This is a genomic window from Nocardia sp. CA-119907 (assembly GCF_050955995.1).
GTDB lineage: Bacteria > Actinomycetota > Actinomycetes > Mycobacteriales > Mycobacteriaceae > Nocardia.
In genome coordinates this window covers 2475149-2590491 of the sequence record NZ_CP192091.1, presented here as the reverse complement: position 1 = coordinate 2590491, position 115343 = coordinate 2475149, and the positions used below count along the sequence as shown (strand labels likewise).

The 115343-nt window shown below is 66.5% G+C and carries 105 protein-coding genes, 4 pseudogenes and 1 riboswitch (2 of these 110 running past the window's edge); of the genes and pseudogenes, 29 read left to right on the top strand and 80 right to left on the bottom strand.

Features of this window, described 5'->3' with window-relative positions; genetic code table 11:
• Positions 1 to 442, bottom strand: partial view of a 1-deoxy-D-xylulose-5-phosphate reductoisomerase gene (gene dxr / locus ACQP2D_RS11645; protein ID WP_433683721.1) — the 5' end (the start) only. It extends 698 nt beyond the left edge of the window; 442 of the gene's 1140 nt are visible here — the first part of the coding sequence; the start codon lies at positions 440 to 442; the stop codon falls past the left edge of the window.
• A 155-nt stretch (positions 443 to 597) separates the two neighbouring features.
• Here dxr and ACQP2D_RS11640 point away from each other — a divergent pair, with 155 nt between their 5' ends.
• Positions 598 to 864 (top strand): DUF2631 domain-containing protein, encoded by a 267-nt coding sequence (locus ACQP2D_RS11640; RefSeq protein ID WP_433683720.1) that lies wholly within the window; start codon positions 598 to 600, stop codon positions 862 to 864.
• Positions 865 to 905: 41 nt separating this feature from the next.
• Here the strand turns inward: ACQP2D_RS11640 and ACQP2D_RS11635 are convergent, their stop codons facing one another.
• Complete coding sequence (locus tag ACQP2D_RS11635; protein WP_433683719.1) at positions 906 to 1850, bottom strand: LysR family transcriptional regulator; 945 nt, start codon at positions 1848 to 1850, stop codon at positions 906 to 908.
• Positions 1851 to 1915: 65 nt separating this feature from the next.
• Between ACQP2D_RS11635 and ACQP2D_RS11630 the strand changes: the two genes are divergently transcribed.
• Positions 1916 to 2329 carry a DUF5997 family protein gene (locus tag ACQP2D_RS11630; protein ID WP_433683718.1) on the top strand — a complete coding sequence of 138 codons (414 nt, stop codon included), beginning with the start codon at positions 1916 to 1918 and terminating at the stop codon, positions 2327 to 2329.
• Positions 2330 to 2558: 229 nt separating this feature from the next.
• On the opposite strand, the gene ACQP2D_RS11625 is transcribed toward ACQP2D_RS11630, so the two are convergent.
• The 4 genes from ACQP2D_RS11625 to ACQP2D_RS11610 form a co-directional block, all read right to left on the bottom strand.
• Complete coding sequence (locus ACQP2D_RS11625) at positions 2559 to 2852, bottom strand: hypothetical protein (RefSeq protein WP_433683717.1); 294 nt, start codon at positions 2850 to 2852, stop codon at positions 2559 to 2561.
• Between the two features lie 7 nt (positions 2853 to 2859).
• Complete coding sequence (locus ACQP2D_RS11620) at positions 2860 to 3408, bottom strand: RNA polymerase sigma factor (protein ID WP_433683716.1); 549 nt, start codon at positions 3406 to 3408, stop codon at positions 2860 to 2862.
• 181 nt (positions 3409 to 3589) lie between these two features.
• On the bottom strand, positions 3590 to 4240 hold the full coding sequence (locus ACQP2D_RS11615) for a UdgX family uracil-DNA binding protein (RefSeq protein ID WP_433685614.1): 651 nt from the start codon (positions 4238 to 4240) through the stop codon (positions 3590 to 3592).
• Entirely contained in the window at positions 4240 to 4809 is a 570-nt protein-coding gene (locus ACQP2D_RS11610) for a hemerythrin domain-containing protein (protein ID WP_433683715.1), read from the bottom strand. The genes ACQP2D_RS11615 and ACQP2D_RS11610 overlap by 1 nt, the downstream gene beginning before the upstream one ends.
• A 193-nt stretch (positions 4810 to 5002) precedes the next feature.
• On the opposite strand from ACQP2D_RS11610, the gene ACQP2D_RS11605 reads away from it, so the two are divergent.
• Both ACQP2D_RS11605 and ACQP2D_RS11600 read left to right on the top strand, forming a co-directional pair.
• Positions 5003 to 5323, top strand: coding sequence for a hypothetical protein (locus ACQP2D_RS11605; protein ID WP_433683714.1), 321 nt, complete (start codon positions 5003 to 5005; stop codon positions 5321 to 5323).
• A gap of 380 nt (positions 5324 to 5703) precedes the next feature.
• Positions 5704 to 6741, top strand: a complete 1038-nt coding sequence (locus ACQP2D_RS11600) for an alcohol dehydrogenase catalytic domain-containing protein (protein WP_433683713.1) — start codon at positions 5704 to 5706, stop codon at positions 6739 to 6741.
• 145 nt (positions 6742 to 6886) lie between these two features.
• Here the strand turns inward: ACQP2D_RS11600 and rlmN are convergent, their stop codons facing one another.
• The gene (gene rlmN, locus ACQP2D_RS11595; protein ID WP_433683712.1) at positions 6887 to 7996 is read right to left on the bottom strand and encodes a 23S rRNA (adenine(2503)-C(2))-methyltransferase RlmN; all 1110 of its coding nucleotides are present in this window, start codon (positions 7994 to 7996) and stop codon (positions 6887 to 6889) included.
• A 192-nt stretch (positions 7997 to 8188) separates the two neighbouring features.
• Between rlmN and ACQP2D_RS11590 the strand changes: the two genes are divergently transcribed.
• A complete protein-coding gene (locus ACQP2D_RS11590; protein ID WP_433683711.1) occupies positions 8189 to 8578 on the top strand; it encodes a lipopolysaccharide assembly protein LapA domain-containing protein in 390 nt (129 codons plus the stop codon).
• A gap of 197 nt (positions 8579 to 8775) precedes the next feature.
• Here the strand turns inward: ACQP2D_RS11590 and ACQP2D_RS11585 are convergent, their stop codons facing one another.
• The 5 genes from ACQP2D_RS11585 to rpsB all read right to left on the bottom strand — a co-directional run bounded on the left by ACQP2D_RS11585 (position 8776) and on the right by rpsB (position 13312).
• The gene (locus ACQP2D_RS11585; RefSeq protein ID WP_433683710.1) at positions 8776 to 9861 is read right to left on the bottom strand and encodes a phosphatidate cytidylyltransferase; all 1086 of its coding nucleotides are present in this window, start codon (positions 9859 to 9861) and stop codon (positions 8776 to 8778) included.
• A 48-nt stretch (positions 9862 to 9909) separates the two neighbouring features.
• Positions 9910 to 10467: a ribosome recycling factor gene (gene frr, locus ACQP2D_RS11580; RefSeq protein WP_040693344.1), complete on the bottom strand. Its 558-nt coding sequence runs from the start codon at positions 10465 to 10467 to the stop codon at positions 9910 to 9912.
• A 49-nt stretch (positions 10468 to 10516) separates the two neighbouring features.
• The gene (gene pyrH, locus ACQP2D_RS11575; protein ID WP_433683709.1) at positions 10517 to 11245 is read right to left on the bottom strand and encodes a UMP kinase; all 729 of its coding nucleotides are present in this window, start codon (positions 11243 to 11245) and stop codon (positions 10517 to 10519) included.
• 256 nt (positions 11246 to 11501) lie between these two features.
• A complete protein-coding gene (tsf, locus tag ACQP2D_RS11570; protein WP_433683708.1) occupies positions 11502 to 12326 on the bottom strand; it encodes a translation elongation factor Ts in 825 nt (274 codons plus the stop codon).
• Between the two features lie 149 nt (positions 12327 to 12475).
• Positions 12476 to 13312 (bottom strand): 30S ribosomal protein S2, encoded by an 837-nt coding sequence (gene rpsB, locus ACQP2D_RS11565; RefSeq protein ID WP_433683707.1) that lies wholly within the window; start codon positions 13310 to 13312, stop codon positions 12476 to 12478.
• Between the two features lie 898 nt (positions 13313 to 14210).
• Between rpsB and ACQP2D_RS11560 the strand changes: the two genes are divergently transcribed.
• The 3 genes from ACQP2D_RS11560 to ACQP2D_RS11550 all read left to right on the top strand — a co-directional run bounded on the left by ACQP2D_RS11560 (position 14211) and on the right by ACQP2D_RS11550 (position 15741).
• Positions 14211 to 14597, top strand: coding sequence for a hypothetical protein (locus tag ACQP2D_RS11560; protein WP_433683706.1), 387 nt, complete (start codon positions 14211 to 14213; stop codon positions 14595 to 14597).
• A gap of 7 nt (positions 14598 to 14604) precedes the next feature.
• Positions 14605 to 15150, top strand: coding sequence for a M23 family metallopeptidase (locus ACQP2D_RS11555; RefSeq protein ID WP_433683705.1), 546 nt, complete (start codon positions 14605 to 14607; stop codon positions 15148 to 15150).
• Between the two features lie 72 nt (positions 15151 to 15222).
• On the top strand, positions 15223 to 15741 hold the full coding sequence (locus ACQP2D_RS11550) for a DUF1990 family protein (RefSeq protein ID WP_433683704.1): 519 nt from the start codon (positions 15223 to 15225) through the stop codon (positions 15739 to 15741).
• Positions 15742 to 15813: 72 nt separating this feature from the next.
• Here the strand turns inward: ACQP2D_RS11550 and ACQP2D_RS11545 are convergent, their stop codons facing one another.
• The 7 genes from ACQP2D_RS11545 to ACQP2D_RS11515 form a co-directional block, all read right to left on the bottom strand.
• Entirely contained in the window at positions 15814 to 16179 is a 366-nt protein-coding gene (locus tag ACQP2D_RS11545) for a hypothetical protein (RefSeq protein ID WP_433683703.1), read from the bottom strand.
• Positions 16180 to 16262: 83 nt separating this feature from the next.
• Complete coding sequence (locus ACQP2D_RS11540) at positions 16263 to 18164, bottom strand: alkyl/aryl-sulfatase (RefSeq protein WP_433683702.1); 1902 nt, start codon at positions 18162 to 18164, stop codon at positions 16263 to 16265.
• Positions 18165 to 18227: 63 nt separating this feature from the next.
• Entirely contained in the window at positions 18228 to 18533 is a 306-nt protein-coding gene (locus tag ACQP2D_RS11535) for a DUF202 domain-containing protein (RefSeq protein ID WP_433683701.1), read from the bottom strand.
• Complete coding sequence (locus ACQP2D_RS11530; RefSeq protein ID WP_433683700.1) at positions 18530 to 18895, bottom strand: YidH family protein; 366 nt, start codon at positions 18893 to 18895, stop codon at positions 18530 to 18532. Before ACQP2D_RS11530 ends, ACQP2D_RS11535 begins: the two co-directional genes overlap by 4 nt.
• On the bottom strand, positions 18892 to 19569 hold the full coding sequence (locus ACQP2D_RS11525) for a DUF3159 domain-containing protein (protein WP_433683699.1): 678 nt from the start codon (positions 19567 to 19569) through the stop codon (positions 18892 to 18894). The genes ACQP2D_RS11530 and ACQP2D_RS11525 overlap by 4 nt, the downstream gene beginning before the upstream one ends.
• Positions 19570 to 19698: 129 nt before the next feature.
• Positions 19699 to 20430, bottom strand: a complete 732-nt coding sequence (locus ACQP2D_RS11520) for an acetoacetate decarboxylase family protein (protein ID WP_433683698.1) — start codon at positions 20428 to 20430, stop codon at positions 19699 to 19701.
• Positions 20431 to 20619: 189 nt separating this feature from the next.
• Entirely contained in the window at positions 20620 to 21057 is a 438-nt protein-coding gene (locus ACQP2D_RS11515; RefSeq protein ID WP_433683697.1) for a nuclear transport factor 2 family protein, read from the bottom strand.
• On the opposite strand from ACQP2D_RS11515, the gene ACQP2D_RS11510 reads away from it, so the two are divergent.
• On the top strand, positions 21056 to 21610 hold the full coding sequence (locus ACQP2D_RS11510; protein WP_433683696.1) for a TetR/AcrR family transcriptional regulator: 555 nt from the start codon (positions 21056 to 21058) through the stop codon (positions 21608 to 21610). The genes ACQP2D_RS11515 and ACQP2D_RS11510 overlap by 2 nt on opposite strands.
• An 8-nt stretch (positions 21611 to 21618) precedes the next feature.
• Here the strand turns inward: ACQP2D_RS11510 and ACQP2D_RS11505 are convergent, their stop codons facing one another.
• The 9 genes from ACQP2D_RS11505 to ACQP2D_RS11465 all read right to left on the bottom strand — a co-directional run bounded on the left by ACQP2D_RS11505 (position 21619) and on the right by ACQP2D_RS11465 (position 30494).
• Entirely contained in the window at positions 21619 to 22539 is a 921-nt protein-coding gene (locus ACQP2D_RS11505) for a tyrosine recombinase XerC (RefSeq protein WP_433683695.1), read from the bottom strand.
• 671 nt (positions 22540 to 23210) lie between these two features.
• Entirely contained in the window at positions 23211 to 24395 is a 1185-nt protein-coding gene (gene dprA, locus ACQP2D_RS11500) for a DNA-processing protein DprA (RefSeq protein WP_433685613.1), read from the bottom strand.
• A gap of 947 nt (positions 24396 to 25342) precedes the next feature.
• Entirely contained in the window at positions 25343 to 26851 is a 1509-nt protein-coding gene (locus ACQP2D_RS11495) for a YifB family Mg chelatase-like AAA ATPase (protein ID WP_433683694.1), read from the bottom strand.
• A complete protein-coding gene (locus ACQP2D_RS11490; protein WP_433683693.1) occupies positions 26851 to 27207 on the bottom strand; it encodes a YraN family protein in 357 nt (118 codons plus the stop codon). Before ACQP2D_RS11490 ends, ACQP2D_RS11495 begins: the two co-directional genes overlap by 1 nt.
• A gap of 184 nt (positions 27208 to 27391) precedes the next feature.
• Positions 27392 to 27697, bottom strand: a complete 306-nt coding sequence (locus tag ACQP2D_RS11485) for a DUF2469 domain-containing protein (RefSeq protein ID WP_011210678.1) — start codon at positions 27695 to 27697, stop codon at positions 27392 to 27394.
• A gap of 43 nt (positions 27698 to 27740) precedes the next feature.
• Positions 27741 to 28544: a ribonuclease HII gene (locus ACQP2D_RS11480; RefSeq protein ID WP_433683692.1), complete on the bottom strand. Its 804-nt coding sequence runs from the start codon at positions 28542 to 28544 to the stop codon at positions 27741 to 27743.
• A gap of 43 nt (positions 28545 to 28587) precedes the next feature.
• Positions 28588 to 29331: a signal peptidase I gene (lepB, locus tag ACQP2D_RS11475; protein WP_433683691.1), complete on the bottom strand. Its 744-nt coding sequence runs from the start codon at positions 29329 to 29331 to the stop codon at positions 28588 to 28590.
• A 108-nt stretch (positions 29332 to 29439) separates the two neighbouring features.
• Positions 29440 to 29781 (bottom strand): 50S ribosomal protein L19, encoded by a 342-nt coding sequence (gene rplS / locus ACQP2D_RS11470; RefSeq protein ID WP_011210681.1) that lies wholly within the window; start codon positions 29779 to 29781, stop codon positions 29440 to 29442.
• Between the two features lie 299 nt (positions 29782 to 30080).
• The gene (locus ACQP2D_RS11465) at positions 30081 to 30494 is read right to left on the bottom strand and encodes a DoxX family protein (protein WP_433683690.1); all 414 of its coding nucleotides are present in this window, start codon (positions 30492 to 30494) and stop codon (positions 30081 to 30083) included.
• Positions 30495 to 30610: 116 nt separating this feature from the next.
• On the opposite strand from ACQP2D_RS11465, the pseudogene ACQP2D_RS11460 reads away from it, so the two are divergent.
• Together ACQP2D_RS11460 and ACQP2D_RS11455 are read left to right on the top strand one after the other, a co-directional pair.
• Positions 30611 to 30748: pseudogene (locus tag ACQP2D_RS11460) on the top strand (sigma factor); the annotation flags it as partial.
• Positions 30749 to 30831: 83 nt separating this feature from the next.
• The gene (locus tag ACQP2D_RS11455; RefSeq protein ID WP_433683689.1) at positions 30832 to 31059 is read left to right on the top strand and encodes a hypothetical protein; all 228 of its coding nucleotides are present in this window, start codon (positions 30832 to 30834) and stop codon (positions 31057 to 31059) included.
• Positions 31060 to 31127: 68 nt separating this feature from the next.
• Here ACQP2D_RS11455 and ACQP2D_RS11450 read toward each other — a convergent pair whose 3' ends face one another.
• The 4 genes from ACQP2D_RS11450 to ACQP2D_RS11435 form a co-directional block, all read right to left on the bottom strand.
• On the bottom strand, positions 31128 to 31988 hold the full coding sequence (locus ACQP2D_RS11450; protein ID WP_433683688.1) for a hypothetical protein: 861 nt from the start codon (positions 31986 to 31988) through the stop codon (positions 31128 to 31130).
• Positions 31989 to 32017: 29 nt separating this feature from the next.
• Positions 32018 to 34426 (bottom strand): Tex family protein, encoded by a 2409-nt coding sequence (locus tag ACQP2D_RS11445; protein ID WP_433685612.1) that lies wholly within the window; start codon positions 34424 to 34426, stop codon positions 32018 to 32020.
• A gap of 150 nt (positions 34427 to 34576) precedes the next feature.
• Positions 34577 to 36223 (bottom strand): AMP-binding protein, encoded by a 1647-nt coding sequence (locus ACQP2D_RS11440; RefSeq protein ID WP_433683687.1) that lies wholly within the window; start codon positions 36221 to 36223, stop codon positions 34577 to 34579.
• The gene (locus ACQP2D_RS11435) at positions 36223 to 38058 is read right to left on the bottom strand and encodes an AMP-binding protein (protein ID WP_433683686.1); all 1836 of its coding nucleotides are present in this window, start codon (positions 38056 to 38058) and stop codon (positions 36223 to 36225) included. Before ACQP2D_RS11435 ends, ACQP2D_RS11440 begins: the two co-directional genes overlap by 1 nt.
• Before the next feature lie 96 nt (positions 38059 to 38154).
• Here ACQP2D_RS11435 and ACQP2D_RS11430 point away from each other — a divergent pair, with 96 nt between their 5' ends.
• Positions 38155 to 39009 carry a response regulator transcription factor gene (locus ACQP2D_RS11430; RefSeq protein WP_433683685.1) on the top strand — a complete coding sequence of 285 codons (855 nt, stop codon included), beginning with the start codon at positions 38155 to 38157 and terminating at the stop codon, positions 39007 to 39009.
• Positions 39010 to 39037: 28 nt separating this feature from the next.
• Here ACQP2D_RS11430 and ACQP2D_RS11425 read toward each other — a convergent pair whose 3' ends face one another.
• The 14 genes from ACQP2D_RS11425 to ftsY form a co-directional block, all read right to left on the bottom strand.
• Positions 39038 to 39259 carry a hypothetical protein gene (locus ACQP2D_RS11425; protein ID WP_433683684.1) on the bottom strand — a complete coding sequence of 74 codons (222 nt, stop codon included), beginning with the start codon at positions 39257 to 39259 and terminating at the stop codon, positions 39038 to 39040.
• A 154-nt stretch (positions 39260 to 39413) separates the two neighbouring features.
• Positions 39414 to 40103, bottom strand: a complete 690-nt coding sequence (gene trmD, locus ACQP2D_RS11420; RefSeq protein ID WP_433683683.1) for a tRNA (guanosine(37)-N1)-methyltransferase TrmD — start codon at positions 40101 to 40103, stop codon at positions 39414 to 39416.
• A 63-nt stretch (positions 40104 to 40166) separates the two neighbouring features.
• Positions 40167 to 40691: a ribosome maturation factor RimM gene (gene rimM / locus ACQP2D_RS11415; protein WP_433683682.1), complete on the bottom strand. Its 525-nt coding sequence runs from the start codon at positions 40689 to 40691 to the stop codon at positions 40167 to 40169.
• A complete protein-coding gene (locus ACQP2D_RS11410) occupies positions 40692 to 40934 on the bottom strand; it encodes an RNA-binding protein (protein WP_327101130.1) in 243 nt (80 codons plus the stop codon).
• On the bottom strand, positions 40934 to 41359 hold the full coding sequence (gene rpsP / locus ACQP2D_RS11405) for a 30S ribosomal protein S16 (protein ID WP_355177470.1): 426 nt from the start codon (positions 41357 to 41359) through the stop codon (positions 40934 to 40936). The genes ACQP2D_RS11410 and rpsP overlap by 1 nt, the downstream gene beginning before the upstream one ends.
• Positions 41360 to 41836: 477 nt before the next feature.
• Positions 41837 to 42001 carry a hypothetical protein gene (locus ACQP2D_RS11400; RefSeq protein WP_433683681.1) on the bottom strand — a complete coding sequence of 55 codons (165 nt, stop codon included), beginning with the start codon at positions 41999 to 42001 and terminating at the stop codon, positions 41837 to 41839.
• Between the two features lie 52 nt (positions 42002 to 42053).
• Entirely contained in the window at positions 42054 to 43037 is a 984-nt protein-coding gene (locus ACQP2D_RS11395) for an LLM class F420-dependent oxidoreductase (RefSeq protein WP_433683680.1), read from the bottom strand.
• Between the two features lie 138 nt (positions 43038 to 43175).
• Positions 43176 to 44270 carry an amidohydrolase family protein gene (locus tag ACQP2D_RS11390; protein WP_433683679.1) on the bottom strand — a complete coding sequence of 365 codons (1095 nt, stop codon included), beginning with the start codon at positions 44268 to 44270 and terminating at the stop codon, positions 43176 to 43178.
• 253 nt (positions 44271 to 44523) lie between these two features.
• Positions 44524 to 46077 carry a signal recognition particle protein gene (gene ffh, locus ACQP2D_RS11385; protein WP_433683678.1) on the bottom strand — a complete coding sequence of 518 codons (1554 nt, stop codon included), beginning with the start codon at positions 46075 to 46077 and terminating at the stop codon, positions 44524 to 44526.
• 92 nt (positions 46078 to 46169) lie between these two features.
• Positions 46170 to 46484, bottom strand: a complete 315-nt coding sequence (locus ACQP2D_RS11380; protein ID WP_433683677.1) for a hypothetical protein — start codon at positions 46482 to 46484, stop codon at positions 46170 to 46172.
• 109 nt (positions 46485 to 46593) lie between these two features.
• Positions 46594 to 49074, bottom strand: coding sequence for a [protein-PII] uridylyltransferase (locus ACQP2D_RS11375; protein WP_433683676.1), 2481 nt, complete (start codon positions 49072 to 49074; stop codon positions 46594 to 46596).
• Positions 49075 to 49146: 72 nt separating this feature from the next.
• Positions 49147 to 49485 (bottom strand): P-II family nitrogen regulator, encoded by a 339-nt coding sequence (locus tag ACQP2D_RS11370; RefSeq protein ID WP_040868325.1) that lies wholly within the window; start codon positions 49483 to 49485, stop codon positions 49147 to 49149.
• Between the two features lie 4 nt (positions 49486 to 49489).
• Entirely contained in the window at positions 49490 to 50869 is a 1380-nt protein-coding gene (locus tag ACQP2D_RS11365) for an ammonium transporter (protein ID WP_433683675.1), read from the bottom strand.
• Positions 50870 to 51196: 327 nt separating this feature from the next.
• Positions 51197 to 52714, bottom strand: coding sequence for a signal recognition particle-docking protein FtsY (ftsY, locus tag ACQP2D_RS11360; protein WP_433683674.1), 1518 nt, complete (start codon positions 52712 to 52714; stop codon positions 51197 to 51199).
• Between the two features lie 111 nt (positions 52715 to 52825).
• On the opposite strand from ftsY, the gene ACQP2D_RS11355 reads away from it, so the two are divergent.
• Positions 52826 to 53215, top strand: coding sequence for a DUF2237 family protein (locus ACQP2D_RS11355; protein ID WP_014987060.1), 390 nt, complete (start codon positions 52826 to 52828; stop codon positions 53213 to 53215).
• 22 nt (positions 53216 to 53237) lie between these two features.
• Here ACQP2D_RS11355 and ACQP2D_RS11350 read toward each other — a convergent pair whose 3' ends face one another.
• Positions 53238 to 54047 carry a TetR/AcrR family transcriptional regulator gene (locus ACQP2D_RS11350; RefSeq protein ID WP_433683673.1) on the bottom strand — a complete coding sequence of 270 codons (810 nt, stop codon included), beginning with the start codon at positions 54045 to 54047 and terminating at the stop codon, positions 53238 to 53240.
• A gap of 118 nt (positions 54048 to 54165) precedes the next feature.
• On the opposite strand from ACQP2D_RS11350, the gene ACQP2D_RS11345 reads away from it, so the two are divergent.
• Together ACQP2D_RS11345 and ACQP2D_RS11340 are read left to right on the top strand one after the other, a co-directional pair.
• Positions 54166 to 55083 carry an NmrA family NAD(P)-binding protein gene (locus tag ACQP2D_RS11345; RefSeq protein WP_433683672.1) on the top strand — a complete coding sequence of 306 codons (918 nt, stop codon included), beginning with the start codon at positions 54166 to 54168 and terminating at the stop codon, positions 55081 to 55083.
• 103 nt (positions 55084 to 55186) lie between these two features.
• Positions 55187 to 55405, top strand: coding sequence for a hypothetical protein (locus ACQP2D_RS11340; protein ID WP_433683671.1), 219 nt, complete (start codon positions 55187 to 55189; stop codon positions 55403 to 55405).
• On the opposite strand, the gene ACQP2D_RS11335 is transcribed toward ACQP2D_RS11340, so the two are convergent.
• Together ACQP2D_RS11335 and smc are read right to left on the bottom strand one after the other, a co-directional pair.
• Entirely contained in the window at positions 55399 to 59862 is a 4464-nt protein-coding gene (locus ACQP2D_RS11335) for a tetratricopeptide repeat protein (protein ID WP_433683670.1), read from the bottom strand. The two genes, ACQP2D_RS11340 and ACQP2D_RS11335, sit on opposite strands and share 7 nt — an antisense overlap.
• Positions 59863 to 60027: 165 nt before the next feature.
• Positions 60028 to 63645, bottom strand: a complete 3618-nt coding sequence (smc, locus tag ACQP2D_RS11330) for a chromosome segregation protein SMC (protein ID WP_433683669.1) — start codon at positions 63643 to 63645, stop codon at positions 60028 to 60030.
• A 339-nt stretch (positions 63646 to 63984) separates the two neighbouring features.
• Between smc and ACQP2D_RS11325 the strand changes: the two genes are divergently transcribed.
• From ACQP2D_RS11325 to ACQP2D_RS11310, 4 genes are all read left to right on the top strand, one after another.
• Complete coding sequence (locus ACQP2D_RS11325; protein WP_433683668.1) at positions 63985 to 65013, top strand: hypothetical protein; 1029 nt, start codon at positions 63985 to 63987, stop codon at positions 65011 to 65013.
• Between the two features lie 186 nt (positions 65014 to 65199).
• Positions 65200 to 65625 carry a DUF1707 SHOCT-like domain-containing protein gene (locus ACQP2D_RS11320; protein WP_433683667.1) on the top strand — a complete coding sequence of 142 codons (426 nt, stop codon included), beginning with the start codon at positions 65200 to 65202 and terminating at the stop codon, positions 65623 to 65625.
• 114 nt (positions 65626 to 65739) lie between these two features.
• Entirely contained in the window at positions 65740 to 66681 is a 942-nt protein-coding gene (locus ACQP2D_RS11315) for an alpha/beta hydrolase (RefSeq protein WP_433683666.1), read from the top strand.
• A gap of 37 nt (positions 66682 to 66718) precedes the next feature.
• Entirely contained in the window at positions 66719 to 68560 is a 1842-nt protein-coding gene (locus tag ACQP2D_RS11310) for a hypothetical protein (RefSeq protein WP_433683665.1), read from the top strand.
• A 33-nt stretch (positions 68561 to 68593) separates the two neighbouring features.
• Here ACQP2D_RS11310 and ACQP2D_RS11305 read toward each other — a convergent pair.
• From ACQP2D_RS11305 to ACQP2D_RS11265, 9 genes and pseudogenes are all read right to left on the bottom strand, one after another.
• A pseudogene (locus ACQP2D_RS11305) lies at positions 68594 to 68695 on the bottom strand (3-oxoacyl-ACP reductase); the annotation flags it as partial.
• Positions 68696 to 68746: 51 nt separating this feature from the next.
• The gene (locus tag ACQP2D_RS11300; protein WP_433683664.1) at positions 68747 to 69196 is read right to left on the bottom strand and encodes a DUF350 domain-containing protein; all 450 of its coding nucleotides are present in this window, start codon (positions 69194 to 69196) and stop codon (positions 68747 to 68749) included.
• 33 nt (positions 69197 to 69229) lie between these two features.
• The gene (locus ACQP2D_RS11295; protein ID WP_433683663.1) at positions 69230 to 70393 is read right to left on the bottom strand and encodes a glutathionylspermidine synthase family protein; all 1164 of its coding nucleotides are present in this window, start codon (positions 70391 to 70393) and stop codon (positions 69230 to 69232) included.
• Positions 70393 to 70893, bottom strand: coding sequence for a hypothetical protein (locus ACQP2D_RS11290; protein ID WP_433683662.1), 501 nt, complete (start codon positions 70891 to 70893; stop codon positions 70393 to 70395). The genes ACQP2D_RS11295 and ACQP2D_RS11290 overlap by 1 nt, the downstream gene beginning before the upstream one ends.
• Positions 70894 to 71257: 364 nt before the next feature.
• A complete protein-coding gene (locus ACQP2D_RS11285) occupies positions 71258 to 71548 on the bottom strand; it encodes an acylphosphatase (protein ID WP_433683661.1) in 291 nt (96 codons plus the stop codon).
• Positions 71548 to 72015 (bottom strand): OsmC family protein, encoded by a 468-nt coding sequence (locus tag ACQP2D_RS11280; RefSeq protein WP_433683660.1) that lies wholly within the window; start codon positions 72013 to 72015, stop codon positions 71548 to 71550. The genes ACQP2D_RS11285 and ACQP2D_RS11280 overlap by 1 nt, the downstream gene beginning before the upstream one ends.
• A gap of 160 nt (positions 72016 to 72175) precedes the next feature.
• Positions 72176 to 72883, bottom strand: coding sequence for a response regulator (locus ACQP2D_RS11275; protein WP_433683659.1), 708 nt, complete (start codon positions 72881 to 72883; stop codon positions 72176 to 72178).
• 53 nt (positions 72884 to 72936) lie between these two features.
• Positions 72937 to 75438, bottom strand: a complete 2502-nt coding sequence (locus tag ACQP2D_RS11270) for an ATP-binding protein (RefSeq protein WP_433683658.1) — start codon at positions 75436 to 75438, stop codon at positions 72937 to 72939.
• Positions 75435 to 75659 (bottom strand): hypothetical protein, encoded by a 225-nt coding sequence (locus tag ACQP2D_RS11265; protein ID WP_433683657.1) that lies wholly within the window; start codon positions 75657 to 75659, stop codon positions 75435 to 75437. The genes ACQP2D_RS11270 and ACQP2D_RS11265 overlap by 4 nt, the downstream gene beginning before the upstream one ends.
• Before the next feature lie 324 nt (positions 75660 to 75983).
• Here ACQP2D_RS11265 and ACQP2D_RS11260 point away from each other — a divergent pair, with 324 nt between their 5' ends.
• The 4 genes from ACQP2D_RS11260 to ACQP2D_RS11245 are packed head-to-tail and all read left to right on the top strand — an operon-like array spanning position 75984 to position 80776.
• A complete protein-coding gene (locus ACQP2D_RS11260; RefSeq protein ID WP_433685611.1) occupies positions 75984 to 76070 on the top strand; it encodes a potassium-transporting ATPase subunit F in 87 nt (28 codons plus the stop codon).
• Entirely contained in the window at positions 76071 to 77741 is a 1671-nt protein-coding gene (gene kdpA / locus ACQP2D_RS11255) for a potassium-transporting ATPase subunit KdpA (RefSeq protein ID WP_433683656.1), read from the top strand.
• A gap of 1 nt (position 77742) precedes the next feature.
• Positions 77743 to 79887 carry a potassium-transporting ATPase subunit KdpB gene (kdpB, locus tag ACQP2D_RS11250; RefSeq protein ID WP_433683655.1) on the top strand — a complete coding sequence of 715 codons (2145 nt, stop codon included), beginning with the start codon at positions 77743 to 77745 and terminating at the stop codon, positions 79885 to 79887.
• A 1-nt stretch (position 79888) separates the two neighbouring features.
• The gene (locus ACQP2D_RS11245) at positions 79889 to 80776 is read left to right on the top strand and encodes a potassium-transporting ATPase subunit C (protein ID WP_433683654.1); all 888 of its coding nucleotides are present in this window, start codon (positions 79889 to 79891) and stop codon (positions 80774 to 80776) included.
• A gap of 349 nt (positions 80777 to 81125) precedes the next feature.
• On the opposite strand, the gene ACQP2D_RS11240 is transcribed toward ACQP2D_RS11245, so the two are convergent.
• The 13 genes from ACQP2D_RS11240 to ACQP2D_RS11180 form a co-directional block, all read right to left on the bottom strand.
• Positions 81126 to 83267 (bottom strand): amylo-alpha-1,6-glucosidase, encoded by a 2142-nt coding sequence (locus tag ACQP2D_RS11240; protein WP_433683653.1) that lies wholly within the window; start codon positions 83265 to 83267, stop codon positions 81126 to 81128.
• Positions 83264 to 84367, bottom strand: a complete 1104-nt coding sequence (locus tag ACQP2D_RS11235; RefSeq protein WP_433685610.1) for a glycosyltransferase family 4 protein — start codon at positions 84365 to 84367, stop codon at positions 83264 to 83266. Before ACQP2D_RS11235 ends, ACQP2D_RS11240 begins: the two co-directional genes overlap by 4 nt.
• A gap of 414 nt (positions 84368 to 84781) precedes the next feature.
• The gene (locus tag ACQP2D_RS11230; RefSeq protein ID WP_433683652.1) at positions 84782 to 86782 is read right to left on the bottom strand and encodes an APC family permease; all 2001 of its coding nucleotides are present in this window, start codon (positions 86780 to 86782) and stop codon (positions 84782 to 84784) included.
• A gap of 177 nt (positions 86783 to 86959) precedes the next feature.
• A complete protein-coding gene (locus tag ACQP2D_RS11225) occupies positions 86960 to 88045 on the bottom strand; it encodes a winged helix DNA-binding domain-containing protein (RefSeq protein WP_433683651.1) in 1086 nt (361 codons plus the stop codon).
• 35 nt (positions 88046 to 88080) lie between these two features.
• On the bottom strand, positions 88081 to 88521 hold the full coding sequence (locus tag ACQP2D_RS11220) for a carboxymuconolactone decarboxylase family protein (RefSeq protein ID WP_433683650.1): 441 nt from the start codon (positions 88519 to 88521) through the stop codon (positions 88081 to 88083).
• Positions 88522 to 88588: 67 nt separating this feature from the next.
• Positions 88589 to 90166, bottom strand: coding sequence for a PstS family phosphate ABC transporter substrate-binding protein (locus tag ACQP2D_RS11215; RefSeq protein WP_433683649.1), 1578 nt, complete (start codon positions 90164 to 90166; stop codon positions 88589 to 88591).
• A gap of 118 nt (positions 90167 to 90284) precedes the next feature.
• Positions 90285 to 91358, bottom strand: a complete 1074-nt coding sequence (locus ACQP2D_RS11210; RefSeq protein ID WP_433683648.1) for a PHP domain-containing protein — start codon at positions 91356 to 91358, stop codon at positions 90285 to 90287.
• Between the two features lie 5 nt (positions 91359 to 91363).
• Entirely contained in the window at positions 91364 to 91945 is a 582-nt protein-coding gene (locus ACQP2D_RS11205) for a dihydrofolate reductase family protein (RefSeq protein WP_433683647.1), read from the bottom strand.
• Positions 91946 to 92002: 57 nt separating this feature from the next.
• Positions 92003 to 92869 (bottom strand): bifunctional DNA-formamidopyrimidine glycosylase/DNA-(apurinic or apyrimidinic site) lyase, encoded by an 867-nt coding sequence (gene mutM / locus ACQP2D_RS11200; RefSeq protein ID WP_433683646.1) that lies wholly within the window; start codon positions 92867 to 92869, stop codon positions 92003 to 92005.
• A gap of 1 nt (position 92870) precedes the next feature.
• Positions 92871 to 93593 (bottom strand): ribonuclease III, encoded by a 723-nt coding sequence (rnc, locus tag ACQP2D_RS11195; protein WP_433683645.1) that lies wholly within the window; start codon positions 93591 to 93593, stop codon positions 92871 to 92873.
• A 22-nt stretch (positions 93594 to 93615) separates the two neighbouring features.
• The gene (rpmF, locus tag ACQP2D_RS11190) at positions 93616 to 93798 is read right to left on the bottom strand and encodes a 50S ribosomal protein L32 (protein ID WP_014987105.1); all 183 of its coding nucleotides are present in this window, start codon (positions 93796 to 93798) and stop codon (positions 93616 to 93618) included.
• 61 nt (positions 93799 to 93859) lie between these two features.
• A complete protein-coding gene (locus ACQP2D_RS11185) occupies positions 93860 to 94486 on the bottom strand; it encodes a YceD family protein (RefSeq protein WP_433683644.1) in 627 nt (208 codons plus the stop codon).
• Positions 94487 to 94592: 106 nt separating this feature from the next.
• The gene (locus ACQP2D_RS11180) at positions 94593 to 95339 is read right to left on the bottom strand and encodes a DivIVA domain-containing protein (RefSeq protein WP_433683643.1); all 747 of its coding nucleotides are present in this window, start codon (positions 95337 to 95339) and stop codon (positions 94593 to 94595) included.
• A 393-nt stretch (positions 95340 to 95732) separates the two neighbouring features.
• Between ACQP2D_RS11180 and ACQP2D_RS11175 the strand changes: the two genes are divergently transcribed.
• Entirely contained in the window at positions 95733 to 96248 is a 516-nt protein-coding gene (locus ACQP2D_RS11175; RefSeq protein WP_433683642.1) for a GtrA family protein, read from the top strand.
• Between the two features lie 68 nt (positions 96249 to 96316).
• Here the strand turns inward: ACQP2D_RS11175 and coaD are convergent, their stop codons facing one another.
• The 3 genes from coaD to ACQP2D_RS11160 are packed head-to-tail and all read right to left on the bottom strand — an operon-like array spanning position 96317 to position 100818.
• Positions 96317 to 96802, bottom strand: a complete 486-nt coding sequence (coaD, locus tag ACQP2D_RS11170; RefSeq protein ID WP_433683641.1) for a pantetheine-phosphate adenylyltransferase — start codon at positions 96800 to 96802, stop codon at positions 96317 to 96319.
• A 54-nt stretch (positions 96803 to 96856) separates the two neighbouring features.
• Positions 96857 to 97417, bottom strand: coding sequence for a 16S rRNA (guanine(966)-N(2))-methyltransferase RsmD (gene rsmD, locus ACQP2D_RS11165; protein WP_433683640.1), 561 nt, complete (start codon positions 97415 to 97417; stop codon positions 96857 to 96859).
• Positions 97414 to 100818, bottom strand: a complete 3405-nt coding sequence (locus ACQP2D_RS11160; RefSeq protein ID WP_433683639.1) for a pyruvate carboxylase — start codon at positions 100816 to 100818, stop codon at positions 97414 to 97416. The genes rsmD and ACQP2D_RS11160 overlap by 4 nt, the downstream gene beginning before the upstream one ends.
• Positions 100819 to 101338: 520 nt before the next feature.
• Positions 101339 to 101564, top strand: a riboswitch (cobalamin riboswitch).
• A 160-nt stretch (positions 101565 to 101724) separates the two neighbouring features.
• Here ACQP2D_RS11160 and metE point away from each other — a divergent pair.
• Positions 101725 to 103989: a 5-methyltetrahydropteroyltriglutamate--homocysteine S-methyltransferase gene (metE, locus tag ACQP2D_RS11155; RefSeq protein WP_433683638.1), complete on the top strand. Its 2265-nt coding sequence runs from the start codon at positions 101725 to 101727 to the stop codon at positions 103987 to 103989.
• A 388-nt stretch (positions 103990 to 104377) separates the two neighbouring features.
• Here metE and ACQP2D_RS11150 read toward each other — a convergent pair whose 3' ends face one another.
• The 3 genes and pseudogenes from ACQP2D_RS11150 to prpB all read right to left on the bottom strand — a co-directional run bounded on the left by ACQP2D_RS11150 (position 104378) and on the right by prpB (position 106915).
• Positions 104378 to 104764: a nuclear transport factor 2 family protein gene (locus tag ACQP2D_RS11150; protein WP_433683637.1), complete on the bottom strand. Its 387-nt coding sequence runs from the start codon at positions 104762 to 104764 to the stop codon at positions 104378 to 104380.
• Between the two features lie 115 nt (positions 104765 to 104879).
• A pseudogene (locus ACQP2D_RS11145) lies at positions 104880 to 106005 on the bottom strand (bifunctional 2-methylcitrate synthase/citrate synthase).
• Positions 106006 to 106007: 2 nt separating this feature from the next.
• Positions 106008 to 106915: pseudogene (prpB, locus tag ACQP2D_RS11140) on the bottom strand (methylisocitrate lyase).
• A gap of 26 nt (positions 106916 to 106941) precedes the next feature.
• On the opposite strand from prpB, the gene ACQP2D_RS11135 reads away from it, so the two are divergent.
• A complete protein-coding gene (locus ACQP2D_RS11135; RefSeq protein ID WP_433683636.1) occupies positions 106942 to 107148 on the top strand; it encodes a DUF1737 domain-containing protein in 207 nt (68 codons plus the stop codon).
• Positions 107149 to 107156: 8 nt separating this feature from the next.
• Here ACQP2D_RS11135 and ACQP2D_RS11130 read toward each other — a convergent pair whose 3' ends face one another.
• Complete coding sequence (locus tag ACQP2D_RS11130) at positions 107157 to 108680, bottom strand: MmgE/PrpD family protein (RefSeq protein ID WP_433683635.1); 1524 nt, start codon at positions 108678 to 108680, stop codon at positions 107157 to 107159.
• A 150-nt stretch (positions 108681 to 108830) separates the two neighbouring features.
• Here ACQP2D_RS11130 and ACQP2D_RS11125 point away from each other — a divergent pair, with 150 nt between their 5' ends.
• Positions 108831 to 110252, top strand: a complete 1422-nt coding sequence (locus ACQP2D_RS11125) for a short-chain fatty acyl-CoA regulator family protein (protein WP_433683634.1) — start codon at positions 108831 to 108833, stop codon at positions 110250 to 110252.
• Between the two features lie 15 nt (positions 110253 to 110267).
• Here ACQP2D_RS11125 and recG read toward each other — a convergent pair whose 3' ends face one another.
• Both recG and ACQP2D_RS11115 read right to left on the bottom strand, forming a co-directional pair.
• Positions 110268 to 112550, bottom strand: coding sequence for an ATP-dependent DNA helicase RecG (gene recG, locus ACQP2D_RS11120; RefSeq protein ID WP_433683633.1), 2283 nt, complete (start codon positions 112548 to 112550; stop codon positions 110268 to 110270).
• A gap of 4 nt (positions 112551 to 112554) precedes the next feature.
• Positions 112555 to 114342: a DAK2 domain-containing protein gene (locus tag ACQP2D_RS11115; protein ID WP_433683632.1), complete on the bottom strand. Its 1788-nt coding sequence runs from the start codon at positions 114340 to 114342 to the stop codon at positions 112555 to 112557.
• Between the two features lie 343 nt (positions 114343 to 114685).
• Here ACQP2D_RS11115 and rpmB point away from each other — a divergent pair, with 343 nt between their 5' ends.
• Together rpmB and ACQP2D_RS11105 are read left to right on the top strand one after the other, a co-directional pair.
• The gene (rpmB, locus tag ACQP2D_RS11110; protein WP_011210730.1) at positions 114686 to 114877 is read left to right on the top strand and encodes a 50S ribosomal protein L28; all 192 of its coding nucleotides are present in this window, start codon (positions 114686 to 114688) and stop codon (positions 114875 to 114877) included.
• A 221-nt stretch (positions 114878 to 115098) separates the two neighbouring features.
• Positions 115099 to 115343, top strand: the 5' end (the start) of a protein-coding gene (locus tag ACQP2D_RS11105; RefSeq protein WP_433683631.1) for an N-acetyltransferase family protein. It continues 262 nt past the right edge of the window; only the first 245 of its 507 coding nucleotides appear in the window; its start codon is at positions 115099 to 115101; its stop codon lies off the right edge, out of view.

The window sequence follows — 115343 nt, the reverse complement described above, 5'->3', positions numbered from 1 at the left end:
GCGCGGAATGTTCGGAATCGACCGGCACGATCTGGCCGGGTGCGGCGGCGCGGGTCACCAGGGAGCCGCCCGCGACCAGGGATTCCTTATTCGCCAGTGCCAGCCGGGTGCCCGCTTGCAGGGTGGCCAGGGTCGGCTCCAGGCCCAGCGAACCGACCAATGCGTTGAGTACGACATCCGCCTCGGTGCGGCGCACCAGCTCGGTGACCGCGCCGGGGCCGCTCAGTGCCAGGTCGAGTCGAGTTCCGGCGGCCGGGTCGGCGACGGCGACATTGCTGGTCCCGGTGGCGGCCATCTGCGCCGCGAGCAGCTCGGTATTGCCGCCGCGCGCGGCCAGGCCGACCACCTCGAATTTATCGGGATTGGCGGCAATCACCTCGAGCGCCTGGGTACCGATGGAACCGGTGCTGCCGAGCAGAAGGACTCTCACAATGTCGGACACGGCCCCATTGTGGCAGCGAGGCCAGCGACGCGCCCGAAGGCGGTAGCCTGCGCAACCGCGTAGCACCACCGATCAAACACAGCCCTGCTGGCTACGACGAGCGGTCGTATGCCACGATATCGACAGCAACACCCATACCGAGCTAAGGAGCGATCGTGGCCGCCACGGAACTCGAACCCACTAGTGACCGTGCAATCGTCACCCACGTGGACACCGCCGAGGTTCCGTCCGCCGCGTGGGGCTGGAGCGGGGAATCGCGCCGCACCTTCCGCGTCGCGGGCTGGATCGTCTGCTTCATCCTGCTGGCCATGACGATCGGCAACCACAAGGGCCATATCGAGGACGTGTTCCTGATCGGCTTCGCCATCCTGATCGCGGGCGTCATGATCCGCGACTCGATCCTGCGCCGCAAGCCTCGGTAGTCCACGCCGAAAGGTTTTGACCCGGTTCGGGATTCGCCCGCCTAACGCCCTCGTCGCTTGGCGGGCTTTTTCTTGGCACCAGGGTTCTTGACGAACCCCTTGGCGGCACCGCCGCGCCCGCCCGCCGAGCGTTCGGCGCCGGACTTCTTCGGCGGCTCGGTCTTCTTGCGCTGTGCCGCGGCGCGCGAGCTGCGCTCGGACCGGCCGCGCACGATGCCGACGAACTCTTCGATCAGGTCGGTGGCTAGTGCGCTCGGCCAGGCCAGTGCGATCTCGGTATCCGGGACCCCCATCATCGTGCGATAGACGAGGTCGCGGCGGGCGTGCAAGCGGGCGATGGAATGCGGGACGATGGCGACGCCGACGCCGGCCGCCACCAATTCCATGATGCCCGCGACGGCATCGATATCGCTGGCGTCCTGGATCCGTTCGCCCTCCAGATCACCCATGCCCACCTGCTCGAACAGTGACAGCATGTGATCCTTGGGCAGCACGACGACGGGCAGTTCGCGATACAGCGGAATCGCGCTCAGGCCAGCGCGATCGATCGGCAGGCGGACAAAACAGGCGTCGACCCGACCCTCGCGCAGCGCCGCGAGTTGCTCGGCCATCGGGATCGGAACGACCTCCAGCGCGGTATCGGGAAACCGCTCACCCCAGATCCGTGTCCACTTGGAGACCGTGACACCCGGCACGAAGCCGACCCGCAGTACAACCTCCTGCTGGGCGACCGGCTCGGTCTCTTCGGCTCGGGCGATGATGTCCTTGGCTGCGCGCAGCAATTGCTGTCCGGCATCGGTCAGCTGAGTCGGCTGTGCCCCGGGCACAAAGAGTTTGGTCCCGAGTTCCTGCTCCAAATCGATCACCGTATGGCTCAACCGCTGCCGGGATATGTGCAGCGATTTCGCCGCGCGCGCGAAATGCAGTTCCTCGGCGACCGCGACAAACCAGCGCAGGCGGGTCACGTCGATGGACTCGGGGTTCATTCGTATGAGGGTATTGCCCTCGGGGCCGGGGACCTGCATCCGGCCGCGCCCATTAGGCTGTACCGGTGAGCCCGGATAAGAAACCGCAGACCATGAAGCCGCTCACCGCGGCGAACAAGCTCGGCATCTACCTTCCGGCGACGCCCGAGGAATTCCGCAATTCCCCGATCTCCCGCGCCGAACTCGAAGAACTGCGCACCAATCCGCCGGCCTGGCTGACCGAACTCCGCAAAACCGGCCCCTTCCCCCGCGAAATCGTGGCCCGCAAACTCGGCGTTTCCAATACCGGCCTGGCCCGTGCCGAGGTCTCCGATGCGATGAACGCCGAGGAAATCGCCGCCCTCCTCGCCGACCCGCCCGAGTGGCTGATCCGCGAACGCGAAAACTACGCGGCGGTGCTGAAGGAAAACGAGCGCATCAAAACCCAGCAGGCCGAACGACGCGCCGCCTCCAACCGCCCGGCCAAGAACCGCGGCTGACCGGTCGGTCTTCAGACGTATCCCCTCTCGGCACTCGTTGTGAACACACAAGGCGTGCCGATCGCGAGACAGCGTGCGAATTCGCAAGCAGCACATAGTGATCCGCCACGAACCAGCGAAGGGTCGCACGAGTTATCGGCTCCGCACTCGTTCAGAAAACCCAGGAGCCCGACGAAGGGTGCGGCTGCGCCGTAGTCGCACCCACAGGTAGGCGTCTGTTGCCAAGTGCTTATGGCCCACCGGGTTTCGTGGTGACCACTTGACAGGCCCCGTCGGTGCACGAGCGCTGCAACCGGCCCCGCGAGAGGGTCTGGATCAATCCGATCGCCCAGCAGGTCGGGCAGCCACGCAGCGCGACCAGGCCGACCGGAAGGAGCAGCAGGCTGACGGGGCCGAATGCCGGTAGCAACGCGAACGAACCGATCACGGCACCGAATCCGATTGCGCCACGGGCCAAATGGCGCGAGACCGAAGCACTGGCGAACTGATCGCGCCCACCCGCCGCCCGAGTACCAGCCTCCATGGAATCGCTACGCGATGCGGTCCGCATTACCGACCTCCAGCCTCTCCTGCACTGCCGAACGCGCCCGGTGCAACCGCGACTTCATCGCCGCGGTACTCAGTCCGAGCAGATCCGCGACCATTCGACCGCTATATCCCTGCACATCTCGCATGATCAGCACCCGCCGCTGATCCCCGGGCAGCGCCGCGATCGCCGCGGCCACCCGCTCGGCCTCCCAGCGATTGATCGCCTCCTCTTCCGCCGACGCGGTGGTCGAATCCGGAATCGGTTCCGCCCGGCGCACGCGCAACCGCAGTTGGCGCAGACATTCGTTGCGCACGATCCGAAACATCCACGACGCCAACGCCCCCGACGCCCGCAATGTCCCGATCTTGCGATAGAGAATGATCAACGCCTCCTGCGCGGCATCCTCGGCATCCTCCGGCGACGCGCACAGCGAATAGGCGAACCGCCGCACATGCGGATGCGATCCGGACACCAGCGTGGTGATCGATTCGATATCGCCCTCCCGCGCCGCGGCGACGAGACGTTCGTCGGGCCAGCACACCTCAGCCACGGGACCGACTCCACCGACGCAGCACGGTGATGCTGCACGCGCAAATCAGCAGCAGCCCGACGACAATCGCGGCAATGATCACGACAAACCTCCCGATCTCGTGCCGACCGTGTTGCCGACACAAGTATGAGAGATGCGGACCGGCGAAAAGGATTCACCGCGAGCGAACCTTCCGCCAGGATCACATCGCAGCATGCACCTTCCGCAGATCGGCAACGAAATCCGAATAGGCGGATTCGAAGTCGGGCGCGCGCAACACGGCAGATGGATGGACCGTCGCGATCACCTGATACGCGGGCAGCGCCACCATCTCTCCGCGCCGCTCGCTCACCTTGAAGTCCGTGCCGAGAACCGCCTTCGCCGCGACGGCACCGAGACATACGACCAGGGCGGGCTCGACCACTTGCAGTTCCGCCGCCAGCCATGCCGAACAGGCGACGACTTCGGTGCGGCCCGGCTGCTTGTGAATGCGCCGCTTGCCGCGCTCGACGAACTTGAAATGCTTGACCGCGTTCGTCAGGTAGACCGCATCCCTATCGATACCCACCTCTTCGAGCGCCCGTTCCAGAAGTCGGCCCGCAGGGCCCACGAACGGCTGTCCCTGCCGGTCCTCGTAATCGCCGGGCTGCTCGCCGACCATCACGACCGCCGCGTCGGAGGGGCCCGTACCGAATACGGTCTGGGTGGCGGCCCGATAGAGCCCACAGCCGCGACACTTGCGGGCCGCCGCGCGAAGCTGCGCCAGATCCGCCCCCGCGGGGACGAATTCGGCCGCACCCGAGCCCTTCGCATCGCCATTCGCGAGGCGGTTCGATTGATGATCGGAGGTGATCACAATGACTCGGTCTTACGACGCCAATCGCGCACCGCGTCGCGAACCCGGTCGAAAATCGCGAGCGGCGGTCCGGCAACGATATTCGCCAGGGCCGAAGCACCCGCCTGCGGATGTGGGCGGGTCGGGGCGACCGCCTCGGCGACTCGCACCACGTCGGCGAGCAGTGCGCTGTCATTGGCGGAGATCTGTTGGCGCAGCTGGTCGAATTCCTCCTTTTCCTCCAGCTCCGCGTGCTCGATCACCGATGCGGCGAAGGTCCGGAATTTCGCATCGAAATCCTCGTGTCGCACACCCAATTCGTACAGCTCGGCGAGCACTTGTTCGGCCCGCTCCTCTTCGTGCAGTCTGCTGTCGACGACGCTGTCGGGCACCGAGGCGCGACGCGAGGCCGGGTGCACCACCGCCTGCTCGGCGGCCTCGTGTACGGCCAGCGTGCGGACCAGATCTTCGAATGGTTCGCGCTTGGCCTCCCCCTGCGCCAGCTCTACCTTTTCGATCAGTCCCTTGATCAGTTCGTGCTGCGCCAGCAGCAGCGTGACGACGTCTTCCTTCTGACGGGTGGCCATGGTGCACCTCCTGCATCGGGGACGGGAGCCAGCCCGGCTCCTCTCGACCGCCATACCCGCGACCGTGACACTCACACCGATCTGTCGAGACCAGCTCCATGCCGCCGGTGCACCCGAACCGTTGCTGATTGATCCGGAATGCGGCGGGTAACCGCTCCAACGACCCGACCCGTCCGACCAGAGAGGACGCGCCATGTTTTCTGGACCTGATTCCGGACCGCGCGACACGCCGCGGCGCCCTGAATTCCCTGATCGCGCCCGTACCACCAGAAATCACGCTGGTGAACTGATCGAAGACACCCGCAACTGGCCCGGTGTGATCCTGATATTCGTCGGTCTCGTGGGCGCCGCGCTGACGCTGACCGCCGCGGGTTACGGATTCGCGGGCTGGGCCGTGCTGGCCGGTATCGCCGCCGCACTGTGCCTGATCTGCGGCGGCGGTCTCATAGTCGCGGAACACCGCCGGGTAAAAGCCGACGAAGGCCGCGAACTGCTCGATCCGGGCGGCCATTGACCGGTGATGACCGGATGCCCACTGGTACCTGATCAGCCAGCATTCACTTGCCGACAACGCACGAATGGCGGCGTTTCCCGTTGCGCACGACATTCGGGCTTGCGCTGTTCGCGGTGGCGTCGCTGCTGGTCCGGTACGGCACCGGCAGCGTGGTGGCTCATCGCGGCGCGCGCGGTGCAGGGCGCCGGGGGCCGCGATCGTCGCTCCGTCGTCGCTATCGCTGCTGACCGCGAGTTTCCCGGAGGGCCGACAGCGAGCGCGGGCGGTCGCTCGGTATGGCGCCACGGCCGGTCCCGGTGCGAGTCCGGGGCTGGTCATCGGGGGCGCGCTGACGCAGTGGTCGTCCTGGCGCGCCGGATTCTGAACTCCGAAGGATTCTCATGCGAGCGACCTACCTGTACGGCCCCGGCGACGTCCGCGTCATCGACGTTCCCGACCCGACCATCCGCTACCCCACCGACGCGCTCGTGCGCGTGGTCCGCACCTGCATCTGCGGTTCGGACCTGCACCCGTACCACTCCATGACCCCCACGCCCGCGGGTAGCTCGATGGGTCACGAGTTCATCGGCATCGTCGAAGATATCGGCGCCGACGTGCACACCGTCCGGCCGGGTGATCTGGTGATCGCCCCGTTCGCATGGTCGGACGGCACCTGCGACTTCTGCCGTGAGGGTTTGCAGACTTCCTGTCGACACGGCGGTTTCTGGAACTCCGGCGATGTCGGCGGCGGCCAGGCCGAGGCCGTGCGCGTCCCGTTGGCCGACGGCACCCTCGTCCCCGTCCCTGTCGAGGAGGACTCACCCCTGCTCCCGTCGCTGCTGACCTTGTCGGACGTCTACGGCACGGGCTATCACGCTGCCGTCAAAGCCCGGGTCACCAACCGCACGACGGTCACCGTCATCGGCGACGGCGCGGTCGGTCTGCTGGCCGTGCTGTCCGCCCACCAGCTCGGCGCCCCACGGATCATCCTCATGGGTCGGCACAAGGACCGCACCGACCTCGGCCGCGAATTCGGCGCCACCGATATCGTGGCCGAACGCGGCGCGGAGGGCATCGCCGCCGTCCGCGAACTCACCGGCGACGACGGCACCCACGTCGTCATCGAAGCCGTCGGTCACCTGCCCGCTTACGAGCAGGCGATCGGTGTCGTGCGTCCCGGCGGCGTGATCAGCCGCGTCGGCGTCCCCCAGTACGAGGACGCACCGGTCGGGTTCGGCACCTTGTTCGGCCCCAACATCACCCTCACCGGCGGCCCCGCACCCGTCCGCGCCTACATCGACACTCTGCTGCCCGGCGTCCTCGACGGCGCCGTCCACCCCGGCAAGGTATTCGACCGCGAGATCCGCCTCGACGCCGTCCCCGACGGCTATCGAGCCATGGACAACCGCGAAGCCCTGAAAGTCCTCGTCCAGCCCTGACCGCAACGAGAAACCGGGTCAATTCAGCGGAGCGGTCTTCAGCCACGCAGCTATCTTGTCCATGCATGAGGGTCGGTTCATCGCATCGCGAAGATCGTCCTTACCGATCGGACCGCCCAGATCGATGGTCTCGTTGCTGTCGTGCCTAGCCTTCGGCGGCCAGCTGCCCGCAGGCCGCGGCGATCTCCTGACCGCGGGTGTCGCGCACAGTGCACGGGACGCCTTGGGCGTTGACGCGCCGGACGAATTCGGCCTCAACGGGTTTCGGGCTGGCGTCCCATTTGCTGCCCGGGGTCGGGTTCAGCGGGATCACGTTGACGTGTACGCGCGAGCCGAGGGCCTTGTGCAGTTTCTGCCCGAGCATGTCGGCACGCCACGGTTGATCGTTGATATCGCGGATCAGGGCGTACTCGATCGAGACGCGGCGGCCGGTCTTATCGGCGTAGTAGCGGGCCGCGTCGAGCACCTCGGCGACCGGCCAGCGGTTGTTCACCGGGACCAGGGTGTCGCGCAATTCGTCGTCGGGCGTATGCAGCGACACCGCCAGGGTGACCGAGAGGTCTTCATCGGCCAGTTTGCGGATGGCCGGGGCCAAGCCGACCGTCGAGACGACCACATTGCGCTGGGAGATGCCGAAACCGTCGGGGGCGGGCGAGGTGATGCGCCGGACGGCGGCGACCACCCGCTTGTAGTTGGCCAGCGGCTCGCCCATGCCCATGAAAACGATGTTGGACAGGCGGCCGGGACCGCCGGCGACCTCGCCGTCACGCATGGCGGCGGCCGCGGCGCGGACCTGGTCGACGATCTCGGCGGTGGACAGGTTGCGGTTGAGGCCGCCCTGGCCGGTGGCGCAGAACGGGCAGGCCATACCGCAGCCGGCCTGACTGGAAATGCAGAGGGTGGCGCGGTCCGGATAGCGCATCAGCACGCTCTCCAGCAGGGTGCCATCGCCGGCGCGCCACAGGGTCTTTCGCGTCTCGCCGCCGTCACAGGCGACGTGCTTGACCACCGACATCAGTGGTGGGAACAGCGACTCGCCGATCTTGTCGCGCACCGCGGCGGGCAGGTCGGTCATCTGCTCCGGATCGGCCTGCAGGCGTCCGTAGTACTGGCGCGCGATCTGGTCGGCGCGGAACTTCGGCAGACCGAGTTCCTCGACGACGGCCTTGCGCCCGTCGGCATCGAGGTCGGCGAGATGCCGCGGCGGCATACCACGGCGCGGAGCATCGAAGACGAGGGGCAGGGAGACGGTCATAGTCCCTCCAGTGTCCCATCCCGCCCGCCGGCTTCCGACCGAAGGTGAGCATCACGACGCCGGACGCGATGAAGGTCACGTTCGATCGACCGGCACCAGTACTAGCGAGCGGCCGTAATCCGATGTCACAACATGCCGATAACCGCCACTGAAACGCCTGCACCGACCATAGCGATCGACAATGATCGGACTATGACCAGCCACGCCGAGTCGCCGGAGCCGGAGCGCACGGAGGATGTCGCACCCCCGTCGCCGACCGGACCCAAGACCGTCGAGCCGACCGGGAGGACGACCGTCGAGCCGACCGGGAGCACGACCGTCGAGCCGACCGGCCGCAAGACGGTAGCGAAGTCCCGAACCGGCCAAACCTGGGTCGGTCTGATCGTCGCGGCGCTGATCGGGATCGTGGTGCTGATCTTCATTCTGCAGAACCTGGAAGAGCAGCGGGTGGATCTGTTCTTCTGGGACTTTTCCCTGCCGGTCGGAATCATGGTCCTGCTGTCGGTGATCGCCGGCGCACTGGTAATGGCTCTGGTGGGCGGCGTGCGCATCGTCCAACTCCGCCGAGCCGTGAAGCGCTAGCACCGGCGCCGCAATCGACAGACGCCTCGACGGTGGCTGCGGAACGTACCGACCGATCAACGATGCGGAAAGGATGTCTGCGATGTCCACACAACCGGCAATCGTCTTGGTGCAGGGCTCGAGCGCTGTCCTGATCCGCACCCCTGGAATGCGCCGAGCTGATCCGACCCCACCACGGTAGGGCCGAATCAGCTCACTCAAATCAACGTGGACAGCACCAACCAGGACACGAATGCCGAGGGCAGCATCGAATCGAGACGGTCCATGATGCCGCCGTGTCCGGGCAGCAACGTGCCCATATCCTTGATGCCCAACTCCCGCTTGACCTGCGATTCGATCAGATCGCCAACGGTGGCCACCAGCACCAGACCGACGCCGAGCACCACGCCGATCATCGAATTGGCCTCCAGCAGCAGGGTGACCGTCAGCAGACCGCCGATAACGCTGAACACCAGCGAACCGCAGAAACCCTCCCAGGACTTCTTCGGGCTGATCGCGGGCACCATCGGATGCCGCCCGAACAGCACACCGGCGACGTAACCGCCGACATCGGAGCAGACCACCAGAATCATGAAGGTCAGCACCCGCAGATTGCCGTCGGGTTCCAGGAGAAGCAGGGTCGCGAACGACGCCAGCAGCGGAATCCAGGCCAACGTGAAGATGGCGATCGCGGTGTCGCGCAGGAAATTTCGCGGCGCGGTCTGCAGTCCGTGATCGAACAGCCGCCACACCATGCAGATCAGCGTGGTCGCCGCGAAGGCACCTGCCACGCCGCTGGCACCCCATGGCCAGCCGAGCCAGAACACCGCCTGACCGCCCACGATGAGCGGAATCCGCGGTACCAGGACATCCGCCTCCCGCAGCCGCTTGGCGACCTCCCAGGTGGCCACGCCGACCCCGGTGGCCGCGACTCCGATGAACACCTTCGGCACGAACAGCAGAATTGCGATGAGCGACAGACCGAGGCCGAAACCGACGGCCAGCGCGGCGGGCAGATTGCGACCGGCACGCGAGGCGGGAGGCGAAGGTTCCGCGGAGTCCTCGTGCGGGGCCGTAGCGCTCACCGATTCATCGATCGATGATTCGGCCGTCGCGGATTCAGCACGCACATACCCGGAGTTCGCGGGTGCATCGAGCGCCGGTTCAGAATGTGCGGCGTCCGGAATCGCGGCATCGACCGCGTGCCCTTCCATCGCATCATCAGCTGTGCCGTTGACCGGCCTCGGCTCCTCGGCCGCACCGGTCGCGGCGGCGTTCTCGGCCACGATTGTCCCGTCGCTCAACTCGTCGTTCCGTTCGTCCCCCGCCCGAGCGGGTCCTCGGATCTGGCCTCAGACCTCGAGCAGTTCGGCTTCCTTGTGCTTGACCAGTTCATCGACTTGGCCCACATATTTGGCGGTGGTCTTGTCGAGCTCTTTTTCGGCGCGCCCGACCTCGTCCTCCCCCGCCTCGCCATCCTTCTGGATGCGCGATAGTTCGTCCATGGCCTTGCGGCGGACATTGCGAATCGAGACCTTGGCGTCCTCGCCCTTACCCTTGGCCTGCTTCGCCAGTTCCCGGCGCCGCTCCTCGGTGAGCTGCGGGACCGAGATCCGAATGATGTCACCGTTGTTGGTGGGATTGACACCGAGATCGGAATTACGGATCGCGGTTTCGATCGCGCCGAGAGTCGACTGCTCGTACGGCTTGATCACCACCATCCGCGGTTCCGGCACGGTAATGCTCGAGACCTGGGTGATCGGGGTCGGCGAACCGTAGTAGTCGATGACGATCCGTTGGAACATTCCCGGATTCGCGCGACCGGTACGGATGGACCCCAGATCGTCCTTCGCCACCGAGACGGCCTTCTCCATCTTCTCCTCGGCGTCGAAGAGCGCTTCTTCAATCACGACCGTTTCCTCCACAGCGTCGTCATCGTCATGATCCGCGGGCGCGGGGTCAGGACCGAACCAATGTGCCGATCTTCTCACCGGCGACCGCACGGGCGATATTGCCCTTCGTCAACAAATTGAACACCAGGATGGGCATCTGGTTATCCATACACAGGCTGAAGGCCGTCGCGTCGGCGACCTTCAAGTCACGCTCGATGACCTCTTTATGCGTAATTTCGGTGTACATGGTGGCGCTCGCGTCGACCCTGGGATCGGCGGTGAACACCCCGTCGACTGCCTTCGCCATCAGCACCACATCGGCGCCGATCTCCAGCGCGCGCTGGGCGGCGGTGGTGTCGGTGGAGAAGTAGGGCATGCCCATGCCCGCGCCGAAGATGACTACCCGCCCCTTCTCCAAATGCCGCTTGGCGCGCAGCGGCAGATACGGCTCGGCGACCTGCCCCATGGTGATCGCGGTCTGCACCCGGGTGTCGATGCCCTGCTGCTGCAGAAAGTCTTGCAGCGCAAGGCTGTTCATCACCGTGCCGAGCATGCCCATATAGTCCGAGCGGGCCCGTTCCATACCGCGCTCCTCGAGTTCGGCGCCGCGGAAGAAGTTGCCGCCGCCGATCACCACGGCCACCTGAACGCCGCTGGACACCACCTCGGCGATCTGCTCGGCGACCGTCTGCACCACGTCAGGATCGAGCCCGACCTTGCCACCGCCGAACATCTCGCCGCCCAGTTTGAGAAGCACCCGGCGATATCCTGGGCGGTCTGTCCCGGGGTCCGTCATGGGTGTTCGTCTCCTTCTGCGGTGGATTCGGTCTCGGCAGGGGCCGGATGGCAACGCGGAGGCTCTCGGATACCAAGACCCTCACATACAGAGCGCCCTTATCCTGCCCTACTCGGTTTCGGAGTGGGTAGAAGACCCCCCTCGGACGCAACGAACTCGCCCGGTCAGGCTCGGGAATTGCGGATGAACGCGCGGCGTCCGGACAGCCGAAACCCCTCGTACACCGTATCCGGGCACGAGGGGTTCGCGGACGTTATCAGGCCTGGCCGACCTCGAAGCGGGCGAAGCGGGTCACGGTGACACCGGCCTCGTCCAGCAGGGCCTTGACGGTCTTCTTCGAGTCGGTGACCGACGCCTGCTCCAGCAGGACGACGTCCTTGAAGAAGCCGTTGACGCGACCCTCGGTGATCTTGGGCAGTGCGGCCTCGGGCTTGCCCTCTTCCTTGGCGGTCTGCTCGGCGATGCGGCGCTCGTTCTCCACCACTTCGGCCGGGACCTCGTCGCGGGTCAGGTACTTGGCCTTGAGCGCGGCGACCTGCATGCCGACGGCACGCGCGGCCTCGGCGGCGGCGTCACCCTCGCCCTGGTACTCGACCAGCACGCCGACGGCGGGCGGCAGATCGGTGGCACGCTTGTGCAGGTAGACGGCGACCGGGCCGTCGAAGGCGACGACGCGGCGCAGCTCGAGCTTCTCGCCGATCTTGGCGGCCAGCGCCTGCAGCGCCTCCTCGACGGTCTGGCCATCGAGCTTCAGCGCCTTCAGCGTGTCCAGGTCGGCGGGCTTGGCAGCCGCGGCGGCGGTCACGATCTTGTCCGCGAGGCCCTGGAACTCGTCGTTCTTGGCGACGAAGTCGGTCTCGGAGTTGATCTCGATCAGCACGCCGTCCTTGGCGACGACCAGGCCCTCGGCGGTCGCGCGCTCGGCACGCTTGCCGACGTCCTTGGCGCCCTTGATGCGCAGCACCTCGACGGCCTTGTCGAAATCACCGTCGGTCTCGACCAGCGCGTTCTTGCAGTCCATCATCCCGGAGCCGGTGAGCTCCCGCAGCCGCTTCACATCAGCGGCGGTGTAAGTCGCCATGGGTGGCGATCCTCCTGTGTGTTGTTTCGGGTGGTAACACCACCTTGCCGACCGCTCCTACCAGGAGAGGTCGGCAAGGTGAACAAACGCTCCGCGGCGGTGGGAGCCTGGGTGACCAGGGAGCCCGCCGCCATCGGACACTGCGACGATCAGGCGTCGGCCGGAGTGGCGGGAGCCTCGGCGTCGGCCGCCTCGGACTCGGCCGCGGCGGGGGCGGCCTGCGCGAGCAGCTCCTGCTCCCACTCGGCGAGCGGCTCGCCCGCACCGGCTTCCGGCTTCTCGTCACCGGAGGAAAGACCGGCCCGCGCCTGCACGCCCTCGGCCACCGCGGAGGCGACGACCTTGGTCAGCAGTGCGGCGGAACGGATCGCGTCGTCGTTACCCGGGATCGGGTAGTCGACCAGGTCGGGATCGCAGTTGGTGTCCAGGATCGCGATGACCGGAATGTTCAGCTTGCGCGCCTCGCCGACGGCGATGTGCTCCTTGTTGGTGTCGACGACCCAGATGGCCGAGGGCACCTTGGCCATGTCGCGGATACCGCCGAGGGTGCGCTCGAGCTTGTTCATCTCACGCGTGAGCATGAGGATTTCCTTCTTGGTGCGCCCCTCGAAGCCACCGGTCTGCTCCATCGCCTCGAGCTCCTTGAGGCGCTGCAGACGCTTGTGCACGGTGGAGAAGTTGGTGAGCATGCCACCCAGCCAGCGCTGGTTGACGTAGGGCATTCCGACGCGAGTCGCCTCGGCCGCGATCGACTCCTGGGCCTGCTTCTTGGTGCCGACGAAGAGGACGGTGCCACCGTGGGCGACGGTCTCCTTGACGAACTCGTAGGCCTTGTCGATGTAGGTCAGCGTCTGCTGCAGGTCGATGATGTAGATGCCGTTGCGGTCGGTGAAGATGAACCGCTTCATCTTCGGGTTCCAGCGCCGGGTCTGGTGTCCGAAGTGTGCGCCGCTGTCGAGCAGCTGCTTCATGGTTACGACAGCCATGGCTCTCGTATCTCTCTTTCGTTGCCGGTTGACGCGGCGAATCGGTGATCCACCGCCCTGGCGCCTCCGAACCATCGGACCCGATCACGAGGATCAGGACCAGCCGATGATTCCCTGCTCCGCATGCGCACTGCCGATTACGGAGTCGAGCTCCGTCCGAACAGCGCCGTTACGAACAAGCACGGGGTGGCGCGCGAAGTCGATCCGTGCAGGCACAGACCGCTCGACCAGTCTACGGTCTCAGCGGGTCAGTTCCTAAATCGCCCTGTCACGGACGTAAACGGACGCTGTCCACAAGCTAGGAAGTTGTCCACACTCGCCGGATCGGGGCTACTGCGGGGGCCCGATCGCCGCCGAGGCTGGATGCATGAATCGCATAGCTATCTCGGTAACCATGATCCTGCCGCCGCTGTTCCTTTTGTCGCTGCTTGTGGCACAGCCGGTTTCGGCCGCGCCGCCGGATGGCGCGACTACCGTGGCAGTGCCATGGGGGTCACGAGCAATCGCTCCGCCTGACGGTATTCGGCCTTACGCATCGGAAGTCGTGTTCGGGCAGTGCACGGGTTCGGCCTGTTCCGCGCCGTGTCCGGGTGGTGGACGGGCGCAGGGGCCGGATCCGCTCCGGTTGGGACCGCTTGTCGTGAACGTCAGGCCCCGCGCGCTGCGTGTGCATGGCGCGCTTGGTGCACTCCGTGTGGACGTTGCGTTCGACGGACGCGGCGTGAACGTCACGCCGGTGGCCCCTGCGCCTGATGCACTCCGACAGGATCGCGCACCCCACGCACCCCATCTGGACGTTGCACCTGACGCAGGCGGCGTAAACGTCACACTGGACGCACTCCCCGTAGCCCCCACGCCTGATGCCCTCCGAGTAGATCGCGCACCCCACGCACCCCATGTGGACCTTGCACCCGATTTGCCCCACGTGAACGTCGCTCCCGATGTACTCCGCTTTGACGTGGCGCCCAATCTGGCAGCTGTGGACCTCGGGCCCGATGCACTCCACGTCGACCTCGCACCCGACATGCTCCATATGAACGTCACCCCAGACGTGCTCGACGTGAATGTCGCGCCCAACACATTGCGGATGGACCTTGCGGCCAACCTGCTCTGGGCGGACAGTGCGCCGACGCCGGTTCTTGGGGCAGATACGGCTTCGCTCCCGACCGATATCGTCCGTGGACACGGCGCCGGATCGGCGAGTTCCTTGCCTCGGGCGGTCGATGATCTGTTGTCGCGGCTGTTGGATCTGGTGCACCGAGTTCCGCTCCCGCTGCCTCGCTGATCTCCGAATGAATACCGACAACCGGGTCCGATGGTCGCTGGTGCGGCGACTGGTTTCGATCGCCGTCGCGGTCATCGCTCTACTGGGATTCGTTGCGGAGCAGGCGGTTTCAGCTGCTCCGCAGGGAGAGTTCAGCTGGCCCTTGCGGCCGCGGCCCGCGGTCGAGCGACGGTTCGACAAACCGGCGCAGGACTGGCTGCCCGGGCATCGCGGGGTCGATCTGGCGGGGACACCCGGACAGGCGGTGTTCGCGGCCGGGAACGGGATCGTGGTGTTCGCGGGGACGGTCGCGGGCAAACCGGCGGTATCCATCGACCATCCCGGTGGGCTTCGGACCACATATGAGCCGGTCAGAGCGGAGGTTGCGGTGGGGCTGCGGGTCCGTCGTGGGATGCGAATCGGCACCTTGGAAGCGGGGCACGAGGGTTGCGGGGCGGCCGCGTGCCTGCACTGGGGCGCCCGACGGGAAGCGGGTGGGCACAGCAGACACGAGTACATCGATCCGCTCGGCCTGCTGCACCCGACTCCGCTGCGATTGAAACCGGTGACCTAGTGGACGGCAGTGCCGGCAGCTGTGTCGGACCACGCTCTTCCGTCGCGATGGTTCCGGGACGAGGATCGACCCATGGGATATGCGCTCGGGGATCCGCCGTTCACCTACACAGAGGTCGGCGCGACAAAGGATGTGCTCCCGGCGGGCTACCACCGGTTTCGGCTGCGCCGCCGGATCGGGCACGGACGTGCACTGTTCGAGCGCGCGGGAGCGGAGCTCCTGGGGTACCGAATGCAGAAGGGTACCGGCATATTTCAGGAAGCCGACACCCCGACCGCAGCGCCGGGGACCCGGCTGACGGTGCGACTCGGCGTCGGCCCGCTCGGGATCACCGCACCGTGCCGGGTCGTGTACGTCCTCGACGAACCCGACCGGCGCGGCTTCGCCTACGGCACACTGCCCGGCCACCCGGAAATCGGCGAGGAGCTGTTCGCCGTCGAATACGACCCCACCGACGACAGCGTCTATGGCTTGGTGACCGCATTCTCACGCCCGGGCGCGTGGTATGTCCGCCTCGGTGGACCGGTTGTCCGTGCCATCCAGCACATCATCGCCGGGAAGTACATCGGCACCCTCCCGACCTCGATCTAGGCATTACCAGGCGGGGCATACGGATTCGGCTGCTGAACAACCGAATCCGTGACGATACCGCTGGACCGTGGCTCAGAGCTGCGCTGTCAGCGCTGCTGCCTCGGCGCGAAGTACGTCGCCGTGATCGGCGCGGCCCAAGGTGTCGTACTCGTCGGCGGCCTTGTGGCGGTCGACGATTTCGGCACGAACGATGTCTTCGATATCGGACTCCGTGAGGTCGCGACGGCGGACTTCGGCCGCACCGAGGCCCACGGCACTGGTCTCGATGGCACCGGCCTTGATGTCCGCGGTATCAATGGCCTCGGCATTGTCGATCGCGCCGAGCGCGGATCGCAGACCAGCGATGGCGCTGCGGTCGCGGGACTTCATCGCGGCGGACAGGGCGGTGCGGAGGCGATCGCGCAACGGCACGGATTTGTCGATGGCTTCAGTGGACATGGTCGCCGACCGTACGCGCCGGGACCTCACGGGTCGAGGGATTTTGGACACACGAGGTCACGGCGAGTTGGGCTCCGATCCATTCACGGTGTGACGATGGCGAAATCCGGGTCCGGCTGGTCGAAGACGCCGACGATATCGGCGAGTTTGGTGGGGTCGCCGCCGAGCGTGATGGCTCCGGAGGAGACCAGTGCACCGAAGTCCCCTCCCGACAGCAGGACTCGGATCATCGTCGACCGGGTCAAGGTGAACGAGGCGTCGGGGTCGGGAAGGGTGACACCGTCGGGACGGTCATAATGCGTCAGGCGACCGTTGCGCAGTTCGAGGCGGTGGATGCGGTTTTCATCGGTGATATGCCAGTCGGTCACCACCCGCAGATCCCACGCCTTGGGCCCGTCGACGCGCAGTGCCATGGCGTCGAAGATCTGCTCGACGGTCAGCGCGGCGAGCATGGTGGGAGCATTCGTCGTCGTGGGAGTGCCGAACGAGCCGTTGCGCAATTCATACGCACCGCTGAGGTAGAAGTTGCGCCAGGTGGCATTCTCCGCGCCGAAGCCGAGTTGTTCGAAGGTATTGGCCTGCAACGCTTTCGCGGCCTGGTTGTGCGGATCGGCAAAGATGACGTAATTGACCACCTGGGCCACCCATCGGTAGTCACCAGCATCGTAGGAGGCCTGCGCCTTGCGGAGCACTTCGTCGGCACCACCCATGAATTCCACATGCCGCCTGGCGGATTCGACCGGGGGATGCTCCCACAGATGCGCCGGGTTGCCATCGAACCAGCCCATATAACGCTGGTAGATGGCCTTCACATTGTGACTGACCGATCCGTAGTAGCCGTGGGTGTGCCAGGCATTTTCGATGGCGGGCGGCAGCGCGATCAGCTCCGCGATCTCACTGCCGACATGGCCCTGATTCAGCAGCCGCAAGGTCTGGTCGTGCAGGTAGCCGTACAGATCTCGTTGCAGAGCAAGGAATTCCACCAGTCGATCGGTGCCCCAGGTGGGCCAGTGATGCGAGGCGAATACCACATCGGAATCGCGGGCATACAGATTGATCGCCTCGGTCAGGTACCCGGCCCACACATGCGGGTCACGCACCAGCGCACCGCGCAAGGTGAGCAGGTTGTGCAAGGTGTGCGTGGCGTTTTCGGCCATGCACAGCGCCCGATGGTCTGGAAAGTAGAAGTTCATCTCGGCCGGAGCCTCGGTGCCCGGGGTGATCTGGAAGATGATGCGCACCCCGTCCACCGTTTCCTGCTGACCGGTGGCGGTGATATCGACGGTCGGAGCGATCAGCGTCACGGTGCCCAAGGAGGTGGTCTGGCCCAGGCCCGCACCGACCTGGCCGAGCGGACCGCGCGGCAGTGCCGCGCCGTACATATAGGCGGCGCGGCGTGCCATGGCGGTGCCCGCGTAGACATTCTCGGCCACCGCGTGCTCCAGGAATCCGGCCGGAGCCAGCACCGGACAGCGGCCCGCCGCAACGTCTTCGGCGCTCGTCACGCCCAGCGCGCCGCCGAAATGGTCCACATGGGAGTGGGTGTAGATGAGTCCGGTAACGGGTCTGTCGCCGCGGTGCGCGCGATAGAGGGCCAGCCCAGCGGCGGCGGTTTCCGCGCAGATCAGCGGATCGATGACGATCACACCATCGGTGCCCTCGACCAACGTCATATTCGACAGGTCGAGGCCGCGTATCTGATAGATCCCTTCGACGACCTGGTACAGCCCCTGTTTGACCACCACGCCGGACTGGCGCCACAGGCTCGGATGCACCGACGCCGGGCACGGCTCGCGCAGGAAGTCGTAGGAGTCGTTGTCCCACACCACCGTTCCGTCGGCAGCGGTGACAATGCCCGGTTCGAGCGCGGCGATGAACCCGCGATCCGCGTCCGCCAGATCGGCGGTGTCCGCGAATGGCAGCGTCGCGGCCGCATGCCGCTGGCGCTCGACGATCAACTCGCTCGGCTCGGTCGATGTAGTCATGTCCACCCTCCTCGTCAGCTGAACTTTGTTGGGCCTGCCGTCGATATGTCGAGCCTCGGTGCTTCAGGGCGGTGGTTCCGTCGATGCGATCACTGCCACGATGACAGCGACGATCAGCACGGCCACCGTCGTCGCGGCAACCGCGCCCCGGCCGTGTCCGAAGCGACCTTCGTGCAATGTGCGATTACGCGAAAAACACAGTCCCGCAAGCGCCGCCATCGCGATGGCCGCACCGATCGCCGCGAGCGCAGTGGGCCGCCACCCGCTGGTCACCGCATGATTGAGCAGCAGCGCGGCGATCGCCATCGCGCTGGTGGCAGTGCGCCGCCAAGACAGCGCGGTGCGCTCTGCGGCCAGACCCTCGCTCATCGCAGCAAAACCGCGATGCAGGCCAGCGCCGACACAATCGCGATGCCCAACGACAGGATCGGCACCATGATGGTGTTGGGCAGCGGTTCGCCGTTTCGCATCGCCGCGCCGACGCGCCGCCAATGTCCATACGCACCAACCGCGACGATTACCGCGAGCGCGATGCAGCTCATCGCGAGTGCCCGCCGCAGGCCCGCCATCCGGAACGGTTGCACCAATGTGTGTACCGCGACACCACCGGCGAGCAGCCCGAACGATGTACGGATCCAGGCCAGGAAGGTCCGCTCGTTGGCGAGGGTGAATCGGTAGTCGATCTCCTCCTCGCCTTCTTCGGACTCCTCGGCGGGATTGGGGAGAGTCACGTCACCTCGGTTTCGACTATCGGCCCCTCGGTTTCGGCGGGGCGGGGCCCCTTGGCGCGCACCCACAGCCAGGTCACCGCGAGCATGATGACCAGTGCGGGCTTGCCGAGAATCAAGGCCACGGTGCCGAGGATAGCCACCTCGTTCGCCAGATACAGCGGCAACATGACGGCCCAGAACACGAACCACGCCAAGGTGATTCGACGATGCAGGCGCAGCCGGACCGCGGGATCGGCCGGTTCCGCCGGTTCGAGCCGGATTCGGCGGCTCACGGTGTAGCTCAGCGGCTTGCCGATGAGCTGGGTCGCGCCGAAAAGCACGGTCATTACGACGCACAGTGCCACTTCGGGCAGGTAGAAGCCTCGGCCGTCGCCGGTGGTCTCGACGAAGAGCGAGAAGACCAGGATGACCACGGCCGACGCCGCGACGACCCGGACCGAATCGCCCCTGATCAACCGGAAGGCCGCCACTGCGACGGCGATCAGAATGGCGATGAAGACACCCACTTCGGCGCCCGCCACGAAATAGCCGAGCAGGAACCCGATCGCCGGTGTGGCCCCATCAATGATGTGCCGCGGACCGTGCTTCGCCTGGAACCTGCCCCAGATCTCGGCGATCGCGTTTACATATTGCTGCCGGTCAGGGGCCACAACATGCCGCTCGTCGGGATTCACGGACACCTCTCCATCGCTGGCCGGTTTCCTGCCGTAAGCAAACGATCCGCTACGTCAGGTTACCGCCGTCGATGTGGCCGTCCACGAAGTTTCGCTGCCCGCGGATGCGACCTTGCGGCGGATCCACCGTCAGAGGGGTGTGGCATCTTGGAAGATCATCGCCAGTCGATCCACGGCCGAGGCCATCAGCGCGCGTTTGGGCAGACCGATGGATCGCAGCTCATCGGCCCAAGCATGGTCGCCGAGGGACAACTCGGCACCGCCGAATCGGGCACGCATACCGGACGGTTCCATCTGCCACTGCGTGCACCGGGTGATCCCGTCGATATGGGAGTAGGCGTCGAACGATGTGGCACCACTACGGCGTCCCGGGACGGACAGGCCAGGGCGGATGGTGAGATCGACGATCAGCTGCCCGTTCTGGTGCAGCACGCCACGACGCACACGGCCGTCGTACTGTGCATCGAAATCCGCGATCTCTTTGGGAAATCCCCAGATCCCGCGACCTGCCGCGAGAGTGAATTCACCATCGACCGGGAGACGATGGATGAAGACGCCAGCTCCGCCCGTGGACAGCGCCCGGAGATCGCCGAGTGCGGTGGCGGGTCCGGCGGCGTGGTGGCGGACCATGAACGACACGCCGAATTCGTTGTACGGCCCCAGATCGCCGTCGATGTAGTCGACGAAGACGAGCGTGCACATGGCGCGACCGCCGGGCAGCCGAAGAATCTCCAGCCCGGAGTAGTCGATCACCCGCTGCGCGGCTGTCGCGGAGACCGCGTAGGTCGCCATGAATGCGTGCGCGAGCCGGATCCGCACCGGCATCCGGACTTCCTTGCCCAACACGGTGTGGGTGCTCATCGGACCACCCACCCTGGGGCCCGACGTGAGCCGACCGCGGGCCGGTCAACGAATCGTGCGGCGTTCACGAATCCTCCCAACTAGAACTCGTGTCAGAATAGCGGTAATTTCACCCCTTACGCATGTATTTCTTTCACGCGAACACGTTTCATAATTTCGAACAGTCCGATGTTCACCTTTGGTCGCGGCCTATGCGGTGGACAACGCCTCAACGAGGTCCGCGACGGTATCGAAGGCGATCGCACCATCCAGCGGATTGGAATACGTGCGCAACCAGGTGATCAATCCATCGCGCACACGCGCGAGCGCGATGATATCGAAAACGAACGTCTTGCCAGTCGAAATGACGGTGCCGCGCAGGCGGTATTCGATGACGACGGTGCCGGGGTCGTCGGTTTCCCGAATGCTGACGTTGTCGGCGGATTCATGGCGCTGCACGCCGACCGCGCCGAGCAGGTGAGCGCGGAAGGTCTCACGCCCCTGGGCATGCCGCGGAACGCCAGGCGGGGAGAAGGGGAATTCCAGGACCGCATCCTCAGCGAACAGGTCGGCCAGGTCGCCATTGGGGCCGGGAGCGGTGAGCTGAACGAGTCGTTCGGCAACCTCGCGTGGGGCGGCATTCGACATGAAGCCGTTGGAGCGACCACTGCGAGCCGACGCGCGGCGGAACCGGCAACAGATCGTGGAGGCGGCGCGCGAAGCGTTCATGATCGACGGCATTGGGGTTTCCCTGGACGAGATCGCACGCCGGGCCGGGGTGGGACCGGGGACGGTCCACCGTCACTTCCCGACGAAGAAGCAGCTGTACGACGCGATCGTCGCCCTACATCTCGATGAACTGCGGCGCGAGGCGCAAGCGGCTCTGGACGGCGGTGACAAGGACAGGGGTTTCTTCCCATACCTCACCGGCCTTGTTGGACGTGCGGGGCCCGAGCAGGACGTGACCGAGGCGCTCGCGGCCGCGGGTGTGGAGCCCGGCCCCGGGGCGCAGCAGGCGGCGGCAGAGCTGCGGGACGTGCTCGGCGCACTATTGAGCGCGGCGCAAGAGTCGGGAGTGGTCAGAAGCGATGTGAACGCCGAGGACGTCCGAGCTGTCGTGGTGGCCGCGCTCGCGGCACAGCGGTACCGCGGCGACGATGGGCGGATCGCGGACCTGATACTCGGGTGCCTGCGGCCGTAGCCAACCGGTCAGGCGCGGGGATGGGCCTGGTCGTGGACTTTCTTCAGGCGCTCGATGGAGACATGGGTATACAGCTGGGTGGTGGCCATGCTGGCGTGGCCCAGCAGTTCCTGCACGACACGTAGGTCGGCACCGCCCTCGAGCAGGTGGGTTGCCGCCGAATGTCGCAATCCGTGCGGGCCCATATCGGGTGCGCCCGGGATCGCCGAAACGACCTCGTGGACAACCGTTCTGGCCTGACGTTGATCGAGACGTTTGCCGCGGCGGCCCAGCAGCAGAGCACGACCCGAGTCGGTGGTGGCAAAGACGGGGCGGCCGTACCGCAGCCAGTTCGCGATCGCTTCATCGGCCGGAACGCCGAAGGGCACCGATCGCTCCCTGTTGCCCTTGCCGAGCACGCGGACCAGGCGCCGCTCTCGATCGATATCGTCGAGATCGAGTCCGCACAATTCACTGACCCGGATTCCGGTGGCGTACAACAGCTCCACGATCATCCGGTCCCGTAAGGCCATCGGATCACGTTGCACCGCACCGGATTCCGCCGCATCCATGGCCGCGACGGCCTGCTGTGTACCGAGCACCGCGGGCAACACCCGATGCGCCTTCGGCGAACGCAGCCGAAGTCCGGGATCGGTCGCGAGCCGCCCGGTACTGGTCAACCACGCCGTAAATGTCCTTGCCGAGGACGCCCGCCGCGCCATGGTCGTGCGTGCCGCACCACCGGCCGACTGCGCGGCCAGCCACGACCGCAACAACGCCAAATCCATCTCCCGCACTGCCGAATCCGCCGACCGCGCAACCAAATGCCCCAATAGCGATCGCGCATCCCCCACATACGCCCGCGCCGTATGCGCCGACCGATTCCGCCCCAACCGCAGATGCCGCCCATACTCCATCAGCAACGCCTCGAGATCCTCCGGCAACTCCATCCCCCCACCGTCACCGCCCTACCCCCCATTGGCAAGTCAGCACGCCGCACCAACACCGGGTTCACCTACCTTCCCCCCGGGCCCTCGCCACCAGGTCCGGCCCACCGGACAGACCTAGCCCCGAGCAGCTGACAACCAAGATCGGGTCAAGGAATCTTCCAGCCGCTCTGCTCGACTCGGGTTATGACGTCATCGATACCGACCAAGGCGCCTACCTTCGACGATCCCGAAGCACGCCTCCCCGATCCAAGCCGCAAGCCGAACCTCGAAGCGCGAGCCCACACGATCCCGCAGCACCCTCCCATAATCGCTGAGCGCAAACCCCCACGATTCCGGAACACAAACCACCCCGATCCGGAGAACGCAAACCTTCGCGGTTCCCGAGCACAAGCCACCCTTGTTCCAAAGAACGCGCGCCGGACCACGTCACCCAGCAAGTGAACGTCACGCACAAGCATTGAAGGTCGCGCAGACCCTATACCCTCTGCGCGACCATCACCCGATGTGCGTCAGCAATTCCAATCTGTCCCGATGGCGCTGGGTCGGAGTGCAAGCCCTTCTAAGTCTCCGAGGGCGAAACCCGGTGTCGGCGGAGCGGGAGGGCCTGCACCGATGAGCGCACTGGCATGCCCCGGCGACCGCGCTCTTCGGGTTTGGGAAGCGCGGGGCATTCATGGTTTGGGCTTCTGCATGGTTCGGTACCAGCCGTTTTCGTCCATTCCGACCAGTCCGGCCAGTTCTAGTGCGGGGAGAATGGCGCGGACGGTGGATAGTTCGAGACCGGCGTCTTCGGCGATGGCTCTCGGCCGGCGGGAGCCGATTCTCGGGAGTACCGCGAAGACCGATGCTTCGTCGCCGAGCAAGCGGTCGCCTGGCTCGGACGACTGTTGAGTCGGTAGCGAAAGGCGCAGTGGGCCTGCTTCATCGATGACCTCCTCGGCACGGGTGACCAGCAGAGCCTCACCTTCGCGGATCATGCGGTGGCAGCCCACCGAGGATGCGGAGGTGACCGGGCCGGGGATGGCGAGCGCGGGGCGGCCGAGGCGGCGGGCCCATTTGACGGTGTTGCGTGCACCGCTGCGCAGTCCTGCCTCCACCACGAGAACGCCGTCCGCCAGAGCCGCGATCAGTCTGTTGCGGGCCAGGAATTGGTTCTTGTGGGCAACCGTGCCGGGCGGGTATTCGCTGATCACCAAGCCGGTTTCGGCGATCTCGGCCAGGAGCCGCTCATGCTGGGCGGGATAGGGGCGGTCGACACCGCAGGCGAGCACGGCAATGGTCGGGGCACCAATGGCCAGAGCGGCACGATGGGCCATACCGTCGATACCGAAGGCGGCACCGGATACGACCGTCCAGCCTTGTGTGGCCAGATCACCGACGATCTCACCGGTGACGCGATCGCCGTATCCGGTACTGCACCGCGCCCCGACAACCGCGATGGCGCGCTCACTGGACTCCAGCAGCGACCGCGGCCCACGCACCCACAACACCAGCGGCACTGCTCCGTCCCGATCGCGTCCCGGCTCGAGCTGGCTGAGGCCCAACATCCGCCAGGCAGGCCATTCCGGATCGTCCGGAGTAACCAAACGTCCGCCGATCCGCTCCATCACCTCGAGATCCCGTGCCGCACAATCGATCTCCCGCCGCCGCGAAGTCGGCCGCAACAGCGACTCCGGCAACGCACACTCCCGCACCGCCCGCGCCGCCTCCACCACCCCCACCGACTCGATCAACAACGACAGCGCCGCACACGGGCCCGCCACCACTCGCGACAGATACGCCCACGCCAACCGCCGCTCATCAGCGCCATCCGCGCCAACCACTGCGCCGGTATTCGCCGACCCCCAACCATCCAAGTCCACAACCCCATACCTCGAGCGAGGAGATCCGCCGCCGACCAGCCCGCCAGCACACCTCGCCGCCCCCGGTGCATATCCCACATCCGCCCCCTCAGCACCTGCCGCCCATCCACAATCCGCCCCGGGGATGCCGCCGCCCGCCGCATGCTCGTCTGCTACCGACGCCCTGGCCGTCCAGTCCTCATTCATCGCGCACTCCGCCGCGGAAGTTCGACGCCGCCAAACATATCCCGCGCGCCATCGACCGACGCCGCAGCAGAACATGCACACAGCGACCGCCGCTGGATCAGTCCTGCCGCAGGCAGCCATCGCCCAGCCCTGCACCGCAGCCAACCGATCGACCATTGCCGCGCCAACACACCGCGAAGCGTTCGCTGCGCCCGCCCGGCGGCAATCCCCGCCCCCGATCGCCCGCACATCTCGCAGTGACGACAACTCGCCAGAATACGAGCCGCTTCCAGCCCCGCACCCATCGACTTCGCCGCCGCACAACCATCGGCGCCAGCCATTTCCGCACGCGCCGAAGCAGTCGAGCCACCCTCCACCGTCGCCTCCCTTTGCCCCGAAGTAACGATCTCCTCTCCCGCCACACGCGGATCGATCGATTTGCCCGCCTCCCGGACAGCGGCCGCAGTGCCCGCCGCAACGCAGATCGATGCCACACCCGCCCACCCAGGTGCAAATACCGCATCGGCTCCCGCCGCCGATCCGCAATCCGCTCCGGGGACGCCACGGCCCGCCGTCGCCTGCCTTTGTGCGACCGACGCCCCCACCGTCCACTCCTCATTCATTGCGCACCGGCCGCGGAAGTTCAACGCCGCCAACACATCCCGCACACCAGCCCAGGCCGATGCCGCAGCAGGACGTACGCACTGCGACGACCGCTGGATCGGCCCTGTCGCACACGGCCCCAGATTCCGATGACCCCACTCCCCAACCCGCTGTCACTGTGCCCCCCGCTGTCGAAAGTTCAACGCCGCCAGTACATCCTGCGCTCCGGGACGGTCCGCGCCGCGCAGGTCGGAGATTGTCCAGGCGACGCGGATCGCGCGATCGGCGCCGCGGGCGGAGAGGCGGCCGAGGCGGAGGGCGGCCTCTACGGGGCCGGTTGCTTCGTGGGGGAGTCGGAATCGTTGGCGGAGGATGTGGCCGGGGACTTCGGCGTTGGTGGCCCAGCCGAACTCCCTCCAACGGTGTGCTGCCGCTTGCCTTGCCGCCGCGACTCGGCCGCGTACGATCTCGCTGCTCTCGGCCTCCTCGGCGGCGAACGACGCGCCCGAGTGGCCGTGCATCTGGACCCAGATATCTATGCGATCCATCAGCGGTCCGGATAGTTTGCCGAGGTATCGGCGGCGGGCGAGCGGCGGGCAGATGCAGTCGACATCGCGGGCGGGGGCGCAGGGGCAGGGGTTCGCGGCGAGCACCAGTTGGAAGCGGGCCGGATAGCGCGCCACTCCGTCGCGGCGGGCGATGCGAACTTCGCCCTCTTCCAAGGGAGTTCGCATCGCTTCCAGCACCTTGGTGCCGATCTCGGCACATTCGTCGAGGAACAGCACGCCCCGGTGGGCGCGGCTGACCGCACCCGGGCGTGCGGTCCCCGATCCGCCGCCGACCATGGCGCTGGCCGAGGTCGAATGATGGGGCGCGACGAAGGGCGGCATGGTGATCAAGGGATGGTCGTCGGAGAGCGCGCCGGCGACCGAGTGGATGGCCGTCACCTCGAGGGCTTCGGATTCGGTGAGCGGCGGCAGCAGACCCGGAAGACGTTGCGCCAACATGGTTTTGCCGATTCCGGGCGGCCCGGTGAGCAGCAGGTGATGACCGCCCGCCGCGGCCACCTCCAGCGCCCACCGAGCCTCTTCCTGGCCGACCACCTCGCTCAGATCGCCGCCGCAGCGAACGGTATCGGGCAGGATGCCATGGGGTTCGAGGAGGACGCCCTCGCCACGCAGCCACGCGACGACGGTGCGCAGGCTGGCCGCGCCGAAGACCTCGATGCCATCCACCAGCCCGGCTTCGGCCAGCGCGGATTCCGGCACGATCACCCGAGACCAGCCCGCATTGCGCGCCGCGATCACCGCGGGCAGTATGCCGCGCACGCGGCGGACCCGGCCATCGAGCGCCAATTCCCCTAGCAGTACGGTCTTTCCGAGCCGATCGGAGGGAATCGCGCCCGCCGCGTCGAGGACCGCGACCGCAAGGGCCAGATCGTAGACGCTGCCGATTTTGGGCAAGGTCGCCGGGGACAACGCCAGAATCACCCGGCCGTCCGGCCACTTCTCCCCCGTATTCGCCACCGCCGAGCGCACTCGATCGCGGGATTCCTGCAGCGCGGTGTCGGGCAGTCCGACCAGATGCACCGAGGGCAGGCCCTGTCCGATATCCGCTTCGATCTCGACCAGTTGACCGTCCACCCCGGTCACGGCGACCGAATACGCCACCCCCAGCGCCATCAGAACACGGCTTTCAGGTGGTCGATGATCGGGCGGTGGCCGCGATGCAGCAATACCGAAATGACATCGAATCGGATATTGCGCCACGGACCGTCCTGCTCGGCCAACCACACCAGGGCCAGCCGCCGTATCCGCTGCTGTTTATCGAAGGTGACCGCCTCGGCGGGCGTGCCGAACTTGGCCCCGGTCCGCGTTTTCACCTCGACGAAGGCGGTGACCTCGGCGTCCTTGGCGATCAGATCCAGTTCGCCGTATTTGCACCGCCAATTCCTGCCGATGATCTCCATCCCGGCGGCCTGCAGGAATCGTGCCGCCAGTTCTTCCCCTCGTGCGCCGAGCGCCTGGTTATCTGCCACCAGCTCATCGTGCGCGGACCGCAGCGCCGGTCAGCGGCAGCGACCTGGGCCGACAGAAAACCTGTGGATACCCGCCGAACTGTGGACAACCCGAGCAACCGGTACTCACACGCGACGTATTTGTCGGTGCCCCGTGCTATACAGCCGGATCGGCGCCTACGCGACCACCCGGCAGCGCGGGCGCTTACTCTGGCAACCGCAGATCCGGCTTTTCCAACTCCTCGATGTTCACGTCCTTGAACGTGATCACCCGGACATGCTTCACGAAGCGCGCCGGCCGGTACATATCCCATACCCAGGCGTCGCTCATGCGCACCTCGAAGTACACCTCGCCGTCGGCGTTCTGCGGCCGCAATTCGACGGAGTTGGCCAGGTAGAAGCGGCGCTCGGTCTCCACCACGTACGAGAACTGACCGACGATGTCCTTGTACTCCCGATATAGCGAGAGCTCCATCTCGGTTTCGTATTTCTCCAGGTCCTCGGCACTCATCGGGTGGGACGTCCTCCTTCTCGCCGCACTGCGTATGTTGACATCATCTCGCATGCGCCGGGTCGGTAGCCACTCGGCTATCCGGTTCGGCGCCGTCGACCAGAACCGCACCGGCCAAAACCTCATCGGCCAGTACCGCGTCGGCGTATTCGGCGGCGGCGACCGGCCGCAAACCCGCTACCTCCCGCACATTGCGCCAGGATCGGCGGTGCTCACTGCTCGGTCCGAGCCGTTCGAGCGCGGCGGTATGTTCGGGCGTGTTGTAGCCCTTGTGCGCGGCGAAACCATAGCCGGGAAAGCGCTCATCGAGTTCGACCATTATCCGGTCCCTGGTCACCTTGGCCAGAATGCTCGCCGCCGCGATGCAGGCCGCGGCCGCGTCACCGCCGATGACCGGCAGCGACGGCACCGGAATACCGGGCACGCGGAATCCGTCGGTGAGCACATACCCCGGCGTCCGCCCGAGCCCGGCGACGGCGCGGCGCATGCCTTCGATATTGGCGACATGGATGCCGATGGAGTCGATCTCCCAGGCCGGAACGACCACGACCTTCCAGGCCAGCGCCAGCCGGGTGATGACCGGGTACAGCTGCTCGCGCACCGATTCGGTGAGCTTCTTGGAATCGTCGAGTCCGGCCAGCTTGTCGTATGCCTTGGGAGCGAGCAGGCAGGCGGCGACCACCAGCGGTCCGGCGCAGGGTCCCCGCCCGGCCTCGTCGACACCCGCGACGGGTCCTAGTCCGCTGCGGATCAGCGCCGCTTCCAGAGTGCGCAATCCGCCTGCCCGACGCATGACGACCCGCGGCGGCCACCCGTTGCCCGGAGTCGCGCCCTTAACCTGTGCCACTCGACCCTGCCCCACCGTCCAATTATCCTGCGGCCCGCACCGATCAGTTCGTCTGGGGATCCTGCGCTTTCACCGGACCGATGCGGGTGGGCGGCCAGATCTTGAAGACGGTTTTACCGCGGACATTGTCGATCGGGACGGTGCCCTGCAGATTGTCACTGACGTGGGCGCGCGAGTCGGCGGACTGGTTCCGGTTATCGCCCATCACCCACAGGTTGCCCTCGGGCACCTTCACCGGGCCGAACACCCGGCCCGCGGGGTAGGTCGCATTCTGCTGTCCGGGATACCACGGGTAGTCGTTCTTGACATACGGCTCGTCCAAGGGCTTGCCGTCCACCAGGACCCGGCCCTGTGCGTCACAGCACTGCACGGTCTGGCCGCCGACGGCGATCACCCGCTTCACCAGATCGTTCTCATCCGGCGGCACGAGCCCGAAGAAGGAGAAGAAGTTCTGCACGCCGCGCACGACGACGTTGCTCGACCGGATGGACTGGTAGCGGGTATTCCACGACGGCGGACCGACGAACACCACGACATCACCGGGTTCGGGATTGCCCCAGTAATAGCTCGGCTTCTCTACATAGATGCGGTCGCCGATGAGCAGGGTCTCTTCCATCGACTGCGACGGAATGACATACGGGCGCCCGACGAAGCTGACCATCAAGGCCGCGATCACCGCGGCGATGACAATGAGGACCGGCAGTTCCTGCCAGAAGGGACGTTGCTTGCGCTTCGTGCGTCGCGAGCGACCGCCCGCACCCTCGTCGTCCGAACCGGACACAGTCATCGACCCACTTTCGTCTGCCACGCCGAACAGATTAGCCCGGCACCATGACTCACGTCCGGTGCCGGGCTACTGAAGAACTATCGTGCCGAGCTGCGTTGTGCTACAAGGTCAGCGCTTTTCCTTGATCTTGGCAGCCTTGCCGCGCAGATCGCGCAGGTAGTACAGCTTGGCCCGGCGGACATCACCGCGGGTCACGACATCGATGTGGTCGATGTTCGGGCTGTGCACCGGGAAGGTGCGCTCCACGCCGACACCGAACGACACCTTGCGGACGGTGAAGGTCTCGCGGATGCCACCGCCCTGGCGCCGGATCACGACGCCCTTGAAGACCTGGATGCGCTCCTTCGAGCCTTCGATGACCTTCACGTGCACGTTGAGCGTGTCACCCGGCCGGAAGTCGGGGACGTCGCTGCGCAGCGACTTTTCGTCGACGAAGTCAAGGGTGTTCATTTCATCCTTCTGATGTTCGCGCGAGCAGAGGACCCTGGCGGCACTGGCGTACTCGACCGGTTCATGCTCCGAATAAGGGGTGCTCCATGGGCCGAAAGCACCCAGGGCAACCTGTGCATTGTGCCAGATCGGCGGGTCACCGGAGAAATCGCCCCCGCCCTGCCTCGGCTCAGCGGATGGCCGCACGGTGCACGGCCGCCGCGAGGCGATCGTTCTCCGGGGCGCTGAACCCGAAGGCCGCGCGCCGCCGAGTGTAGCCATAGGCGTCCATCCATGATCAATTCGTCTCGGGTGCTCGGTCACGCGACCGACCGGCGGCGGAGCAGTCCCAGCCGCTGCGATGCGGCCGGGCGCAGGGCCCAGGAGGCGAGGGTGATGCCGGCGAAGCCCAGCGGTCCGAGCCATGTCTTCGGCTCGTCACCGACCGCGATATGGGAGGCGGCCGCGCCGCCGTAGACGAAGGTCAGTCCCGCGTACGCCCATTCCTCGGCGCGCGGGAAGCCCGGCACCACGATCGCGGCGACTGCGGCGGCCTTCGCGACGCCCATGATGGTCGCGAAGTACATCGGGTACTCGAGTCGCTCGAATACCTCGCGGACGTGGGAGATTCGCGCGAGATCCCAGTAGGAGCCGACCAGCGTTTCGGTCAACAGGACGCCGGTGGCGCCCAGGTAGGCAAGTCGGGCCGGGCGGGAGGTCTTTTCAAGGTTCATATCTGTGTGACGTATCGCGGCCCATGAAGGTAACGACCACGCCTGCCGACGGCCTGCGATGTCACATTCGCGGGATTCGTTCAGTCATCTCTTCGAGCGACGTCGAGGAGACCTTTGTGGACGAAAACGATTTGGCCGACCGATTCGAAGCGCATCGCCCGCACCTGATCGCGGTGGCCTATCGCATGCTCGGTTCGCTGAGCGAGGCCGAGGATGCGGTACAGGAGGGCTGGTTACGACTGTCCCGGGTCGACACGGCGGCGAATTCGAAGCCCTACTGGCCATCCTCGACCCCGACGTAGTGCTGCGCGCCGACGCCGGAGCCCTCTTCCCCGGCATGCGCGTCTTGCGCGGCGCAACCGCAATAGCCGGCCAACTCGACACCTTCCACCGCGCCGCCAACGCCACCCTCTCCCACCCAGTCCTCGTCAACGGCCACCCCGGCCTACTCAACACCATCAACGCCACCCCCATCTCGCTCCTGGCCTTCACCATCACCAACAACAAAATCACCGCCATCGACCTCCTCTCCGACCCCACCCGCCTCCCCCGAACCACCCCGTGAGAATGCGCTGGTGCGGGTAAACGTCGAGAACGCCCCTGTACCAGCGCATTCTCGTCAGGTAGAGACACTTAGTTGTGGTGGAAGTGGTCGGGCATGGGGAGGTGCCAGTGGGCGGGGGCGGGTGGGGCTGGGAGTACAGTGCGGGCCAGTTCGGCTTCGGCGGCCTCGCGGACGTGGACTACGTCGGGCTTTCCTGCGACCAGGTCTTGTACGAAGATCTTCGCTCGGATTACCGGGCGGCGGTATCGGCGTTCGCGGACGATCGCGCGGTACATCAGTCGTCGCTTGCCGGGGTAGCGCCAGCGGGCCCATGGTGCACCCGGTCTGCTCAGGCGTAGTGCGCCTACGACGAGCAGGGGTAGGAAGTACATGCCGAACAGGCCGGTCCAGATCTTGCCTTTCGCGATGACGATGGCCGCGAGCGCGAGGTTCACCACCGCGAAAACGACGATGGAGATCCGGACGCTGGGGTCACGGCGGAAGTCATTGACATCCAATAACCACAGTGGGTGGAAGCCGAGCAGTAGCAGTCCGGTCACAGCGAGCGCGACGAAGACCGCGTCGACCGAGGTGCGCCCCTGTTCCTCCCAGTACACATCGCGCAGATAGAAGATCAGCGCGAATTCGTCGAGGGTGAGGGCCGCACCGACACCGAAGGCGGCGGCGAGCAGGCTCGCGGTGAGCGTATCGGCGCTCTGGTACGTCGTGACCAACCCGATGCCGGACAACAGCACGAGGATGACCCCGAACACCATGTGGTGGATGTGCACGCCGCCGGAGCGCAGATTTCCGGGCCACCAGCGGACCTGCTTGCGGATCAACCGAACGCTGAGCCGGATCAGCAGGAACCCGACGATGAACCCGAGCAGAAAGCACAGCAGCGGCAGACGACCATGCGCGATCACATCATCTTCGAGCCACCGTCGCATGGCCGCCTACAACCTCCGCCCGTATCGCCCTACTGTCCGAAACCTGCCCGGCGCAGCGCATCCGCCATCGAACCGCTCGGCGCGGGTGCGTTGCGACGCTGGTTGCCCTGGTTGCGGCCCTGATTCTGCTGGCGCACCTGACCCTGTTGCTTACCCTGACCATTCTGCCGCTGCCCGCCGCGATCGGCTCCACCCCGACCACCCTGGCCACGGCCCCGACCGCCGTCGGCCTTGGCCGCACCCGGTTCGTCGTCCAGCCGTAGCGACAGCCCGATGCGCTGGCGCGCGACATCGACCTCGAGCACCTTCACCTTGACGACGTCGCCGGACTTCACGACCTCGCGCGGATCCTTGACGAAGTTGTGCGACATGGCCGAGACGTGCACGAGTCCGTCCTGGTGCACGCCGACATCGACGAAAGCGCCGAAGGCGGCCACATTGGTGACCACCCCCTCGAGCACCATGCCCGGCTCGAGGTCGGCGACCTTCTCCACGCCCGCCGCGAATTCGGCGGTCTTGAACTCCGGACGCGGGTCGCGGCCCGGCTTCTCGAGTTCGGTGATGATGTCGGTGACGGTCGGGATACCGAACTTCTCGTCGGTGAAATCGACGGGCTTCAGCGCGCGCAGTGTCGCGGTATTGCCGATCAGTTCCGACATGCCGCGTCCGGTCGATTCCAGGATGCGCCGCACCACCGGATAGGCCTCGGGGTGCACGGCGGAGGTGTCGAGCGGATCGTCACCGCCGCGGATGCGCAGGAAGCCCGCGCACTGTTCGAAGGCCTTCGGGCCGAGGCGCGGCACGTCCAGCAGCGCCGTGCGGCTGCGGAACGGACCGTGCTGATCACGGTGCGCCACAATGCTCTCGGCGATCGAGTTGGCGATGCCCGATACTCGCGACAGCAGCGGCACCGATGCGGTATTGACATCGACACCGACCGCGTTCACCGCATCCTCGACCACCGCGCCGAGCGAGCGGGCCAGCAGCGTTTCGGAGACATCGTGCTGGTACTGGCCGACCCCGATGGACTTCGGGTCGATCTTCACCAGCTCGGCCAGCGGGTCCTGCAGACGGCGGGCGATCGATACCGCACCGCGCAGCGAGACATCCATATCCGGTAGTTCCTGCGAGGCGTAGGCCGATGCGGAGTACACCGACGCGCCCGCCTCGGACACCACGATCTTCGTCGGCTTGTTCTCCGGAATGCGCGAGATCAGTTCGGCGGCAAGGGCATCGGTCTCGCGCGAGGCGGTGCCATTGCCGATGGCGATGAGCTCGACGCCGAACCGGGCCACCAGCGCACCGAGTACGGCAAGGGACTTCTCGGTCTGTCCCTGCGGCTTGTGCGGGTAGATGACCTCGGTGGCGACGACCTTGCCGGTCGCATCGACGACCGCGACCTTCACGCCGGTGCGGTAGCCCGGATCCAGGCCCATGGTGGCGCGGGTGCCCGCGGGTGCGGCGAGCAGCAGGTCACGCAGGTTCGCGGCGAAGACATCGACGGCGTCCTTCTCGGCCGCCTGACGCAGCCGCATGCGGGTGTCGATACCAAGGCTCACTTGAAGTTTCGTGCGCCACGCCCAGCGCACCGTGTCCAGCAGCCAGTTGTCGGCGGCCCGCCCGCGATCGGCGATAGCGAACTTCACCGCGATCCGGCCCTCGTAGACCGACCGCTCGCCCGGTTCGAGTTCCTCCGTATCCGGCTCGAGCTGTAGTTGCAGGATTTCTTCCTTCTCGCCGCGCAGCAGCGCGAGGATCCGGTGTGAGGGCAGCTTGCTGAACGGCTCACTGAACTCGAAGTAGTCGGCGAACTTCGCGCCCGCCTCCTCCTTGCCCGCGCGCACGCTCGAGCTGACCTGACCGCGGTTCCACATCAGCTCGCGCAGTTCGCCGACCAGGTCGGCGTCCTCGGCGAAACGCTCCACCAGGATGGCGCGGGCGCCGTCGAGCTGTTCGGCGGTGTACTGCGCCGGATCGGTGGTCGGATCGCCGATCAGCGCATCGGCGACCGGCTCGTGACCGGCCTCGCGGGCGATCTGCGCCTTGGTGCGCCGCTTCGGCTTGTACGGCAGGTAGATGTCCTCGAGGCGGGCCTTGGTCTCGGCCATCATCAACTGCCCGAGCAGTGCGTCGTCGAGTTTGCCCTGGCCCTTGATGGATTCGATGATGGCGCCGCGGCGCTCGTCGAGTTCGCGCAGATAGCTCAGGCGCTCGTCGAGCTGGCGGAGCTGGGCGTCATCGAGGCCACCGGTGACCTCTTTTCGGTACCGCGCGATGAAGGGCACGGTCGAGCCGGCATCCAGCAGCTCGACGGCGGCGCGGACCTGACTCTCGCGCACGCCGAGCTCATCGGCGATGCGCTGGCCCACGCTGGCCAGCACTCTGGTCGCGGCCGGTGCGGCGGCGGTCGTGTCGGTGTTCGTCGCTGAACTGGCGATCTCGGGCGCTGTCGTCACGCCCGAGACACTACCGTTGTCGCCTGACAAACGGCCCACGCCCAGGTAAACCGGTACGGGCATGCCCGAATTCCGCCGTGTCACCGTCGGTCGGGCAGGTCGAGCATGGCCCTGGACAGCTCACTCACGAAATCAGCGGTCGCTCGGTCTGCGCGCGTCCGAAGAGGCGAGCATTGCCGCAGCCAGCTCACGCATTTCAGCCTTGCGGATCTTGCCCGTGACGGTCATCGGGAATTCCTCGACGACGTGGACATAGCGCGGGATCTTGAAGTGCGCGAGCCTGCCGGTGCAGAACGCGCGGACCGCGTCGGCGTCCAATGGTGTTGTGCCGTCCTTCATTCGGATCCAGGCCATCAGCTCTTCGCCGTATTTCGGATCGGGGACGCCGATCACCTGGGCGTCGAGGATGTCCGGATGGGTGTAGAGGAACTCCTCGATCTCACGCGGGTAGATATTCTCGCCGCCACGGATCACCATGTCCTTGATCCGGCCGGTGATGGCCAGGTATCCGTCGTGGTCCATGACACCGATATCGCCGGTATGCATCCAGCGGGCGGCGTCGATGGCCTCGGCGGTCTTCTCCGCTTCGGACCAGTAGCCGAGCATCACCGAATAGCCCCGGGTGCACAGTTCACCGGGTGCACCACGCGGCACCGTCAAACCTGTTGCGGGGTCGATGATTTTGACCTCCAGGTGCGGTCCTACCCGGCCGACGGTCGCGGTGCGGCGGTCGATGCTGTCATCGCGGCGGGTTTGCGTCGATACCGGGGAGGTTTCGGTCATGCCGTAACAGATGCACACCTCGCTCATCCCCATGCGATCGATCACCCGCTTCATCACCTCGACCGGGCACGGTGATCCGGCCATGATGCCGGTGCGCAGACTGGACAGGTCGACATCGGTGCCCGAATCCAGCTCCGCGAGCATCGCGATGAACATCGTCGGCACACCGTAGAGCGAGGAACACCGCTCCGCCACGACCGCGTCCAAGGTTGCGACCGGATCGAATGAGGGTGCCGGAATCACCACGGCCGCACCATGACTGGTGCTCGCCAGGTTGCCCATGACCATGCCGAAGCAGTGGTAGAACGGCACCGGCACACAGATCCGGTCCTGTTCGGTGTAGCCGCAGAGTTCGCCGACGAAGTAGCCGTTATTGAGGATGTTGTGGTGACTGAGCGTCGCCCCCTTGGGGAAACCCGTTGTGCCGGAGGTGTATTGGATATTGATGGGGTCGTCCGTGGACAGCGTCGCGGCGATCGCCGCCAGTCGCTCGGCATCGATATCGGTCCGTGCCACCGCATCCCATTCGGGCGTGCCGAGCACCAGCACCTGTTCCAGCCCCGGACACGCCGGGCGTACCTGCTCGATCATGGCGACGTAGTCCGAGGTCTTGAATTCCGGCGCGGCGATCAGCAGACGCACACCGGCCTGGCGCACTACGTACTCCAGTTCGCTGGTGCGGTAGGCCGGGTTGATATTGACCAGGATCGCACCGAGTTTCGCGGTGGCGTACTGGGTGAGGAACCACTCCGCGCAGTTCGGCGCCCAGATGCCAACGCGGTCACCTTTGCCGATGCCATGCATCGATAGCCCGGTCGCGAGCGCGTCGATCGCGGCGGCGAGTTCGCGGTAGGTCCAGCGACGACCGGTGGGACAGTCCACCAACGCTTCTCGGTCCGCGTAGGCGGCGGCCATGCGGTCGAAGTCGTCGCCGATGGTGTCGCCGAGCAGCGGGGTTTCCGCGGTGCCGGATGCGTAACTCGGACGTGTGGACATCACCGAACCCCCTGCTGCCGCAGGATGAACCGCTGCACCTTGCCGCTGGGCGTCTTGGGCAGCGCGTCCACGAAATGCACCTTGCGTGGGTAGGCATGCGCGGCGAACTTCCGTTTCACCAGGGTCTGCAATTCGGCCTCGAGTTCGGCATTCCCCTCGAAACCGTTGCGCAGCACCACGAATGCCTCCAGCACCTCGCCACGCAGTTCATCGGGCATGCCGACCACTGCGGCCTCTACCACCCGCTCGTCCAGTACCAGCACGCTCTCGACCTCGAATGGGCCGATGCGGTATCCGGCCATGATGATGACATCGTCGTCGCGGGCCGAGAAGTGGAAGAAGCCATCCGCATCCTGTGATCCGGCATCACCGGTCAGATACCAGCGGCCGTCCGCGGTGTAGCGCTGTGCGGTGCGTTCCGGAGCGTCGAGATAGCCGATGAACCACAGCAGCGGGCTGCGTTCGGTATCGATGGCGACCCGGCCCAACTCGCCGATCGGCGCTTCGATATCGGCATCGTCGGCGAGTACCGCACAATGCCAACCCGGCATCGTGCGCCCCATCGAGCCCGGGGGTGCGTCCACCCGCAGCGCATCGTGCCAGGAATTGCAGATGAGCATGCCGTGTTCGGTCTGCCCGTAGTGGTCGCGAACCGCGACGCCGAGGGTATCGACCGACCAGGTCACCACATCGGGGGTCAGCGGTTCGCCCGCCGACGAGGCCCGCCGCAGCCGGAGATTTGTTGGGGCAGCGGCGCTATCGGCGCGCAAGGCGCGGTAGACCGTCGGCGCGGCGGTGAAATTGGTGACGCCGAACCGTTCGAGTACCCGCCAGGTCAGCGGTGCGGAAAACGCGGCGTGCAGCAGCAGACTGCGGATGCCGGAGGCCAGCGGGCTCAGAATCGCCCAGTACAGGCCGTACGCCCAACCCGGATCGGCCGCATTCCAGTAGACGTCGTCCGCGCGCACGTCGAGCGAAAACTCCTGGTACGCATGGAATGCCGCGAGCGAGCGCACCGGAATCGGCACGCCCTTCGGAGTGCCCGTAGTGCCGCTGGTGAACAGCTGGACCAGCAGCCCGTCGCCACCGACGGTCGCGGCGGCGGCTCGCGGGTCATCAGCGGAATACTGCGCGAGCAAATCCGCGAACCGCAGCGGTGTCGCCGCCGGTTCCTCGGCGTCGCGGCCCGCAGTAGGCGTAGCGTCGCCTGTCTGCGCCTCGGCGCGGCGCCCCGCAGTCACAGCAGCACCCAACCGCTCCTCGGCGGCATGCTCCGTGACTGTCGCAACGGCACCGACTCGCTCCTCGGCAGCCGAGCTCGCTATCGGCATTTCGGCCCAGTCCTGGGCTGGGACGGTCGCTGATGCGCGACCGTCCCCCGCGATGATGACCCGCCACGTCGGCTCGGCCGGGATGTCGTCACCGGGGACCAGCTTGCTCGCCTGATCCGCGTCCGCGATGACGAGCGAGGCACGGCTGGCCTCGAGGCGGAAGGCGATGGCGGGCGGGGCGAAGGCGGTGAAGAGCGGGACGTGCACCGCGCCGCGACGCCAGATGCCGAGCAGCGCCACCACCAGATCCGCGGACTTCGACATCAGCGTCGCGACTCGGGCGCCCGGCTCGACGCCGAGGTCGGCGAGGGCGGCCGCAAAGCGCTGGGAGCGTTCGCGCAGCTCACCGTAGGTGAGGTCGGTCGAGGTCAGATCGGGATCGACGACGGTGAACGCGACCTGATCGGCGGGGTGCCGGTCGCACAGCAGATCCGCCGCACTGGCGTCGGGTCGGCCGTAGGTCTCCAGTAACTCGCGCACGCGCGCGCTCAGGTCCGCAGTCATCTCGCCTCTCCTCATCGGTGATCCAGGCCACCTCGATCTCCAATAGGATGTGGGTCACATCACGTCCGGCACTACCCCCGAAAAGGGGTGAGTCTTTTGACCCACACCAGCGCCCTGCTGCGCCCGCGCGACGGCGACGCGCTGCGCTCCGAGATCCGCTGGGTGGCGACCAAGGCGGGTGTGCCGGTGGTATTCGGCGGCGAGGTGCACGACGACGCATTGCTGCTCACCGAATTCGTGGGCACCGTTACCAACGGTCTGCGCGGACTCACCGTGCTGCGCACCTCCGGACTCGGCGGCCGGGTCATGGACATGCGCCGCCCGGCCTCGGTCGCCGACTACCGCAGTGCCTCCTCGATCACCCACCACTACGACGGCCCGGTCTCCGGTGAGCGCATCCGATCGGTCGTCGCGGTCCCCGTGGTGGTCGACAACCGCTCCCGCGCGGTGCTCTACGCCGCCAACCGCGGCGGCACCCCGCTCGGCGACCGCACCGCGGATCTGGTCGTCGAGGCCAGTCGCCGCCTGGCCACCGAGATCACCATCCGCGACGAGGTCGACCGCCGCCTGCGCTTGTTGGAAATGACGATCCCCGCGCCCGATACCGCCCCCGCCGTCGCCGAGGAACTCCGCGATATCAGCGCCGAACTCCGCGGCGCGGCCCGCTCGGCCGCGGATGAACAACTCCGCGAACGCCTGCACTCGATCTGCGAACGCCTCACCCGGGTCCTGGTCGGCGCCTCGTCGCCGGACGCCCCGCGCCTATCTCGCCGCGAACTGGACGTGCTCTCCCAGATCGCGCTCGGCTGCACCAATCAGGAAGCCGCCCAACGCCTTTCCCTCGGCACGGAGACGGTCAAGAGCTATCTGCGCAACGCGATGACCAAACTGGACGCACACTCGCGCCACGAGGCCGTCGTCACCGCCCGCCGCCACGGTTTACTGCCCTGACGGGCGCTATCGCGCGCGCTCACTGTGGTCAACGCCCGCCGGTGCAAAACCCTTCGGGGGTGTACTGGCAGGGACGCTCGCCGCGCCCTTTGTACTGGCCATGGTTGCTGCTGCGGCCGCGCTGGCCCTCGCGGTCGGAGTCGCGGTCATACGTGTCCCGATCGGCGGCGGCTCTGATCACAATAAGTTCTGGCGCACCAAGATCCGATACGACCATCATCGCGCCGCCGATGAGGGTCGAGGCCACCACTCGACGCACCGTCCCGAGCCCCGTTACTGTCCGCACAGCCACCTACCCGTCGTTTAACGTACCGTTAGTTAACGATACATTCATTGACGGATTGATATCCGCACATTCGGAGATTTCGGTTACGACACCCGAATAGGCCGGGCCGCAGCGAGGCTCAGTCGTCGTAGTCGGCGAGCAGATCCGGACGCCGTTCGCGAGTCCGGGCCAGCGACTGTTCGCGCCGCCATGCGGCGACCTTGGCGTGATCTCCGGACAGCAGGATCGGCGGAACATCCAGACCACGCCAGGAGACCGGACGGGTGTAGCTGGGGCCTTCGAGCAGTCCGTCGGAGAATGAATCCTCCTGGTGGGATTGCTGATTGCCGAGCACGCCGGGGAGCAGTCGAACCACGGCCTCGGCCATGACGAGGACCGCGGCCTCGCCGCCGATGAGAACGTAGTCGCCGATGCTGACCTCTTCGACGCGAACCCGGCGGGCGGCGTCGTCGAAGACGCGTTGATCGATGCCTTCGTAACGGCCGCAAGCGAATACGAGGTGCTTCTCGCTCGCCCAGCGTTGGGCGATGGCCTGGGTGAAGGGCACCCCGGCGGGCGTGGGCACCACGAGCAGCGCGTCATCGGGACACACCTCGTCGAGGGCGTCACCCCAGACGGTCGGCTTCATGACCATGCCCGGTCCGCCGCCGTAAGGCGAGTCGTCCACGGATTTGTGCACGTCGTGGGTCCAGCGACGCAGATCGTGTACGTCGAGCGAGATCAGCCCCTTGTCGATCGCCTTGCCCAGCAACGCCGTTCGCAGCGGCTCCAGATACTCCGGAAAGATCGTGACGACATCGAGTTTCATGCTGCCCCCTGCTTCTGGCGGGAGATACCTACTGATCGCGCCCATCGGCGTAGGCGCACGCCGCTACTCAGGATCGAGCAGGCCTTCGGGCGGATCGATGACGACGAGGTGATCGGCCAGCGAGACCGTCGGCACAATGGCCGTGACGAACGGAATCAGAATTTCGCGGCCATCGTCCGCGGCACGCACCGAAAGCAGTTCACCCGCGGCCGAATGCAGCACCTCGGTGACCTCGCCGACGACAGTGCCATCGGTGAGCTGAACGCTGAGCCCCTCCAACTCGTGGTCGTAATACTCGTCCGGATCCTCCGACGGCGGCAGATCCGCGCTGTCCACGATGAACAGCGTGCCGCGCAGCGCATCGGCGGCAGTGCGATCGGAGACCCCGACCAGCTGCACGAGAAGTCGGCCCGAATGTTCTCGGGCCGACTCCACGGTGAACTCACGGACTTCGTTGGACCGTGCCGCCCGACCGCGCAGCCGCGCACCGGGTGCGAAGCGCGCGTCGGGATCATCGGTGCGTACCTCGACGACCAGTTCGCCGCGCACACCGTGCGATTTGGCGACCCGGCCTACGACGAGTTCCATCTAGGCGTCGGTATCGACCACGTCGACCCGGATGCCCCGGCCGCCGATACCGGCGACCAGGGTGCGCAGCGCGGTCGCGGTACGACCGCCGCGACCGATCACCTTGCCCAGATCCTCGGGATTGACGTGCACCTCGACGGTGCGTCCGCGGCGGCCTGTGATCAGCTCGACCCGGACGTCATCCGGATTGGCGACAATGCCGCGAACCAGATGTTCCACAGCATCGGCGACGACAGCGGACATTACTCGGCAGCCTCGGTCTCGGCGGCCTCGTCCTTCTTGGCGGCCTTCTTCTTGGGGGTGACGGCCTCGGCGACCGGCTCGTTATCGGCGGCGGCCAGCGCGGCGTTGAACAGGTCCAGCTTGGACGGCTTCGGGGCCTTCACCTTCAGGGTGCCCTCGGCGCCCGGCAGGCCCTTGAACTTCTGCCAGTCGCCGGTGATCTCCAGCAGGCGCTGCACGGCCTCGGTCGGCTGCGCGCCGACACCCAGCCAGTACTGCACGCGCTCGGAGTTGATCTCGATCAGCGACGGCTCTTCCTTCGGGTGGTACTTGCCGACGTTCTCGATGGCGCGGCCGTCACGACGGGTGCGGGCGTCGGCGATGACCACGCGGTACTGCGGGTTGCGGATCTTGCCGAGGCGGGTGAGCTTGATGCGAACAGCCATGTGCTGTATCTGCCTTTCAGTGGTTGGTCACGGCACAATTCAGCGACCCGCACGGTCTGCGAGCCCGGTTTTGCGCTTGGAGTGTGTGACCGCCGCGCGGCACGTAACCGGAGACGGGCTGACACTTGTCCAGGAAGGACGATGGTCCATTCTGCCAGACCGGCCACTCTCACCTGAAATCGCGCCATCAGTTGCGCCCGCAAGCGGCCACGCCCAGCTTTGCGCGGACCGACCGGATCGGCCGGAATCGTAATCACCGGATAGGCATACGGCTATCGTCACCGCGCCCGCGATCGCGTGCGCGGTGACTAACCTGTGTCGACGTTCGGATTTCATGGGGCCTGGGCGGCAAGCGGAGCAAGGACAACGCCGGAGCGGAACCGGCCCGCTCGACAGGGACCCAGCGGTGGCGGGACAAGTCGGTCGGGGTCCGCCCGGGTGCATCGCGAGCGGCCCTTTCCGCGGGGAGAGTCGAGTTCAGAGGGGTGCTGAGCCGGCGACTGCCTTCGTGGACATGAAGGGGCTGCCCCACCACATTCGCCACCCGAGTGGGCGGATGGTGACGTCGATCGCACCGGCGGCGGTGGTCTCCTGGCTGTTGCCGGACTGGTCGATGGAGCGCCATAGATTGGTGGCGGCCACTGCCCGAGCGTCCATGCTCGACCGAGCATCCGCAGGCCGAGTCGAGACCGCCCTAGCGAACCAGTGGCGCGAGCGTGCGGCCCGCGAGCTCGACAGCACCGGGTTCGTGACCGGTGGTCACCATATTGACGATGAGGCCTTGGACACCGGTGTCGAGCACCCGGGTCTGCAGTTGCTCGGCGACTTCGGCTGGACTGCCGACGAATTGGCGGTCGGCGATGGTCTGCTTGCGTTCGTCCTCGGAGAGGGTGGACAGGTCGACGCCGATGCCGCGCAGCAGATCCTGCTGTTGTTTGCGCGCGCGGTCGCCGTCTTCATCGATCATCAGGAAGCAGAGGAAGCTGGTTTCCAAAGTCGCCGGGTCGCGGCCGATTTCGGCGCAACGCTGGTGCAGCGCCTCGATCTTGCGCGGGAGTTCGGAGGCGTTGGCGATGATATTGATGTGATCGGCGAACCGGGCCGCCAGCGCGAAGGTCTTCTTCTCGCCCCCGCCACCGAGCAGGATCGGCAGATCGTTGCGCAGCCGGGGCTCGTTCATGGCGTTATCGGTGTGGTACCACTTGCCCTCGAAGGTCGAATGTTCGCCGCGCAGCATCGGTGTGATGATCTGCAGTGCCTCGTCGAGGCGCTGGAATCGTTCGGTAAAGGTGCCGAATTCGAAGCCATAGGACTGATGCTCGAGTTCGAACCAGCCCGCGCCGATACCGAGCACGGCCCGGCCACCGCTCACCAGATCGAGGGTGGTGACGGTCTTGGCGAGCAGCGCGGGATTGCGGTAGGTATTGCCGGTTACCAACGCCGACAACTGAATTCGTTCGGTAGACGCGGCGATGCCGGACAGTGCGGTGTATGACTCCAGCATCGGATCGCTCGGCGCACCGAGACCGGGCAACTGGTAGAAGTGGTCCATTACGAAGACGGTGTCGAAGCCTGCGGCTTCGGCCTCCCTGGCCTGCGCTACCACGGTCGGAAAGAGTTCGCTGACGGGCTGGCCATAGCTGAAGTTGGGCATCTGATAACCGAGGCGAATGGTCACCGAACCGACCATACGCGCCCGCCGCCGCGACTTCCGGTTCTTGCTCGTATCAACTCGCTGACCTGGGCAGCAACGTGCCCGGACCGCCGTCACACGAGCTGCAGCTTGCGCAAACGCCCACCGAGTACGCGGCAGAGGTCACCGGTGGCCGGTGACCGGATTGTGGCTTTTGACGACCCGGCCCCGCAGGACGACGTACTGGGGATCGGTGAGAGCGTCCGGGTTGATACGTGGATCTTCCCGGTAGACAACGAAATCCGCCGGTGCGCCGTCTTCGATGCCCGCTCGGCCCAGCCAGCCGCGGGCATTCCAGGAGGCGGCCCCGAGCGCATCGTGTTTCGACAGCCCGGCCCCCGACAGCGCCGCGATCTCGTCGGCGATGCGGCCGTGCCGGATGGAGCCGCCGGCATCGGTGCCCGCGAAAATCGGCACACCCGCATCGTGCGCATCGGCGACTGTGCGGCGGACCCGCGCGTGCAGATCGCGCATATGCGCGGCGTAGACGGGGAATTTGCCTGCGCCGGCAGCGATTTCGGGGAAGGTGTCGATATTGATGAGGGTCGGCACCAGTGCGGTGCCGTGCTCGACCATCATCTCGATGGTGTCGTCGGTGAGGCCGGTGCCGTGCTCGAGGCAGTCGATACCGGCATTGATCAGCCCCGGCAACGCATCCTCGCCGAAGACGTGCGCCGTCACCCGCGCGCCATTGGCATGGGCGGCGTCGATCGCCTCCTTCAGGATCGCATCGCTCCACAGCGGCCGCAGATCGCCCACCGACCGGTCGATCCAGTCCCCGACGATCTTCACCCAGCCATCGCCGAAACGAGCCTGCTCGGCGACGATATCCGGCAGATCGCGCTCATCGTCGAGTTCGATCCCGAGCTCGCGGATATAGCGCCGCGGTCGCGCGATATGGCGGCCAGCGCGGATGATCCTCGGCAGTTCCTCGTGCTCGTCGACGAAGTGCGTGTCGATCGGTGAACCCGCGTCACGCAGCAGTAGCGCGCCCGCGTCCCGCTCGGTTTCGGCCTGTGCGATCGCCCCGGCCCGGTCCTCGTCTCCCCCGCCGTACCGGATTCCGACATGACAGTGCGCATCGACCAGTCCCGGCACGATCCACCCCGCATCGCACAGGGTTTCGGCCCCCGCGACCGGCTCGAACGACACCACGCCGTCGTGCACCCACAGGTCACGCACCTCGGCATCAGGGAGAACCACACCTCGCAGATGCACAAGCAACCTCCTCGACGTCGTCGGCCGCCTCCAACCTAGTGCCGACACCCTTGACGGTCACCTCGTTCGCCCGCCCGACGCTTCAGTCGGCGCAGGCATCCGTGCAGCCCTTACTTCGCGCCGGGCACCCGGGCAGCGGCCACCCGGCCGAGCCGGACGAATTCATCGTCAAAGGCCGCGCGCAAGTCCGATGTCGGAACGCACGCGGCACGACCTGTCCTGCGCCGCAACAGCATCGGCTGCGGACCGAGCCCTACTTCTTGGGGAAGTTCAGCTTCGAGATATCGAAACCCTCGAGCCCGGGCGGCAACTGGTCCAACCCGGCGGGCATACCGGACAGATCGGGCATACCGGCGGGCATACCAGGCATCCCCGGGAAGCCACCGCGCACCTTCGGCGGTGTCGGCCCGCGGCCACCCTTCTTGCCCTTCTTGCCCTTCTTCGCATTGGCCCGCCGCGAGCCGGGCAGGCCCATCTGGCGGCCCATCATGGCCATCATCTTCTTGGCCTCGAAGAACCGGTCCACCAGCTGGTTGACCTCGGAGACCTGGACGCCGGAGCCATTGGCGATGCGCAGGCGGCGGGATGCGTTGATGATCTTCGGGTTCGCGCGTTCGGCCGGGGTCATGCCGCGGATGATCGCCTGCACCCGGTCGAGCTGCTTATCGTCGACCTGGGCGAGCACATCCTTCATCTGGCCCGCGCCGGGCAGCATGCCGAGCAGATTGCCGATGGGGCCCATCTTGCGAATGGCGAGCATCTGATCGAGGAAGTCCTCGAGCGTCATCTCGCCGCTGCCGATCTTGCGGGCGGCTTCCTCGGCCTGCTGCTGGTCGTAGACCTGCTCGGCCTGCTCGATCAGGCTGAGCACGTCACCCATGCCGAGGATGCGCGAGGCCATCCGGTCCGGGTGGAAGACGTCGAAGTCCTCGAGCTTCTCACCGGTGGAGGCGAACATGATCGGCGCACCGGTCACATTGCGGACCGACAGCGCCGCGCCACCGCGGGCGTCACCGTCGAGCTTGGTGAGCACGACACCGGTGAAGCCGACGCCGTCGCGGAATGCCTCCGCGGTATTGACGGCGTCCTGACCGATCATCGCGTCGAGCACGAACAGCGTCTCGTCGGGCTCGACCGCATCGCGGATCCCCGCGGCCTGTGCCATCAGCTCGGCGTCGATACCGAGGCGGCCGGCGGTGTCGACGATGACCACGTCGTATTGCTTGCTGCGAGCCTCGGCGACACCGGCCTCGGCCACCGCGACCGGATCGGCCGCCGAGATGCCGAGCGGATTGTCGCCGCCACCGATGGAGGTGCCGGGATGCGGCGCGAAGACCGGCGCACCCGCGCGCTCACCGACCACTTGGAGCTGGGTCACCGCGCCGGGGCGCTGCAGGTCGCAGGCCACCAGCAGGGGCTGATGGCCCTGTCCCTTCAGCCATTTCGCGAGCTTGCCCGCCAGGGTCGTCTTACCGGAACCCTGCAGACCGGCGAGCATGATCACCGTCGGCGGGTTCTTGGCGAGGGTCAGCCTGCGGGTTTCGCCGCCGAGGATGCCGACGAGTTCCTCGTTGACGATCTTGACGACCTGCTGGGCCGGATTGAGTGCGGCGGAGACCTCCGCACCCTTGGCCCGCTCCTTGATCTTCGCGATGAAACCGCGGACCACGGGCAACGCGACGTCGGCCTCGAGCAGGGCGAGACGGATCTCGCGACAGGTGGCGTCGATGTCGGCCGGTGACAGACGCCCCTTACCGCGAAGATCCTTGAGGGCACCGGTAAGCCGGTCGGACAGGGATTCGAACACCGATCGCGCTCCTGATCTCGTGGGACGTCACTTGGTATCCCAGGGTAATGGGACAGCCCACCAGTTCGCGCAAGCGGTGCACCTTCCAGGGACTATTCGAGTATGCGACGGCGCGGTTTGGCAGTTTTGCGGTAGTCGTGGTTCTCCAGCGCAACCATGAATACCGCCTCGCGGGCGGTCAGGCCCAGTTCCAGGGCCAGGTCGTCGAGCATGGCCCAGTCGGTGCCCGTCGGCACATCGTGCGTGGCGACGGTGGTGGCGATCGTCATAGCGGTGACAGCCTGTTGTCCGGACAGTGTCCGGCCGGGCAGCCAGGAGACGACCCAGCGGTCACCACCGACGCAGCGCGCCATATGCGTGGTCTCATCACTCGTCATCATCGACGCCGAAACGACTTCAATTGCCACCGACCTGCTCCCCTCATGCTCGCGATAGCCAGACGCTCTGATACTAGGGCGCGAGGGGGCCAGTGCCTACACATTCAGCAAATAATGTGCAAACGTAAATTAGCTCGAGTCAGGCACCTGTGCTCGCGCCGGGCGGACCTACGCCCTCGGGTGGCTTCGGCGCCGGCCGGGGGACCACTGCCAAGATCGCCTTCTCCACGGTCTCGCGGCGCTCCGGGGTGTCCTCGACCAGGTCGAGACCGAAGGCATCGACCACCGCGGAACCCATCGTCACCACCTTCGCCCACCGCACGTCGGCACCGCATTCGGCAAACGCCGCCGCCAACCTGCTGAGCAGCCCGATCCGGTCCTCGGCGCGCAATTCGAGGACCAACTGGCCGGTCGGGTTGGCCGACCAGATCACCCGCGGCCGCGCCTGCGCATACGGGCTCGGCCGGGCGCCGGTGGCCTCGCGCTCACGCTTGGCCAGCAGCGCGTGCAGATCCAGATCGCCGGCCGTGGCCCGGATCAGCTCCTGCCGCAACAGCCCGACATCCGGCGGGTCACCGAATTTGGGCGAGACGACGAAGGTGTTGATGGCCGAATGGCCTTCGCCGCCGACGGTGGCCGAGAGCACCCGCAGTGAGTGCAGGGCCAGCACCCCGGCGGCATCCGAGAGCAGACCCGGGGTGTCCGGCGCGATCACCGTGACGGTGTAGATGTACTTGCCCTCGCCCGAGCGCAGATCGACATGCACGCCACCCGCCGCCGCCTTGGCCAGCAACTCGGGCGCAATCGGCTCCGGCTCGGGCAGCTGATCCCCCGCCATCACTAGGCGGCAGCGCCGCACCAGTTCACCGATCAGCGAAGCCTTCCAATCGCCCCAGACGCCGGGGCCGGTGGCCAGCGAATCGGCCTCGGCCAGGGTGTGCAGCAGTTCCAGCAGCTGCACGTCACCGCCGAGGGTGTCCACGACGAACTGCACGGTGTCGGGATCGGCGAGGTCACGTCGCGTCGCGGTGTCCGGCAACAACAGATGGTGCCGCGCGATCGCGCTGAGGGTTTGCACATCCGACGGCCACAACCCGAGCCGCCGCCCGATATGGGTGGCCAGTTCGGCCCCGACAACGCTGTGATCGCCCGTCCGGCCCTTGCCGATATCGTGCAGCAGCGCGCCCAACATCAGCAGGTCCGGACGGGCGACGCGAGTGCTGAGCGCGCTGGCATAGGCGACCGTCTCCATCAGGTGCCGGTCCACGGTCCAGGTGTGCAGCACATCGCGCGGCGGCAGGTCCCGCACCGCGCCCCATTCCGGAAGCAGCCTGCCCCACAGGCCCGTTCGGTCCAGTGCCTCGACCGCGTGGATGGCGCCGCGTCCCGCGCCGAGCAGGATCAACAGATCGTTGAGTGCGTCCTTGGGCCAGGGCTCGCGCAGTTCCGGCGCGTCCTCGGAGAGCCGATTCAGCGTCGTCGCCGACATCGGCAGCCCGGTCTGCGCCGAGGCCGCGGCCACCCGCAGGATCAGTCCGGGATCGCGCTGCGGTCGCGCGTCCCGCGCCAGCACGACCTCACCGGCATGTTCGACCACCCCCTCATCGAGCGGTCGACGCACCGGCACGCGGCGCAATCGCGCGAGGCCACGACGCGGCAGCGCATTGGCGGCGGTACGCAGACCGACATCGACGGAGTAACTCACCGTCCGCGCGGAATCGCTGAGGGTGCGAGCGAGATCGAAGCGGTCACCGATGCGCAGCGCCGCGCCGATCTCGTCGGCATCCTGGGCACGCAGCTGATCGCGCGCCCGGCCCGCCACCCGATGCAGCTCCGTGCGAACATCTAGCAACCGCCGATGCGCGTGTTTCAGACCGCCGCCCGGCACGTCCGGGCCGAGACCGGGCATGGCATCGGTCAGCTGGGCGATAGCGAGTGCGTCGAGCAGTTGGATATCGCGCAGTCCGCCGCGCCCGTTCTTCAGATCGGGCTCGGCACGATGGGCGATCGCGCCGCTGCGCTGCCATCTGGCCTCGGCCTGTTCGATCAATTCGTCGAAGCGCGAGCGAATCCCGGTCCGCCATTCCCGGCGCACCCCACCGATGAGCAGATTGCTCAACTCGATATCACCGACGATATGCCGGGTCTCGAGCATGCCGAGGGCCGCGATGAGATCGCCGGATGCGACGCGCAGCGCCTGTGGAACGGTGCGCACGCTGTGATCGAGTTTGATGTGGGCGTCCCATAGCGGATACCAGAGCTGGTCGGCCGCCTCGGCCACCCGCGCCGGATCGACATCGTCGTGCAACAACACCAGATCCAGATCGGAATACGGCAGCATCTCCTTGCGGCCGAGACCACCGACGGCGACCACGGCCAGACCGCTGTCGCGGGTGATGCCGAGTTCGGTGCCCTTGGTGGTCAGCCACAGTTCGAACAGATCGACCAGCGCCGAACGCAGGGATTCGGCATCCAGCCGTGGATTTCTGGGCAGTCCGCCCTCGAGCAATTGATTACGTGCCCGGACCAGATCGGCCGCGCCGTTGGAGACATTCGTGCCGCCGTCCTCGGTTACCTGTCCGCTGTCTTGCTCGTGACTACCCACAAACCCACCGCCCATCAAGATGCGTACGGCCCCGCCCCGACCGGGCAATCCGGTGGGAGCGGGGCCGCCGCTCGATTCGATATTTGCCTACAGAGCGTCGGTACCGCGTTCCCCGGTCCGGACCCTGATGATCGACTCCACCGGGGTGACCCAGACCTTGCCGTCACCGATCTTGCCCGTGCGGGAGGCCTCGACGATCACCTCGACGACCTTGTCGACCGAGGCATCGTCGACGACGACCTCGACCCGAACCTTCGGAACGAAATCCACGGAGTATTCCGCACCGCGGTAGACCTCGGTGTGGCCCTTCTGGCGGCCGTAGCCCTGTACCTCGCTGACGGTCATGCCCAGCACACCCGCCTGCTCGAGACCGGATTTGACGTCCTCGAGAGTGAACGGTTTGACGATTGCGGTGATCAGTTTCATGTCGTCATGCCTCCTTGACGGCGGAACGTGCCGTGCCACCCACAGCAGCGAAATCGTATGCCGTTTCAGCGTGCTCGGACTCGTCCATGCCCACCGACTCGGCTTCCTCGCTGGCGCGCAGCCCAATGGTGAACTTCACGATATAGGCAATGATCAGGGTCGCGATGAAGGAGAACGCAAGTACCGCACCGGCGCCGACGGCCTGGCGCCACAGCTGGTCGAAACCGCCGCCGTAGAACAGGCCGGTCTTGCCCGCACCCGCCTCCGGAGCGGCGACCAGGCCGACCATCAGGGTGCCGATGATGCCGCCGACGAGGTGCACGCCGACCACGTCGAGCGAGTCGTCGAAGCCGAACTTGAACTTCAGGCCGACCGCCAGCGCACACACCGCACCGGCCACGAAGCCGATCGCCAGCGCGCCGACCACGTTCACCGAGGAACAGGACGGGGTGATCGCGACCAGACCGGCCACCACACCCGAGGCCGCACCCAGCGAGGTGGGCTTGCCGTCGCGGAACTTCTCCACCAGCAGCCAGGCCAGCATCGCCGCGCAGGTCGCGAGGGTGGTGGTGATGAAGGTCGAACCGGCCAGACCACCCGAGGTGACCGCGGAACCGGCGTTGAATCCGAACCAGCCGAACCACAGCAGACCGGCGCCGAGCATCACGAACGGCAGGTTGTGCGGACGGAACGGGGTGCTCGGCCAACCCTTGCGCTTGCCGAGCACGAGCACCAGGGCCAAGCCCGCCGCACCGGCGTTGATGTGGACCGCGGTACCACCGGCGAAGTCGACCGCGAGCAGCTTGTTCGCGATCCAGCCGCCCTCGTGCACGACGTTGCCGTCGGCATCCTTGACATCGAAGTCGAAGACCCAGTGCGCGACCGGGAAGTAGACGACCGTCGCCCAGATACCCGCGAACAGCAGCCAGGAACCGAACTTCAGGCGGTCGGCGACCGCACCCGAGATGAGGGCAACCGTAATGATCGCGAACATCAGCTGGAACGCGACGAATACGGTCGCGGGAATGGTGCCCGCGAGCGGGATATTCACGGCCGCGGTGGTGACGGCGCCGCTGGCATCCTTCACCTCGGCAACCGAATTGCCGCCGATCAGACCCTTGAGGCCGAAGAACTGCGCGGGATCACCGACCACACCGAATTTGTTGTCGCCGAACGCGGCCGAGTATCCGTACAGCGACCACAGCACGCCGACGAGTCCCATGGCGCTGATGCTCATCATGATCATGTTGAGCACATTCTTCGAGCGGACCATGCCGCCGTAGAAGAACGCCAGGCCGGGCGTCATCAACAATACGAGTGCTGAACTCGCCAGCATCCAGGCGGTGTCACCGGTGTCCGGTGCACCGGTAAGGGGAAAAGCCACCTTAATGTCCTCCTCATCTCGGGCCCAGCCGACTCCGGCAAATGGACCTGCACAGAAGGGTCCTCATTCGGTGTTTCATCCACAGAGCTGTCGTGTTTCACCTGCGTGAACGGATGGAGCAGTTGTGTTGCTACCACGTTTCGAAATGTTCGCCCCGAGTTTCCCGGACAGTGTGAGGTGGGTGTCGGCGGAGGTCGGGGAGTATTTACCGAGGAGTAGGTACGGCAAACTTCCGGCGCGCGGCACTCGCCCCCCGCTCCCTGATCGGTAGCGGGGGTCGAGCGAGCGCGAACGGACCCGTGCCGCGCGACGGTATGGCTATTCGGTTCAGCCGAGCAGTGCGTCGACGAAGGCGGCGGGTTCGAACGGGGCCAGATCGTCGGCGCCCTCGCCGAGGCCGACCAGTTTCACCGGCACGCCGAGTTCGTGCTGGACCTGGAAGACGATTCCGCCCTTGGCCGTTCCATCGAGTTTGGTCAGTACCACGCCAGTGATATCCACCACTTCTGCGAAGACCCTGGCCTGCATGAGACCGTTCTGGCCGACGGTGGCATCGAGGACGAGCAGGACCTCGTCGACCTTGGCCTTCTTCTCCACCACACGCTTGACCTTGCCGAGCTCGTCCATCAGACCGGTCTTGGTGTGCAGGCGGCCCGCGGTGTCGATCATGACGACATCGACGCCGCGGTCGATGCCAGCGCCGACCGCGTCGAAGGCGACGGCCGCGGGGTCCGCGCCCTCCTTGCCGCGGACCGTATCCGCGCCGACCCGCTCACCCCAGGTCTGCAACTGATCGGCGGCCGCCGCGCGGAAGGTATCGGCCGCACCGAGCAGCACGCGGCGGCCATCGGCGACGAGGACGCGGGCCAGCTTGCCGGTGGTGGTGGTCTTTCCGGTGCCGTTGACGCCGACGACCAGCAGGATCGACGGGTGATCGTCGTGCGGGAGCGCACGGACCGAGCGGTCGAGCTCGGGGCGCAGGGCCTCGACCAGCACATCGCGCAGGACGGCGCGGGCCTGTTCGGTATTGCGGACGCTGCGGGCCGCCATTTCCTCGCGGAGGCGCTCGACCACCGCCGCGGTGCTCGCGGTGCCGAGATCGGCGAGGACCAGGGTGTCCTCGACCTCTTCCCAGGAGTCCTCATCCAGGTCACCGCCGCCGAGCAGGCCGAGCAGGCTCTTGCCCACGGCGTTCTGCGAACGGGACAGGCGCCCGCGCAGGCGGACCAGGCGGCCCGCGGTCGGCTCGATTTCCTCGAGGGCGGGGACGATCGCGGCGTCGGCGGCGGTGGGCTCTGGGGCGGCTTCGACCGAAGTTTCTTCTGGTCCGGGCGCGGGAGTTGTCGGCGCGGTGGTGTCCGTGGGTGCGCCCGTGTCGGCATCCGTTGGAGCGGCCTCGGGTTGGGTGGCTACCGCGTCCGACTCGACCGAGGTATCGGAATCAGCCGTGGCCGTTGTGGATTCGACCGCACCATCGGTCTCGGCCGGAGCGGACTGCGCGGTGTCGACATCGCTCTCGGGCAGCGACACATTGGTTATGCCGCGCTTCGGCGCGTCGCGCGGAATCGCCGCGTCATCGCCGATATGCGGCTGCCCCTCGGTGTCGGTTCGCTCGATCGGTGCGGGTTCCGGGCGTGTCGCGGTGGCCGTGCCGCCCTGACTGAAGTTGAAGCCACCCGAGGCCGTGTACCCACCCGACCGGTCGGTCAGTTCTTTCTCCGCGGTGGGCGACGTCAGCGTGACGCGACGGCGTTTGTACAGGACGAATCCGGCGACAAACGCCACCACCAGCACGGCGGCGACAGCGGCAATCAGGATCCAGGCTTCGGAACTCACGCCGACCATCCTTGCAGAACCAGATTCTTCGCATTACCACGCCGTCCTGGCCCCGACACACAACCCCCGAGATTTCTTGTCCTGCGGAACTTCTCGCGAAGGGACAATAGGATCGGCGACGTGACCGATCGAAACGTGCTTGGGGGGCCGCTGGAAGAGTGCGGCGCCGATCCTCTCACCGGGTTCTACCGGGACGGCTGCTGCAGCACCGGGCCGGAGGATCTCGGTAGCCACACCGTGTGCACCGTCGTCACGGCTGAGTTTCTCGAACACCAGGCGTCCATCGGCAACGATTTGAGTACGCCGCGCCCGGAGAACAACTTCCCGGGCCTGCAACCGGGAGACCGGTGGTGTGTGGTGGCGGTGCGCTGGCTGCACGCGCACGAGGACGGCGTCGCCGCACCCGTGGTGCTGGCGGCCACCCACGAAAACGCCCTGGAAGTGATCTCGATGGATATTTTGCGCAAATACGCCGTCGACGTACCGGACGACGTGAGCGACCTGCTCTAGCACTCTCCCGAGGACCCGCCTGTCAACCTCTCGCGACTGCCCCGGCCAGGGCGGCGCGAGCGGTTCGTTGGCGGTGCGCCTTTTGACGGCAGGCGGCGCCGCAGTAACGGGCCGGCCGGCCGGTTCCGGTGGGGCGGATCGCGGTACCGCAGATCGGGCAGTGCACGCCGGTCGTTTCGTTACGTGAAGCTGTTCCGTTACGGAGGATGGCCTCTGCGTCGGGTTTCGTTACGGTCCGGATTCTCGGGTCCGCGCGCATCGCGTCGAGCATGATGGCGGCGGCGCGGATCATCGGGCCGTCGGGGCGCTGACGTCGCTGGATCGCAACACATCCGGTGAAGATGTCCAGTACATCGGCCATTTCGATATCGGGGCGGACCGCGCCCTGGCGCTGCGCGGCCGTCAACAGGGCGCCGAGCGCGTGATGGAACCGGTCGCCCGCGCTGCGTAGCAGCGCCTTCGGCCAGCCGTCGTCGGACTGGACGATATCGCAGAGCGCCTGGCTGCGCGGAGCCGAGGCGACCACCTCGGTGCAGAGCGCGAAGAACGCGGCACCCGGATCCGGCGCGTCGAGATGCGCGGCCGCGACGGCGGCGAGCCGGTCGATGCGGTGTTGCATAACCGCTTCCAGCAGATCGGTTTTCGTGGGGAAATGCCGGTAGACCGTGCCTGCGCCCACCCCGGCACGGCGCGCGACCTCGGCCAGCGAGACCGAAGTGCCGTGTTCGGCGAAGGCGCGTTGTGCGGCGGCCAGCACCAGCGCCCGGTTGCGGCGGGCATCGGCTCGTGCGGCGGCGCCGGGCGGTGTGGGCGGAGACTGCGGAGCAGGCATTTCGTTACGGCCTTCCGTGCCGGGACCTGGTCAAGCGGGTGATCGCGCCCATATCGTCCGAATGCGGGTTATCCGACCCGATTGTACGAGCAGAGTCCGATCGAATGAGAAGGCGAGCATGTCCCCTCAGCAGAACCCGATACTGATCACCGGCGCGACCGGCAAGCAGGGCGGCGCCACCGCGCGCCGACTGCTGGCCGACGGCGTCGCGGTGCGTGCGCTGGTCCGCGATCCCGACGCGCCCGCGGCGCAGGCACTCGCCGACGCGGGCGCCGAATTGGTGACCGGCGACTTCGACGCACCGGCAACACTGGACGCCGCCGTCGCCGGTGTGCGCGCCGTATTCCTTGTTCCACCAGCCGCTTTCGGACCGAACGGTTGGGACGCGGAGTTGGAGGCCACCCGCGGCATCGCGGTACTCGACGCGGCCGCACGCGCCGGTGTCGACCAGATCGTCTTCACCGGCGTCGCCTCGATGACCGATGACCGCTCCTGGGGTATGGCCGGAAAGGGTCGCATCGAGGATGCGATCGCGGCCAGTGGTCTGCGCTACACCCTGCTGCGCCCGGTGCGTTTCATGGAGAACTACGTCCTGCGTGGCAGTCCAGTGGACGGAATTATCGACGGCGTGCACAAGCACCTGTTCCAGGCGGACCGGCCGCTGCAGATGATCGCCATCGCCGATATCGCGGCCTTCGCCGCACTGGCCTTCCACGATCCGGACCGCTTCCACGGCCGGACCCTCGAATTGGCCGGTGACGCGATCACACCCGTCGCGGCGGTGGCGGCGATCAACCGCGCCACCGGCCTCACGGTGCGCTACGTCGAGGCGAGCGAGGCCGAGGCGGATGAACTCGGCGAACAGATCGGCAATACGTGGCGGCTCATCCGGCAGAACGGCGGCTGGCACGCCGACATCCCGGCGCTGCGCGAGATCTATCCCGCCCTCACCACCCTCGAATCCTGGCTCACCACAACCGGAGCCGCCCTGATCAAGGCGCAATTCGACAACGACCGCCGCGTCGGCGCGCACTGACCGAACAGCCGCACTCCTTGTCGGCCCTTTTGCGGCGCCCGGGTGCACAGGGCCGAAAGCGGGTGCGGCTGTATGCCACGGCTTCCGACGTACGCTCGATGCGGTGAACCTGCTCGAAGGGTGGACCAACCGCAAGCGCCGCGATCCGGTCGGCGCGGAGGTCGATGAGATATTCGGACCCACGCGCAAGCACATTCACGAGCGCAAGGAATGGGTGGCGGTGGCCGAGGTGGACGACCGCGAATCCGGCGATGATCCGCTCGTCGACCTCGATTCCGGCGTCGTCACCCTGAGTCCCCGGGGCGGCCGATCGGCTCAGTAATCCGGAGGATGCGAATCGGGATCGCCGTTGGCGCGGCCGAGCGGGCGGCGGATCCGGGTGCGCACGCCGAAGCTACCTGTGCTGCTGGCGGTTCCGTTGTGGCACGCGGCGCGCGTGCGGCGGGTGTCGGGGTGGTCGGGACCGAGGACCCGCAGTTGCACTTCGAGCAGCTGCTCGTATTCGACTGCGGCGGTGGCGGTGTCACCCGCGCCGTGGCGCGCGTGGGCCAAGTGGTAGCGGGTGGCGAGGGTGCGCGGGTGGTCGACGCCGAATATCCGATGTTCATCGGCGAGTAGCCGCTCGAGCTCACCGACGGCGGAACGGGAATCACCGGATTCACAACGCCAGCGGGCCAATTCATTGCGGTTCAGCAGTGTGTCCGGATGATCGTCGCCGAGCACCCGGATGCGATCGGTGAGCAGTCCGGCCAACTCCGCCACGGCGGTGGCCGGATCGCCGTGCGCGCCACGCCAACACGCGAGATCGTGGCGGGTGCGGAAGGTGTTCGGATGCTCGGGGCCGTGCACCCGAATGCGATTGGCGAGTACGTACTCGAATTCCGGGAGGGCAGTGGCGATATCGCCGCTTTCGGCGCGGTACTGCGCGAGATTGGCTCTGGTGCGCAGGGTGTCGGGATGGTCGGGGCCGAGTACGCGCTCGCGCGCGAGGAGCAGTTGCTCGAATTCGACAACGGCCGCCGCCGGGTCGCCGCTCTCGCCGCGCCAATACGCGAGATTGTGCAGTGAGGTCAGTGTGTCGTGGTGGTCGGGTCCGAGTATCCGCCGCCGGTCGTTCAGCAGTTCCTCGTATTCGGCTATGGCGGTGGCGTAATGGCCCGCTTCACCGCGCCATCTGGCCAGATTGTGCCGGGTGCGCAGGGTGTCGGGATGGTCGGGTCCGAGCACGCGCAGCCGGACCGGCAGCAGCTCCTCTAGCGCGGCGAGCGCGGCAGCGAGATCGCCACTCTCCCCGCGCCAGAGTGCGAGGCGGTGCCAGGTGTGCAGGGTTTCGGGGTGATCCGGCCCGAGGACCGCGCGTTCGTCGTCGAGCAGCCGCTCGTATTCGGTGACAGCGGCGCCGATCTGACCGCTCTGACCGCGGAAGAACGCGAGACTGTGCCGGGTGCTGAAGGTCTCGGGGTGGTGCGGACCGAGGACCGCGAGTTCATCGCGGAGCAGATGCTCGTACTCCGCGACCGCGGTGGCGGGGTCACCACTTTCCCCACGCCAGTACGCCACGGCATGGCGGGTGCGCAGGGTATCGGGATGGTCGATCGGCAGCACCCGCTGCCGGTCGGCGAGCAATTGTCGGTACTCCTCGACCGCGGTGGCCGGGTTGCCGCTCTCCCCGCGCCAGAAGGCCAGTTCGTGCCTGGTGCGCAGGGTATGCGGATTGTCGGGCCCCAGGATGCGGATCCGGACCGGAAGTATCTGTTCGAATTCGGCGACGGCCGTGAGGTAGTGACCGATTTCGCCGTACAGGTGGGCCAGGTTGTGGCGCGAGAGCAGGGTAATCGGATGGTCGAGGCCGAGGATGCGCCGCTCATCGTCTATCAGCGCCACGAACTCCTGGATGGCACGACGGTGATCGCCGCTTTCGCCACGCCAATAGGCGATGTTGTTGCGGGTGCGCAACGTGCGCGGATGCTCGGGTCCGAGAATGCGCGTCCGGTCGGTGAGCAATTGCTGGAATTCCGCGATAGCGGTGGCGTGGTCACCGCTGACGCCGCGCCAGCGGGCAACGTCATTGCGGGTGATCAGGGTGTGCGGATGGTCGGGTCCGAGCACGCGCTCCTGCTCGGCCAATAACTGCTGGAACTCGGTGATCGCGCGCACATGATCGCCGCTCTCGGCGTGCAGCTGGGTGACCCGATGTCGGGTCTTGAAGAAGGCCGGATCGGCGGTGCCGGAGATGCGCTGCTGATCGACGAGCAGCTGATGCAGCTCGATAATGGCGGTATCGATATCACCGCTTTCGCTGCGCCAGTACGCGAGTTCGTAACGGGCGGTGAGCGTGTCGGGATGATCCGGTCCGAGTACGGCGCGTCGATCGATGAACAGTCGCTGGAATTCGGCAATGGCCTCGGCCGTCTCGCCCTGCTCGCCACGGAAATGTGCGAGGTCACCTCGGGTGCGCAGGGTCGCCGGATCATCCGCGCCGAGCAGGCGGGTCCGGTCGGCGACCAACTGCTCGAATTCGGCTATGGCCGTGGGGAAAGCACCGCTTTCGCCGTGCCAGCGGGCGAGATTGGTGCGAATGGTCAGGGTGCCGAGGGCATCGGCGCCGAGCAACCGGGTGCTCTCGACGAGTAGGTTCTGATGGTCGACGGTGGCGGTCGCCAGATCGCCGCTCTCCCCGCGCCAGAACGCGAGATTGTTGCGGGCGGTCAGGGTATCGGCGTGCTCCGGACCGACCGACGCCTCGAACGCCGGAATCCAAGCCGCCCACAGATCGCGGTTATCCGCGGCGCGCTGGGTGTTCAACCGTTCCAGGAAAGCCAATGCCGCGGCCGAATCACCGTAGCCGAGATAGTGCCGCACGGCCGATCGACGGCCGTAATCGGTGATCTGGGGCGCGGGTTGGGTCGAGCGCGCGTCCTGCTCGAGTGCCTTCGCCAGCGCCCGATGCGCGTCCCGGCGCGCCACCGTGCGCCCCGCGGCGATGAGCGAGCGCCGAAACGCGTTGTGCGCCAATCCGAGCATCTCGCCCGAGGTGCCCGGATGCCCCCGACTGACCAGCACCCCGAGCCGAACGACTAGATCTCGAATCCGGTTGGTGCTCAACCCGATATCCAGGAAATCCAGCGCACGTTCCAGCAGTTCGAGCGGCAGGACCGGACCTGCGCCCGCCGCGACCAGGATGCCGAGCAGCGCGGAAGCCGCCTGTGCCGTCGCGGGATCCGCATTGTCGACCACATCGCGGACCCGCCGCCAGACCAGGGCGTCGAGACCGATCCCCCGGTCCAGGTCCGAGGACGTGATATCGGAGTGGATCTCGATCAGCAGCCGGGCCAGCAGCCACCCACCGGTCGGAGTCTGCTGCAGCAGACCCTCGATCCACTCGCGCCAATTGGTGTGCTCGGTGTGGCCGCGGGCCGCCGCGACGGTATCGGCGATATCCGCCGTCGTCGGAGCTGGCACATCGATGCGCCGCATATGGGCCAGCAGCGGCGAATTCTCGATACCGGTTCCGTCACGGATGCCGACGATGAGATGCACATGGGCGAGTTCCGGACGGCGGGTCAACTCGGCGACCGCATAGGACAGCAGCGTGCGACTGCCGCGCTTCGGATGATCGAGTCCGTCGACCAGGATGTGCACCGGCTTCGACGGGTCGAGCCGGGCCAGCGGCCGCAGGATTTTGATATCGAACTGGTCGAGTCGGCTGCTGTCTTGTTCGGCGAGGTCGAATTCGACCATGCGCGTTGCCGTTTTGAAGCCGTCGAGCCGCCTGCCCAGCTGCTGCGCCAACTCGGCGGTGAACGATTCCAGTGAGCTGGTCACATCGAGAATCACTGCGGCCGTGATGTATTCGGCCTTGATCGGCAGCGTGTCCACCCAGCCCGGACGGATCAGGGTCGCGAGCAAGGTGGATTTGCCGCAGCCCGCGGGGCCGACCACCCCGCGTAACCGATCCGTGCCCGCGTCGACCACCTGGGTCAGCCGCTCGCGCAATGGCTCCGAGACGACCAGACCATTGATCAGCTGGTCCACGAAACCCGCGGCCGCGCTGCCGCTCACCGCATCCTCCCGTCGGGCGACATTGGGCACCAGCCAGAGACCGGGATCGCTACTGGTCGTGCGGATTCCGGAGGTGAAGGAGAACGACTGCGGCTCCAGCGCCGGACATCGGCGCAGCGGCCGCACCAGATCCGAAGGCAGCAGGCTTTCGCCGCCGTGCGGCACCCCCTTGCCGAACGTGGTGATGATCGTTCGAGTGAAGCACCCGAAATAGGCGGGGCCATTGCCGGTGGCGACCAACAGTTCGACACGCCCGTTCGGGCCGGACGCCTCCGGCCAGCGCCGGGCCGCACCCCGCACGCCCTCCCCCGTCTCGCAGGCGTCGACCAGCACGATCAACCCGTCCAGCGCGGCGGCGCTGTTCAGGTGTTCCTGGATTTCCTGGGTCAGATGAAAAGCGTTGCGCAGCTTGGGCAGCTGTGGGGAATCGTGGGCGAGCAGATAGAAATTCTCCGAGGCGGTGGTCATGCCGTGGCCGATAAAGCTGATGAGCAGCGTCGCTTGCTGATTCGAGGCGATCTCGAAGGCATCGTCTACGGCGCTGGCCAATTCGTCGATCGTCGGATCCAAGAGCGGCCCGCCGTTGCGAGTGGCCGGTTGCCAGCCCCCGAGCCCCCGCAGTTCGGTGTAGAGACCGGTGGCGAGCTCGCCGGTGAAACCCAACCGGGGCAGCGCTGCGCACTCCGAGCCGACTACCAGCGCCACCCTCCCGCCCATATTCCGCAACCTACTCCGCCCGTGCCCGCCCCCGGGCAACAACGGGAAATCGAAAAGGCCACGATCACAACGGCTTTGTGATCAATTCGGCCCGATCAATCGGACGGCCGGCCCCGCAACGCCATACGTCCGCCCCGCGGATGTGCCCCGATTGCGGTGACCGGCTCAGCCCGCCGCGGCACCCACCGGCGCCAGGTTCTCCCCACGCAGGCGTTGGCTGATCACCTGGGTGATGCCATCGCCGCGCATGCTGACGCCGTAGAGGGCGTCGGCGATCTCCATGGTCGGCTTCTGGTGGGTGATGACGATCAGCTGACTCTTCTCGCGCAGCTGCTCGAACAGGCCGATGAGGCGGCGAAGGTTGGTATCGTCCAGCGCGGCTTCGACCTCGTCCATCACGTAGAACGGCGAGGGGCGGGCGCGGAAGATGGCCACCAGCAGCGCGACCGCGGTCAGCGACTTCTCACCACCCGATAGCAGCGACAGCCGCTTGACCTTCTTGCCGGGCGGGCGCGCCTCCACCTCGATGCCGGTGGTCAACATGTCCGACGGATCGGTGAGCACCAGCCTGCCCTCGCCGCCGGGGAACAGCTTGGCGAAGACGCCGACGAATTCGCGTTCGACATCCTCATATGCCTCGGTGAAAACCTGCAGGATGCGCGCGTCCACCTCGGCGACCACATCGAGCAGATCCTTGCGCGCGCTCTTGACGTCCTCGAGCTGGGTGGCGAGGAAGTTGTAGCGCTCCTCGAGTGCCGCGAACTCTTCCAGCGCAAGGGGATTCACCTTGCCCAGGGTAGTCAGATCCTTCTCGGCGCGTTTGGCGCGGCGTTCCTGGGTCTTGCGGTCATAGGGCATCGGCGTCGGCGCGCTGACCTGCTCCCCGCGCTCCTTGGCCTGCTCGTATTCCTGCCACTCCAGATCCGATGGCGGCAGCGGCACATCCGGACCGTACTCGGCGATCAGATCCGACAGCGCGATGCCGAACTGTTCGGCAATGGTCGCCTCGATCTGCTCGATCCGCAGTGCCGCTTGCGCCTTGGCGACCTCGTCGCGGTGCACGGCGTCGGTGAGCTGGGCCAGCTGGGTGGTCAGCGCCCGGACCCGCTCCTTGATCTGCTCGACCTGGGCGGCGCATTCGGTGCGGCGGCGCACCAGTTCGTCGCGGCGCGTACCCGCCTGGGCCACAACCGATTCCAGTTCGGCGGCGACCTTCGCACCGGATTCGGCAACGGCGGCGGCGACGGCGGCGGCCTGTTTGCGCGCGGCCTGCGCGCGTTCGGCACGGGCCCTGGTCTCGCGTTCGGCGCGGGCCGCCCGGCGCAGCGAATCCGCTTTGCCGCGAACCGATTCCGCGCGTTCCTCGGAGGTGCGCACCGCCAAGCGGGCCTCGACCTCCATGGATCGGGCCTCGGCCAGTGCGGCGGCGGCCTCCTCCCGGTCGCGGCCCGCCGATTCGGTGCCCGCCAAGCCCATACCGTCGTCGACATCGGATTCGAGTTCGGTGCGGCGCAGCCGTTCTTCGAGATCGGCCAGCGCCGCCAGCGCCTCTTCCCGACCCGACTCGGTTTCCGCGCGCTGACCGGTGATCCGGTCGACGTCGGCCTGGGCGGTGCGTGCCACCTCGCCCACCCTGCCGAGCCGGTCGTAGATCACCACCAGGGCCTGATCGGATTCGTGCAGTGCGAGCAACGCCTGGTCGACGGCATCCTTGCGGTCGGCCTGTTCGTCCAGTGCGCCGGAGAGGGCGGCCTCCAACTCCTCGGCGCGGCGCTGGGCGGCGATCAGATCGGCCTTGGCGGCGTCGATATCGGCCTGGATCTCCAGCTGACTCGGTGCGCGATCGGATCCGCCCAGCACCCAACCGGTTCCGGCGAGATCGCCGTCGCGGGTGACCACACGCAGATCCGGCCGGGCGCGGACCACTTCGGCGGCGGCCGCGAGATCGTCGACCACGGCGACGCCGGCGGTCAGTGCGGCAATGGCGCCGCGCACGTTATCCGGGCCGTCCACCACGTCGGCGAGCCAGCGGGCCGCACCGGGCAACGCACCGTCGGACTTCGGCAAACCATCTCGAGCATCGAATACCAGCGCGGCGCGACCGCCGTCGGCCTCCTTCAGCGCGCGCACCGCGGCATGGGCGGAGTCTCCGGTGTCGGCGGCAACGGCATCGGCGAGTGGGCCGAGGGTCGCGGCGACCGCGGCCTCGAAACCACCGTGCACCCGGATCAGCCCGGAAAGCGGACCGAGCAGTCCCTGCGAGCGGTTCTCGACCAGCCAGGCCGCGCCGTCCCTGCGGGCCAGCCCCATGCCCAATGCTTCGATGCGGGCGCTCAGCGAGGCGACCCGCTTGCTGGCGTCGCGGTCCTGCTCCCGCAGTTCGGTGACACGCTGATCGGCCAGCGCGAGCGCTTGCACCGCATGTTCGTGCTGGGCGTCCAAACCGGCCTCACCGGCCTCGAGTTCGCCGAGTTCGCCTTGGACGGTATCGAATTCGGCCTGGGCCGCCTCGCCGCGCTGGCGGGCCTCGCCGATCGCGACGGTCAGCCGGGTGATCTCCGCATCGACCGACTGCGACCTGGTGCGCAGGGTCTCGACCTGACCCGATAGCCGGGCCAGCCCCTCGCGCCGGTCGGCGATGGCGCGCACCGCGGCCAGATGCGCCTGTTCGGCGGCCTTGGCGGCCTGCTCGCGTTCGGCGAGTGCGTCGCGCGCCGCCTCCAGGGTTTCGGCCGCGATCTCTACAGCCTCGCGCAGTTCGGCCTCCTCGGCCTCGACGCGTTCGGCCTCGGCCTCGAGCTGTTCGGGATCGCGGCCGCTGCCGACGGGCAGTTCGGTGTGCAGGTTGCGGGCCCGGTCACCCGCGATGCGGATGGTCGCATTGACGCGCTCGGCCAGTGCGGACAGCTGGAACCAGATCTGCGCGGCGGCCTCGGCGCTCGGGGTGAGCCGGGACAGCTGGAACTCCTGCTGCGCCAGTGCGGCATTCGCGGCGTCGAGTTCGGTCTGCACGGTGATCTGCTGCTCGCGGGCGTACGCCTCTTTGCTCTGCTGGCTCTCGAGCTCGTTGCGCCGGGTGACCAGATCGTCGGCGGCCAGGCGCAGGCGCGCGTCACGCAGGTCGGCCTGCACGGTCTGGGCGCGGCGGGCCACCTCGGCCTGTCTACCGAGCGGTTTGAGCTGGCGGCGCAGTTCGGTGGTGAGGTCGGTGAGGCGGGCCAGGTTGGCCTGCATCGCCTCCAGTTTGCGGACCGCCTTCTCCTTGCGCTTGCGGTGCTTGAGCACGCCGGCTGCTTCCTCGACGAACGCGCGGCGGTCCTCGGGGCGCGATTCCAGGATGGCGGACAGTTGGCCCTGTCCGACGATGACGTGCATTTCCCGGCCGATCCCGGAGTCGCTGAGCAGTTCCTGCACATCCATCAGGCGGCAGGAGCTGCCGTTGATCTCGTATTCACCCGCGCCGTCGCGGAACATGCGCCGGGTGATGGAGACCTCGGCGTAGTCGATCGGCAGCGCACCGTCGGAGTTGTCGATGGTCAGCGTGACCTCGGCGCGCCCGAGCGGCGCCCGGCCGGAGGTTCCGGCGAAGATGACGTCCTGCATCTTGCCGCCGCGCAGCGCCTTCGCGCCCTGTTCGCCCATCACCCAGGTGAGTGCGTCGACGACATTGGATTTGCCCGAACCGTTCGGGCCGACCACACAGGTGATGCCCGGTTCGAAGCGCAAGGTCGTCGCGGACGCGAAGGATTTGAATCCCTTCAACGTCAGACTCTTCAGGTGCAAATTCGACGACCCTTCCCTGTGCGGTGGTCGGACATACGCCGTCCCATGGAGCGACCAGCCATGCTATCGGTGCCCCACCCTGGACACTCGTAGGGTATCGACTCGCCCCGCGATATCCAGTATTTCAGTCTGCTCTTGGTTTGCTCGAGCAGGGCCAGTGGCGGTTTGGCGGACGTTCCTGCCGCAATATCACCGCTGCCGACAGCCGGTTCCGCAACCTCGAGGGCGATCATTCCCGGCTGGATCAATCGGATCACGCTTGCGCTATCGCCGAACTCCCGGGACGCATACGATCCAGTCTGATTCGCCAGGGAAACGTTCGTCCGGGGGGTGCCGCACATGCCATCGGCCAAGACCAGCACCGTGCTCGGTCTGGTCCGTCATGCGACGACGCTGCGGCTGACCCGCATCGCCACGCTGGTCGCGGGCAGTCTGGTCTTTCTCTACTCCTGTGAGGTCAGCCGGAAAAGCGATCTGTCCGATGTGTGGACCCCGGTCGCCATCGCGGCCGGGCTCGCCATGACCGGCCTGATAACCGCGTGGTTCGAGGTGCGAGCCGCCGACCACGCGGCAATCCGCGCCCGCACCGACATCCGTGGCTTCCTCATCGAATCCGACGACATATCAGTGCGCGCCCGCATCACCCGCTCCGGCGACCTGGTCTTCCATGGCCACGACTCCAGCGGTCCCCACCCCGCCTACGAATGGGACTGGGCTTTCCACGCCAGCACCTTCCCCGCCATCCGCGCCGCCCTCGGCGGCGAGGGTGACCTGCTGGAACTCCTGGAACGCACGGTTCCGCACTGGGATCGCCGGGATCGCTACGACCCCGGGGCCTGGCTGCACAGCCAGGGCATCCCCGCCGCCTTCCGCGAACGCGGCGACTCCTCCAGCCGCACCACCCGCGTCCTGCCCGTCATCACGTTCGAAGCCGAACTCACCCACCATGATCCGGACATCCCACCGTCCCGCGAAGACACCGGACCACAAGGGCTGACGAGCACCCGGCGCGCCACATCACCGCACCGACGAACCCGCGCCGCAGACCAGAACGAGCCCGAACGGTTGGGCCGCCGCCGCGAGCCATCCGAACAAGACGAACCAGCGCACGCACGCCGCAGAGCCCCCGCCGACCAACGCCGCCCCACCTCCTCGGCCGATTCCCGCCTGGGCGAACCCGCCGCGCGCCGCGACGAACTCCCAGCACGAAGACGCAACCAGCCGCCGAACACCCACCGAAACGAAACCTCCGGCGCACACCGTCATGCCCTATCCGGCGCCAACCACTCCGAATCCCCTTGGCCGCACACGTCAGAATCGCAGAGCCAGCGATGGACCGAACCGCCCGAACGGCGTCGCCGCAGATAAATCCCACCAAGACCGCGCGATATCCCCGGCCTGGGAACGTGCTTGACCCGGGCCGGGCAGCCGTCGATCGGGTTCTGACATCCACTGACCTGCTACGCCTGAAAACAGCTTGACATTCCACAATGGAGGATGCATTCTGGTTTCACCTTCCAATGTGGAACATAGATCTAGCTGTTAGGACCTGACATGGAAATCTCGCCTGGTACTCGGGCCTCCGATGCGGAGCGCGAGAAAGTTGTGCGGCTGCTCGGGCGGCATATGGCCGATGGTCGGATCGACCTCGCCGAATACGACCAGCGCGTTGCCCGCGTCTATGAGACCGGGGTGCGCGACGATCTGCAGCTGGTGCTGTCGGATCTGCCGAAACTGCCGAAAGAGTCCGCGGTACAGAAGAATTCGACCGCTCGCTTCCCGATCTGGCAGCAGATCGAAGGCACTTCGTGGCTCGGCGTCAGCGTGCTCGTTCTCGCCATCTGGGGAGCGATCTCGATCAGCGTCGGCGAATTCACCTACCCGTGGCCGATCTGGGTCATCGGCCCGTGGGGCGCGGTGCTCGCCTTCCGGATGCTGGCCGGTTTCGAATCCGGCCGGTTCGGGCGCCACACCAGCTGAAGATCTTGCCCCGGTGCGGCGTCGATGTAGTTTCGGCGTGCACCGTCGGCACAACGCGGATGATGGTGTCGCACACCAGGTTTGCGTATCGATCTGCGGTGGTATTACGGAATCGTGAGGGCTTCAAAGTATTTGGCCTCGCTCGTGAGTGTGCTGGTGGCCAGTTTCGCGATTTCCGTTGTGACCGTTCGCCCTGCCGCCGCGGCGCCGCATGTGGTCGATGAGGCTGCGCTGGATGGATCGGTATCGCGGGTGGATATCTATTCGCCCGCGATGGATCGGGTGGTGAGCAACAGGGTGATTCGGGCCTCGGGCGGTCCGGCGCCGACGCTGTATCTGCTCACCGGTATCGGCGGTGGCAGCGACGGCATCTCGTGGTGGGACGATACCGATGTCCGGCAGTTCTTCGCGGATAAGCATGTCAATGTGGTGATGCCGATCGGCGGGGCCTACAGCATGTACACCGACTGGCTCACCGACGATCCGGCGGTCGGCCGCAACCGATGGCAGACCTACCTCTCCCGGGAACTCCCCGCAGTCCTCGACCCCCGGCTCGGCAGCACCGGGCGCAATGCGATCGCCGGCGTGTCGATGAGCGCGGGATCTGCCGTCGACCTCGCCATTCAGTCACCCGACGTGTACCGCGCGGTGGCGGCCTACAGCGGCTGCCCGTGGACCTCGGACGCGCTCGGGGTGGCGATGATCAGTGCCCAGGTGATCCGCGGCGGCGCCAATCCGGTCAATATGTGGGGTGAGCTGGGTCAGGGAATCTGGCGGGTACACGACGCATTCACCAATGCCGCCGCGCTGACGGGCAAGACGATCTACCTGTCGGCCGCCACCGGCACACCGGGCCCGATCGATGACGGCGGGCTCGGCTTCCCGCCGATCGAGGCGATCGCCAGCTCGTGCACCGACGCATTCGCCGACCGGCTCCGCGAGCTCGGGCTGCCGGTCGTCCACGTCAACCGCCCCGAGGGGTCGCACACCTGGGGCCAGTTCGAGACCGACCTGCACGATTCCTGGCCGCATCTGGCCCGCGCACTCGGCGTTTGATCGAGATCCCAGCCCGGCGACGCTACGGTGGGATGCCATGGACACCGTCGCCGTTCCGGAGTGCGTCGACGTCTCGTCCCCGCAGACCTCGGGAATGATCAGGACGGTCCGGCCGGTAGGCGTCGCGGCCGGATGTCTGATCCTGCTCCAGTTGGCACTTCGCTACTGGGTGGCCGATAGCGGGTACTTCTACTGGGACGATCTCATTCTGGTCGGCCGGGCGGGGGCCTATCCGCTGTGGTCGACGGATCTGCTGCTGTACAACCACGACGGACATTTCATGCCGCTGGCCTTCGCCACGGCGTGGGTGGTGACCGCGATTGCGCCGCTGACATGGGCGGGGCCGGTGCTATCGCTGCTGGTCCTGCAACTCGCGGCGTCGGCGGCGGTGCTGCGGATGCTGATCGTGCTGGTCGGCGCGCGTTGGACGATCCTGGTCCCGCTCGTGTTCTACCTGTTCTGCCCGCTGACGCTTCCGGCGTACGCGTGGTGGGCCGCCGCCCTCAATGCGCTCCCGCTGCAATTCGCGCTCGCCTGGGTGATCGGCGATGCGGTGCGCCTGATCGACAGCGGTCGGCGGCGGTACGCGCTGTCGGGGGTCGTGGTGCTCGTGGTGGCGCTGCTGTTCTTCGAGAAGGCGGCGATCGTCCCGTTCGCCGCCTTCGCCGTTGCCGCACTCACCCGCCACGTCGACGGTCTCGGATCCGCGATCCGCGTGGTTGCGCGGCGCGGCGCGCCGCTCTGGGCCGGATCGGGTGTGGTGATCCTCTGTTGGCTGGCCGGATACCTCACGGTCGTGAATATTTCGGCGCTGCACAGCAGTCCGGCCGAACTGCGTGAGTTACTGCCCCGCGCGACATCATTGGGCATCGTGCCGACGGTGTTCGGCGGGCCGTGGAGCTGGGAGCGCTGGCTGCCGTCGACGCCATGGGCGGATCCGCCGGGGTGGGCGGTGGTGTCGGCGTGGGTCTGTTTGTCGGCACTGGTGACGCTGTCGATGCGTGCTCGGCTCCGTATCGGACCGGTGTGGGCGACGGCGGCGGTATATGTGCTGGTGGCCCAACTGCCGGTGGCGCTGGCCCGCAGTGGGCCGAATACCGCGGGCGAACTGCTGCAATCCCTACGCTACTTCGCCGATATGGCGGTGGTGCTGACCGCTGCGGGCGCGCTGATATTGCGAGCTCGCCCGCGTGACGACGAACTTGTGGTGCGCGACCGTACCTTCGCGTTACGGCTCAGTCCACGCGCCACCGCAGCACTGACGGTGCTGTTCCTCGTGAGCAGCCTGTGGTCCACGACCACCTTCGTGCGCTCATGGCGCACAAACCCGACCAAAACCTACGTCACCAACGTGAAGTCGGCCCTGGCCCGCTCCGACGGCGCTCCCCTGCTCGAACAGGAAGTGCCGTGGACCGTCCTGAACCCGACGGCATACCCCCAGAATCTGACCAGCCGGGTTCTCGCACCGCTCGCTTCGCCCGCCACCTTCGCCGATTCGACAACACATCTGCGCATGATCACCGACAGCGGCACGATCGTCGAAGCGGCCGTCTGGTGGAACCGCAGCATCCTGCCCGGCCCGGACCCCAACTGCGGCTATCGAGTTCGAGGCCCCCAACCGACCGACATCCCGCTCGACGGCCCGATGCTCGAACACGAGTGGACCGTCCAACTCAACTACCTGGCCAACCGAGACGACCGCATCACCGTCTCCTTCGAACACGGTGCCCCCGTCCCCGCCCCCGTCCGAACCGGCCTGAACACCGCCTACATCCGCGTAACCGGCAGCGGCTCCACCCTCCGCATCAGCCCCCGCACCCCCGGCCTCGACCTCTGCATAGGCGTAGGCCCCGTAGGCGTCGCCTCCTACGACAACTGACCACCTCAGATGTTGAGACCGCCGCCGCAGCTGCACGAAGCGCTCGGCGAGATCGGCGCCGGTGACACTGCCGATACACGAAACCGCCTGTCCGCCAGCGGTTTCAATGGCCGCGAGAGTGTCCTTGGCCGGTTCCGCGTGTGATCCGATCCACCGCTGCGGCAGTGGCATTCCGGGAGAACCGAACTACAGAATGGCGAAGGCGACGACCAGACCGAGCGCGAAATGCGCCGCCGCCACCACCAGCACTTCGGTGGTGTAGGCATCGGCGGCCAGCGCCGCGCCGATATCGATGCCGAGTGCCCGCTCGATGACCCGGACCGAGATCACCTGCGCGATAATGCCGACCAGCCCATAGACGCTGGCGGCTATGAGCCCCTCGGAGAGTTTGCCGGCCGAGGCGTAGGTCGCGAGCACCACGATGAGGGCCATGCTGACCATGCCCGCGGCGGTGACGATAATGGCATTGGGCTTACCCGCGGCGACCAGCGCGCGCAGCTTGCCGGGTGTGGTCAGATCGATGGCGTAGAAGCCGACGAGCATAAGGGCCAAGCCGACAATGGCGTAGAGGATGATGGCTCCAACGCCGGTGCCGAGCGAGTTCCAGTAACCCGATTCCAGGGCAACTGCGGTCATCGTGATCCTTCCGAGGTGAGGTCGCGTGCTGGCTTATTGCGTAATGCGGTGCGGGACAAAGGCGGAGCCGTCGTCGGTGATCAATCCCGCGGTCTCGCGAATGCCGAGTCCGGCCGCATTGTCACCGACGATCCAGGCACCCAGAACGGGCCGCATATCGTCGAATTCCGGTAGCGGGTCCAGCAATTGGTAGACGAAACCCTCTTCGCCATAGACCCCGCCCGTCGCGGTCTCCAGCCCCGCGCCGACAATGGTCATATTCGCGCCCTCGCGCCCGAGCTTCGGCTTGCGGATGTATTCGGTGAGCTCATTGGGCTGATCGAGGTAGGCGGGCAGCAGATTCGGATGTCCGGGGTACATCTCCCACAGCACCGCCAGGATCGCCTTATTACTGAGCAATGTCTTCCACAGCGGCTCGACCCACATGGTCTGCGGCAGACTCGCGACCACCCGCTTGCCGAAATCGTCGTCGAGCACCCACTCCCACGGATAGAGCTTGAAGATCGCATCGATCGAGCCCTCGGCCAGATCGACGAAACGCTCCAGCTCACTATCGAATCCGACCTCCTCGATCGGCAGCGCGATGGTGTCGAATCCGGCCTCGGCGGCGGTCTCCTGCATATACGCGGTGGTGACATTGTCCTCGCCGGTGGCGTCCGCACCGGACCAGGTGAAGTGCAGTTGCACCGAGGGCAGGATGTCGCGCAGCTCGGTCCAGCGCTCGACCAGCTTCTCGTGCAATGAATTCCACTGATCGCCGTCGGGATAGCGCGCGGTCAGCCAGTGCCACTGCACAATTGCGGCCTCGAGCAGTGATGTCGGCGTATCGGCGTTGTACTCCAATAGTTTCGCCGGGCGGCGCGCGTCGTATCTCAGATCGAAGCGCCCGTAGACGTGCGGGTCACTGCGCCGCCACGATTCGGCGATCGGGCCCCAACTCCATTCGGGCAGACCGAAATCCTTGTACCGCTCGGTCAGCACGACATGCTCGACGGCATTCAGGCACATCGAATGCAGCAATTCGACGTCGGCCTCCAGCGCGAGGATCTCCGACATCTCGAATTCGTAGTGCACCGATTCGTCCCAGTACGGCCGGGGCAGACCGCTCGCATCCCGGCCCGGCGCGCCGTAGACCAGCCCCTGCCCTTCGATGATCTGCTGCCACCCCGGTCGCGGGGTACCGTGTACGCGCCGCATTACGAACCACCGCCGCCGCTCTTGCTACTGGTGCCGAGGCCGCCGCGGGTAACGGTGCTGCCGCTCTTGGTCGTGATCTGAGCGCCCTTGGGCTGCACCGTGGTTCCGCCCGTCGGTGGTTTGCCGACGGTGTTGTTGCCGCCGTAGTAGTAGCGGTATTGGCTGCCGTTGTAGATGAAGATCCCATTGCTGAGCATGTGCGCGCCGCCCGCCCCGGACCCGACGGCGTTCGAGGCCGTCTCGCACTGGTCGTCGGGTTCGACGATCTCCTGACCGTTCTGATCGATCACGGTGCAGTACGCGGTCACCTCGTCGGGTTTGGTCAGCGCTTTATAGGCGAGGTAGCCGCCGCCGACCAACCCCGCGACACCGACAATGGCGACACCGCCGATGAGCACGCGCTTGCGGGTGCGCTTCTTGTGCTCGGCGGCGGCCGCGGCGGCCTGCTGCGCCTCCTCGGCGCGCTTGCGAGCCTTGTCCCGCGCCCGCGCCTCGGCCACCGTCGGCGGACGAGGCTGGGTTACGCCGGGCTCTTGGCGCTGGATGCTGCCCGCGCGCGGCGGTGTTCCGAACCGACGGGGCTCGGTGCCCGGCGGAACCGGTGGGGGCGTTGCGGATTCGTGGTCTGCGGAGCCAGGAGCTGCGGTGGATTCGTCCGGGCCCGGCGCTGATCCCGGTCCGGATGGCGATGCACCAGTGGCCGGTGCCGAAGGGACTCCCGGTGCGGATTCCGGCGCGGCCGACCGCGATCCAGCGGCATCAGCGCCCGACGTCGAATCAGGCGCACCGGACTGCTCCGCATCGTCTCCCGTACCCGGACCCCCCGTACTCAACGATCACGTCCCTGGGTCGTCGCACCTACCACTAACGCTCCTCGAATCCGGACAAATCGCCCCGCGCGGGTTCCCAGCTTTCCACAACCAGGTCAACCCGACCAGGTGTATCACCCGAACGCAAGAGATCCAGCAACATTTCGCATGCGGGTCGTGGCCCCTCGGCCACCACATGCACCCGGCCGTCGCGCGAATTGGTGGCGTGTCCGACCACACCGAGCGCCAGCGCCCGCGAACGAGTCCACCAGCGGAAGCCGACGCCCTGCACGTAACCGTGCACCCACGCGCTCAGCCGGACCTGTTCCGGGTGCGGCTGCGCCATCACGCCTCGATATCGAAGGTCAATGTCACCTTGGCACCCGCCTTCAGCGTCCGGCCGACGGTGCAGACCTTGTCGATGGCGCGCTGGACAGTGACCAGCAACCGCTCGCGCGCCTGCTCGTCCAGCTCGCTGAGGTCGAGTTCGAACACCTCGTCGAGCTGGGGGTACACCTCGTTCTCGCGGTCGGCGTCGCCGGAAACGCGGATGATCGCGTCGAAGCTGTCACCCAACTTGCGCGAGAGCGGGAAGTCCGCACTCAGTCCGGAGCAGCCCGCCAGGGCGATCTTCAGCAGCTCACCCGGGGTGAACGCGCCCGGTACGCCCTGCGATGCGATCAATACCTCGGCACCGCGCGAGCTGCGGCCGGTGTACGCCCTGGTCCCGGTGCGCTCGACCCACAGCTCGGTCGGCTCGGCCGCGGCGGGCGCGGTAGTCGGGGTCGCGGATGCGGTGGTCTGGTCAGCCATGGTTTCGATCCTGCCATCTCGGTACGGAACAGCTCACCCCCGGGAACGTCACGCCCCCCGGAGACCATTCCACGGACCGCCCGCCCCGCACGGTGACGTCCGAGACAGCAGCCGTCGACCGGATGGCGCGAACCTCCGGCGCAACCGACCAGTGCCCGATTCACTCCTGGAAGCGGTACCCCATACCCGCCTCGGTCAGCAGATGCTTCGGATTCGACGGATCGACCTCGAGCTTGCGCCGCAACTGTGCGAGATATACCCGCAGATAGTGGGTTTCGGTGGCATACGACGGCCCCCATACCTCACGCAGCAGCTCACGCCGCCCGACCAGCTTGCCCCGATTGCGGACCAGCATCTCGAGCATCCCCCACTCGGTCGGGGTCAGATGCACCGGCTGACCGTTCTTGGTGACCTTCTTCGCGGCCAGGTCGACGGTGAACGAAGAGGTCACCACCACCGGATCGGCGGTATCGGTATCGGTGGCCCCGCGCCGGACCGCGGCCCGCAGCCGCGCCAGCAGTTCATCCATACCGAACGGTTTGGTGACGTAGTCGTCCGCGCCCGCGTCCAGCGCCTCCACCTTGTCGGTCGAATCGGTCCGCGCCGAGAGCACGATCACCGGCGCGGCGGACCAGCCGCGCAGTCCGGCCAAAACCTCGATGCCGTCCATATCCGGCAGGCCGAGATCCAAGATGACCACATCGGGATGCTTATCGGCGGCCGCGCGCAGTGCGGCGGCGCCGGTGCCCGCCGTGATCACCTCATAGCCGCGCACCGACAGGTTGATGCGCAGGGCGCGCACGATCTGCGGTTCGTCATCGACCACCAGCACCTTGGTCGACGGTGCGTCCTGCGTCTTGTCGGTCATCACGACTTCCTGTGCGGTCCGGGGCGACGGTGCTTCCACATCGGTTGTGATCATCATCGGCCGCTCACTGCGGTTTCGTCGGCAGGCAGGTCCACGATCATGGTCAATCCTCCGCCCGGTGTCGGTTCGGCGTGCACAGTGCCGCCCATCGCCTCGACGAATCCGCGCACCACCGACAGGCCGAGCCCGACACCGGTGGTGTTGTCGCGGTCGCCGAGCCGCTGGAACGGCTCGAACAATTGCTCCTCGGCCCCTGCCGGCACACCGGGGCCGACATCGATCACGGCGATAGACACGCGGTCGCCGTCGCGTTCCGCGGTCACCCGCACGGGTGTGTCGCGCGTCGAATGCCGCAGCGCGTTATCGATCAGATTGGCGAGCACGCGCTCCAGCAGACCGCTATCGGCCCGCACCGAGACCTCGCCGACCTCCACCTTCACCCGATCCATGGCCGCACGCCGCAGCCCGCGCGCGCCCATGCCGACGCTCACCAGGGCTTGGTGCACCACCTCGTCCATATACACCCGGCGGAACTGCGGCTGTATGACACCGACCGCCAGACGCGACGAATCGAGCAGATTGCCGACGAGCGCGGTCAGCTGATCCACCGACTCCTCGATCGTTTCCAGCAGTTCGACGGTGTCCTCGGGCGAGAACTCGATGTCATCGCTGCGCAGGCTGGACACCGCGGCCTTGGCCCCGGCCAGCGGGGTGCGCAGGTCGTGGCTCACCGCGGACAACAGCGCCCGGCGCAACCGGTCGGCCTCGAGCAATGCCGCGGCGGCGCTGGCCTCCTCGGCGAGCCGAGATTGCCGGACCAGTCCGGCCGCCTGGTTGGCGACCGCGTTGAGGACCGGTCGGTCGGTTGCGGCCAGCGGCCGTCCCGCCAGCAGCAACCAGCTCGTGGCATCGCCCGCCTGGATGGCGGTCTCGGCCTCGGATGCGCGCTGCGGCGGACTCGTACCGACCGCGGCGATCACCTCATCGCCGCACTGCATGCTGACCGCGCGCAGGCCATAGGTCTCGCGGACCTGTTCCAGCAGATTGGGCAGATCAGCTCCGTGCAGCACGGCACCGGCGAACAGGGTCAGCAACTCGGCCTGGTGGGAGGCGCGGCGTGCCTGGCGGGTCTGTTTGGCGGCCACATCCACCAGCGCCGCGACCGCCACCGCGACGATCAGCAACACCACCACCGTGACGAAACTGTCCGGTTCGGCAATGGTGAGGCTGTAGCGCGGTTCGACGAAGAACCAGTTCAACAGCATGCCCGACAGCAGCGCCGACAGTGCTGCGGGGACCACACCGCCGAGCAGCGCGACCGCGACAACGCCGATGAAGAACAGCGCGCTGAGACCGCCGAGTTCGAGATAACCGTCGACCAGGGAGCAGATGACCGAGACCAGCATCGGCACCAGGAAGGCCGCCAGCCAGGCCCGGATCGGCTCCCGCGGCATCAGCGAGTAGCGGCGCATGCCACGATGGGCTTCCTCGTGGGTGACCATGTGCACGTCGATCTTGCCGGAGGCCTGCACCACGGCGGAGCCGATGCCTTCGTCGAGCATGCGCGCCCAGCGCGAGCGCCGGGACGTGCCGATCACCAACTGCGTCGCGTTCACCTCGCGGGCGAACTCCAGCAGCGTATTCGGCACATCATCGCCGGTAACCGTATGCAGCGAAGCGTCCAGACTGGCGGCCAGTTCCCGCAATCGGGCCAGCCGCTCCGCCGACACACCCGCCAGTCCATCGCCGCGCACTACATGCAGCAGCATCAGCTCGGCACTGGATTTCGTCGCGATCCGGCTGGCCCGGCGCACCACGGTCTCCGACTCGGGACCGCCGGTCACCGCGACGACGACGCGTTCGCGTGCCTCCCACAGATCCGTGATCTTGTGATCGGCACGGTATTTCGCCAGGGCCGCGTCGACCTGGTCGGCCAGCCACAGCAGCGCCAACTCGCGCAGCGCGGTGAGGTTACCGGGCCGGAAGTAGTTGCGCAGGGCCGCGTCGACTCTGTCCGCGGCGTAGACATTGCCGTGGGACAGCCTGCGCCGCAACGCCTCCGGTGTGATGTCGACCAGTTCGACCTGGTCGGCACTGCGCACCACGGCGTCGGGCACCGTCTCCTTCTGCTGAATGCCGGTGATCTGCTCGACGACGTCATTGAGGCTCTCCAGATGCTGCACATTGACCGTCGAGATCACATCGATCCCCGCGTTCAGCAAATCCTCGACGTCCTGCCAGCGCTTCTCGTGTTTGCTGCCGGGCGCATTGGTATGGGCGAGTTCGTCGACCAGCACCACCGTGGGCTGACGCCGCAGCACCGCCTCCACATCGAGTTCGGGCAGCGTGGTGCCGCGGTAGGCCACCATGCGCGGTGGAATCCGCTCGATACCTGCCAACAGCTCGGCGGTCTTGGCCCGACCGTGTGTCTCCACTACCCCAGCTACCACGTCGCGGCCACGTTCGAGTCGGCGATGGGCCTCGCCCAACATCGCGTAGGTCTTACCGACTCCCGGGGCCGCACCGAGGTAGATGCGCAGTTGGCCGCGTTTCACTCTTTTATCATCGCGCGCCACGGCGTGTCGCCGGCGATCCGTACCGGGTCTGTCGCGACGGATTGCCACGCCCCCGCGTCGCGCGCCGCCACGACCGTCGATAGCGCGCGGATGGCCAGCGCGCACAACACAAATCCGATGATCACCGCGACCGTTACAGCCGACATGACAACCCTTTCACCAACCGATATCGAACCCGGTTGCGCTGGATTGCTCCGCATGGCCGGACCTTGACTTTCTACCCCCATATAGGCCGCCCATCTCGATCTTTACGGTGTGTTGACGGCTTGTCGGCCGACCTTGACGGCATCCTTTCAACCGTGGCCGAACGGTTCGCGTAAATGAACCGTCAATGCTCTCCAATGGTCCGCTAAGGACCCGTAAACACCCTCGGCACCAGCTCGAATGACCGCTTGACTCACCCTGTCGCGCTCTGTGCATGGAGCGCCAATGGAGGTTGTGTAAATGTCTGTCGTGGTGTTCACGGTGCTTACCGTGGCGATCTTCGCGCTGCTGGGCTTGATCCAGCGTGGGGTGGAGAAGCTGTGATCGCGAACCTGATCGGTCTAGCTCTGGCCATTGTCATCGCCGTCTACATGGTGGCGGCGCTGTTTTTCCCCGAGAGGTTCTAGGTGAACACGACCACAGCGGGGATCGCGTTCCTGGCGGCCCTGATCATCGCGCTCGCCCTGGTGCATGTGCCGCTCGGCGATTACATGTTCCGGGTCTACAGCGCAAAGAAGCACTCGCGCGCCGAGCGGGTCATCTACAAGGCCATCGGCGTGCACCCCGAGGTGGAGCAGACCTGGGGTGTCTACGCCCGCAGTGTGCTGGCGTTCTCCGCGGTCAGTGTGCTGTTCCTGTTCTTTCTCCAGCTGATCCAGGGCAAGCTGCCGCTGCACCTGCACGATCCCGGCACCGAGATGACTCCGGCGCTGGCCTGGAATACCGCGGTCAGCTTCGTGACGAATACGAACTGGCAGAACTACTCCGGTGAGTCGACGCAGGGCCATCTGGTCCAGATGGCCGGACTCGCGGTGCAGAACTTCGTCTCCGCGGCGGTCGGTATGGCCGTTGCGGTCGCGCTGGTGCGCGGCTTCGCCCGCAGGCATACCGGCGACCTCGGCAACTTCTGGGTAGACCTGGTCCGCGGCACCATTCGCATCCTGTTGCCGATCGCGTTCGTTTTCGCGATCGTGCTGGTCGCCGGTGGCGCGATTCAGAACTTCCACCTGCACGACCAGGTCGCGCAGACACTCAACGGCACCGAGCAATCGATCACCGGCGGCCCCGTGGCCAGCCAGGAAGTGATCAAGGAACTCGGCACCAACGGCGGTGGCTTCTACAACGCGAACTCTGCCCACCCGTTCGAGAACCCGACGACCTGGACCAACTGGGTAGAGATCTTCCTGCTGTTGGTGATCAGCTTCTCGCTGCCGCGCACCTTCGGCCGCATGGTCGGCAGCAAGCGCCAGGGCTATGCGATCGTGGCGGTGATGGGCACCATCGCGCTGATCAGCGTGACATTGCAGAATTTGTTCCAGCTGCAGCACCACGGCACCGTCCCCACCGCGATCGGCGCATCCCTCGAAGGTGTGGAAACCCGCTTCGGTGTCGCGGATTCCGCGACCTTCGCGTCCGCGACCACGCTGACTTCGACCGGCGCGGTGGACTCTTTCCACGACTCCTACACCAGCCTCGGCGGCATGATGACGATGTTCAACATGCAGCTGGGTGAGGTCGCCCCCGGCGGTACCGGTTCGGGTCTGTACGGCATGCTCATCCTCGCGGTGATCACGGTTTTCGTCGCCGGTCTCATGGTCGGCCGCACCCCGGAATACCTCGGCAAGAAGATCACACCCCGCGAAATCAAGCTCGCCGCTTCGTATTTCTTGATCAGCCCGCTCATCGTGCTGGTGGGTACGGCAGCCGCGATGGCCATGCCGGGGCAGCGCGCCGGAATGCTCAATTCCGGACCGCACGGGCTCTCGGAGGTGCTCTACGCCTTCACCTCCGCGGCCAACAACAACGGCTCCGCCTTCGCGGGTCTGACCGGCGATACCGAGTGGTACAACACCGCACTCGGCCTGGCCATGGTCTTCGGCCGCTTCCTGCCGATCATCTTCGTACTGGCCCTCGCCGGTTCGCTCGCCCAGCAGGGGCAGACCCCCGAATCGATCGGCACGCTGCCGACGCACCGGCCGCAGTTCGTCGGCATGGTCGTCGGCGTCACCGTGATCCTGGTCGCGCTGACCTTCCTGCCCGCACTCGCACTCGGGCCGCTCGCCGAAGGAATCCACTGAAATGTCCACTACGACAACCGAACCGAACACCGCATCGGTCCCCAAGAGCAAACGTGGCGTCCAGCGGGGCGTACTCGACCCGAAGATGCTGCTGACATCCATTCCCGATGCGGTGAAAAAGCTCGATCCGCGCGTCATGTGGCGCAATCCGGTGATGCTCATCGTCGAGATCGGCGCGGTCTGGTCGACCGTGCTCGCGCTGACCAAGCCGACGTTCTTCGCCTGGGCGATCGTCGTATGGCTCTGGCTCACCGTCATATTCGCCAATCTGGCCGAGGCGGTCGCCGAGGGACGGGGTAAGGCGCAGGCCGATACCCTGCGTAAAGCCAAGACCGACACCATGGCTCGGCGACTGGTCAACTGGTCGCCCGGCGCGCGGATCGTCGAGGAGAGCGTCGGCGCACCCGCGCTGCAACGCGGCGACTATGTCGTCGTCGAGGCGGGCCAGGTCATTCCGGGTGACGGCGATGTCGTGGACGGCATTGCCTCGGTGGACGAGTCGGCCATCACCGGCGAATCGGCCCCGGTCATCCGGGAATCCGGCGGCGACCGCTCGGCGGTCACCGGCGGCACCACGGTGCTGTCCGACCGGATCATCGTCAAGATCACCCAGGAGCCGGGCGCGAGCTTCATCGACAAGATGATCGCGCTCGTCGAGGGCGCATCGCGGCAGAAGACGCCGAACGAGATCGCGCTGAACATCCTGCTCGCCGCGCTCACGATCATCTTCGTCTTCGCGGTCGCCACCCTGCAGCCCTTGGCGATCTTCTCCAAGTCGAACAACCCAGGAGTGCCCGATACTTCGGCACTGGACGTGCACGGCGTCACCGGAATCGTCATGGTCTCGCTGCTGGTGTGTCTGATCCCGACCACCATCGGCGCCCTGCTGTCGGCCATCGGCATCGCCGGTATGGACCGGCTGGTGCAGCGCAATGTGCTCGCCATGTCCGGCCGTGCCGTCGAGGCCGCCGGTGACGTGAACACCCTGCTGCTGGACAAAACCGGCACCATCACCCTCGGCAACCGCCAAGCCTCGGAATTCGTGCCGATGCCCGGTGTCCCCGATGACGCATTGGCCGACGCCGCACAACTTTCCAGCCTCGCCGACGAAACCCCGGAGGGTCGCTCCATCGTCGTCTACGCCAAGCAGGCGTTCAACAAACGCGAACGCACACCCGGTGAGCTCAAAGGTGCGACCTGGGTGGAATTCACCGCCCAGACCCGCATGTCGGGCGTGAACCTGCAGGACGGCCACCAGCTGCGCAAGGGAGCCGCGAGCGCCGTGACGGAATGGGTTCGCGCACAAGGCGGGGACGTACCCGGCCATCTCGGCGTGATCGTCGACGGCATCTCGGCCTCGGGCGGTACCCCGCTGGTCGTCGGTGAGGTCAACGACGGCAAGGCCCGGCTGCTCGGCGTCATCCACCTGAAAGACGTTGTCAAGCAGGGCATGCGGGAGCGCTTCGACGAGATGCGCCGCATGGGCATCCGCACGGTGATGATCACCGGCGACAACCCGTTGACCGCCAAGGCAATTGCCGACGAGGCCGGTGTCGACGACTTCCTGGCGGAGGCCACACCAGAGGACAAACTGGCGCTGATCAAGAAGGAACAGGACGGCGGCCGTCTGGTCGCCATGACCGGAGACGGCACCAATGACGCTCCCGCACTCGCCCAGGCCGATGTCGGCGTCGCGATGAACACCGGCACCTCGGCGGCCAAAGAGGCCGGAAATATGGTCGATCTGGATTCGGATCCGACCAAGCTCATCGAGATCGTGGAGATCGGCAAGCAGCTGCTCATCACCCGCGGTGCGCTGACCACCTTCTCGATCGCCAACGACATCGCCAAGTACTTCGCGATCATTCCCGCGTTGTTCGTCGCGCTGTTCCCCGGCCTCGACCTGCTCAACGTCATGCGTCTTGCGAGCCCGCAGTCGGCGATCCTGTCGGCGGTCATCTTCAACGCACTGGTCATCATCGCGTTGATCCCATTGGCGCTGCGCGGGGTGAACTACACGCCGACCAACGCGTCGAAACTATTGACCCGCAATCTGACGATCTACGGCCTCGGCGGCATCGTCGCACCGTTCATCGGCATCAAGCTCATCGACCTCGTTGTCCAACTCCTCCCCGGGATGTCCTGATATGCGTATGTCAACTTGGATCCGGCAGCACCTGGCCGCGTTGCGTGCGCTGCTGGTGCTCACCGCGATCACCGGAATCGTCTACCCGCTGGCGGTTTTCGCGGTCGCCCAGATTCCGGGCCTGCACGATAAGGCGGACGGATCGCTGATCGAGGTCGACGGCAAGATCGTCGGCTCCAGCCTGATCGGGCAGTCGTTCACCGATAAGGACGGCAACGCACTGGTGCAGTACTTCCAGAGCCGCCCGTCGGCGGCCGGTGACGGCTACGACCCGCTGTCCACCGCTGCGTCCAACCTCGGCCCGGAGATCATTGTGGACACTGTGGACAGAGATCCGGCGAAGGTGAAGTTGAGCCTGCTGTCCACCGTGTGCTCGCGCAGCAAGGCGATCGGTGACCGTGAGGGGGTCGACGGTAGCCGTCCGTTCTGCACCAAAGACGGCGTGGGCGCGGTGCTCTCGGTGATCGGACCACGCGATGCCGACGGCGAGGTATCGCATCCGGTGCAGGTCGTCAGCGTCAACGAGGCGTGCCCGGCGACGCCGTTCCTCGACACCTACAAGGGTGTCGAGGTCGAATGCGCCAAACCAGGCGAGGACTACTCCGTCGGCCGGATCACCCCGATCTACGGCAACGCATCGACCGACACCCCGGTCCCCACCGATGCGGTCACCGCGAGCGGTAGCGGCCTCGACCCGCATATCTCACCGGAGTACGCGGCCATCCAGGTGGCGCGAGTCGCCAAGGCGCGCAATATCTCCGCGGATCAGATGCGCGAAATCGTCGACGCCCACACCGACGGCCGCACCCTGGGCTTCCTCGGTGAACCGCGCGTCAACGTGGTCGAGCTGAACCTCGACCTGGACCGCCGCTACCCGTTCCGCGGGTAGGTCCAACCCCGGCACGAGCGCCCATTCCCGAACGGAATCCACTGGATCACTGCGGGAATGGGCGCTTCTCGTATTCCGGTCAGGCCTCCTCGACGCAACCGAAACAAAACGCCGCGGCGGCGAGATACTGACGGCATTGCGGGCCGTGCCCCGCATGGGTACTGCAGATGAACCGTGCCCGGTCTAGATCGAGATCCATGATGGGCTCCGCGGTGCAATCACGGTGCTGTGTGATCCACAGATCCCTGATATCCAGTGATGTCTGCATCGTGCACCTCCAGCCTGCGAGTATCAGTGGAGAAGCATGCCATTTACATGGCAGGCATACCCGATCCCGCGCGAGTGATCCTCACCGGGTGATCAACTGCCAGTCATCGGGTACACGCGCGGCAGTGATCTGATCACCCTCCGCAACCAGATCGACGGTCACCGAATCCAACTTCAGATCGCTCAGCGCAACCCTGCCCCATACCGATGGCAGCTGCGGATGCACGGTGAGCGTCCGCGCGGGTACGTCGGGATCCAAACCGAAGAAGGCGCGCACCAGTAGCAGCGGTGCCGCACTCGCCCAGGCCTGTGGTGAGCAGGAGGTCGGATACGGGACCGGAACCGCGAACTGGTCGCGTGGAAATCCGCAGAACAGCTCGGGTAGCCGACCGCCGAAAGACGCCGCCGCATCGAGTAATCCGCACGCGAGTCGGGTCGCGAGGTCGACCGCGCCCGGTATGTGCCGGTAGCGCAGTAGACCCGCGACGGCGATCGCGGTGTCATGCGGCCAGACCGAACCGCAGTGATAGCTCATCGGGTTGTAGGCACCCATCGACGATGCGAGCGTGCGCAGCCCGAATCCGGTGTCCATTTCCGGGCCCGCGAGCCGCTCGACGAGTTCGGCGGCATGCTCGTCGGTGACGATGCCGGTCCAGAGACACTGCGCCGCATTGCTGGTCAGGGCGTCGACGTGCTGTTTGCGGCCGTCCAGTGCGACCGCGTACCACCCCCGGCCCGGCAGCCAGAACTGTTCGGCGAATTTGCCGCGCAGTTCGGCGGCGCGCTCGCGCAACCGAGTCGCGGCACTCAGGTCGTCGAACGCCGCGGCCAACTCCGCGCGAGCCTGCAGCGCGGCATACGCGTAACCCTGCACCTCACACAGCGCGATCGGCGCCTCCGCGAGATGTCCTGCGGCATCGTTGATTCCGTCGAAGCTGTCCTTCCAGCCCTGATTGGACAGGCCGCGGTCGGTGGCGCGACGGTATTCGATGAAGCCGTCGCCGTCGCGGTCGCCGAATTCGGTGATCCACTGCACCGCGGCGTCGGCCGCGGGCAGCAGTGCCTTGATGACCTCCGGATCGGTACCCCACCGATGACATTCCGCCAGCAGCATCACGAAAAGTGGGGTGGCGTCGGCGGTTCCGTAATAGGTGCTGCCGCCGAGCACATGCCCGCTGGCCGGGCCGCGACGCATTTCGTGCATGATCCGCCCCGGCTCCTCCTCGGTGAGCGGATCGACACACTGCCCCTGCAATTCGGCCAGCTGCTGCAGCGTGCCCAGCGCGAGATCGGCTTCCAACGGCAGCGCCATCCACGCGGTGAGCAGACTGTCCCGGCCGAACAGGGTCATGAACCACGGCGCCCCCGCCGCGACGAACGGACGACTCTCGCCGGTTTCGTCGTGAATCTGCAAGGCGCCCAGGTCACTTTCCGAACGCCGCAACACCTGAGTCAGCACCGGATCCGCCGCGGTGATCTTCGTCGCGGTATGCCGCCAGGCCGCCATCTTCCGACTCGGCGCACTGAGCCCATGGTGCTCCCCCGGCGCCAGTGGCGCCTGCACCCGCTGATTGCCGACCGTCGGCTGGGCCACGATCTCGGTCTGCCAGGTTTCGCCGGGCAGGACGACAACCCGCCAGACCAGCGTGCCGGGCAGGAATGCGGGCTCGATGGTCGCCGAGACCGAGAGCCCGCGGGTCCGATCGGCGCGGTCGTGCAGCAGCAATTCCCCTTCGGCCACCGTGACCTCGGCCCGACCGTGTGCGGCGCGGCCTTCCTTGACCGCGAACAGGTCGACGAAATCGGCGTCGACATGCAGTTCCAAGGCGACCGCGGTGGCCTCCCTGCCCATATTCTGCAGGCTCAGTATCTCGTGCATGCCGTCGGCGACGAGACGTTCGCGCACCACCAGCAGTGTGCTGTCGGCCATTCCCGCATGCGGCGGTCGGCGCAGGACGAATCTGGCGGCGAACGCCTCCGGGCTGATCACCGATAGCGATTCGGCAGGCATGCCGTCCACCAGCAACTCCCAGCGGGAGATGACGCGGGTGTCCCGGAAGAACAGCCCGTGCGGTCGGCCCGGTTCGACATCGCCGAGCCGATTCGACAGACAGAAGGTGCCGCCCTCGACCAAGGTCACCGACCCCCCGCAGCCGCCGAATCCCGTTGGCTCACCGGCATTCAGCGGCGCGGGACTCGGCGTACTGCCGACTTCTGCGGTCATACTCGTTCGCTCGCGGCAATCCGGACCGGCATCGTCTCCCCGAGCAATCGTGCGGCACGAGCCTGTCGCCGCGAACGCAAGAGCTGGTGATAGACCTGCTCATAGCCGCGGCCCAGCGGACCCGCGCCGAAGTTCGCCTCGACATGCGCGCGGCACACGGCCGGATCCACATCGCGCACTTCCTCTATCGCGGCAGGCAATTCGGCGGGATCATCGCAGATCCGGCCCGTGACACCGTCGATGACGACTTCCTCGACCGCGCCGCCGCGCAACGCGACCACCGGCGTGCCGCAGACCATCGCTTCGATCATCACCATGCCGAACGGTTCCTCCCACCTGATGGGGAACAGCAGGCAGCGTGCGTTCGCGAGCAGTTTGCGCTTGGCCGTCGCGTCGGCCATGCCGAACAGATGATCTCGTTCGGTCAGCAGCGGACGCACCTCTTTCTCGAAATACGCCTGCTCGGGCGGTTCACTGCACTTGCCGGCGAGCACCAGCGGGATACCGGCCTCGTGCGCGGCTTGCAACGCCAGATGCGGCCCCTTGGTCTCGGTGAAGCGCCCGAGGAACAGTGCGTAGTCGCCCTTTTCCACTTGGAACGGCCACTGATCGACATGCAGGGCGTTGTGTACGCGACCGACCCAATTCAGATCCGGAGCCAATTCGCGCTGCCGGTCGCTGATGGCCACCAGCGACACTTCCCTGCCCAATTCGCGGTAGTACCGGCGGGAATCGCCCTCGTCGACCGGGCCGTGCACGGTCACCACCGTCGGCAGGCCGAGATCCATATACGCCGGGGCGTTCAGTGGTCCGGCAAAGGTGTGGTCGTGCACCAGATCCACCCCGGAGGTGCTCGCTATCTGCTCGATCGCCCTTCGCACCTTCAATGCGTGGACGACTTCGGGAAACGGCTCGCCGAGCCGTTCGGGCAATGCGCGATCCCAGACCGGGATGAACTTAGCCTTGGTGCCGGCCTCACCGGCACCGAACAAAGTCACGTCGTGTCCGCGGGCAACCAGTGCATCGACCAAATCGGCGACAACCGCCTCGACGCCCCCGTAGGCCTTCGGCGGTACGTCGAAGTAGGGCGGAACAACCATGGCAATGCGGAATCGTTCACCGACGTGCTCAGTGGACAGCAGATCCGAAGAGGCAATGGGCGCCGCAAGCGGCGCGGATAAGCCTGCGCTCATGACCATCCTTCCAGGGACAACCTTGTGCACATCCACCCAGCGACTCGGTGCGCTGGGCGCCGAACAAGCTGGCCGCCGCGGCGGAGGTGGAGACAAAGCCTGCACCGCCGTCCTTCAGGGCTCGGTTGGCCTGGTCACACCGATCGGCGTGAACAGGGGGGCCGCACCAAGACGTACCTCATCGCGACCCCTTCAAACCACGCAGTTGGTACGAAATCTTACATAGTGAGATTTCAGACCGCGCTGACCGCCCTCGAAATCAAGGGGCCTTGCACGGTCTCGACATATATCGAAATGGTAGCGCGGCCGGAAGGCATCGGGTCAGCGTACGACCGTATCCGCGATGCCGCGCCGGACCTCGCCGGGGCTGTGCTCGGTGCGCGGCACGGCTCGGGCGGCCGAGGAACGAAGCTGCCAGGGCACACTGGTCACCATCACGCCCGGCTCGAAGAGCAGGCGGGCCTTCAACCGCAGTGAGCTCTGGTTGTGCAGCAGGTTCTCCCACCAGTGCCCGACCACATACTCGGGGATGAAGATGCTGATCACGTCGCGCGGTTGGGATTTGCGCATCCGCTTGATGTAATCGATGACCGGACGGGTGATTTCGCGATACGGCGATTCGATCACCTTGAGCGGTATGGCGACATCGTGGCGTTCCCAATCCTGGTGCAGCTGACGGGTATCGGCGTCATCGACGTTGACGGTGATCGCCGTGATGGTGTCCGGCCTGGTGGCGCGCGCGAACTGAACTGCGCGCCGAGTTGCCTTGTGCCAGCCCGATACCAATACCAGGGCGTGCACCCGGGCCGGCAGGGTCTCCGACTCGTCATCGACATCGAGTTCGGCACGCACGGCGGTGTAGTGGCGATGGATCGAATACATCAGCACCACCAGGATCGGCATCGCGAAGACGACCAGGTATGCGCCGTGGGAGAACTTGGTGATCATGACGACGACCAGCACGACGCCGGTGAAGCAGGCGCCGAACGCGTTGATCAGGCGTCCGCGATGGATGCGCAACTTCTCCGACGATGTTGTCGCGGTGGCCAGTTCGCGGTTCCAGTGCCGGACCATACCGGCCTGACACAGTGTGAACGAGGTGAAGACGCCGACAATATAGAGCTGGATCAGGCGGGTCGCCGAACCGTCGAAGGCGTAGATGAGCACGCCCGCGATGACCGCGAGCAGGATGATGCCATTGGAGAAGGCCAGGCGGTCTCCGCGGGTGTGCAACTGCCGCGGCATGTACCTGTGTTGCGCCAGAATCGAATTCAGCAGTGGGAAGCCGTTGTAGGCGGTGTTCGCCGCGAGGATCAGGATCAGTGCGGTCGTCACCATCAGGAAGTAGAACGGAATACTGTTGCCGCCGAATACCGCCGCGGCGATCTGCGCGATCACGGTGCGTTGCGGATCGGTATTGCAGTCGCCCGGAAATCCGACAAGATCGCAGGTGTTTTCGGCAACCCTGGTGTGGGTGATCATCGCGAGTACGGTGACACCACCGAACATGGCGATCGAGATGACACCCATCGCGGTCATCGTGCGGGCGGCGTTGAGCGCCTTGGGCTTACGAAATGCGGGTACCCCGTTGGAGATGGCCTCCGCGCCGGTCAGCGCCGTACAGCCGGACGAAAAGGCGCGCAGGACAAGGAAGGCCAACCCGGCCGCGCCGAGTCCGAATTGTTCGGCGTGGATTTCGTAGTGCGCGCTCTCGGCGACCGGCGTGCGCCCGAGCGCGGTCTGGCCGAGTCCGACGACAACCATGACCATGACCCCGACCACGAACGCATAGGTCGGCACCGCGAACGCCCGCCCGGATTCCCGCACCCCGCGCAGATTCATCGCGGTCAGAAAGGCGATGAATCCGATATTGATCGCGACCCGGTGCGCATTCAGATCGGGCACCGCGGAAATGATGTTGTCCACGCCTGCGGCAACCGACACCGCCACCGTCATCACGTAGTCGACAAGCAATGCCGCGGCAACCACCAGGCCCGGCACCGCGCCCAGATTCTTGGCGACCACCTCATAGGAACCACCGCCGGACGGGTAGGCCTGCACCACCTGGCGATAGGACAGCACGACTACGGCCAGCAGCACGATCACCGCACCGGCGACCCACGGCGCCACATGCAGATATGCCAGCCCGCCGAGGGTGAGAATGAGCAGGATTTCCTGAGTCGCATACGCCACCGAGGACAGTGGGTCGCTGGCGAAGATCGGCAGCGCGAGCCGATTCGGCAAAAGCGTTTCACCGAGCCTGTCACTCCGGAACGGTCGCCCCAGAACGAGACGTTTGACGAGGTCGATCGGTGAAGCCACGATGGGCCAGCCTAAGACCGCAGGATGGGTACGGCCGTGCCAGCAACCGTATTGATTTCGTAAAAAATCGGGAGGCGTCCCACAAAGATCTTGTCAGGGACGGCCACGTCGAGGGCCGCGAGACTCGATCGATTCGAGGAAGTCTTCAGTCGACCGACCATGCCATCGACCGACTGCTCAGGCATCGATCACCACCTTTCCGGCGGCCGCCGGCGCGATGAAGCCGAGCAGGTGCTCCGCCTCGGCGCGTACCGCGTCCTCGTCCGCGGCCGAGAGCGCATGCCATGGCTGGATGCGCACGGTATCGCCGTCCAGCGACCAGCGGCCGTGCACGAATCCGTCGACCAGATACATCGGCACACCGGCCGAAGCCACCTTGGCGATCCGGTTGCGGTCCTCGTCACCGATCACCCGTCGGCGGTCCCTGTGGCCGAGCAGCGCGTTATCGAAGGCGGGCAGAAAGCGCACGGGCACTTCGAGATTCCCGTCCGCCAGTGGTGCGCCGGGCAGGTCGAAGAGCTCCTTGCCGAACTCATCGCGAAAGACGCGCAGGCGCGGGCGCAGGCCGTCCATCACCCCGGCCAGTTTGGTGACACCGGCCCATGCCTGCACATCGGCCACGCTCGCCGGACCGAAGGCCGCCAGATAGCGCAGGATCAGCGTCTCGGGTTGCGCCTCGGCCATGGGTGCGCCGATCCACTCCTCGGCGATATTGATCGTGACGGACCGATTGCGCCACGCACCCCAGGCCCCCGTGTCCGGACCGTGCACCATCGGAACCATCGCCTCCACCGACTCCGCCAGTCTGCGGGTGTGACGATCCGGAAAGCGTTCGGCGAGTAGCTTTCCCAGCTGCGCACGCGACATTTCCCGACCGGACAACAGCTCCCGGCCCGCAGCGGCGAGCTCGTCGAGATCGATGCCCTCGATCTCGTCGCGGTAGTACGGGGCCTGCAGGACCGCATGTACCATCGGCCGCACGGTCGGGCGCAACCAGCGGAAGTCCTCGGCGTCGGCGAGATGGACGGTGCGACGGATCATGGTGGAGCGCACCAGCTTTCGATCGCGCAGCAGTGCGACGAGATCGCCGTGCCGGAACCCGTTCAGCCGCGTCCACAGCCCGACATACGGCCAGTTCGGCTCCTGCCCCTGCACGGCGACCAGATGCCGGACGAGTTCGAACGGGGTCAGCTCGACCCGTTCCACCAGCATCTGGCGCACCAGCAGTGTGCGGTTGAGCTGCCGCCGCGATAGTTCCGTCATGGCGCCCATTCTGGCTTGCGCCACCGACAAAATGATCAGACGGCTGCGGGCTGCATGCGCAGCGGCACGCCGATCCGGTTCCACAGGTTGATCATCGCGGTGACCGCGACCAGACCGGCCCGCGCACCCTCATCGAAGTTCTTCTCGACCTCGGCCCAGATCTCATCGCCGACCCCGTGCTCGCCCAGCGTCGTGACCGCCTCGGCGTAGGCGAGCGCGGCCCGTTCGGCCTCGGTGAATTTCACCGATTCGCGCCAGGCATTGAGGTAATAGATCCGCTGTTCGGTCTCCCCCGCCATCCGCGCGTCGGTGGTGTGCATATCGATGCAGAACAGACAGCCGTTGATCTGGGAGACGCGAATCTTGACCAGTTCCCGCACGACCGGGTCCAGCGGTCCGCGGCGGATGGCTTGTTCGGCGGCGAACCAGGCCTGATAGATCTCCGGTGCCACCTCGGCGAGCTGCATGCGTGACATATAGGTCGTCCTCTCTCGATATCGCTTACCAGAGCTAGACGAGATGGCCGCCGAATGTGTGACAACGTCACGAGGTCGGCAGACAGCGACCGCGATCCGGCAGCTCACCGCACGGCTCATTGCCGTGCTCGCGCAGCACATCCTTACCCGTGAGATCGGTGAGGAAGTGCAGGAAGCTCGCGCCGAGCGAATCGCCGGGGAGTTCGCCATAGCTGTAGGCGTATTCGACGCCCCAGAACGGGTAGGTGCGGTTGACGGCGGCATCGCGGTCGGCGGTCACGCCGCCGATGGCCAGGGTCTTGGCACCGGATTTCACCGCCTCGGAGAACTCGCTGTAGCCGATGGCGCCCGGAATGTCGCTGACCGCCTTCTGCATATCCTTGGTGACCTGCACATCGCAATATTTGGCCGCCGGAGGCAACGAATCCTTGATCGCGACACAGCTCACATGCGGGCGATCCGGCTGTGGACCACCGAGTACCCTGCGCTCCAACGTATTTCGGGTGCCAGATCCCGGTATCCGATTGACCAGCACGACGGCCAGGTCGGGACCGCCGAGTTCACGCCAGTTGGTGATCCGGCCCTGGTACAGATCCTGGATCTGCGCCACGGTCAGACCGGTGATGCCGACGTCCTTGTGCACTATCACGGTGAACAGCGACAGCGCGAGCGGACGATCCAGCAGCGGTTGATAGCCGTCACCCTTCGGGCCGTCGCTGATCGCCAGCAGATCGTGATCGGCCTTACCCTCCTCGGCGAGCCGGTCCAGGCCGCGTTCGGTGCCCTCGAATCCGAAGGCGAATTCCGCTCCGGTGCAGCGCTTCCCGTACGTTGCCGCCGCATCTCGAATGACGGGTTCGAAGGCCGAAGAGCCGACCAGCGTGAGTTTGCCAGCGGCGCAATCCAATGGCGTCGGATCGGGCTCCACCGCGGATACGACCAGCTGGACGACGATCACCGCGACCAGAAAGGCCACGAGTGCCACTATCACTCGCGAAATACCGGTGCGACTCTGGGTTTCGATGATCCGCCCACCCTTGATGCCACCGCGCAGCACCGGCGCCGGATACTCCCCCGCACCCTCCGAGCGCTGCAGGATCGCCAGGATCTTGTAGTGATCGGCGCGATTCAGCGGCACTCTCGGCAGATCAATGGCACCGATATGCCCGACCGTATCCTCGCGGACCGCGATGCCCGAATCGCGGTCCAGCGAATCGGCCAGCCCCGGATCGCTGAGCTCGGTCACCGCCATACCGATGACCCGGCGCTGCGGAAAGTTCAGATGCAAGCCGACCCGGCCCGCCTCGGGCGCCTGGTAGTCGTGCGTGTCGATCGGTGTCGCACCACTGTTTTCGATGCGGACCAGCACCACCGACAGATCCTTCAGCGGCGGACTCACCCCATCGTGTTCCGGACGCAACTGGGGCAGCACCCCCGGAAAGACCGATTCGATCTCACCGGTGACCGGCGTATCCATCTGCACGCGATAGCCGAGTTCCTTGCGTCCGACGAAGACGAACTCCCAAAGGAAGGCGATGATCGGCACCACGATACCGATGAGCGCAAGCACGATTTCGATCGGAAATCCGCCCACCAGTGCAGCCACCCCCAAGAGATCTATATGCCAACCATTTTCGGGCGTCATCCGGCCTGATCCCGAATACCGCACGATTGTTCGGCAACAGTTAACTCGGCGGCCAACCCGGCCGCACGATCAGGTGTCGGCTATCTCGATGCGCCAGCGCCGACTGTCGCGGCCGCGATCAAACCAGGTCCGCGGTCGCCGACTCCGTCCATGCCAGCAGCTTCTCCACCGGCCAAGTATTGATAACCCGTTCCGCCGCAACCCCATTCGCGACGGCCCGCTCGCAACCATATCCCTGCCAATCCAATTGGCCGGGAGCGTGCGCATCGGTGTCGATCGAGAAATAGCACCCCATCTCATCGGCCAGCCGCAGCAACCGCGACGGTGGGTCGAGACGTTCCGGACGGCTGTTGATCTCCACGGCGGTGCCGTAACTCCGGCACGCCTCGAAGACCACCTCGGCATCGAAAGTCGACTCCGGCCGCGTACCCCGCTCGCCCGTGATCAATCGACCGGTGCAATGCCCGAGCACATCCACATTCGGATTCGCGACCGCGTACACCATCCGCTTGGTCATGGTCTCGCTATCGGCGCGCAGATGCGAATGTACGCTGGCGACAACGATATCCAGCTCGGCGAGCAGATCTCCCCGCTGATCCAGGGTTCCGTCATCGAGGATGTCCACCTCGATCCCGGTGAGGATTCGAAACGGCGCCATCCGCTCGTTCAGCTCCGCGACCACATCCAGCTGCCGCCGCAATCGGTCGGCGGAAAGTCCGTTCGCGACGGTGAGTCGCGGCGAATGATCGGTCAGCGCACAGTATTCGTGGCCGAGCGCGGCGGCGACGCCCATCATCTCCGCGATCGGACTGCCGCCATCGGACCAATCGGAATGCGTATGCAGATCACCGCGCAACTGAGCCCGCAGCGACTTCCCCGGTGCGCCGATCGGCTGCGCGGCCTTGCGCAATTCGGTCAGATACTCCGGTACCGCACCGGAATACGCCTGTTCGATGACGGCGGCGGTCTTCGGCCCGATGCCCGCGAGCTCGCGCCAGCTGCGCGCCGCGCGATGGGTCGCGCGCTCGTCCTCGGGCATGCCCGCCACGATATCGGCGGCGCGCCGGTAGGCCTTCACCCGATGTGATTGCGCCCGTCCACGTTCGAGCCAGAAGCCGATCTCGCGCAGCGCCTCCACCGGACCCGGACCATTGCCCGGATCCGGCACGACGACCGAATCGTCTTGCACCACAGCGGTTATCGAATCCTGCTGTACTTGACGAAGGCCACCCCGTCCTCGAATACCCGGCTGGTGATCACCCGGAACCTGGCCGCCTCCGGCAGTCGCGAACAGGAACCGAACAGCGAACGGCCACGGCCGAGTACAACCGGATACAGCTTCAGGAAGATCTGATCGATCTCCGGCAGCAACACCTGCGCCAGTTCCCCGCCGCCGCAGAGCCAGATCCCGAGTCCGTTTTCCCGCTTCAGCTCTTGCACCTTCGTCAGCGGATCGGCCGAGATCAGCTCGACCGAAGGATCCGGGCTCTCCGGCAGTGTCGTCGACACCACGAACTGGCGCAGATGCGCATACGGGCTCGAGGTCCCGGTGCGAACACCGAAATCATGGGTCTTGCGACCCATCAGCACGGTGTCGAAGTAGCGGTTGCGCTTATCGATGCCGAGGGCCTCCCGGACCTTCGTCGGCAAGGTCTCGGGGTACTGCGCGGTGATCGCCGGGCCGTGATCGCCACCGACCGGAAAGAAGTCGACCGACCCTTCCTCGGTAGCGATGAACCCATCGATAGTCGAAGCGACGTAATAGGTGAGTTTGCGCATTTGTCCTTCCTCCACGGCCGGTCTGGTTTCCGAACCGCCTAGAAGAACGGTAGCTCGCTAATGCGACCGGCGGCGGGCCTTCGGCTGGCAGCGCGGGCAGGAGTAGGAGGAACGATTCATGAACTTCTCCCGCAGGATGGGCGCACCACAGCGGCGACAGGGTTCGTCTTCGCGGCCGTAAACCGCGAGCGCGCGTTCGAAGTAGCCCGATTGGCCGTTGACATTGACATACAGCGCGTCGAACGAGGTGCCACCCGCGGCAAGCGCCTCCCCCATCACGGCGCCGACCTCGGTGAGCAGGGTGCGCACGGCGGGCCTCGTCAAGCCGGACGCCAGCCGATTGCCGTGGATTTTCGCCCGCCACAACGATTCGTCGGCGTAGATATTGCCGACACCGGAGATCACTGTCTGGTCCAGCAGGACGCGCTTGATCTCGGTCCGTTTGGCGCGCAGCGCGGCCACCACGACTTCGCCGTCATAGCGCGGATCGAGCGGATCCCGCGCGATATGTGCGACCGGCTCGGGCACCAAGGTGCCGTCCACCTCGACCAATGGCGCGAGCGCCCACCCACCGAAGGTGCGCTGGTCGACGAAGCGCAACTGGCCACCGTCGTCGAGGGTCGCCAGGATATGCGCGTGCTTCTCCACGGGAGCATCGGCAGGCTGCACCAGCATCTGCCCGCTCATCCCGAGATGGACCACCAGCGAGGTGTCGGGTTCGTCGAAGGTGAGCCACAGGTATTTGCCACGACGCTCGGCAGCCGCGACCCGCAGACCCTTCATCCGAGCCGTGAGATCGTCGGCGCCTTCCAGATGGCGGCGCACCGATCTGGGATGGGTCACCGTGACGGATTCGATGACCCTCCCGACGACATGTTCGGCGAGTCCGCGCCGGACGACCTCGACCTCGGGAAGTTCGGGCACGTCAGACTTCGTCGGTCAGCGACTGATAGGCGGCGCCCGCGGCCTTCTGCTCGGCTTCCTTCTTGGAGCGGCCGATGCCCTGACCGTACGGACGACCGCCGATCACGGTGGTCGCGGTGAATTCCTTGTCGTGGTCGGGACCTGTCGAGGTGATCTCGTAGCTGGGCACACCGAGACCGCGCTCGGCGGTGAGCTCCTGCAGACTGGTTTTCCAGTCGAGTCCCGCGCCCATTCTGGGGCCGCGCTCGAGCAGGTCGGCGAACAGCCGCAGCACCACTTCACGCGCGACATCGATACCGTGCTCGAGATGCACCGCGCCGAGCAGTGACTCCATGCCATCGGCGAGAATGCTCGGCTTGTCCCGGCCGCCGGTGAGCTCTTCGCCCTTACCGAGCAGCAGGTGCACGCCGAGCCCGCCTTCGCCGAGCCCGCGCGCCACCTCGGCGAGCGCGTGCATATTCACCACGCTCGCCCGCAGCTTGGCCAGTTCGCCCTCGGACTTGTCCGGGTGCTCGTGGTAGAGCCGCTCGGTGATGCTCAGGCCGAGGACCGAGTCGCCTAGGAATTCCAGACGCTCGTTGGTCGGCAGCCCGCCGTTCTCGTATGCGTACGACCGGTGCGTCAGCGCCAGCCGCAGCAGATCGGCCCGCACGTCGACGCCGAGCGCCGCGAGTAGGCTCGCATGTTCACCGGACGGGCCGGGTTCGTCCTTGCTGGCGGTCACGTCGATACGACAGGTCGAACGATCAGACAGCAGCGGTGACCTGGCGGCCCTTGTAGGTGCCGCAGGAGGGGCACGCGATGTGCGGCAGGGTCTTCTCGCCGCAGGCGCGGTTCGGGCACGTGATCAGGGTCGGCGCGGTGGCCTTCCACTGGCTGCGCCGCGACCTGGTGTTGGAACGGGACATCCGGCGCTTGGGAACGGCCACGACTACTTCTCCTCTTGTCCTATTGCTCGCCAGTTAGGCAGCACGGTCTTACTGGTCTGGTCTAAACGTCTGGGTCGGCACCCGCATCGGGGCTGCCATTGCCGGGCGACTCGGTGGCGAACTTCGCCAATCCGGCCCAGCGAGGGTCAAGTATCTCATGCCGGTGGTCGGAACCCGCAATCGCCATCCGGACACCACATTCCGGACACAGACCCGCACAGTCCGGAGCGCACAGCGGCTGCAGCGGCAGCTCCAGGCCGATCTGGTCCGTGATCACCTGTTCCAGGTCGATCTTGTCGTCCACCATGCGGTAGATCTCGTCGTCCTCGGTGGTCTGCTCGGTGGTGCTGTCCGGATAGGCGAACAGTTCGGTGAGGTGGATCTCCACCGCGCCGGTGAACGGTTCGAGGCAGCGCGAGCACTCCCCCTCCGTCGGCGCGGCGACCGCCCCGGTGACGAGCACACCTTCGGATACCGCCTGCAACCGCAGATCGAGGTCCACCTCGGCGCCCGCCGGAATGGCGATCAGATCCAGCCCGATCCGCTCATCGGCGGTGACCACCCGGTGCAGCTCTTTCATCGTGCCGGGGCGACGGCCCAGGCTGATGACATCCAGCACGAAACCCGCGTCCGGCATACGGTGCGAGGCCGTACGATGACGCGACGCGGAACCGGAACCGGCGGACATCACGAACTCACTTCACATTCGAGGGGAGATGGGCAACCACTCCACAATACGCGAGAGCACGGTGTCCGCCCAAACCGTCTGAGTCATGCCGAATCGGCCCTGGATATCAGCGGCGATAGTCGGCCGCGTAGTCCGGAGCGCCAGCACCGGAACGCAATTGATGACGCCCGCCGCGGACGGTCCGCAGGGTGGCGTTGAGGTTCTCTTCGAAGTCGGCGAGCCTGCTGTCGACATAGTGATCACACTCGTCGCGCAGCCGATCGACCTCTTCATGCGCCCCATCGATGAGCCGGGCCGATTCGGCGTGGGCGGCACGCACCACCTCGGTCTGCGTGACCAGTCGATCACGCTCGGCCTCACCCTCGGCGACCGAGCGGCCATAGGAGGCCTTGCCCGCCTCGATCATCCGCTCGGATTCGACGCGCGCCCGGCCGGTGACGGCCTCGAATTCGGCATTGCCGTCGGCGACAATGCGGTCGGCCTCGGTCTGGGCGGTGTTGACGAGATGATCGGCGTGCGCGCTGGCCTCGGCCACCATCCGGTCGGCGTGCGCCTTGGCGTCGGCGAGAATCCGGTCGGCCTCCTCGCGGGCCGATCCGACGGTCTGCTCCGCCTGTTCGTTCGCGGTGGTCACCGTGGTCTCGGCGGCGGAACGGGCATCGGAGACGATCTTGTCGCGATGATCGAGCACGTCCTGGGCGTCGTCGAGTTCACCGGGCAGCGCATCGCGCACATCGTCGAGCAGTTCGAGCACATCGCCGCGCGGCACGATGCAGCTGCGGGTCGGCGGGATGCCGCGCGCTTCCTCGACAATGGCGACCAGCTCGTCGAGTGCTTCGAATACGCGATACATGCTCTTACCCCACTCTCCTGCAGACCTACGGCGAAATTTCCGCCGAGGCCCAGTGTGCCCCTCGTCACGGCTCGTGCCGAGTCATCCATCGGTGTGTCGTGCGGGTGTCTCGTACGCCACAAAAACAAGTGGAGGATCCGTCTCCACTTGGTGTTACATTTATCCAGAAGGTCAGAGCAAGATCTTCTTAAGTGGATCGCAGGCCCCGACCGGGACTGTGGGGATAGAGGAGGCCAACCGGGCGGATTCCTTCACTTCGATGATTGACTCGTTCTGATTGTTCAGTACATACTGAACATGCAATACGTGAGGAACGTCTCGAAAGTCGGTGGGAAGGTTGCGATGACCATCGCGGTTATCCGTACCGAAGGCTCGTGTGGGATCGGAAAGACAATGACCGTACTGGAACTACCGCGGACGGCGGCACTGCCGACGAGCAGTTTGTACACGCCGTGGGCGGGGCCGTACCCGGTCCTGCGTATTGCGACGGCGGTTCGGTTCGCGCAGCTCATGCAGTACCTGCGTGGCGATCGGGCACTCGCCCAGTTGATCCGCTTCGCCCTGGTCGGCGGTTCCAGCAATGTTGCCTATGTGCTGTTGTTCTTCGCGATGCACGGCGTCGGCCCACTGGTCGCCAATATCGCCGGCTCGATCGTGAGCACCGTGATCGCCAATGAACTGCACCGTCAGCTCACCTTCCACGCGGCGGGCCGGGTCGGCTGGTTCACCGCACAGTGGGAGGGCGGCGGGCTCGCGCTGGTCGGGCTCGGCATCACCACCGCCGCGCTGGCCGCGCTCGAGGTGTGGACCCCCGGCATGGGCGATACGTTCCAGGCCACTGCCATCCTCGCCATTACCGCCGCGGTCGGCGGCATGCGCTTCCTCGCCCTGCGCGGCCTGGTCTTCTGACAATTCGTCCAACAGCCGACACGAATCCGCCCCGGTTCCTCGGAACCGGGGCGGATTTCGTTGCTGGGTCAGCCTTTCCGTTCTGCCAGGCGATCGAGCAGGCGTTTGTGAACGGCGGGCGGGAGCATATCGGTGACATCACCGCCGTAGGCCGCCACCTCCTTGACCAGTGAGCTGGACAGGTAGCTGAAGGCCGGGTTGGTGGCGATGAAGAAGGTGTCCACGCCGGAGAGCTTCTTGTTCATCTGGGCCATCTGCAGTTCGTAGCCGAAATCGGTGGCATCGCGCAGACCCTTGACGATCGCGGTGAGGCCCTCCTGCTTGGCGAAATCGACGAGCAGGCCCTGCCAGGACTCCACCCGCACATTGGGCAGGTGCGCGGTGGCCTCGCGCAGCATCTCCATGCGCTCCTCGACGCTGAACATGCCCTGCTTCTTGGGATTGACGCTGACGGTCACCACGACCTCGTCGAACTGCGCCGCAGCCCGGGCGAAGACGTCGATATGTCCATTGGTCACCGGGTCGAACGAGCCCGGGCACATCGCTCCTGCCATGGACAGACGGTATCAGGAGCTGCGATGGCCACCTCGGATGCCGCGACGACGGAGTTACTCCGGGGCGAATTCGGCTAGTTCGATGCGGGTTTCGCCATATTTGCGTGGCTTCGCCGGGATATAGCCTGCGGGCCAGACGATCTCGGGTGAGCGGCTGGATCGCTCCACGGCGATGAATGCGCCGGGCGCCAGCCAGCCGTGCTCGACCAAGGCGCGCAGGTCCGCGGTAACCGCCGCGGTGTCCACGTCGTAGGGCGGATCGGAGAAGACCACGTCGTAGGCCCCCGCACCGCCACCGGCCAGGACGCTGGCGACGGCCCCGATGCGGAGTTCGGCGCCGGGCAGCCCGAGATCGGCGATATTGCCGCGCACGATCGCCGCGGCCTTGCGATCGGATTCGATGAGCAGGGCACTGGTGGCGCCGCGCGAGAGCGCCTCCAGACCGAGCGCGCCGGATCCGGCGTACAGGTCCAGCACCCGAACGCCGTCGAAATCGATGCGGGCGTCGAGCGCGCTGAACAGCGCCTCGCGCACCCGATCGGAGGTGGGCCGGGTACCGGCGGGCGGGACGCGCAGTCGCCGCCCGCCCGCGGTGCCCGCGACGATTCGGGTCATTCGGCCGCGGACTCGCGCACGGTCAGTTCGACCAGCAGGTCACCACCTTCGACCTGCTGCACCTTGCCGATCGCGACCCGGCCGACGATGCCGGCGCGTGGTGCGGTGATCGCGGCCTCCATCTTCATCGCCTCGATGGTGCCGATGATGTCGCCCGCCGCGATCGAATCGCCTTCGGACACAGCCAAAGTGACCACACCGGCGAAGGGCGCGGCGATGTGGCCCGCGTTGTTCTTATCCGCCTTCTCCGCGGCCGGGATATCGCTGGCGACGGAGCGGTCGCGCACCGCGACCGGGCGCAGCTGGCCGTTCATGATGCACATGACCGTGCGCATACCGCGCTCGTCGGGTTCGGAGATGGCCTCCAAGCCGATCAGCAGGGTGACACCCTTCTCCAGTTGCACGCGGTGTTCCTCACCGCGGCGCAGACCGTAGAAGAACTGGTTGGCCGACAGGCCCATGGTGTCGCCGTACTTCTCCCGGTGAGCGTTGAATTCGGCTGTCGGGGCGGGGAAGAGCAGCCGGTTGAGGGTGGCGCGGCGCTGTTCGGAGGTTCCGTTGAGTCCGGCTTCGTCCTCGGCGGTCAGCGGCGTCTCCGGTTTGGCCGGACCGCGCCCGGCCAGTGCGCGACTGCGGAACGGTTCGGGCCAGCCACCGGCCGGGGTACCGAGTTCGCCACGCAGGAAACCGACTACCGAATCCGGGATGTCGTAGCGGCCCGGATCGGCGGCGAAACTCTCGATGTCGACACCGGTGCCGACCAGTGCGAGTGCGAGGTCGCCGACCACCTTCGAGGACGGGGTGACCTTGACCAAGCGGCCCAGCAGTCGGTCCGCCGCGGCGTATTTCGCCTCGACCTCTTCGAAACGGTCACCGAGACCGAGCGCGATGGCCTGCTGACGCAGATTCGACAGCTGACCACCGGGGATTTCGTGGGTGTATACCCGCCCGGTCGGCGCGGGCAGCCCGGATTCGAAGGGCGCGTACACCTTTCGCAGCGCCTCCCAGTACGGCTCCAGATCGCACACGTTCTGCAGGTTCAGGCCGGTATCGAATTCACTGTGCGCCGCCGCCGCGACGATCGCGGAAAGCGCAGGCTGGCTGGTGGTTCCGGCCATTGCGGCGCTCGCGCCGTCGACCGCGTCGGCACCGGCGTGCCAGGCGGCCAGATAGGTCGCGAGCTGACCGCCGGGGGTGTCGTGGGTGTGCACGTGGACCGGCAGATCGAAGTTACTGCGCAGCGCGGTAACGAGTGTCGCCGCCGCGGGGGCGCGCAGCAGACCCGCCATATCCTTGATGGCGAGCACATGCGCGCCCGCGTCGACGATCTGCTCGGCCAGCTTCAGGTAGTAGTCGAGGGTGTAGAGCGTCTCGTCCGGGTTGCTCAGGTCGCCGGTGTAGCTCATCGCGACTTCCGCTACGGCCGTACCGGTTTCGCGCACCGCATCGATGGCCGGACGCATCTGGTCGACATTGTTGAGCGCGTCGAAGATGCGGAAGATGTCGATGCCGGTCGCGGTGGCCTCCGAGACGAACGCGCGCGTCACCTGCTCGGGATAGGGCGTGTAGCCGACGGTATTGCGGCCGCGCAGCAGCATCTGCAGGCAGATGTTCGGGATCGCCTCACGCAACGCCGCCAGCCGCTCCCAGGGATCCTCGTACAGGAAGCGCAGCGCCACATCGTAAGTCGCGCCGCCCCACGCCTCGATCGAGAGCAGTTCCGGTGTCAGGCGTGCGACATGTCCGGCCACCCCGAGCAGACCGTTGGTACGCACCCGCGTGGCCAACAGTGACTGGTGCGCGTCGCGGAAGGTGGTGTCGGTGAGCCCGACCGCCTTCTGCGCACGCAACGCTTGGGCGAAACCCTCGGGGCCCAGGCGCAGCAGCCGTTGCCGGGAACCGTCCGGCGGGGGCACGCTCAGATCGATGGCGGGCAGCTTATCGTGCGGGTACACCGTGGTCGGGCGCTCACCATGCGGCTTGTTCACGGTGATATCGGCCAGGTAGTTCAGGATCTTGGTGCCGCGGTCGGCCGAGCCGCGCAGGGTCAGCAGCTGCGGGCGCTCATCGATGAACGAGGTGGTGACCCGGCCCGCCTTGAAGTCCGGATCGTCGAGCACCGCCAGCAGGAACGGAATATTCGTGGTGACGCCGCGGATGCGGAACTCCGCGAGCGCGCGGCTGGCCCTGGCCACCGCCGCGGGCAGATCTCGGCCGCGGCAGGTCAGCTTGACCAGCATCGAGTCGAAGTAGGCGCCGATCTCCGCGCCCAGATTCGCGCCGCCGTCGAGGCGGATGCCCGCACCGCCCGGGGTGCGGTAGGCGGTGATACGGCCGGTATCGGGGCGGAAACCATTGGCCGGGTCCTCGGTGGTGATCCGGCACTGCAGGGCAGCACCGCGAATGGTGACCTTCTCCTGGCTCAGGCCGAGCTGTTCCAGACTCTCCCCCGCCGCGATGCGCAGCTGGGACTGCACCAGGTCGACATCGGTGATCTCCTCGGTCACCGTGTGCTCGACCTGGATACGCGGATTCATCTCGATGAAAACGTGGTTGCCGCGCTCGTCGAGCAGGAATTCGACAGTGCCAGCACAGCTATAGCCGATCTGACGGGCGAAGGCGACCGCGTCATTGCAGATGCGCTCGCGCAGAGCCGGATCCAGATTGGGCGCCGGGGCCAGCTCGATCACCTTCTGATGGCGACGCTGCACCGAACAGTCACGCTCGAACAGATGCATGACATTGCCGTGCTGGTCGGCCAAGATCTGCACCTCGATATGGCGCGGATTCACCACGGCCTGTTCCAGGAACACCGTCGGATCGCCGAACGCCGACTCCGCCTCGCGAGAGGCGGCCTCGATCGAATCGCGCAACTGCGCCGGATCCGCGACCCGCCGCATACCACGACCACCACCGCCCGCGACCGCCTTGACGAAGATCGGGTACTCCAGCTCCCGCGCCGCGGCCAGCAGCTCCTCGACATCGGCCGACGGCGCGCTCGAACGCAGCACCGGCAGCCCGGCCGCCTTGGCCGCCTCGATCGCGCGGGCCTTATTACCCGCGAGTTCGAGTACCGCCGCGGACGGGCCGATGAAGGTAATGCCCTCGCGCGCACAAGCCGCCGCGAGGTCCGGGTTCTCCGACAGGAAGCCGTAACCCGGGTAGATCGCGTCGGCTCCGGCGGACTTGGCCGCCTCGACGATCGCCTCGATCGACAGATACGCCCGAACAGGGTGACCCTGCTCGCCGATCTGGTAAGACTCGGCGGCCTTCAACCGGTGGACCGAATTGCGATCCTCGTACGGGAATACCGCGACGGTTCCGATGCCGAGTTCGTAGGCCGCACGGAAGGCACGGATCGCGATCTCGCCGCGGTTGGCAACCAAGACTTTCGAGAACATTGACCTAAGGTACCCGGCCCGGAATGCAGCCCTGACAGGGAAGTCCCATTCGCAGGAATCTTCACAACCAAACCTAGCAGCCTTGCGAAGTTCTGTTCATGCAGCCGACACATACTGTGTTGAATTTGCCGCGCCTGCGGCGCGGCGGGTTCGCGGCCCCCTTTTGTCTCGCGTCCGAGTCGTCGAGACTCGCGACTGCGTCGCATGCGCTTCGACGACTCGGACGCGAGACGGGCCGCGAACGGTCACTCGTAAGACTCGCTTCGTGGTGGTCATCTGAGGGCGGGCAGTTCGGCGCTGGAGGTATGCCTGGCCAGCGGTTGAGACTCGCCTGCGGCGCATGCGCTTCGACGACTGGGACGCGAGACGGGCCGCGAATGTCGCTCGTCAGACTCGCTCCGCGGTGGTCGGCTGGGCAGTACGCATCATGATCACAGGTACCCCATCGAACCCGGTTGCGCGCCCGCCTATGCTGGGTGTTGCAGCTGGTTCGCCGTGCGCAGACGAGATGGAGCCCCGACGTCGCGTCAACGGAGTCGAGTTCGCCCGCCGAAATATCGGTGTGCGGACGAGAGGGAACCCGGTGAGAATCCGGGACTGTCCCGCAGCGGTATGCAGGAACGACCGCCGTCATCAGCACTGGGCAACCACCCGGGAAGCGACGGCCAGTAGGTGAGCCCCGTAAGGGGTCGGCCAGAAGGCCCGTGCCCGCAAGTCCGAAGACCTGCCAGCCGTGTCGGATACGCCGTATCCGACGGCCACCGCCTCGTGGATTGGGCGCGCGGACCACCAGTGCTACCTGTCGGGCTCCATGGTTGGTTTTCCAGTCGTTGGATTTCCGGCACGTCACTTGGTCTCCGTGAGCTCGTAGGGCGATGGTCTTCGATCTCGGCACTGGAGAAATTCGTGACTGTTTCGCATAACCCGTTCACCGCAACGGTTCTCGGTCTCCCGCGGGTGGGGCCGCACCGTGAGCTCAAGCGCGCCACCGAGTCCTACTGGGCCGGGCGCATCGACGCCGAGCAATTGCACGCGATCGCACGCGACCTGCGGCGCAACCAGCTGACCGAATTGCATTCGGCCGGACTCGACGCCATTCCGGTCGGCACCTTCTCCTATTACGACCAGGTGCTCGATACCGCTGTCCTGCTCGGAGCGCTGCCGCCCCGGGTGGCCGGAATCGCCGATCCGCTGGATCGCTATTTCGCCGCCGCGCGCGGCACCGATACGGTCGAGCCGCTGGAAATGACCAAATGGTTCGATACCAACTACCACTATCTGGTGCCCGAGATCGGCCCGGAGACCACCTTCTCGCTGCACCCGTCGAAGGTGCTGGATGAACTGCGGGATGCGCTCGCACTCGGGGTGCCCGCGCGGCCGGTGGTGGTCGGCCCGATCACCTTCCTGAAGCTGGCGAAGGCAACCGGAGGCACCGCACTGGATCGCCTCGACGAGTTGGTACCGCTCTACCGTGAGCTGCTGCGACTGCTGGCCGTCGCGGGCGCGGAATGGGTGCAATTCGATGAGCCGGTGGTGGTCACCGATCTGACCGCCGACGAGATCGACCTGCTACAGCGCACCTATGCCGAACTGTCGGCCGCGGCGGATCGTCCGGCGCTGCTTGTGGCCACCTATTTCGGCAGTCCCGGCCCGGCCTCGACCGCCCTGTCCGAGACCGAAATCGAAGGCATCGCAGTGGATTTCACCACTGCTACCGATCTCTCCGAGGTGGCTGGAGCACCAGCGCTCGCGAACAAGCTGCTGGTCGCCGGCGTGGTCGACGGCCGAAATGTCTGGCGGGCCGACTTGGATCGGGCCCTGGCGACACTCGGCACACTGCTGGGTTGCGCGAAATCCGTTGCGGTGTCGAGTTCCTGCTCACTGCTGCACGTGCCCTATGCGCTGGCGCCCGAAACCGGCCTCGACGAGCGGTTGCGCTCGTGGCTGGCATTCGGTGCGGAGAAGGTCGCCGAGGTGCGTTCGCTCGCGACCGCACTGAGCGCGGGGCCCGAGGCGATCACCGCCGAATTGGCCGCCGCCCGTTCGGCCCTCGACACCAGGCGCACAGATCCGAGGCTGGACAATCCGCAGGTCCGGGCGCGCTTGGCGGCCCTCGGTCCGGATGCCACCCGGCGGGCCCCCGCGACGCAGCGACGGGCGCTGCAGGCCGAACGGCTGCGGCTGCCGTCATTGCCGACCACGACGATCGGTTCGTACCCGCAGACCTCGGCGATCCGGCTGGCGCGGGCGGCACTGCGCAAGGGCGAGATCGATGCGGCCGAGTACGTGCGACAAATGCGCTCGCAGATCGCCGATGTCATTGCGCTACAGGAGAAATTGGGACTCGACGTGCTGGTGCACGGCGAGCCGGAACGCAATGACATGGTGCAGTACTTCGCCGAACAGCTCGACGGATTCGCCGCCACCGAAGCGGGCTGGGTGCAGTCCTACGGCACCCGCTGCGTGCGGCCGCCGATCCTGTTCGGCGATGTGGCCCGACCCGCGCCGATGACCGTCGACTGGATCGGCTACGCGCAATCGCTCACCGATAAGCCGGTCAAGGGCATGCTCACCGGTCCAGTGACGATTCTGGCCTGGTCGTTCGTGCGCGACGATCAGCCATTGGCGGATTCGGCACGCCAGGTGGCATTGGCGATCCGGGACGAGACGATCGATCTGCAGGCCGCCGGCATTCGAATCATTCAGGTCGACGAGCCCGCACTGCGGGAGTTGTTGCCGTTGCGGGCGGCCGACCAGGGCGAGTACCTGGAGTGGTCGGTCGGGGCGTTCCGGTTGGCAACCTCAGGGGTATCGGATGCCACCCAGATCCACACCCATCTGTGCTATTCGGAGTTCGGCGAGGTCATCGATGCGATCGCCGGACTGGATGCCGATGTGACCTCGATCGAGGCGGCGCGTTCGCATATGGAAGTGCTCGACGACCTCAACGCACGTGGCTTCGATCTCGGCGTCGGACCCGGTGTGTACGACATTCACTCGCCCCGGGTGCCGAGTGTGGAGGAGATCACCGCTTCGCTGCGCGCGGCGTTGAAAGCCGTTCCCGCCGAACGACTCTGGGTCAATCCGGACTGCGGGCTGAAGACCCGCGGGCCGGTCGAGGTCGAGGCGTCCCTGCGCAATCTGGTCGCCGCCGCGGCCGCGGTGCGCTGAATATCTCGGCATAGCTGAACAGCGCCCGCCCTCCCCGTGCGCGAGGAGGGCGGGCGTATCGGCCACGGTCGCGGTCGACCGCGACCACCCGCACTATCAACGAAATACCCTAGGTATCAATGTGATTCGGCCCCAGGAAACGGCCGCAACCGACGGCGGGGCGGATACCTGTCACAAACCTCACCATTGCGCACAATCGGCCGCATCCGCGACCGAGCGCCCAATCCCCGTCGCCAACCCGTATGACATCCCGAGCAACGATCCATAGGTAACCCCTCCTCATACGTCGCCATCAGATATCACCCCCGATGCACTGTTCGACGCACGCCCGACCGGTTTGGTTCCCGATTCCCCAAAGATCTTCCAGAGCGGACACCCGGCGGGGCCGCTACTCGGATGCGTCGTCGGCGCCGAAGGCTCGGTTGATGGCGGCCATATCGAAGTAGTCGCGCCAGGCGGTGATGGCGCCGTCGGCGACTTCGAAGACACCCATTACCGGCAGCGGGGTGTCTTTGCCGAGGCCGCGCAGGGTGTCGGTGCGCTCGTTCATGACGATATTGCCGGTGGCGACCTGGTGATGGATATCGAAGTCGATGGATTCGAAGGTGCTGAGGAATCCGGCGATGAACTCGCGGATGGCGGCGCGGCCGTGGATCGGCTCCATCGGAATGTTGTGGTAGACGGCGTCTTCGGCGAAGAAGGCGCTGATCTGGTCCGGGTCGGGATCGGCCCAGCTGCGGCACATGGCGGTGACGATATCGTCGGGACTCGGCATACGGTTCGCTCGCTTCCTTGCGCCGATGCGATGGGCACATCGGTCGATTCGATCTCACCGATTACACCAAACAATCGCTTGGTCGAGGAGAGCTTCGGCGCGATCATCCGTCGAGTCAGTGCGCCGCCCCCGAGGCCAGCAGTTCGCGCTGCGGCACCCCGACGTATTCCGACAGCGGACGGATAAGGGCATTGGCGGCGGACTGCTCGATAATGTGGGCGGTCCACCCGGTAATGCGACTCATCACGAAGATGGGCGTGAACATGTCGATGTCGAAGCCCATCAGGTAATAGGCGGGACCGGCGGGGAAGTCGAGATTGGGCTGGATGCCGGTGGCCGCGGCCATGGCCTGCTCCAATGCGGTATACATGCGCAGCCAGCGCTGGTCGCCGGTCACCTCGGCCACTCGAGCAAGGGCATCGCGCATTGTCGGCACCCGCGAGTCGCCGTTCTTATAGACGCGATGCCCGAACCCCATCACCTTCTGTCCAGCGGATAGCTTGCCGCGCAACCACTCCGCGGCGCTCGGGCTCACCGATCTCCAGCATCATGTGCATGACGGCCTCATTGGCACCACCGTGCAGTGGACCCTCGAGCGCGCCGATCGCCGCGGTGATCGCGCTGTACATATCCGAGCGAGTCGAAGTGACCACCCGCGCGACGAACGTGGATGCGTTGAAACTGTGCTCCGCGTAGAGGATCAGCGAAATCTCGAAGGCGCGCACGATGCGCGGATCCGGCACCTTGCCGAAGCACATATTCAGGAAGTTCTCCGCGAAGCCCAGCTGTGCGTGTGGCGCAATAGGATCCAGCCCACGGCGGCGGCGCATATCAGCGGCGATCACCGTGGGCAGCGCCGCGGTCAGTCGCAACGACTTCGCCAGGAGCGCCCGATCATCTTGCGCGGCATCGAGATCCGGATCCTGTGCACCGAGATAGCCGACCACCGTCCGGACCACATCCATCGGATGACAGTTGTCCGGCAGCTTCTCGATCAGCGACAGGATCGACCGATCCACGCGCCGCTGTGCCCGTTCCCGCTGGCACAGCAGTTGGAGCTGGGCGGCATCGGGCAGTTCGCCGTACCACAGCAGATACGCGACCTCCTCGAAACCGCAGTGCCGCGCCAGATCCTGCACCGCATAGCCGCGATAGATCAGCGAATTGGTCTCGGGCACCACCTTGGAGATGCTGGTGGTATCGACCACCACCCCGGCCAAGCCCTTCTTGATATCGGTCATGGTCACTCGCTCACGGTGAAATTGAAAACTCCGGAATCGAAGTCGTTGTACTGCTGGTACTCCAATAATTCGTAGAGCCGCGCCCGGCGCTGCAGCTGCCCAACCAGCCCGGATTGCGTTCCGGTGTCGGCGATTTCACGTAGACCCCGCTCGACCGCGTACATCGCCAAGCGCAAGGTGGTTACCGGATAGATAACGGCGTTATAGCCGAGATCGGCCAGCGTGCGCGCGGACAGCAATTCCGACTTGCCGAACTCGGTCATATTCGCGAGCAACGGAATATCGACCGCCGCACGGAACTTCGCGAATTCGTCGGCATCGGCCAGCGCCTCGGTGAAGATCAGATCCGCACCGGCATCGGCATATGCCCTGGCCCGGTCGATCGCCGCGGCCAGCCCTTCGGTCCCTCGCGCATCGGTGCGCGCGCAGACGACGAAGTTCGGGTCACACCGAGCCGCGACCGCGGCGCGCAAGCGGCGAACCATCTCGGCAACCGGCACCACCGCCTTGCCGTCGAGATGACCGCAGCGCTTGGGATTCACCTGATCCTCGATATGGCAGCCAGCCAACCCGGCACCTTCCAACAGGGTCACCGTGCGCGCGGCATTCATCGGCTCGCCGAATCCGGTATCGGCATCGATCAGCACCGGCAGATCGGTCACCCGCGCGATCTGCTGGCCGCGCGCGGTCACCTCGGTGAGCGTGGTCAGCCCGATATCCGGGAGCACGAGTTCGGCCGAAACCACCGCCCGGAGACATAGACGCCCTCGAAGCCGAGCTGCTGAATCAGCTTGGCCACGAGCGGATTGAATGCCCCGGACCAGCGCTGGATCCGCCCGGAGGCCAACCCGGCACGCAGCGCCGCACGGTTATCGGCCGCACTCGTCGCAGCGGCCAGCGGTCCGGTCACCGCGACCGCCGCCCTAGGCTGGGCTCATGAGCGATTCGATGAAAGGCGGGTCGGGTGGGCCCGAGGATCTTCCGCTGCGCTACCGGCTGATCACCGGCGTCGACGACGCGACCTTCTGCGAACGGATCAGTGGCCTGCTCGATCAGGGTTACCGGCTGCACGGATCGCCCGCCGTCACGTTCAACGGAACCGAGGTGATCGCCGCGCAGGCGCTGGTCTGGGGCCAGGAGTAAGGCGAGCATCAGAAGATCCCCTCCGGCACCATCGGCGCACGCCCGAGCACCTCGGGCGACACGGTGAACGTCAGCTGATCCAACTCACCGGCGGCCAATGCCGACGTGCGCTGCACCGCGTCGAGGAAGCGCTGCTGCTCCGCGGGATCGATGACCCCTTCGGTGAGCGTTCGGAACTTCGCGAGGTACTGCTCGCGGGCGAACGGCCGCGCGCCGAGCGGATGCGCATCGGCGACGGCGAGTTCGTCGACGATCGTTTCGCCGCTTGTGAGGGTCACGACAGCCCGTGCCCCGAAGGCCTTTTCCTTCGGATCAATGGCGTGGTAGCGGCGGGTCCACTCCGGATCCTCGACGGTCGAGATCTTGCGCCACAGCGCGACGGTATCCGCCCGACGTGCGCGCTCGGGCGCATACGACCGCTCGTGATGCCAGCCGCCGTCTTGCAGCGCGACCGCGAAGATATAAGGAACGGAATGGTCGAGCGTCTCCCGACTGGCCCGCGGATCGAACTTCTGCGGGTCACCGGATCCGGTGCCGATCACCACATGTGTGTGCTGACTGGTGTGCAGAACGATGGTCGCGATCTGATCGAGATCGCCTATGCGCGAACGCATTCGGCGCGCGAGATCGATGGGTGCCTGACTCTGGTACTCGGCCGAATGCTCCTTGGTGTAGCTGTCCAGGATCGCGCGCTTGGCTTCGCCCGGACTCGGCAGCGGTACCCGGTATTCCGCATCCGGCCCGCCGAGCAGCCAGGCGATGACGCCGTCCGCGCCCTCCCAGATCGGCGCGGGCGCACCCTCACCGCGCATGGCGCGATCCACTGCCTCCACCGCCATCTTCCCGGCGAATGCAGGGGCATAGGCCTTCCAGCTGGAGATTTCGCCCTTGCGGGATTGCCGGGTCGCGGTCGTGGTGTGCAGCGCCTGCCCGATCGCCTGATAGATCGTCTCGGTGCCGAGCCCGAGTAGCGTCCCGATGCCCGCGGCGGCGGACGGACCGAGGTGGGCGACGTGATCGATCTTGTGCTCGTGCAGGCAGATTCCGCGTGCCAGGTCGATCTGGATCTCATAACCGGTGGCCAGGCCACGGATCAGCTCGGCGCCACTGCGTCCGGTGTGCTGGGCGACGGCGAGAATCGGCGCGATGTTATCGCCCGGATGCGAGTACTCGGCGGCGAGGAAGGTGTCGTGAAAGTCGAGTTCGCGCACCGCGACTCCATTGGCCCACGCGGCCCACTCCGGCGACACCCGGTCGGGAGCGGACAGCCCGAAAACAGTGGCACCCGCCCGACCCGGCCGCGGCGTGTACGGCTGTGCGAGTGCCTGTGCCCGCGCGCTGGCCACCGGGCGGCGGACCAGCGCGGCCGCGGCGACGGCCGCATTGTCGATGATGCGGTTCACGATCATCTCGGTCACCTCGGTGCTCACCTCGACCGGATCGGCGGCGACCTCGGCAATCTTGGCGGCCAGATGTTCCGAGCGCGGAAAGTCCACCGCGGCGCCACGGGCGCGTACGATGTGTATCTTCATCCATCCTCCGGTTCCGTCCGGCGGGCCACTGCCCACTTCGCACGCTACGCAGGATTGATCGACGACAAAATCCCTTGCAACAGCAGATTTCTGCGGGCGAGAATCACGCATTTTGCGATGTTTGCAAATTCCGAGGGCTACCATCTTGCGGTGCGCAAGATGTACGCGGGCGCCCGGCTGAGACGGTTGCGCGAAGAGCGGCGGATGACCCAGGCGGCACTGGCGAAATCCCTCGATCTATCGCCCAGCTACCTCAACCAGCTCGAGCGCGACCAGCGACCGCTCACCATCCCGGTGTTGCTCAAGCTCAACTCCACCTTCGACCTCGACGTGCAGTTTTTCGCCGCCGACTCCGATGCCCGCTTGGTATCGGATCTGCACGAGGTGCTGGTGGACGCGGCGGGCGGCGACAGCGCGCCGGTGACCGAGGTGGAGGAGCTCGCGACCCGACTACCGGAGGTCGCCCGGATCGTCGTCGCGATGCATCGGCGACTGCGCGCCGCGACCGATCAACTCGATCTGCTCTCCGCCCGGGTGGCCGCGCCGACCGGCGCTCCCGGTGTGCCCATGCCGTACGAGGATGTGCGGGACTTCTTCTATGACCACCACAATCACATCGCCCAACTCGATCACGCGGCCGAACAGCTCTTCGAGGAGTGCGGCCTGAGCATCGGCTCGCTCGATCGGCAACTCGCCAGAGTGGCCGAGGAGCGCGCCGGAGTGACCGTGCTGGTGCGCGGTGATGGCGCGGATCCGTCCATCCCGAAACGGCATTACGATCCGGACAGCCGCACCCTGACCCTGGCGCGGCGGCTGCGTCCCGGGCAGCGCGCCTTCCAGATCGCCACCACGCTCGGTTTTCTGTTGTACGGCAAGGACCTGGACGCCGTACTGGCCGAAACGCCGTCGCTCATCGGCGAATCCCGGACGCTGGCGCGGATCGGGCTGGCCAACTATTTCGCGGGCGCGCTGGTGCTGCCCTACGGGCGCTTCCTGCGGTCGGCCGAGGAACTGCGCTACGACATCGATCTGCTCGGTTTGCGTTTCGAGGTCGGCTTCGAAACCATCTGCCACCGGTTGAGCACGTTGCAGCGGCAGGGGCAGCGCGGCGTTCCGTTCTTCCTCGTCCGCACCGACCGCGCAGGCAATATCTCGAAACGCCAGTCCGCCACCGCCTTCCACTTCTCCCGAGTCGGCGGCAGCTGCCCGCTCTGGGTGGTGCACGAGGCCTTCGCGAATCCCGGCCGCATCCTGACCCAGATCGCCGCGATGCCCGACGGCCGCCGCTACCTGTGGATCGCCCGCACCGCACTGACGGCACCGCACGGATTCGGCACGGCCACAAAGGACTTCGCGATCGGTCTGGGCTGCGATATCGAATACGCGGACCGGCTGGCTTATTCCACCGGCCTGCATCTGGACAATCCCGGCGCCGCGGTGCCGATCGGTGCGGGCTGCAAGGTCTGCGAGCGTCCCTCGTGCCCCCAGCGCGCGTTCCCGCAGATCGGCAGTCCGCTCGCGATCACCGAACATATGAGTACGGATCTGCCCTATCCGCGGATCGGACGCTGACCGACGAGCTCGGAATCAGGATTTGGCCAGATATTCGATGCGTTCGGAGTCGACGGCGGCGCGCATCATGCTCGCCAACCCGGAATGCTGCCGCAGACCGGGGTCGGCTTCGACGACCTCGCGCGCGAGTTCCTGTGCGGCGGTGATGACCTCGAGGTCATCGAGCAGGGAGAGCAGCCGCAGTGAGCGCGCGGTGCCGGATTGGGCGGCGCCGAGGACATCGCCTTCGCGGCGTTGGCGCAGGTCGAGGACCGCGAGTTCGAAACCGTCGGTGGTGGCGGCAACCGCGTCGAGGCGGGCCATGGCGGTGCCGGTGGGACCGGCGTCGGTGATGAGCAGGCACAGGCCGGGATGTTTGCCACGGCCGATCCGTCCGCGCAGCTGATGCAGCTGGCTGACGCCGAAGCGGTCCGCGTCCACAATGACCATGACGGTCGCGTTCGGGACGTCGACGCCGACCTCGACGACGGTGGTGCAGACCAGCACATCGATATCGCCATCGTTGAATGCCCGCATCACCTGGTCTTTTTCATCGGTCGGCAGCCTGCCGTGCAGTAGACCGACCCGGACGTTCGCCAATGGGCCGGTGCGCAGCATGTCGAATACCTCGACGGCCGCGGCGGTGGTCGGCCCCTCCTGCTCCGCCCCATCTTTCGACCTGCCGGATTTCTTGCCGTTGCGGCTCTTGCCGTTCTCCTCGTCGTCGCCGATGCGCGAGCACACCACATAGGCCTGCCGCCCGGCCGAGACCTCCTCCAGGATGCGCTCCCAGGCGCGGTCCACCCAGTTCGGATGCTGTTTGCGCGGTACCACCTTCGATACGATCGGTGAGCGGCCCCGGGGCAGCTGGGTGAGGGTCGAGGTCTCCAGATCGCCGAGGGTGGTCATGGCGATGGTCCGGGGTATCGGGGTCGCGGTCATGACGAGCAGATGCGGGCTGGTACCGGCTTTCGCCTTGGCGCGCAACGCATCCCGCTGCTCGACGCCGAACCGGTGCTGTTCGTCGACGATCACCATGCCCAGATCGAAGAACTCCACCGCGTCCTGGATCAATGCGTGCGTACCGATGACGATGCCCGCCTCGCCGGTGACCGCGTAGAGCAGTGCGGCCTTCTTCGCCGATGCCGACATCGAGCCGGTCACCAGCACGACCTTGGTCGCCTGGTCGGCGGCGCCGAGTTCACCGGCGGTGCCGAGATCGCCGAGCATCGCGCGCAGGGACCGATAGTGCTGGGCGGCAAGGACTTCCGTCGGCGCAAGCAGTGCGCACTGCTGTCCGGCGTCGACCACCTGCAACATCGCGTGCAGCGCGACGATCGTCTTGCCCGAGCCCACCTCACCCTGCAGCAGCCGGTGCATCGGATGGCTGCGCGCGAGATCGTCGGAGATCTCCGCGATCACCTGCCGCTGCCCCTCGGTCAGTTCGAAGGGCAGGCGGGTATCGAAAGCCGCTGCGATACCGTCGGATCGCGGCGGACACGGTCGGGCCGTGCGCCCCTCCGCATCGTGTCGCCGCTCGGCGAGTACCAGCTGTAGGGCCAGCGCCTCGTCGAAACGCAAACGCTCCCTTGCCTGTTCGATATCGGATTTGTGCTCGGGCAGGTGGATCAGCCGCAGCGCATCGGAGACCTTCATCAGGCCGCGATCCTCGCGCAGCGCGCTCGGCAGCGGATCGTCGATCGGATCGAGCTGATCGAGCACCTGCCGGACACAGGCCAGCAGATCCCAGCTCTGTACCTTGGCGGTCGCCGGATACACCGGAATGAATTCCCGTTCGAAGAACGAGACATCCACACCTTCTTTACCTTTCGCACTCTGCGCCAGTCCGCGCAGCGCACCGCCGCCGCGCACCGACGTGAGGTTCTCTATCGAACCCTCTTCCTTATCGGGCAGGATCAGATAATCGGGATGCGACAGGTTCCAGCGGTCCGGCCGCCACCAGTGCACGGTGCCCGACATCATCGCCCGGACACCCTCGCGGACAAGGTAACTCACCTTGTCGCCATTGAAGAAGGTGATATCGATCGGGGCGACCGAGCCGGTATCGAGGGCCACCTTGAGCAGTCTGCCCCTGCGGTTCTTCATCGGCCGGAGTTCGGTTTTCGTCACCCGGCCGATGACGGTGATGTGCGCACCCTCTTCCGGCTGCTCCTGGGTGAGCGGCTGGCCCTGGGTGGCATAGCGTAATGGGTAGTGCCGCAACAGATCCTCGACGGTGTGCATGTCGAAGGCGTCGGCCAGCGGCTCGGCCGCCTTCACGCCGAGCAGGTGGTCCAGCCGATCACTGAGTGTCGCCATATCCCTATTCCACCCCAATCTGCACCAGATCCGCGTGCTGCCCACCGGAGTACACGCTCACCTCGATGCCGGGAAAACCGTTCGCGATGTGCGCGGCGAGTTCGGCCGCGAGTTCGGCGGGGGCCGCCGCGCCCATGAGCAAAGTGACCAGCTCGCCGCCGAAGGCGAGCATCCGGTCGAGCAGGGTTCGGCCCGCGGTCGGCACATCCCGGTCGATCACCACCACATCGTGGCCGACCAGGCCGAGCCCGTCGCCCGCCTCGCAGGTGCCGACCATGGTCAGGGCCCGCTCGGTGGCGGCGCGCAGCGATCCCCACCGGGTAGCGGCCGCCGCCTCCGACATCGCGAAGGCATCGTCCACCGCGATCCGCCCACAATCGTGCACGGCCAGCGCCGCCAATCCCTGCACCATGGACCCGCTCGGCAACAGCAGCACGTCGCGGTGCACGTCACGAGCCGCGACACCAACCGCCACCAACTCGTGCGCGGGCAGCGCGCCATTCGGCAGCACCAGCACTTCGCGATTCGGCAGCTGCCGGATCGCGGCCAGCAGTGCGGCGCTGGTAACCGTGCCGTCACCGCCGAGCACTACCGCACCTCCGGCCTCGAAGAGCGCCGCCGCCCCATCGCCCGCCACCACGGCCAGCACTCCGCGGTCCGCGGGACCATCGTTTTCAGGCCACACAGGCGGGGCCGTTGCGGCGCGGGCGGTGATGGCGAAGCTTTCGATGCGGATGGCGCTCAGGGTGCCGGTGGCGATGCCCGCTTCGACGGCGGCTCCGGCGTCGGCGCAATGTACGTGTGCGGACCAGGAGCCCGCACCGTCCCCGACCACCACGACGGAGTCGCCTAGTTCGGCGAGGCGATCGCGGAGGCGGGCTATGCGTCGGTTGTCGGTGTCGGAGAGGAGGTACATCACCTCGAAGTGCGGTTCGGCGCTGTTCTGGGGTTCGGCACTGTTTCGGGATTCGATGCCGCATTGAACGCTGGTCCGGGACTCGGCACCGTCTCGCGACGCCGAGTCGTCGGGTGCCGCCTCGGCGTCCATATCGCCACGTTCGACCTGCGCCTGCGGGACTGCGGACTCACCGCGCACATACTGCGGCCGATCGGGTGTCTCCCCGAGCGTGACAGCGACCAGACTGTCGAGCAGCACCACGAGCCCACGTGCACCCGCATCCACCACCCCGGCCTCACGCAGCACCCCGAGCTGGGCGGGTGTGTCACCGAGCGCCTTGGCGGCACCGTCGGCCGCCGCCACCGCGACCTCGGCCAGCACGGGCTCCGGACACACCGCGGCACATTCGGACGCCCGCTCCAGCACGGTCAGGATGGTCCCCTCGACCGGCACACTCAATGACTCGCGCACCAACGCCGAGGCCGTGGCCAGCGCCTCGCGCAGCGTATCGGCGGTCAGCAGGCCACCGCGCACCGCTTCGGCGATCCCCCGCAACACCTGCGAAAGGATGATTCCGGAATTGCCGCGCGCACCGAGGGTCGCACCGCGCGCCATCGCGGCGGCCACCTCATGTGTGGACGGGACCGCGGCTGCGGACGGGGCGGCGACCATCGCGGCCTCGGCGGCCTGCATCGCCGCCCGCATGGTTGCCAGCATGTTCGTGCCGGTATCGGCGTCGGCGATGGGAAAGACATTGAGCGCGTTGATCTCCTCGCGCCGCTGTTCGAGACCCTCGAGGCAGACCCGGCCCCAGCGCAGCAACGCGGGACCGTTCAGCGCATTCGACCCGACGGCGGATGGAAGTTCTGCGTCACCGCGGCCATCGCTCGTCATGTCCCGCACTCCGGGCACCGCCACCTCTCTCCGCGATCGTCCACACCACTAGCGACTGCTGGCAGGTCGCTCGAACGGGCCTGCCACCGTTCGCCAGGTTAGCTGGCGATACCGACAGTCGATCGGCGACACCGATCCCCTACGATCAGGGATGTCCACGGGCCGTTGCTCCATGACCCGGTTTGGCGGATCCGGACCCCGCCAGCTACCCTTGCAGGGTTGCCTAGCGCGGCCGAGACCGGTCTGCGCTGGCCGACGTCAGTCGGCAGGGCATTAAGACATCGTTTCCGGACATGCTGCCGATGTGCAGCGGTCCCCACATGACATGAAGGAGTTCGCGACTATGGCTGCCGTCTGCGACGTCTGCGCCAAGGGCCCCGGCTTCGGGAAGTCGGTCTCGCACTCGCACCGGCGTACCAACCGTCGTTGGAACCCGAACATCCAGACCGTGCGTGCCCAGGTCGCCCCGGGCAACACCCGCCGCATGAACGTGTGCACCTCCTGCCTGAAGGCCGGAAAGGTCGTTCGCGGCTGATCTGCCCCGAAGCCGATCCAAACGAGACCGACATACGCCCCGACCACCATCCGGTGCTCGGGGCGTAGTCTTGTCCGCCTCCGCGAATCTTCTGCCGATCCGCAGCTGCGACTGACGATACTTCGCGGGCCGACAGTTGGTGCGTGGTCAACTCTTGGACGTACCCGACGAGTTACCCCTGTGCTTGCGAAATCAGTTGCTGGGACGTCAAGCTTTCCGAGATGACCGAGCCGACCCCACCGTGGCGGATCACGGCACTCGCCGCAGAGCACGTCCACAGCCTGGCCGAATGCCATATCACCTGCTGGCGTGAGGCCTATCGCGGCCTGGTCCCGGACCACGTACTCGACGCCTTCGATGTGGACCGCCGGGCGGAGCAATGGGAACGCCTCCGGGTCCGCCACCCGAACAGCACCCACGTCGCCCTGGTCGACGATCACGTCATCGGCTTCGCGAGCGTCGGCCC

Bases quoted from the DNA above. Each gene is read 5' to 3' on its own strand.
- ACQP2D_RS11635 (WP_433683719.1), bottom strand. From the start codon at position 1,850: ATGAACCCCGAGTCCATCGACGTGACCCGCCTGCGCTGGTTTGTCGCG.
- ACQP2D_RS11625 (WP_433683717.1), bottom strand. From the start codon at position 2,852: ATGGAGGCTGGTACTCGGGCGGCGGGTGGGCGCGATCAGTTCGCCAGT.
- ACQP2D_RS11610 (WP_433683715.1), bottom strand. From the start codon at position 4,809: ATGGCCACCCGTCAGAAGGAAGACGTCGTCACGCTGCTGCTGGCGCAG.
- ACQP2D_RS11605 (WP_433683714.1), top strand. From the start codon at position 5,003: ATGTTTTCTGGACCTGATTCCGGACCGCGCGACACGCCGCGGCGCCCT.
- ACQP2D_RS11600 (WP_433683713.1), top strand. From the start codon at position 5,704: ATGCGAGCGACCTACCTGTACGGCCCCGGCGACGTCCGCGTCATCGAC.
- rlmN (WP_433683712.1), bottom strand. From the start codon at position 7,996: ATGACCGTCTCCCTGCCCCTCGTCTTCGATGCTCCGCGCCGTGGTATG.
- ACQP2D_RS11590 (WP_433683711.1), top strand. From the start codon at position 8,189: ATGACCAGCCACGCCGAGTCGCCGGAGCCGGAGCGCACGGAGGATGTC.
- pyrH (WP_433683709.1), bottom strand. From the start codon at position 11,245: ATGACGGACCCCGGGACAGACCGCCCAGGATATCGCCGGGTGCTTCTC.
- tsf (WP_433683708.1), bottom strand. From the start codon at position 12,326: ATGGCGACTTACACCGCCGCTGATGTGAAGCGGCTGCGGGAGCTCACC.
- rpsB (WP_433683707.1), bottom strand. From the start codon at position 13,312: ATGGCTGTCGTAACCATGAAGCAGCTGCTCGACAGCGGCGCACACTTC.
- ACQP2D_RS11555 (WP_433683705.1), top strand. From the start codon at position 14,605: ATGAATACCGACAACCGGGTCCGATGGTCGCTGGTGCGGCGACTGGTT.
- ACQP2D_RS11550 (WP_433683704.1), top strand. From the start codon at position 15,223: ATGGGATATGCGCTCGGGGATCCGCCGTTCACCTACACAGAGGTCGGC.
- ACQP2D_RS11545 (WP_433683703.1), bottom strand. From the start codon at position 16,179: ATGTCCACTGAAGCCATCGACAAATCCGTGCCGTTGCGCGATCGCCTC.
- ACQP2D_RS11540 (WP_433683702.1), bottom strand. From the start codon at position 18,164: ATGACTACATCGACCGAGCCGAGCGAGTTGATCGTCGAGCGCCAGCGG.
- ACQP2D_RS11535 (WP_433683701.1), bottom strand. From the start codon at position 18,533: ATGAGCGAGGGTCTGGCCGCAGAGCGCACCGCGCTGTCTTGGCGGCGC.
- ACQP2D_RS11520 (WP_433683698.1), bottom strand. From the start codon at position 20,430: ATGAGCACCCACACCGTGTTGGGCAAGGAAGTCCGGATGCCGGTGCGG.
- ACQP2D_RS11510 (WP_433683696.1), top strand. From the start codon at position 21,056: ATGAAGCCGTTGGAGCGACCACTGCGAGCCGACGCGCGGCGGAACCGG.
- ACQP2D_RS11515 (WP_433683697.1), bottom strand. From the start codon at position 21,057: ATGTCGAATGCCGCCCCACGCGAGGTTGCCGAACGACTCGTTCAGCTC.
- ACQP2D_RS11505 (WP_433683695.1), bottom strand. From the start codon at position 22,539: ATGGAGTTGCCGGAGGATCTCGAGGCGTTGCTGATGGAGTATGGGCGG.
- ACQP2D_RS11495 (WP_433683694.1), bottom strand. From the start codon at position 26,851: ATGGCGCTGGGGGTGGCGTATTCGGTCGCCGTGACCGGGGTGGACGGT.
- ACQP2D_RS11485 (WP_011210678.1), bottom strand. From the start codon at position 27,697: ATGAGTGCCGAGGACCTGGAGAAATACGAAACCGAGATGGAGCTCTCG.
- lepB (WP_433683691.1), bottom strand. From the start codon at position 29,331: ATGACTGTGTCCGGTTCGGACGACGAGGGTGCGGGCGGTCGCTCGCGA.
- rplS (WP_011210681.1), bottom strand. From the start codon at position 29,781: ATGAACACCCTTGACTTCGTCGACGAAAAGTCGCTGCGCAGCGACGTC.
- ACQP2D_RS11465 (WP_433683690.1), bottom strand. From the start codon at position 30,494: ATGAACCTTGAAAAGACCTCCCGCCCGGCCCGACTTGCCTACCTGGGC.
- ACQP2D_RS11455 (WP_433683689.1), top strand. From the start codon at position 30,832: ATGCGCGTCTTGCGCGGCGCAACCGCAATAGCCGGCCAACTCGACACC.
- ACQP2D_RS11450 (WP_433683688.1), bottom strand. From the start codon at position 31,988: ATGCGACGGTGGCTCGAAGATGATGTGATCGCGCATGGTCGTCTGCCG.
- ACQP2D_RS11440 (WP_433683687.1), bottom strand. From the start codon at position 36,223: ATGTCCACACGTCCGAGTTACGCATCCGGCACCGCGGAAACCCCGCTG.
- ACQP2D_RS11435 (WP_433683686.1), bottom strand. From the start codon at position 38,058: ATGACTGCGGACCTGAGCGCGCGCGTGCGCGAGTTACTGGAGACCTAC.
- trmD (WP_433683683.1), bottom strand. From the start codon at position 40,103: ATGAAACTCGATGTCGTCACGATCTTTCCGGAGTATCTGGAGCCGCTG.
- rimM (WP_433683682.1), bottom strand. From the start codon at position 40,691: ATGGAACTCGTCGTAGGCCGGGTCGCCAAATCGCACGGTGTGCGCGGC.
- ACQP2D_RS11410 (WP_327101130.1), bottom strand. From the start codon at position 40,934: ATGTCCGCTGTCGTCGCCGATGCTGTGGAACATCTGGTTCGCGGCATT.
- rpsP (WP_355177470.1), bottom strand. From the start codon at position 41,359: ATGGCTGTTCGCATCAAGCTCACCCGCCTCGGCAAGATCCGCAACCCG.
- ACQP2D_RS11375 (WP_433683676.1), bottom strand. From the start codon at position 49,074: ATGGGCGGTGGGTTTGTGGGTAGTCACGAGCAAGACAGCGGACAGGTA.
- ACQP2D_RS11370 (WP_040868325.1), bottom strand. From the start codon at position 49,485: ATGAAACTGATCACCGCAATCGTCAAACCGTTCACTCTCGAGGACGTC.
- ftsY (WP_433683674.1), bottom strand. From the start codon at position 52,714: ATGGTCGGCGTGAGTTCCGAAGCCTGGATCCTGATTGCCGCTGTCGCC.
- ACQP2D_RS11350 (WP_433683673.1), bottom strand. From the start codon at position 54,047: ATGCCTGCTCCGCAGTCTCCGCCCACACCGCCCGGCGCCGCCGCACGA.
- ACQP2D_RS11345 (WP_433683672.1), top strand. From the start codon at position 54,166: ATGTCCCCTCAGCAGAACCCGATACTGATCACCGGCGCGACCGGCAAG.
- ACQP2D_RS11335 (WP_433683670.1), bottom strand. From the start codon at position 59,862: ATGGGCGGGAGGGTGGCGCTGGTAGTCGGCTCGGAGTGCGCAGCGCTG.
- ACQP2D_RS11325 (WP_433683668.1), top strand. From the start codon at position 63,985: ATGCCATCGGCCAAGACCAGCACCGTGCTCGGTCTGGTCCGTCATGCG.
- ACQP2D_RS11320 (WP_433683667.1), top strand. From the start codon at position 65,200: ATGGAAATCTCGCCTGGTACTCGGGCCTCCGATGCGGAGCGCGAGAAA.
- ACQP2D_RS11310 (WP_433683665.1), top strand. From the start codon at position 66,719: ATGGACACCGTCGCCGTTCCGGAGTGCGTCGACGTCTCGTCCCCGCAG.
- ACQP2D_RS11300 (WP_433683664.1), bottom strand. From the start codon at position 69,196: ATGACCGCAGTTGCCCTGGAATCGGGTTACTGGAACTCGCTCGGCACC.
- ACQP2D_RS11295 (WP_433683663.1), bottom strand. From the start codon at position 70,393: ATGCGGCGCGTACACGGTACCCCGCGACCGGGGTGGCAGCAGATCATC.
- ACQP2D_RS11285 (WP_433683661.1), bottom strand. From the start codon at position 71,548: ATGGCGCAGCCGCACCCGGAACAGGTCCGGCTGAGCGCGTGGGTGCAC.
- ACQP2D_RS11280 (WP_433683660.1), bottom strand. From the start codon at position 72,015: ATGGCTGACCAGACCACCGCATCCGCGACCCCGACTACCGCGCCCGCC.
- ACQP2D_RS11275 (WP_433683659.1), bottom strand. From the start codon at position 72,883: ATGACCGACAAGACGCAGGACGCACCGTCGACCAAGGTGCTGGTGGTC.
- ACQP2D_RS11265 (WP_433683657.1), bottom strand. From the start codon at position 75,659: ATGCGGAGCAATCCAGCGCAACCGGGTTCGATATCGGTTGGTGAAAGG.
- kdpB (WP_433683655.1), top strand. From the start codon at position 77,743: ATGTCCACTACGACAACCGAACCGAACACCGCATCGGTCCCCAAGAGC.
- ACQP2D_RS11245 (WP_433683654.1), top strand. From the start codon at position 79,889: ATGCGTATGTCAACTTGGATCCGGCAGCACCTGGCCGCGTTGCGTGCG.
- ACQP2D_RS11240 (WP_433683653.1), bottom strand. From the start codon at position 83,267: ATGACCGCAGAAGTCGGCAGTACGCCGAGTCCCGCGCCGCTGAATGCC.
- ACQP2D_RS11235 (WP_433685610.1), bottom strand. From the start codon at position 84,367: ATGGTTGTTCCGCCCTACTTCGACGTACCGCCGAAGGCCTACGGGGGC.
- ACQP2D_RS11225 (WP_433683651.1), bottom strand. From the start codon at position 88,045: ATGACGGAACTATCGCGGCGGCAGCTCAACCGCACACTGCTGGTGCGC.
- ACQP2D_RS11220 (WP_433683650.1), bottom strand. From the start codon at position 88,521: ATGTCACGCATGCAGCTCGCCGAGGTGGCACCGGAGATCTATCAGGCC.
- ACQP2D_RS11215 (WP_433683649.1), bottom strand. From the start codon at position 90,166: ATGACGCCCGAAAATGGTTGGCATATAGATCTCTTGGGGGTGGCTGCA.
- ACQP2D_RS11205 (WP_433683647.1), bottom strand. From the start codon at position 91,945: ATGCGCAAACTCACCTATTACGTCGCTTCGACTATCGATGGGTTCATC.
- ACQP2D_RS11185 (WP_433683644.1), bottom strand. From the start codon at position 94,486: ATGTCCGCCGGTTCCGGTTCCGCGTCGCGTCATCGTACGGCCTCGCAC.
- ACQP2D_RS11180 (WP_433683643.1), bottom strand. From the start codon at position 95,339: ATGTATCGCGTATTCGAAGCACTCGACGAGCTGGTCGCCATTGTCGAG.
- ACQP2D_RS11175 (WP_433683642.1), top strand. From the start codon at position 95,733: ATGACCGTACTGGAACTACCGCGGACGGCGGCACTGCCGACGAGCAGT.
- coaD (WP_433683641.1), bottom strand. From the start codon at position 96,802: ATGGCAGGAGCGATGTGCCCGGGCTCGTTCGACCCGGTGACCAATGGA.
- rsmD (WP_433683640.1), bottom strand. From the start codon at position 97,417: ATGACCCGAATCGTCGCGGGCACCGCGGGCGGGCGGCGACTGCGCGTC.
- ACQP2D_RS11160 (WP_433683639.1), bottom strand. From the start codon at position 100,818: ATGTTCTCGAAAGTCTTGGTTGCCAACCGCGGCGAGATCGCGATCCGT.
- ACQP2D_RS11150 (WP_433683637.1), bottom strand. From the start codon at position 104,764: ATGCCGAGTCCCGACGATATCGTCACCGCCATGTGCCGCAGCTGGGCC.
- ACQP2D_RS11135 (WP_433683636.1), top strand. From the start codon at position 106,942: ATGAGCGATTCGATGAAAGGCGGGTCGGGTGGGCCCGAGGATCTTCCG.
- ACQP2D_RS11130 (WP_433683635.1), bottom strand. From the start codon at position 108,680: ATGAAGATACACATCGTACGCGCCCGTGGCGCCGCGGTGGACTTTCCG.
- recG (WP_433683633.1), bottom strand. From the start codon at position 112,550: ATGGCGACACTCAGTGATCGGCTGGACCACCTGCTCGGCGTGAAGGCG.
- ACQP2D_RS11115 (WP_433683632.1), bottom strand. From the start codon at position 114,342: ATGACGAGCGATGGCCGCGGTGACGCAGAACTTCCATCCGCCGTCGGG.
- rpmB (WP_011210730.1), top strand. From the start codon at position 114,686: ATGGCTGCCGTCTGCGACGTCTGCGCCAAGGGCCCCGGCTTCGGGAAG.